Source organism: Mycolicibacterium sp. XJ662 (genome assembly GCF_053484035.1).
Map to the genome: position 1 here is coordinate 56,149 of NZ_JBEFTL010000001.1, position 111,836 is coordinate 167,984.

124 protein-coding genes (2 of these 124 only partly in view) are annotated in these 111,836 nt (G+C 67.8%); 33 read left to right on the top strand and 91 right to left on the bottom strand.

Annotation, left to right across the window (positions count from 1 at the left end):
• Positions 1–678 carry the 3' portion of a 1,4-dihydroxy-2-naphthoate polyprenyltransferase gene (locus ABQE93_RS00295; RefSeq protein ID WP_448405267.1) on the top strand. It extends 198 nt beyond the left edge of the window, so 678 of the gene's 876 nt are visible here — the last part of the coding sequence; its start codon lies off the left edge, out of view; the stop codon is at positions 676–678.
• Positions 679–709: 31 nt separating this feature from the next.
• Here ABQE93_RS00295 and ABQE93_RS00300 read toward each other — a convergent pair whose 3' ends face one another.
• Together ABQE93_RS00300 and ABQE93_RS00305 are read right to left on the bottom strand one after the other, a co-directional pair.
• A complete protein-coding gene (locus ABQE93_RS00300; protein WP_448405268.1) occupies positions 710–1,807 on the bottom strand; it encodes a DUF1214 domain-containing protein in 1,098 nt (365 codons plus the stop codon).
• Positions 1,804–2,379 carry a TetR/AcrR family transcriptional regulator gene (locus ABQE93_RS00305; protein WP_448405269.1) on the bottom strand — a complete coding sequence of 192 codons (576 nt, stop codon included), beginning with the start codon at positions 2,377–2,379 and terminating at the stop codon, positions 1,804–1,806. Before ABQE93_RS00305 ends, ABQE93_RS00300 begins: the two co-directional genes overlap by 4 nt.
• 112 nt (positions 2,380–2,491) lie before the next feature.
• On the opposite strand from ABQE93_RS00305, the gene ABQE93_RS00310 reads away from it, so the two are divergent.
• From ABQE93_RS00310 to ABQE93_RS00340, 7 genes are all read left to right on the top strand, one after another.
• A complete protein-coding gene (locus ABQE93_RS00310) occupies positions 2,492–3,655 on the top strand; it encodes a sulfotransferase family protein (protein ID WP_448406469.1) in 1,164 nt (387 codons plus the stop codon).
• A gap of 140 nt (positions 3,656–3,795) precedes the next feature.
• Complete coding sequence (locus ABQE93_RS00315) at positions 3,796–4,797, top strand: AAA family ATPase (RefSeq protein ID WP_448405270.1); 1,002 nt, start codon at positions 3,796–3,798, stop codon at positions 4,795–4,797.
• A gap of 2 nt (positions 4,798–4,799) precedes the next feature.
• Positions 4,800–5,663 (top strand): DUF58 domain-containing protein, encoded by an 864-nt coding sequence (locus ABQE93_RS00320; protein ID WP_448405271.1) that lies wholly within the window; start codon positions 4,800–4,802, stop codon positions 5,661–5,663.
• On the top strand, positions 5,653–6,126 hold the full coding sequence (locus tag ABQE93_RS00325) for a hypothetical protein (RefSeq protein WP_448405272.1): 474 nt from the start codon (positions 5,653–5,655) through the stop codon (positions 6,124–6,126). Before ABQE93_RS00320 ends, ABQE93_RS00325 begins: the two co-directional genes overlap by 11 nt.
• Positions 6,117–7,118, top strand: coding sequence for a hypothetical protein (locus ABQE93_RS00330; protein WP_448405273.1), 1,002 nt, complete (start codon positions 6,117–6,119; stop codon positions 7,116–7,118). The genes ABQE93_RS00325 and ABQE93_RS00330 overlap by 10 nt, the downstream gene beginning before the upstream one ends.
• A complete protein-coding gene (locus tag ABQE93_RS00335) occupies positions 7,115–8,005 on the top strand; it encodes a vWA domain-containing protein (RefSeq protein ID WP_448405274.1) in 891 nt (296 codons plus the stop codon). The genes ABQE93_RS00330 and ABQE93_RS00335 overlap by 4 nt, the downstream gene beginning before the upstream one ends.
• Complete coding sequence (locus ABQE93_RS00340; protein ID WP_448405275.1) at positions 8,002–8,715, top strand: hypothetical protein; 714 nt, start codon at positions 8,002–8,004, stop codon at positions 8,713–8,715. Before ABQE93_RS00335 ends, ABQE93_RS00340 begins: the two co-directional genes overlap by 4 nt.
• 2 nt (positions 8,716–8,717) lie before the next feature.
• Here the strand turns inward: ABQE93_RS00340 and ABQE93_RS00345 are convergent, their stop codons facing one another.
• Both ABQE93_RS00345 and ABQE93_RS00350 read right to left on the bottom strand, forming a co-directional pair.
• Positions 8,718–9,062 (bottom strand): ester cyclase, encoded by a 345-nt coding sequence (locus ABQE93_RS00345; protein ID WP_427059237.1) that lies wholly within the window; start codon positions 9,060–9,062, stop codon positions 8,718–8,720.
• 44 nt (positions 9,063–9,106) lie between these two features.
• Complete coding sequence (locus ABQE93_RS00350) at positions 9,107–9,415, bottom strand: DUF4229 domain-containing protein (protein WP_448405276.1); 309 nt, start codon at positions 9,413–9,415, stop codon at positions 9,107–9,109.
• 56 nt (positions 9,416–9,471) lie between these two features.
• Between ABQE93_RS00350 and ABQE93_RS00355 the strand changes: the two genes are divergently transcribed.
• Positions 9,472–9,633, top strand: a complete 162-nt coding sequence (locus ABQE93_RS00355; RefSeq protein ID WP_448392251.1) for a hypothetical protein — start codon at positions 9,472–9,474, stop codon at positions 9,631–9,633.
• Here the strand turns inward: ABQE93_RS00355 and ABQE93_RS00360 are convergent.
• From ABQE93_RS00360 to ABQE93_RS00395, 8 genes are all read right to left on the bottom strand, one after another.
• Positions 9,630–10,742 (bottom strand): MinD/ParA family ATP-binding protein, encoded by a 1,113-nt coding sequence (locus tag ABQE93_RS00360; RefSeq protein WP_448405277.1) that lies wholly within the window; start codon positions 10,740–10,742, stop codon positions 9,630–9,632. The two genes, ABQE93_RS00355 and ABQE93_RS00360, sit on opposite strands and share 4 nt — an antisense overlap.
• Positions 10,743–10,744: 2 nt before the next feature.
• Positions 10,745–11,728 (bottom strand): c-type cytochrome biogenesis protein CcsB, encoded by a 984-nt coding sequence (ccsB, locus tag ABQE93_RS00365; protein WP_448405278.1) that lies wholly within the window; start codon positions 11,726–11,728, stop codon positions 10,745–10,747.
• A complete protein-coding gene (gene resB, locus ABQE93_RS00370) occupies positions 11,725–13,278 on the bottom strand; it encodes a cytochrome c biogenesis protein ResB (protein WP_448405279.1) in 1,554 nt (517 codons plus the stop codon). The genes ccsB and resB overlap by 4 nt, the downstream gene beginning before the upstream one ends.
• Positions 13,279–13,355: 77 nt before the next feature.
• Complete coding sequence (locus ABQE93_RS00375) at positions 13,356–14,189, bottom strand: cytochrome c biogenesis CcdA family protein (RefSeq protein WP_448405280.1); 834 nt, start codon at positions 14,187–14,189, stop codon at positions 13,356–13,358.
• Complete coding sequence (locus tag ABQE93_RS00380; protein WP_448405281.1) at positions 14,186–14,782, bottom strand: TlpA disulfide reductase family protein; 597 nt, start codon at positions 14,780–14,782, stop codon at positions 14,186–14,188. The genes ABQE93_RS00375 and ABQE93_RS00380 overlap by 4 nt, the downstream gene beginning before the upstream one ends.
• Positions 14,779–15,390: a histidine phosphatase family protein gene (locus ABQE93_RS00385; RefSeq protein WP_448405282.1), complete on the bottom strand. Its 612-nt coding sequence runs from the start codon at positions 15,388–15,390 to the stop codon at positions 14,779–14,781. Before ABQE93_RS00385 ends, ABQE93_RS00380 begins: the two co-directional genes overlap by 4 nt.
• Positions 15,387–16,703: a glutamate-1-semialdehyde 2,1-aminomutase gene (gene hemL / locus ABQE93_RS00390; protein WP_448405283.1), complete on the bottom strand. Its 1,317-nt coding sequence runs from the start codon at positions 16,701–16,703 to the stop codon at positions 15,387–15,389. The genes ABQE93_RS00385 and hemL overlap by 4 nt, the downstream gene beginning before the upstream one ends.
• Before the next feature lie 51 nt (positions 16,704–16,754).
• Complete coding sequence (locus ABQE93_RS00395) at positions 16,755–17,135, bottom strand: nitroreductase/quinone reductase family protein (RefSeq protein ID WP_448405284.1); 381 nt, start codon at positions 17,133–17,135, stop codon at positions 16,755–16,757.
• 23 nt (positions 17,136–17,158) lie between these two features.
• On the opposite strand from ABQE93_RS00395, the gene ABQE93_RS00400 reads away from it, so the two are divergent.
• The gene (locus ABQE93_RS00400) at positions 17,159–17,578 is read left to right on the top strand and encodes a nitroreductase family deazaflavin-dependent oxidoreductase (RefSeq protein ID WP_448405285.1); all 420 of its coding nucleotides are present in this window, start codon (positions 17,159–17,161) and stop codon (positions 17,576–17,578) included.
• Here ABQE93_RS00400 and ABQE93_RS00405 read toward each other — a convergent pair.
• The 15 genes from ABQE93_RS00405 to ABQE93_RS00475 all read right to left on the bottom strand — a co-directional run bounded on the left by ABQE93_RS00405 (position 17,526) and on the right by ABQE93_RS00475 (position 29,315).
• A complete protein-coding gene (locus ABQE93_RS00405; RefSeq protein ID WP_448405286.1) occupies positions 17,526–18,884 on the bottom strand; it encodes a cytochrome P450 in 1,359 nt (452 codons plus the stop codon). The genes ABQE93_RS00400 and ABQE93_RS00405 overlap by 53 nt on opposite strands.
• Positions 18,885–18,906: 22 nt before the next feature.
• Positions 18,907–19,392, bottom strand: coding sequence for a pyridoxamine 5'-phosphate oxidase family protein (locus ABQE93_RS00410; RefSeq protein WP_448405287.1), 486 nt, complete (start codon positions 19,390–19,392; stop codon positions 18,907–18,909).
• Positions 19,393–19,402: 10 nt separating this feature from the next.
• Positions 19,403–19,675, bottom strand: coding sequence for a hypothetical protein (locus ABQE93_RS00415; protein ID WP_448405288.1), 273 nt, complete (start codon positions 19,673–19,675; stop codon positions 19,403–19,405).
• Positions 19,676–19,715: 40 nt separating this feature from the next.
• A complete protein-coding gene (locus ABQE93_RS00420) occupies positions 19,716–20,891 on the bottom strand; it encodes a macrolide family glycosyltransferase (RefSeq protein ID WP_448405289.1) in 1,176 nt (391 codons plus the stop codon).
• A gap of 11 nt (positions 20,892–20,902) precedes the next feature.
• Complete coding sequence (locus ABQE93_RS00425) at positions 20,903–21,496, bottom strand: TetR/AcrR family transcriptional regulator (protein ID WP_448405290.1); 594 nt, start codon at positions 21,494–21,496, stop codon at positions 20,903–20,905.
• A complete protein-coding gene (locus ABQE93_RS00430; RefSeq protein WP_448405291.1) occupies positions 21,483–22,340 on the bottom strand; it encodes an oxygenase MpaB family protein in 858 nt (285 codons plus the stop codon). The genes ABQE93_RS00425 and ABQE93_RS00430 overlap by 14 nt, the downstream gene beginning before the upstream one ends.
• A gap of 79 nt (positions 22,341–22,419) precedes the next feature.
• Positions 22,420–22,656: a hypothetical protein gene (locus tag ABQE93_RS00435; protein ID WP_448405292.1), complete on the bottom strand. Its 237-nt coding sequence runs from the start codon at positions 22,654–22,656 to the stop codon at positions 22,420–22,422.
• Complete coding sequence (locus ABQE93_RS00440) at positions 22,653–23,147, bottom strand: transport-regulating membrane protein Mce1N (RefSeq protein WP_448405293.1); 495 nt, start codon at positions 23,145–23,147, stop codon at positions 22,653–22,655. The genes ABQE93_RS00435 and ABQE93_RS00440 overlap by 4 nt, the downstream gene beginning before the upstream one ends.
• Positions 23,144–23,515: a hypothetical protein gene (locus tag ABQE93_RS00445; protein ID WP_448405294.1), complete on the bottom strand. Its 372-nt coding sequence runs from the start codon at positions 23,513–23,515 to the stop codon at positions 23,144–23,146. The genes ABQE93_RS00440 and ABQE93_RS00445 overlap by 4 nt, the downstream gene beginning before the upstream one ends.
• Before the next feature lie 12 nt (positions 23,516–23,527).
• A complete protein-coding gene (locus ABQE93_RS00450; protein WP_448405295.1) occupies positions 23,528–23,971 on the bottom strand; it encodes a hypothetical protein in 444 nt (147 codons plus the stop codon).
• Positions 23,968–24,945 (bottom strand): porphobilinogen synthase, encoded by a 978-nt coding sequence (hemB, locus tag ABQE93_RS00455; protein ID WP_448406471.1) that lies wholly within the window; start codon positions 24,943–24,945, stop codon positions 23,968–23,970. Before hemB ends, ABQE93_RS00450 begins: the two co-directional genes overlap by 4 nt.
• A gap of 47 nt (positions 24,946–24,992) precedes the next feature.
• Complete coding sequence (locus ABQE93_RS00460; RefSeq protein WP_448405296.1) at positions 24,993–26,666, bottom strand: bifunctional uroporphyrinogen-III C-methyltransferase/uroporphyrinogen-III synthase; 1,674 nt, start codon at positions 26,664–26,666, stop codon at positions 24,993–24,995.
• 16 nt (positions 26,667–26,682) lie between these two features.
• Positions 26,683–27,633, bottom strand: coding sequence for a hydroxymethylbilane synthase (gene hemC / locus ABQE93_RS00465; protein ID WP_448405297.1), 951 nt, complete (start codon positions 27,631–27,633; stop codon positions 26,683–26,685).
• A 3-nt stretch (positions 27,634–27,636) separates the two neighbouring features.
• Complete coding sequence (locus ABQE93_RS00470; protein ID WP_448405298.1) at positions 27,637–28,980, bottom strand: glutamyl-tRNA reductase; 1,344 nt, start codon at positions 28,978–28,980, stop codon at positions 27,637–27,639.
• A gap of 80 nt (positions 28,981–29,060) precedes the next feature.
• Complete coding sequence (locus ABQE93_RS00475; protein WP_448405299.1) at positions 29,061–29,315, bottom strand: glutaredoxin family protein; 255 nt, start codon at positions 29,313–29,315, stop codon at positions 29,061–29,063.
• 39 nt (positions 29,316–29,354) lie between these two features.
• Here ABQE93_RS00475 and ABQE93_RS00480 point away from each other — a divergent pair, with 39 nt between their 5' ends.
• Both ABQE93_RS00480 and ABQE93_RS00485 read left to right on the top strand, forming a co-directional pair.
• Positions 29,355–30,269, top strand: coding sequence for an HAD family hydrolase (locus tag ABQE93_RS00480; RefSeq protein WP_448392276.1), 915 nt, complete (start codon positions 29,355–29,357; stop codon positions 30,267–30,269).
• Between the two features lie 14 nt (positions 30,270–30,283).
• Positions 30,284–30,814, top strand: coding sequence for an FAS1-like dehydratase domain-containing protein (locus tag ABQE93_RS00485; protein WP_448405300.1), 531 nt, complete (start codon positions 30,284–30,286; stop codon positions 30,812–30,814).
• Between the two features lie 30 nt (positions 30,815–30,844).
• Here ABQE93_RS00485 and ABQE93_RS00490 read toward each other — a convergent pair whose 3' ends face one another.
• The 9 genes from ABQE93_RS00490 to ABQE93_RS00530 all read right to left on the bottom strand — a co-directional run bounded on the left by ABQE93_RS00490 (position 30,845) and on the right by ABQE93_RS00530 (position 38,341).
• On the bottom strand, positions 30,845–31,906 hold the full coding sequence (locus ABQE93_RS00490) for a lysophospholipid acyltransferase family protein (protein WP_448405301.1): 1,062 nt from the start codon (positions 31,904–31,906) through the stop codon (positions 30,845–30,847).
• 38 nt (positions 31,907–31,944) lie between these two features.
• On the bottom strand, positions 31,945–33,042 hold the full coding sequence (locus tag ABQE93_RS00495) for an SDR family oxidoreductase (protein ID WP_448405302.1): 1,098 nt from the start codon (positions 33,040–33,042) through the stop codon (positions 31,945–31,947).
• A 31-nt stretch (positions 33,043–33,073) separates the two neighbouring features.
• The gene (locus ABQE93_RS00500; protein WP_003402602.1) at positions 33,074–33,175 is read right to left on the bottom strand and encodes a 30S ribosomal protein bS22; all 102 of its coding nucleotides are present in this window, start codon (positions 33,173–33,175) and stop codon (positions 33,074–33,076) included.
• A gap of 151 nt (positions 33,176–33,326) precedes the next feature.
• A complete protein-coding gene (locus ABQE93_RS00505; RefSeq protein ID WP_427059206.1) occupies positions 33,327–33,590 on the bottom strand; it encodes a helix-turn-helix domain-containing protein in 264 nt (87 codons plus the stop codon).
• Positions 33,591–33,732: 142 nt separating this feature from the next.
• On the bottom strand, positions 33,733–34,593 hold the full coding sequence (gene proC, locus ABQE93_RS00510; protein ID WP_448405303.1) for a pyrroline-5-carboxylate reductase: 861 nt from the start codon (positions 34,591–34,593) through the stop codon (positions 33,733–33,735).
• A gap of 29 nt (positions 34,594–34,622) precedes the next feature.
• On the bottom strand, positions 34,623–35,432 hold the full coding sequence (locus tag ABQE93_RS00515) for a thioesterase family protein (RefSeq protein WP_448405304.1): 810 nt from the start codon (positions 35,430–35,432) through the stop codon (positions 34,623–34,625).
• A gap of 28 nt (positions 35,433–35,460) precedes the next feature.
• The gene (locus tag ABQE93_RS00520; RefSeq protein ID WP_448405305.1) at positions 35,461–36,306 is read right to left on the bottom strand and encodes a sugar phosphate isomerase/epimerase family protein; all 846 of its coding nucleotides are present in this window, start codon (positions 36,304–36,306) and stop codon (positions 35,461–35,463) included.
• A gap of 17 nt (positions 36,307–36,323) precedes the next feature.
• The gene (locus ABQE93_RS00525) at positions 36,324–37,334 is read right to left on the bottom strand and encodes an Rv0497 family membrane protein (RefSeq protein ID WP_448405306.1); all 1,011 of its coding nucleotides are present in this window, start codon (positions 37,332–37,334) and stop codon (positions 36,324–36,326) included.
• Between the two features lie 26 nt (positions 37,335–37,360).
• Positions 37,361–38,341, bottom strand: a complete 981-nt coding sequence (locus ABQE93_RS00530; protein WP_448405307.1) for a Ppx/GppA family phosphatase — start codon at positions 38,339–38,341, stop codon at positions 37,361–37,363.
• 32 nt (positions 38,342–38,373) lie between these two features.
• On the opposite strand from ABQE93_RS00530, the gene ABQE93_RS00535 reads away from it, so the two are divergent.
• The gene (locus tag ABQE93_RS00535) at positions 38,374–39,150 is read left to right on the top strand and encodes a DUF3109 family protein (protein WP_448405308.1); all 777 of its coding nucleotides are present in this window, start codon (positions 38,374–38,376) and stop codon (positions 39,148–39,150) included.
• A 3-nt stretch (positions 39,151–39,153) separates the two neighbouring features.
• On the opposite strand, the gene ABQE93_RS00540 is transcribed toward ABQE93_RS00535, so the two are convergent.
• The 6 genes from ABQE93_RS00540 to ABQE93_RS00565 all read right to left on the bottom strand — a co-directional run bounded on the left by ABQE93_RS00540 (position 39,154) and on the right by ABQE93_RS00565 (position 45,030).
• Positions 39,154–39,840: a winged helix-turn-helix domain-containing protein gene (locus ABQE93_RS00540; protein WP_448405309.1), complete on the bottom strand. Its 687-nt coding sequence runs from the start codon at positions 39,838–39,840 to the stop codon at positions 39,154–39,156.
• Positions 39,837–41,012, bottom strand: a complete 1,176-nt coding sequence (locus ABQE93_RS00545) for a sensor histidine kinase (protein WP_448405310.1) — start codon at positions 41,010–41,012, stop codon at positions 39,837–39,839. Before ABQE93_RS00545 ends, ABQE93_RS00540 begins: the two co-directional genes overlap by 4 nt.
• A gap of 130 nt (positions 41,013–41,142) precedes the next feature.
• A complete protein-coding gene (locus tag ABQE93_RS00550) occupies positions 41,143–41,892 on the bottom strand; it encodes a phosphoglyceromutase (RefSeq protein ID WP_448405311.1) in 750 nt (249 codons plus the stop codon).
• 10 nt (positions 41,893–41,902) lie between these two features.
• Positions 41,903–42,409, bottom strand: coding sequence for a type III secretion system chaperone family protein (locus tag ABQE93_RS00555; RefSeq protein ID WP_448405312.1), 507 nt, complete (start codon positions 42,407–42,409; stop codon positions 41,903–41,905).
• A complete protein-coding gene (mshA, locus tag ABQE93_RS00560) occupies positions 42,406–43,722 on the bottom strand; it encodes a D-inositol-3-phosphate glycosyltransferase (protein ID WP_448405313.1) in 1,317 nt (438 codons plus the stop codon). The genes ABQE93_RS00555 and mshA overlap by 4 nt, the downstream gene beginning before the upstream one ends.
• 33 nt (positions 43,723–43,755) lie before the next feature.
• Positions 43,756–45,030: an ROK family protein gene (locus tag ABQE93_RS00565; RefSeq protein WP_448405314.1), complete on the bottom strand. Its 1,275-nt coding sequence runs from the start codon at positions 45,028–45,030 to the stop codon at positions 43,756–43,758.
• 168 nt (positions 45,031–45,198) lie between these two features.
• Between ABQE93_RS00565 and ABQE93_RS00570 the strand changes: the two genes are divergently transcribed.
• Positions 45,199–45,948, top strand: a complete 750-nt coding sequence (locus ABQE93_RS00570; protein WP_448405315.1) for an SDR family oxidoreductase — start codon at positions 45,199–45,201, stop codon at positions 45,946–45,948.
• On the opposite strand, the gene ABQE93_RS00575 is transcribed toward ABQE93_RS00570, so the two are convergent.
• Together ABQE93_RS00575 and ABQE93_RS00580 are read right to left on the bottom strand one after the other, a co-directional pair.
• The gene (locus tag ABQE93_RS00575; protein ID WP_448405316.1) at positions 45,945–47,240 is read right to left on the bottom strand and encodes a L,D-transpeptidase; all 1,296 of its coding nucleotides are present in this window, start codon (positions 47,238–47,240) and stop codon (positions 45,945–45,947) included. The genes ABQE93_RS00570 and ABQE93_RS00575 overlap by 4 nt on opposite strands.
• Positions 47,241–47,255: 15 nt before the next feature.
• Positions 47,256–48,311, bottom strand: coding sequence for a UDP-N-acetylmuramate dehydrogenase (locus tag ABQE93_RS00580; protein ID WP_448405317.1), 1,056 nt, complete (start codon positions 48,309–48,311; stop codon positions 47,256–47,258).
• Positions 48,312–48,337: 26 nt separating this feature from the next.
• Here ABQE93_RS00580 and ABQE93_RS00585 point away from each other — a divergent pair, with 26 nt between their 5' ends.
• Positions 48,338–48,850, top strand: a complete 513-nt coding sequence (locus ABQE93_RS00585) for a DUF2505 domain-containing protein (protein WP_448405318.1) — start codon at positions 48,338–48,340, stop codon at positions 48,848–48,850.
• Positions 48,851–48,872: 22 nt separating this feature from the next.
• Positions 48,873–49,385, top strand: a complete 513-nt coding sequence (locus ABQE93_RS00590; RefSeq protein WP_448405319.1) for a DUF2505 domain-containing protein — start codon at positions 48,873–48,875, stop codon at positions 49,383–49,385.
• A gap of 7 nt (positions 49,386–49,392) precedes the next feature.
• Here the strand turns inward: ABQE93_RS00590 and ABQE93_RS00595 are convergent, their stop codons facing one another.
• The 12 genes from ABQE93_RS00595 to ABQE93_RS00650 all read right to left on the bottom strand — a co-directional run bounded on the left by ABQE93_RS00595 (position 49,393) and on the right by ABQE93_RS00650 (position 61,548).
• The gene (locus ABQE93_RS00595) at positions 49,393–49,956 is read right to left on the bottom strand and encodes a TetR/AcrR family transcriptional regulator (RefSeq protein ID WP_448406472.1); all 564 of its coding nucleotides are present in this window, start codon (positions 49,954–49,956) and stop codon (positions 49,393–49,395) included.
• Positions 49,957–50,117: 161 nt separating this feature from the next.
• Positions 50,118–51,764: an HNH endonuclease signature motif containing protein gene (locus ABQE93_RS00600; protein ID WP_448405320.1), complete on the bottom strand. Its 1,647-nt coding sequence runs from the start codon at positions 51,762–51,764 to the stop codon at positions 50,118–50,120.
• 94 nt (positions 51,765–51,858) lie between these two features.
• Positions 51,859–53,523, bottom strand: a complete 1,665-nt coding sequence (locus ABQE93_RS00605; protein ID WP_448438044.1) for a PE-PPE domain-containing protein — start codon at positions 53,521–53,523, stop codon at positions 51,859–51,861.
• A complete protein-coding gene (locus ABQE93_RS00610; protein WP_448405322.1) occupies positions 53,520–53,921 on the bottom strand; it encodes a hypothetical protein in 402 nt (133 codons plus the stop codon). Before ABQE93_RS00610 ends, ABQE93_RS00605 begins: the two co-directional genes overlap by 4 nt.
• 13 nt (positions 53,922–53,934) lie before the next feature.
• Positions 53,935–54,441, bottom strand: coding sequence for an Rv2253/PknI dimerization domain-containing protein (locus ABQE93_RS00615; RefSeq protein WP_448405324.1), 507 nt, complete (start codon positions 54,439–54,441; stop codon positions 53,935–53,937).
• A complete protein-coding gene (locus ABQE93_RS00620; protein ID WP_448405325.1) occupies positions 54,441–55,715 on the bottom strand; it encodes a cytochrome P450 in 1,275 nt (424 codons plus the stop codon). The genes ABQE93_RS00615 and ABQE93_RS00620 overlap by 1 nt, the downstream gene beginning before the upstream one ends.
• Complete coding sequence (locus ABQE93_RS00625) at positions 55,715–56,341, bottom strand: TetR/AcrR family transcriptional regulator (RefSeq protein ID WP_448406473.1); 627 nt, start codon at positions 56,339–56,341, stop codon at positions 55,715–55,717. Before ABQE93_RS00625 ends, ABQE93_RS00620 begins: the two co-directional genes overlap by 1 nt.
• Before the next feature lie 59 nt (positions 56,342–56,400).
• Entirely contained in the window at positions 56,401–56,835 is a 435-nt protein-coding gene (locus ABQE93_RS00630; RefSeq protein ID WP_448405326.1) for a nitroreductase family deazaflavin-dependent oxidoreductase, read from the bottom strand.
• Between the two features lie 6 nt (positions 56,836–56,841).
• The gene (locus ABQE93_RS00635) at positions 56,842–58,098 is read right to left on the bottom strand and encodes a cytochrome P450 (RefSeq protein ID WP_448405327.1); all 1,257 of its coding nucleotides are present in this window, start codon (positions 58,096–58,098) and stop codon (positions 56,842–56,844) included.
• Positions 58,095–58,880, bottom strand: a complete 786-nt coding sequence (locus tag ABQE93_RS00640) for an SDR family NAD(P)-dependent oxidoreductase (RefSeq protein ID WP_448405328.1) — start codon at positions 58,878–58,880, stop codon at positions 58,095–58,097. Before ABQE93_RS00640 ends, ABQE93_RS00635 begins: the two co-directional genes overlap by 4 nt.
• Positions 58,877–60,082 (bottom strand): amidohydrolase family protein, encoded by a 1,206-nt coding sequence (locus ABQE93_RS00645; RefSeq protein ID WP_448405329.1) that lies wholly within the window; start codon positions 60,080–60,082, stop codon positions 58,877–58,879. The genes ABQE93_RS00640 and ABQE93_RS00645 overlap by 4 nt, the downstream gene beginning before the upstream one ends.
• Entirely contained in the window at positions 60,079–61,548 is a 1,470-nt protein-coding gene (locus ABQE93_RS00650) for an aldehyde dehydrogenase family protein (protein WP_448405330.1), read from the bottom strand. The genes ABQE93_RS00645 and ABQE93_RS00650 overlap by 4 nt, the downstream gene beginning before the upstream one ends.
• Before the next feature lie 174 nt (positions 61,549–61,722).
• Between ABQE93_RS00650 and ABQE93_RS00655 the strand changes: the two genes are divergently transcribed.
• The 6 genes from ABQE93_RS00655 to ABQE93_RS00680 are packed head-to-tail and all read left to right on the top strand — an operon-like array spanning position 61,723 to position 68,916.
• Positions 61,723–62,913, top strand: coding sequence for an MCE family protein (locus ABQE93_RS00655; protein WP_448405331.1), 1,191 nt, complete (start codon positions 61,723–61,725; stop codon positions 62,911–62,913).
• Positions 62,910–63,941 carry an MCE family protein gene (locus ABQE93_RS00660; RefSeq protein WP_448405332.1) on the top strand — a complete coding sequence of 344 codons (1,032 nt, stop codon included), beginning with the start codon at positions 62,910–62,912 and terminating at the stop codon, positions 63,939–63,941. The genes ABQE93_RS00655 and ABQE93_RS00660 overlap by 4 nt, the downstream gene beginning before the upstream one ends.
• On the top strand, positions 63,934–64,989 hold the full coding sequence (locus ABQE93_RS00665) for an MCE family protein (protein ID WP_448405334.1): 1,056 nt from the start codon (positions 63,934–63,936) through the stop codon (positions 64,987–64,989). Before ABQE93_RS00660 ends, ABQE93_RS00665 begins: the two co-directional genes overlap by 8 nt.
• 2 nt (positions 64,990–64,991) lie before the next feature.
• Positions 64,992–66,263, top strand: coding sequence for an MCE family protein (locus ABQE93_RS00670; RefSeq protein ID WP_448405335.1), 1,272 nt, complete (start codon positions 64,992–64,994; stop codon positions 66,261–66,263).
• The gene (locus tag ABQE93_RS00675; RefSeq protein WP_448405336.1) at positions 66,260–67,483 is read left to right on the top strand and encodes an MCE family protein; all 1,224 of its coding nucleotides are present in this window, start codon (positions 66,260–66,262) and stop codon (positions 67,481–67,483) included. Before ABQE93_RS00670 ends, ABQE93_RS00675 begins: the two co-directional genes overlap by 4 nt.
• On the top strand, positions 67,483–68,916 hold the full coding sequence (locus ABQE93_RS00680; RefSeq protein ID WP_448405337.1) for an MCE family protein: 1,434 nt from the start codon (positions 67,483–67,485) through the stop codon (positions 68,914–68,916). Before ABQE93_RS00675 ends, ABQE93_RS00680 begins: the two co-directional genes overlap by 1 nt.
• A 4-nt stretch (positions 68,917–68,920) precedes the next feature.
• Here ABQE93_RS00680 and ABQE93_RS00685 read toward each other — a convergent pair whose 3' ends face one another.
• From ABQE93_RS00685 to ABQE93_RS00705, 5 genes are read right to left on the bottom strand one after another with little or no spacing between them, the layout of a single operon-like run.
• The gene (locus ABQE93_RS00685; protein WP_448405338.1) at positions 68,921–70,108 is read right to left on the bottom strand and encodes a thiolase family protein; all 1,188 of its coding nucleotides are present in this window, start codon (positions 70,106–70,108) and stop codon (positions 68,921–68,923) included.
• Positions 70,105–70,518 (bottom strand): Zn-ribbon domain-containing OB-fold protein, encoded by a 414-nt coding sequence (locus ABQE93_RS00690; protein WP_448405339.1) that lies wholly within the window; start codon positions 70,516–70,518, stop codon positions 70,105–70,107. Before ABQE93_RS00690 ends, ABQE93_RS00685 begins: the two co-directional genes overlap by 4 nt.
• Positions 70,515–71,729 carry a CaiB/BaiF CoA transferase family protein gene (locus ABQE93_RS00695; RefSeq protein ID WP_448405340.1) on the bottom strand — a complete coding sequence of 405 codons (1,215 nt, stop codon included), beginning with the start codon at positions 71,727–71,729 and terminating at the stop codon, positions 70,515–70,517. Before ABQE93_RS00695 ends, ABQE93_RS00690 begins: the two co-directional genes overlap by 4 nt.
• Before the next feature lie 3 nt (positions 71,730–71,732).
• Entirely contained in the window at positions 71,733–72,569 is an 837-nt protein-coding gene (locus ABQE93_RS00700; RefSeq protein WP_448405341.1) for a mycofactocin-coupled SDR family oxidoreductase, read from the bottom strand.
• The gene (locus ABQE93_RS00705; RefSeq protein WP_448405343.1) at positions 72,566–74,128 is read right to left on the bottom strand and encodes an AMP-binding protein; all 1,563 of its coding nucleotides are present in this window, start codon (positions 74,126–74,128) and stop codon (positions 72,566–72,568) included. The genes ABQE93_RS00700 and ABQE93_RS00705 overlap by 4 nt, the downstream gene beginning before the upstream one ends.
• A gap of 135 nt (positions 74,129–74,263) precedes the next feature.
• Between ABQE93_RS00705 and ABQE93_RS00710 the strand changes: the two genes are divergently transcribed.
• Together ABQE93_RS00710 and ABQE93_RS00715 are read left to right on the top strand one after the other, a co-directional pair.
• Entirely contained in the window at positions 74,264–75,079 is an 816-nt protein-coding gene (locus ABQE93_RS00710) for a carbon-nitrogen hydrolase family protein (RefSeq protein WP_448405344.1), read from the top strand.
• Positions 75,076–75,999, top strand: a complete 924-nt coding sequence (locus ABQE93_RS00715) for an LmeA family phospholipid-binding protein (protein WP_448405345.1) — start codon at positions 75,076–75,078, stop codon at positions 75,997–75,999. The genes ABQE93_RS00710 and ABQE93_RS00715 overlap by 4 nt, the downstream gene beginning before the upstream one ends.
• A 4-nt stretch (positions 76,000–76,003) precedes the next feature.
• On the opposite strand, the gene ABQE93_RS00720 is transcribed toward ABQE93_RS00715, so the two are convergent.
• Together ABQE93_RS00720 and ABQE93_RS00725 are read right to left on the bottom strand one after the other, a co-directional pair.
• The gene (locus tag ABQE93_RS00720; protein ID WP_448405346.1) at positions 76,004–77,458 is read right to left on the bottom strand and encodes a zinc ribbon domain-containing protein; all 1,455 of its coding nucleotides are present in this window, start codon (positions 77,456–77,458) and stop codon (positions 76,004–76,006) included.
• On the bottom strand, positions 77,455–79,089 hold the full coding sequence (locus tag ABQE93_RS00725) for a S53 family peptidase (protein ID WP_448405347.1): 1,635 nt from the start codon (positions 79,087–79,089) through the stop codon (positions 77,455–77,457). The genes ABQE93_RS00720 and ABQE93_RS00725 overlap by 4 nt, the downstream gene beginning before the upstream one ends.
• 5 nt (positions 79,090–79,094) lie before the next feature.
• Between ABQE93_RS00725 and ABQE93_RS00730 the strand changes: the two genes are divergently transcribed.
• Positions 79,095–79,319 carry a hypothetical protein gene (locus ABQE93_RS00730; protein ID WP_448438045.1) on the top strand — a complete coding sequence of 75 codons (225 nt, stop codon included), beginning with the start codon at positions 79,095–79,097 and terminating at the stop codon, positions 79,317–79,319.
• Positions 79,320–79,364: 45 nt separating this feature from the next.
• On the opposite strand, the gene deoC is transcribed toward ABQE93_RS00730, so the two are convergent.
• From deoC to ABQE93_RS00760, 6 genes are all read right to left on the bottom strand, one after another.
• Positions 79,365–80,051, bottom strand: coding sequence for a deoxyribose-phosphate aldolase (gene deoC, locus ABQE93_RS00735; protein WP_448405348.1), 687 nt, complete (start codon positions 80,049–80,051; stop codon positions 79,365–79,367).
• 2 nt (positions 80,052–80,053) lie between these two features.
• Positions 80,054–80,461, bottom strand: a complete 408-nt coding sequence (locus tag ABQE93_RS00740; protein WP_448406474.1) for a DUF2599 domain-containing protein — start codon at positions 80,459–80,461, stop codon at positions 80,054–80,056.
• Between the two features lie 8 nt (positions 80,462–80,469).
• Positions 80,470–80,751: a DUF2516 family protein gene (locus ABQE93_RS00745; protein WP_448392304.1), complete on the bottom strand. Its 282-nt coding sequence runs from the start codon at positions 80,749–80,751 to the stop codon at positions 80,470–80,472.
• Between the two features lie 48 nt (positions 80,752–80,799).
• Entirely contained in the window at positions 80,800–81,447 is a 648-nt protein-coding gene (locus tag ABQE93_RS00750) for a heparin-binding hemagglutinin (protein ID WP_448405349.1), read from the bottom strand.
• A gap of 67 nt (positions 81,448–81,514) precedes the next feature.
• On the bottom strand, positions 81,515–81,928 hold the full coding sequence (locus ABQE93_RS00755; protein ID WP_448405350.1) for a helix-turn-helix domain-containing protein: 414 nt from the start codon (positions 81,926–81,928) through the stop codon (positions 81,515–81,517).
• A 90-nt stretch (positions 81,929–82,018) separates the two neighbouring features.
• Positions 82,019–83,347 carry a DUF445 domain-containing protein gene (locus tag ABQE93_RS00760; RefSeq protein WP_448405351.1) on the bottom strand — a complete coding sequence of 443 codons (1,329 nt, stop codon included), beginning with the start codon at positions 83,345–83,347 and terminating at the stop codon, positions 82,019–82,021.
• A gap of 102 nt (positions 83,348–83,449) precedes the next feature.
• Between ABQE93_RS00760 and ABQE93_RS00765 the strand changes: the two genes are divergently transcribed.
• On the top strand, positions 83,450–84,166 hold the full coding sequence (locus ABQE93_RS00765) for a TetR/AcrR family transcriptional regulator (protein ID WP_448405352.1): 717 nt from the start codon (positions 83,450–83,452) through the stop codon (positions 84,164–84,166).
• Positions 84,163–84,999: a polyphosphate kinase 2 family protein gene (locus ABQE93_RS00770; protein ID WP_448405353.1), complete on the top strand. Its 837-nt coding sequence runs from the start codon at positions 84,163–84,165 to the stop codon at positions 84,997–84,999. The genes ABQE93_RS00765 and ABQE93_RS00770 overlap by 4 nt, the downstream gene beginning before the upstream one ends.
• Before the next feature lie 57 nt (positions 85,000–85,056).
• Here ABQE93_RS00770 and aceA read toward each other — a convergent pair whose 3' ends face one another.
• Positions 85,057–86,343, bottom strand: coding sequence for an isocitrate lyase (gene aceA / locus ABQE93_RS00775; protein WP_448406475.1), 1,287 nt, complete (start codon positions 86,341–86,343; stop codon positions 85,057–85,059).
• Positions 86,344–86,580: 237 nt separating this feature from the next.
• Positions 86,581–87,396 (bottom strand): acyl-ACP thioesterase domain-containing protein, encoded by an 816-nt coding sequence (locus ABQE93_RS00780; protein WP_448405354.1) that lies wholly within the window; start codon positions 87,394–87,396, stop codon positions 86,581–86,583.
• Positions 87,397–87,497: 101 nt separating this feature from the next.
• Between ABQE93_RS00780 and ramB the strand changes: the two genes are divergently transcribed.
• Both ramB and ABQE93_RS00790 read left to right on the top strand, forming a co-directional pair.
• A complete protein-coding gene (gene ramB / locus ABQE93_RS00785) occupies positions 87,498–88,913 on the top strand; it encodes an acetate metabolism transcriptional regulator RamB (RefSeq protein ID WP_448405355.1) in 1,416 nt (471 codons plus the stop codon).
• 10 nt (positions 88,914–88,923) lie between these two features.
• The gene (locus ABQE93_RS00790) at positions 88,924–89,475 is read left to right on the top strand and encodes a carboxymuconolactone decarboxylase family protein (protein WP_448405356.1); all 552 of its coding nucleotides are present in this window, start codon (positions 88,924–88,926) and stop codon (positions 89,473–89,475) included.
• Positions 89,476–89,534: 59 nt separating this feature from the next.
• Here the strand turns inward: ABQE93_RS00790 and ABQE93_RS00795 are convergent, their stop codons facing one another.
• The 11 genes from ABQE93_RS00795 to adh all read right to left on the bottom strand — a co-directional run bounded on the left by ABQE93_RS00795 (position 89,535) and on the right by adh (position 98,970).
• Positions 89,535–89,804: a hypothetical protein gene (locus tag ABQE93_RS00795; protein WP_448405357.1), complete on the bottom strand. Its 270-nt coding sequence runs from the start codon at positions 89,802–89,804 to the stop codon at positions 89,535–89,537.
• Positions 89,801–91,195 (bottom strand): dihydrolipoyl dehydrogenase, encoded by a 1,395-nt coding sequence (gene lpdA, locus ABQE93_RS00800; protein ID WP_448405358.1) that lies wholly within the window; start codon positions 91,193–91,195, stop codon positions 89,801–89,803. The genes ABQE93_RS00795 and lpdA overlap by 4 nt, the downstream gene beginning before the upstream one ends.
• A gap of 74 nt (positions 91,196–91,269) precedes the next feature.
• Positions 91,270–91,908, bottom strand: coding sequence for an ABC transporter ATP-binding protein (locus ABQE93_RS00805; RefSeq protein WP_448405359.1), 639 nt, complete (start codon positions 91,906–91,908; stop codon positions 91,270–91,272).
• Complete coding sequence (locus tag ABQE93_RS00810; protein WP_448406476.1) at positions 91,905–92,681, bottom strand: ATP-binding cassette domain-containing protein; 777 nt, start codon at positions 92,679–92,681, stop codon at positions 91,905–91,907. The genes ABQE93_RS00805 and ABQE93_RS00810 overlap by 4 nt, the downstream gene beginning before the upstream one ends.
• Entirely contained in the window at positions 92,675–93,499 is an 825-nt protein-coding gene (locus ABQE93_RS00815) for an ABC transporter permease (protein ID WP_448405360.1), read from the bottom strand. The genes ABQE93_RS00810 and ABQE93_RS00815 overlap by 7 nt, the downstream gene beginning before the upstream one ends.
• Positions 93,496–94,536, bottom strand: a complete 1,041-nt coding sequence (locus ABQE93_RS00820) for an ABC transporter permease (RefSeq protein ID WP_448405361.1) — start codon at positions 94,534–94,536, stop codon at positions 93,496–93,498. The genes ABQE93_RS00815 and ABQE93_RS00820 overlap by 4 nt, the downstream gene beginning before the upstream one ends.
• Positions 94,520–96,067, bottom strand: a complete 1,548-nt coding sequence (locus ABQE93_RS00825; RefSeq protein WP_448406477.1) for an ABC transporter substrate-binding protein — start codon at positions 96,065–96,067, stop codon at positions 94,520–94,522. The genes ABQE93_RS00820 and ABQE93_RS00825 overlap by 17 nt, the downstream gene beginning before the upstream one ends.
• A gap of 137 nt (positions 96,068–96,204) precedes the next feature.
• Positions 96,205–96,651: a hypothetical protein gene (locus ABQE93_RS00830; RefSeq protein WP_448405362.1), complete on the bottom strand. Its 447-nt coding sequence runs from the start codon at positions 96,649–96,651 to the stop codon at positions 96,205–96,207.
• A complete protein-coding gene (locus ABQE93_RS00835) occupies positions 96,644–96,922 on the bottom strand; it encodes a putative holin (protein ID WP_448405363.1) in 279 nt (92 codons plus the stop codon). The genes ABQE93_RS00830 and ABQE93_RS00835 overlap by 8 nt, the downstream gene beginning before the upstream one ends.
• Positions 96,923–96,949: 27 nt before the next feature.
• Complete coding sequence (locus tag ABQE93_RS00840; RefSeq protein WP_448405364.1) at positions 96,950–97,354, bottom strand: DUF779 domain-containing protein; 405 nt, start codon at positions 97,352–97,354, stop codon at positions 96,950–96,952.
• A gap of 92 nt (positions 97,355–97,446) precedes the next feature.
• Positions 97,447–98,970, bottom strand: a complete 1,524-nt coding sequence (gene adh / locus ABQE93_RS00845; RefSeq protein ID WP_448405365.1) for an aldehyde dehydrogenase — start codon at positions 98,968–98,970, stop codon at positions 97,447–97,449.
• A 52-nt stretch (positions 98,971–99,022) separates the two neighbouring features.
• Here adh and ABQE93_RS00850 point away from each other — a divergent pair, with 52 nt between their 5' ends.
• Positions 99,023–101,029 carry a prolyl oligopeptidase family serine peptidase gene (locus ABQE93_RS00850; RefSeq protein WP_448405366.1) on the top strand — a complete coding sequence of 669 codons (2,007 nt, stop codon included), beginning with the start codon at positions 99,023–99,025 and terminating at the stop codon, positions 101,027–101,029.
• Positions 101,030–101,067: 38 nt separating this feature from the next.
• Positions 101,068–101,982 (top strand): crotonase/enoyl-CoA hydratase family protein, encoded by a 915-nt coding sequence (locus tag ABQE93_RS00855; RefSeq protein ID WP_448405367.1) that lies wholly within the window; start codon positions 101,068–101,070, stop codon positions 101,980–101,982.
• On the opposite strand, the gene ABQE93_RS00860 is transcribed toward ABQE93_RS00855, so the two are convergent.
• From ABQE93_RS00860 to ABQE93_RS00890, 7 genes are all read right to left on the bottom strand, one after another.
• Positions 101,979–102,950, bottom strand: a complete 972-nt coding sequence (locus ABQE93_RS00860) for a DUF2889 domain-containing protein (protein ID WP_448405368.1) — start codon at positions 102,948–102,950, stop codon at positions 101,979–101,981. The genes ABQE93_RS00855 and ABQE93_RS00860 overlap by 4 nt on opposite strands.
• A gap of 28 nt (positions 102,951–102,978) precedes the next feature.
• On the bottom strand, positions 102,979–103,830 hold the full coding sequence (locus ABQE93_RS00865) for a hypothetical protein (protein WP_448405369.1): 852 nt from the start codon (positions 103,828–103,830) through the stop codon (positions 102,979–102,981).
• A 34-nt stretch (positions 103,831–103,864) separates the two neighbouring features.
• Complete coding sequence (locus ABQE93_RS00870; RefSeq protein ID WP_448405370.1) at positions 103,865–104,455, bottom strand: hypothetical protein; 591 nt, start codon at positions 104,453–104,455, stop codon at positions 103,865–103,867.
• A 118-nt stretch (positions 104,456–104,573) separates the two neighbouring features.
• The gene (locus ABQE93_RS00875; RefSeq protein ID WP_448405371.1) at positions 104,574–106,091 is read right to left on the bottom strand and encodes an aldehyde dehydrogenase family protein; all 1,518 of its coding nucleotides are present in this window, start codon (positions 106,089–106,091) and stop codon (positions 104,574–104,576) included.
• Between the two features lie 9 nt (positions 106,092–106,100).
• On the bottom strand, positions 106,101–106,667 hold the full coding sequence (locus tag ABQE93_RS00880; protein ID WP_448405372.1) for a phosphatase PAP2 family protein: 567 nt from the start codon (positions 106,665–106,667) through the stop codon (positions 106,101–106,103).
• Complete coding sequence (locus ABQE93_RS00885) at positions 106,664–107,179, bottom strand: mycothiol transferase (RefSeq protein WP_448405373.1); 516 nt, start codon at positions 107,177–107,179, stop codon at positions 106,664–106,666. The genes ABQE93_RS00880 and ABQE93_RS00885 overlap by 4 nt, the downstream gene beginning before the upstream one ends.
• 13 nt (positions 107,180–107,192) lie before the next feature.
• Positions 107,193–107,585 carry a VOC family protein gene (locus ABQE93_RS00890; RefSeq protein WP_448405374.1) on the bottom strand — a complete coding sequence of 131 codons (393 nt, stop codon included), beginning with the start codon at positions 107,583–107,585 and terminating at the stop codon, positions 107,193–107,195.
• Between the two features lie 22 nt (positions 107,586–107,607).
• Here ABQE93_RS00890 and ABQE93_RS00895 point away from each other — a divergent pair, with 22 nt between their 5' ends.
• Entirely contained in the window at positions 107,608–109,338 is a 1,731-nt protein-coding gene (locus tag ABQE93_RS00895; protein ID WP_448405375.1) for an N-acyl-D-amino-acid deacylase family protein, read from the top strand.
• Positions 109,339–109,351: 13 nt separating this feature from the next.
• A complete protein-coding gene (locus ABQE93_RS00900) occupies positions 109,352–109,732 on the top strand; it encodes a pyridoxamine 5'-phosphate oxidase family protein (protein WP_448405376.1) in 381 nt (126 codons plus the stop codon).
• Here ABQE93_RS00900 and ABQE93_RS00905 read toward each other — a convergent pair whose 3' ends face one another.
• Together ABQE93_RS00905 and groL are read right to left on the bottom strand one after the other, a co-directional pair.
• Positions 109,733–110,197 carry a DinB family protein gene (locus ABQE93_RS00905; RefSeq protein WP_448405378.1) on the bottom strand — a complete coding sequence of 155 codons (465 nt, stop codon included), beginning with the start codon at positions 110,195–110,197 and terminating at the stop codon, positions 109,733–109,735.
• Between the two features lie 88 nt (positions 110,198–110,285).
• Positions 110,286–111,836, bottom strand: the 3' portion of a protein-coding gene (gene groL / locus ABQE93_RS00910) for a chaperonin GroEL (RefSeq protein WP_448405379.1). 75 nt of this gene lie beyond the right edge of the window; 1,551 of the gene's 1,626 nt are visible here — the last part of the coding sequence; its start codon lies beyond the right edge, outside the window; the stop codon is at positions 110,286–110,288.

The following is a 111,836-nucleotide window of genomic DNA, read 5'->3' on the forward strand; positions in this document are numbered from 1 at the left end:
GGCACCGACGATGTGCGGGCCGGACCGCTGCGACTGGTCGGGTCGCGGCTGGCCGCGCCGCGGGCGGTGCTGACGGCGGCGCTGGTGAGCCTGGCCGTCGCCGCGGTCGCGGGCGTGGTGCTGGCCTGGTTCAGCGCGCCGTGGCTGATCGCGGTCGGCGCGCTGTGTCTTGCCGGGGCGTGGTTGTACACCGGCGGATCACGGCCCTACGGCTATTCCGGGCTGGGCGAGGTCGCGGTGTTCGTGTTCTTCGGGCTGGTCGCGGTGCTCGGCACGCAGTACACCCAAGCCCTGCGCATCGACTGGGTCGGGGTGGCGTGCGCGGTGGCGATGGGGTGTTTGTCGTCGGCGGTGCTGGTGGCCAACAACCTGCGCGACATCCCGACCGACAGACAGACGGGCAAGATCACGCTGGCGGTGCGGCTCGGCGACGCCCGCACCCGGCTGCTGTATCAAGCTCTGGTGGCGACGGCGTTTGTGCTGACGGTGGTGTTGATGCTCGCGACGCCGTGGGCCGCGGCCGGGCTGGTGGCGCTGCCGCTCGCGGTGCGCGCGGCGCTTCCGGTGCGGCGTGGTCTCGGCGGTAAGGCGTTGATCCCGGTGCTGCGCGACACCGGCCTGACGATGCTGGTGTGGGCCGTCGCGACCGCCCTCGCCTTGGTGATTTCGGTGCGCTAACCAGCGATGAGCGCAAGTTTGCGCACCGAAATCACAACTTCGGGACGTCGGCGACCTTGACCAGCTGCACTTGCGGGCGGGCCGGCACCTCGTCGGCGAGGAACCAGCGGAACGCCAGGTTGCCGCGTGGATAGTCCATCGTGGTGATCGCGTTGGGATGCTCGGTCATCGCGCGGGAGACGACGACGGTGACCGAACCGTCGGCGTTGGGCACCGCGGTGTGGCCGTTGATCGAGCACCGCCCGTCGCCGGCGCTGTGGGCGGCCATGAACTGGTTCCACACCACCAGGTTCCAGAACCGGCACGACGGCGGGGTGTGCGTGACCACCAGTGCCTCGTCGTCGGAGAGCACGAAGCTGCCGTAGGAATAGCAGGCGTCGCGCGCGGACCAGCCGAAGTTGGCGTCAGGCACCTGGTAGGGCTCGGCGAATTCGTTTGCGCCTTGCGAGAATTCGTGGCCGAGCGTTTTGTCGTCATCACGGCCGCCGACGGCCAGCGGCACGATCGCGAACATCGTGCGCAGCCACGCCGCGCTGGCCCGCAGCGCCGCAGCGGTTTCGGCGTCGCCGTGACGGATCGGGTCGGGTTCGTCGCGCGCCTCGATGCGCCACGACACCCGACGCCCGGTGTCCGGGTCGGCCTGGTAGTCGCGGGTCATCAGCACGACGCCGTCCTCCGTGGGACCGAGGTCGAACGTGAAGTTGCCGTCGGCGTCGAACTCGAGGTCGTCGTCGCGCACCAGCGCCACGATGCGGTCCGACCACGCCCCGGGCGCCGGCTCGTTGTAGGCCGTGACCGAAAAGTACACGCTGTCACCGCGATTGCCGCTGATGCGGTAGCGCCGCTTCGGGTCGATCGGGCACATGTAGTAGTAGGCGTCGGTGTTGTCGCCGCCCCAGCGGCGGTCGCGCCGATAGGGCGAGTTGACCTCGATCCAGATCGGCCGGCTGGGCTCGGCGAACAGGTAGTTGTCCAGCGCGACGCCCAGCGTGGTCGCGAGCATGCGGTAGCCGTCGGCGATGTGGCGGTCGTCAGCGACGGCGCGCTCGCCCTCGAGGAAGGCGGCGTCGAGGCTGCCGAGCGTGTCGAGCAGTTCGCGCCACGCCTCCGTTGATTCGTGCTGCGTCATGCGCTGATCCCTTTCGTGAGAAGTTCGGCGGTGCGGTTCACCCACGCGTCGTCGAGCGTGTCCGGGTGGGTGATCAGGGCCAGAAACGTGATGCCGGCGATCGCGTCGACCATGTCGGCCGCGCTCACCCCGGCACGGACCTCGCCGCGCGCGACGGCGGCGTCGAGCCAGTCGGTCAACCCGCGGCCCAGGATGTCGGCGAAGCGTTCGAGCAGCGCGGCGTGCAAGCTGGGATCGGCAGCCATCTCCCCGACGAGCCCGGGCAGCGCCGCACGCGCGGCCGGCGTGGTCAGCACGGCCACCGTGCGGCGCAGGATCTCGCGCACGTCGCCGCCGACCGACCCGGTGTCGGGCAGTTCGGTGGCGGTCCCGATCGGGAAGACGGCTTCGTGTACGACGTGGGCCTTGCTGGGCCAGCGGCGGTAGATCGCCGGCTTGCTGGTGGCGGCCCTTCGCGCGATCGCGTCGACCGAAAGCGCGGCGTATCCGGTCTGCCCGAGCAGTTCGACCGTCGCCTCGAGCACCGCGCCGTCGATGCGGGGATCGCGGGGTCGCCCAATGTCCACCGTCATTACGAAACTGACAGTAACATAAGTCGCTGTGACGGACACCACAGCTGATCCCGTGAAGTTGGACGACCTCGCCGAACCCCGCTTCCCCGAGGAGGTCGAGCCGATCCGGCAGATGATGGCGGCGATGGCGTCCGAGTGCCCGCTCGACGCCGACGCCCTGCACGCCAAGGCCACCGCCGAGACCGGCCTGCACGACTTCGGCGCCGACGACTACCGTGCGCGCCTGGACGTGTATCTGGCTGCGCTGCAGGAGATTCCCCACCTGCACGCGGCCGGTGTGGTGAACTTCCACGCGCAGCTGGTGCAATGGTTGAAGAACCGGCTGTTGTTGACCGACCTGTTGAACCGGCATCCGGAGATCCACGACATCGAGCTGGTGCCGCCGATCGTCATCGCCGGGCTGCCCCGCACCGGCACCACCCACCTGCACAACCTGCTGGCGGCGGGGCCGACGTTTCGCACGATCCCGTACTGGGAGAGCAACGAACCGTTCCCGCTGCCGACCGAGGTCGGTGTCGAGCCGGATCCGCGCCGGGTGCGGATGGACGCCGCGGTCGAGTTCATGAACGCGGTGATGCCGCATTTCGCGTTGATGCACGAAATGACGACCGATCATGTGCACGAAGAAATCCAGCTGCTGGCCAACGACTTCTCGTCGATGCTGTTCGAGACGCTCGCGCACGTGCCGCGCTGGCGCGACTACTACCTGTCACACGATCAGACGCCGCACTACGAGCACCTGGCCACCCAGCTCAAAGCGTTGCAGTTCCTGCGCGGCGGGCGGCGCTGGCTGCTGAAATCGCCGCAGCATCTCGAGCAGCTGCCGGTGCTCAACCAGGTGTTCCCCGATGTCGTGGTGATCGTCACACACCGCGATCCGGTGCCGGTCGTGCTGTCGATGCTCACGATGATCACCTACTCGGCGCGGATGCACTGTTCGCCGGTGCCGGTGGACGATATCGCGGCGGCGTGGATCGACCGGCTCGAGCTCATGCTCGGCGCGCTGATCCGCGACCGCGACGTGCTGCCCGCGCAGCGTTCGATCGACCTGCGCTTCGACGACTTCATGGCCGACGAAATGGGCACCGCCGCAGCGATTTACGAACTTGCCGGCGAGACGATGAGCGCCGAGGCGCGTGCGGCGATGCTCGGCTACCTCGAAGGTCATCAGCGCGGCAGGCTCGGCCGGGTGGCGACATCGGCGCAGATGTTCGATCTCGACGAGCACGATCTGCAGGCCCGGTTCACCCCGTATATCGAGCGGTTCCTGAGCTAGCACGACCCGTCGCGAGCAGACGCAGAAGGCCCTGTTTCGCGGCAAAATCGGGGCCCTCTGTGTCTGCTCGCCGGGAGAACGGGGTGTGCGCCTACCCTCGCCGGGGTAACCAACGCAGTCCGCATCCCGAAAGGCACTGCATGACCGCTACACGCCCGCAACTCGACCGCCGCGATCTCGCCGACGCGCACCGCATCGCCGCCGCGGTGTCCGATGCGTTCTCGGCCAAGGTCGTGGGTCAGGAGAACCTGCGCGAGTCGCTGCTGATCGGGCTGCTCGCCGGCGGGCACGTGCTCATCGAAAGCGTTCCGGGCCTGGCCAAGACGACGGCCGCGCGCGTCATCGCCGAATCCATCCACGGCGGGTTCCAGCGCATCCAGTGCACCCCGGACCTGTTGCCCAGCGACATCATCGGCACCCAGGTGTATGAGGCCGCGACGAACTCGTTCGTCACCCAGCTCGGTCCGGTGCACACCAACATCGTGTTGCTCGACGAGATCAACCGCTCCAGCGCCAAGACGCAGAGCGCGATGCTCGAGGCGATGGAGGAACGCCAGACCACCATCGCGGGCACCGTCTACCCGATCCCGGAGCCGTTCCTGGTGATCGCCACCCAGAACCCGGTGGACCAGGAAGGCACCTATCCGCTCTCCGAAGCGCAGACCGACCGGTTCATGCTCAAGGAGATCCTCGGCTACCCCTCCGCCGAACAAGAGGTGGAGGTGATGTTCCGGATGGACGCCGGGCTGTACGACAAGGACCACCGGGCGCGCCCGGTCGTGACGCTCGACGACATCCGACGCGCCCGCGACGTCGTGCGCCACGTGCACATGGACCAGGCGCTGATGCTCTACGCCGGCCAACTCGTCGGCGCCACCCGCAACCCCGAGCAGTTCCTGCCCGCCCAGCTCGCCCGCCTCATCGAGTACGGCGCGAGCCCGCGCGCGACGATCGCGCTGTGCCAGAGCGCCCGTGCCCTTGCGGTGCTGTCCGGACGCGCCCACGTCATCCCCGACGACATCGCCAAGCTCGCGCACCGCGTGCTGCGGCACCGACTGATCCTCGGGTTCGAGGCGGCCAGCAAGGGCATCACCTCCGAGCGCATCGTCGACGCGGTCCTGCAGGCGATCCGGGTGCCCTAGCGGTGGGCCAGCACCTCAACCGCGCCAAGGCGCATTTCGGCACCGACACCCGCGGCATGCTCGAAGGCGGACGCTACGCGCTGCTGCACACCCGCAGCCTCGAATTCGACGAGCTCCGACCGTATGTGCCCGGCGACGACGTCCGCGACATCGACTGGAAGGCCTCCGCGCGCTCGGGGAACATCCTGATCAAACGCTTCGTCTCCGAGAAGCACCACAAGATCCTGCTGGTCGCCGACGCCGGCCGCAACATGTCCGCGCTGGCACCCGGCGGTGAGGCCAAACGCGATGTGGCAGCACACATCCTGGGTGCCTTCGGGCTGGTCACGCTCGGGCGCGCCGACCAGATCGGCATGGCGTACGGCGACGCCCGCGGCTGTGTCAACATCCGTCAGCGGCGCGGGGAAACCCATATCGAGAACATGCTGCACCGGTTCTACGCCCACACCCTGACCCGGCCCGGTCTCAGCGATATCGTGTGCCAACTCGACTACGTGGCAACGCATTACCGCCATTCGATGTTGGTGGTCGTGGTCTCCGACGAACCCGAGATCGACGACCGCCTCGACGACGCCGTCGGCCGGTTGCGCGCGCGCCACGAGGTGATGTGGGCGATGGTCACCGACATGCCCGCGGTAGGTGACGACTGGGACGGCTACGACGTCGGCTCCGGCCGCCACGTGCTCAACAGCGCCGCGCTGGGACCGCGGGTGGTGGCCGCCTACCGACGCGCCGAACAGGCCCGCGCACATCGACTTGACGAGTTTTTGACCGCCCAGGCGATCCCCCACACCAGGATCGGCGCCAGCGGTGACATCCGGCCGCGGCTCGTCGAACTGACCGAGGTGTTCGCCCGTGCCGGATGACCTGCTCAACTACATCATCGGGCCCACCCCCTACTCGGCATGGTGGCTGTGGCTCGCGGTCGCACTCACGCTGATCGTGATCGGCTGGTACACCGCGGTTTTCGTATGGACGCTGCCGTCGCACCGGTTGCGGCGCCTACCCGTTGTCCGGAGCTGGCATGCCACCCTGTTGCGGCGCCGCTTCGCCCGCAGCATCGGCGCCGTCACCGAACGACACCGCCGCGGCGAGCTGTCGGCGGCGCAGGCCGCCGCCGGGATCAGCCGCACCCTGCGCAGCTTCCTGCATCAGGCGACCGGCACCCCGGCGCAGTACATGCACGTCGAGACCATCGCCGCCAGTGAGCTCGCGTCGGCGGCGCCGGTGTTCGAGGCGCTCGACGACGCGCAGTTCAACGCCGCATCACCGGTGGACATCCACCAGACCGGCTCGGCAGCACAGGAATTGGTACGCACGTGGCCCTGAGTTGGTGGCCGGTGGCGGTGGTCGGCTTCGTTTGCCTGGCGGCGGCGGTGGCCCTGGCGCTGCTGCCGATCGACCGCGAGATGCGTGAGCTTCGGCCGCTGGCCAACACCGCACGGCTGACCCGGTTACCCGAATACGCCCGGGTGGCGCGCACCAGGACGCTGTCGATGATCGCGACGATCGTGTTGCTGCTGATTTTGTTCACCGCCGCCGTACTGGCCAGCGCCAGACCCAGCGGATGGGGATCAGCGGCGCGCACCGCCGAGGCCCCGACCGACATCATGCTGTGCGTCGGCCAACCCGTCACCGATGGCACCACCGCGGCGTTCCTGTCGCACTTCGCCGAGCAGACCCGCACGTCCGGCACCCAGCGCATCGGGTTGACGTCACCCAATCGGCGCGTCATCCCGCTGACCCGCGACCACTCGTACGCGGCCGAAAAGCTCACCGACATCGCCGACGTCGGCAGCAGTCCCGCCGAGCCCGAACTGTCACGCGCCCAACGCAGCGCCGCCGCCTCGTTCTCGCCCGCGGTGTCCTATCTCGACTTCGCGCCCAGCATCGCCGACCTGCTGGCGTTGTGTATCACCGGGTTTCCGTCGTTCGACGAACCCAGCACGCACCGGCGCTCGCTGATCTATCTGGGCCCGGGTGAGCTCCGCGCGCCCGGGGAGACGCGGATGTCGCTGCTGGAGCTCCCACAGGTCACCGACATGGCGAGGCAGGCGGGCATCCAGGTCAACGTCCTCGCGACCAGCCCGGGCCCACTGCGCGACATCACCGAATCGACCGGCGGGCAATACGTTTCGCTCGACACCGGCGACGCCGGCATGACGCGCGCCCTCGACGGCATCGAAGCCAACCCGCCCGAGCCCACCGCGGAGGCCGAAACCGTCGCCGCATGGTACGGCGACTCGCCGACGATCCCGTTGACCGTCGCCGTCGTGGCGTCGCTGCTGCTGGCGTTGGCGCTGGTGGTGTTGCGGCGATGACGTGGGCTCCGGTGATCCCCGCGGCGGCGCTGGTGGCCCTGGCCGCGGCGGTGATCGTGCTGCGACTGATCACGATGCGCTCGCTGGCCAGCGGTCCGCGCGTGCGCTGGTCAACGGTCTGGCGCTGGGCGGGGCTCACCCTGGCGCTGCTGCTGATGCTGATCGCCGCGGCCCGGCCCGGGTTCGGGCACCACGAACCGCGGCACACCACCGCCGCGCGGGCCGGGGAAGACGCCAGCGTCTTCTTTCTCGTCGACCGCTCGACCGATGCCATCGACGAGATCCGCGACAACATTCAGACGCTGATCGAGCAGCACCCGCAGGCCCGGTTCGCGGTGATCAGCTTCGCGTCGCGGCCGTCGCTGGACTGGCCGCTGTCCCAGGATGCGTGGAGCCTGGCCCCCGAGATCGCCGCGCTGGTTTCCTATGACGAGCCCCGCGATCAGGTGAACGCCGCGGCCGCCGCCAACGTGCTGCGCTACCAACTGATCGCGGCGAACCAGCAGTACCCCGACGCGCCGAACCTGGTGTACTACTTCGGCTCCGGAGCCCCGGGATCACGCGCTCCGCAAGGCGATTTCGACCCGGTCGCCGGATCGGTCGACGGCGGTGCGGTGTTCGGCCACGGCGACCCGCTCAACGAGGCGGCTCTGCGGCGCATCGCCGATCAGCTTGGAGTGCCCTACCTGCGTCCCGGCGAGGTGCCCGGCCCCGCGACTGCGCCGGACGATGCTGCAAACCTGCGCGACGCCGAGACCAGCAGGCGCACGGAACTGTACTGGGTGTTCACGCTCGTCGCGGCGGTGTTGCTGCTCTTCGAAAGCTACTCGAGCATCCGCGAATTCCGCCGCACCAGATCCGCGCGACGGGAGGTAGTGGCGTCGTGAGCCGACACGTGCCCGCGCGGTTGCGGCTGCGGCGACGGCTGCTGGTGTTCTCCGCCCCGGTGGTCCTCGTCGCGGTGCTCGCCGTCGTGAAGATGCTGTCCGTCGTTGTCGCGGGGCACGCTGCTGAATCTCACTTCAACGCAGGCGATGTGGACGCGTTGCGCAACGACGTCTCCACGCTGAGCATCGTCAACGTGATCGAACCGGCGAAGGCGCCGTTCGCCGCGGGCACGCTGGCCGTTCTGCAGAACCGCCTCGAGGACGCCGATACGTATTTCTCCGAAGCGCTTTCGCTCACCGATGCGGCGCGGTCGTGTCCGGTGCGGGTCAACCTGGCGCTGGTCCGCGAGCGCCAAGGCGACATCGAGGCGTGGGAGGGCCGGCCGGATGCGGCCCGGCAACGCTATGACAGCGCCGCACAGTTGGTTGCCGACGCGCCGCAGGCCTGCTTCGTCGACAACACCGACCCCGATCCCGAGCGGCGCGCGGTGCGCGCCGACACGCGCGCGCGGCTGGCCGCCAAGGTCGCGGGCCTGACCGCGCCACCGGCACCGCCGCCGCCGCCGGCGTCGGCGCCGCCTCCCCCGCCACCCGCGGCCGTCATAATCCCCGGGGCACCCGACTCCGAGCGGCCACCGCTGCGGCTGCACCCCGAAACCGGCGATCCGCTCGACCGGTTGCGCCAGGTGCTACAGGATGCGGCCGGGTGAGCTCAGGCGACCGACGTGCCGGTCCAGTACTCCGCGAACCGTCCGTCGACCACCCGCAGGATGTCGTTACCGGTGAACCGCTTCGGGCCGTCCTTGGCCGCGCCGGTGCCGATCCAGCGGGCCGCGAGCAGGTCACCTTCGACAAACGGCTCGACCTCGATGACGAACTTGAGCTCGGCGAACATCCGGTGGGTCTCGTCGACCACGTCCTCCAAGCCGTCGGGACCGCGCACCACGCGGTCGGGCCAGTGCCCGACGAAATCGTCGGTCACCACCTCGGCCGCGACGGGCTGACCCGCCCAGACCTCATAGATCCATCGTTCGTACAAATCCTTGGCTGACCTCATACCCGCACGACTACCCGGACAGCTGAGCGGGTAATCGGGGTGTTTCAGGAGGTCGGCGGATCCTCACCGCGCAGCCTGGCCTGCAGTTGCTCGCGGTCTTTGCGCCGGCGTTCGTCGAACACCGCGATGCTGGCGGTGGCGCGCCGGCGCAGCGGGGCGAACACCCAGATACCGAGCGGCAACGCGATGATGATCGCGAACAACAACGCCACCACGAGCGGGAACTCGTGCAGGCCGAGCAACTGCGCGGCGCCGAAGATCGCCGCGGCCACCACGGCGACCAGCACCAACCGGGCCGCGGCATAGGCGACGACGTCGATTACCAGACGGGCTGCGGGACGACCATCAGACACGGCCCGAGCCTACCGATGGCACGCGTATCATCGGACCCAGGAGGTGCTTTTTCCCCGTGGCGTACTTGCTGATGATTGCCGTATTGGCCGGGCTGACCTATCTGGGCTGGCGGCTGACACGGGTGTCCGCGAGCCGTCCGAAGACCCGCGTGATCGGGCCCGACGACGACCCCGAATTTCTGCGCCGCCTCGGCAGCGAGGACAATCCCCGTAGTTAGCCTGCGGAGCGTTTAGCGCCGGGAAACCCGTCGGCGACCACGGCTGCGAGTTCGACGAGCGCCTCGCGGGTCTGCGGCTTCAACCGATCGAGGCTGATCTCCGCGCCCTCCTCCAGATGCGGATCGAACGGTACCTCGACCACCGCACGACACCGCCGGTTGAAGTGGTCGATCACCTTGCGCATGTCGACCTTGCCCGATCGCGGCCGCACCGCGTTGATGACGGCGATCGCGTTGCGCACCATGTCCTGATGACCGTGCGCGTCCAGCCAGTCCAGCGTCGCCGACGCGCTGCGCGCACCGTCCACCGAACCCGAGCTGATCACCACCAGCGCATCCGCCTTGGCCAGCACCGCGGCCATCGCCGAGTGCATCAGGCCGGTGCCGCAGTCGGTGAGCACCAGGCTGTAGAACCGCTCGAGCACGTCCAGCGTGCGGGTGTAGTCGGCGGAGCTGAACGCCTCCGACACCGCGGGGTCGCTTTCCGAGGCCAGCACCTCCAGCCGGCTCGGCCCCTGTGAGGTGTAGGCGCGGACGTCGCTGTAGGACATGATGCCTTCGGCGTCGCGCAGCAGATGGCGCACGGTGGCCGGGGTTTCCAGCGGCACCTTCTGGCTCAGCGTGCCGCGGTCGGGGTTGGCGTCCACGGCGACGACGCGGTCACCGCGGATGGAGGCCAGCGTCGCACCGAGCGTCGCGGTGATCGTGGTCTTACCGACCCCGCCTTTCAGCGACAGCACCGCGATCCGGTAGCAGCCCCGCAGCGGGCGTTGCACCTGCGTGACGAGCACCTGACGCCGGGTGGCTTTGCGGCCCTCCCCCACGTTGATCAGCTTGAACGACGCCAGATACAGCCACTTGCGCCAACCTTCGGAGGGTGCGCGTTTGCGCTGGCCCAGCAGCGCCACCGTCGACAGGTCCAGATACGGCGGCGGATCCTCGTGTTGCTCGGTCTGCGGCGGTGTTACCGCGGGCATCCCTCTGGGCGGTGTCGGGGCTGTCCACTCCGGCGGCGGCTCGGCCGCCGGATCGACGAACCGGTTCTGGGCGCGGAAGCCGGTTGGCACATAACCGGTTTCGAAGGCGCGCTGCGCAGGCTGCTCGGACACCCTCAGCCCACACCCGCATACGAGTGCAGTCCGACCGTCACGAGGTTGATGAAGAACAGGTTGAAGACCATCGCGATGAAGCCGGCGACGTTGATCCACGCGGCCTTGCGGTCGCGCCACCCGGCTGTCGAGCGGGCGTGCAGGTAGGCCGCATAGATGACCCACGCGATGAACGACACCGTCTCCTTGGGGTCCCAGCCCCAGTAGCGGCCCCACGCCTCCTCGGCCCAGATCGCGCCGAAGATCACCCCGAACCCGAACACCGGGAACGCGAAGATGGTTGTGCGGTAGGCGATCCGGTCCAGCGTCTGGGCGTCGGGCAGCCGCGACACGATGCGGGCGAACAGGCCGTCGTTGCCGGGGGCGCCGAACCGCGACATCTTCAGCAGGAACAGGATGCTGGCCACCCCGGCCACCAGGAACACCCCCGAACCGAGGCTGACCACCGACACGTGGATCGGCAACCAGTAGGACTGCAGCGCCGGCATCACTGGGGCGGCATTGGTGTAGAGCCAGCGGCCCGACACTGTCAGCAGGATCAGCACCGGCACCAGCACGAACACCCACAGGGCGCGGTACTGCGGGCGGCGCAGCACCACCGCGGCGGCGACCAGCCCGCAGAAGCAGGTGAGGTTGATGAACTCGTACATGTTGCCCCACGGCGCGCGCGACGTGGCCAGCCCGCGCAGCACGATGCAGCCCAGCAGCAGGCCGATGCCGAGGTAGGTCAGGGCCAGCCCGGCGCCGCCGATGCGCTGGTCGATCGGGCGTTTGGGCCGGTCGGCGACGATGCCGGGCGCCGCGCTGTCGGTGCCGACTGAGGCGGACGGCCCCGCCGCCACGAGCTCACGGTCTTCGACCTGGCGGGCGCGGCTGTAGGCCAGCTCGATCGCGAGCAGCACCAGCGCACCGAGCAGCACCAGCACCGACGTGGTGAACGCCCAGTCCGAATAGCGGGCCAGCCCGATGTCGATGTCGGTGTTCATTTGATGACCTCTTCTCGTGACCGCTGGGACGCGCCGTCAGGCATCAGGCGCTCGGTCAACCGCTCGAACTCGTCACCCCATCCCGAGTTGTCGGTGCGGGCCAGCCCGCCCAGCTCGACGCTTACGGTACCCGGGCCGGCCGGGGTGATCCGCACCCAGATCCGCCGTCGCCGCACCACCAGCGACACCAGCAGCCCGGCCATCATCGTCATCGCGAACACCAGCACCCAGAGCTGGGCGGGGTCGTGGGACACCTGCACGTTGATGAACGGCACCGCGCCGTCGAAGCGCACCACGGTGCCGTCGTCGAGTTCGGTCGACTCCCCGACGCCGAGGTTGACGCGCGCCATCTTGGTCAGCCGGTCCTGTTCGATCAGCCGGGCGTCGAGGTTGAACAGCGACTGCGGCCGACCGCTGTCCAGGCCGGCGTCGCCCTTGTAGATGTCGATCGCGACCGCGGGGTCGTTGAGGGCCGGGAAGCTCGACGACAGCAGCGTGCCGTGCAGCAGTTCGGTGGGCGCGAACAGGCCCTGGATCGCGATCTGGTTTTCGCGGCGCTCGTCGGGGTCGGGGTAGGTGCCTGCCGGCGGATCGAAGCGCATCGCGCCCGACGACAGTAGGGTCAGCTGGTCGTCGGGGCGGAACTGCAGCGTCTGGGTGCGGGCCTGGCCGTCGGGGAAGACGACGGTGAAGGTGGGGGCGTATCCGTGACCCTGCAAATAGATTCGGTCGCCACCGACCCGCAGCGGCTCGTTGACCTTGAGCCGGTAGGGCCGCCAGGTTCCGGTGGCGAGGTCCTCGCCGGCCTGGTACTCGATGTCGGAGGCGAATGAGGTGGCCTGCCCGGTCGGCAGGTAGTCGGCCTCGAAGTTGTTGACCCGCAGGCAGATCGGGTGCAGTGAGGTGCCGTCGACGGTGTTGCCCGCCCGGAACGAGTCGAACGCCGCCGGGGATGCCGAGCAGAAGCCGGGTCCGCCGTCGGCGATGACGATGACGTTGCCCTCGTAGCCGAACATCTTGCCTGCGGCCACCGCGACCAGCAGGCCGAGCAGCGAGAAGTGGAAGACGATGTTGCCGAACTCGCGCAGATAGCCTTTCTCCGCAGAGATTTCAGTGATGCCGTCGCGGGTGCGGGTGGTTTTGCGCCAGCCGCGTAGCCGCTCGGTGATCGTCGCGGCCAGCGCGTCGGGTTGCGCGGCGACGGTGGCGGTGTGGTGTTTGGGTAGCCGGCTCAGGTTGCGCGGCGCGGCGACGGGGGTGGCGCGCATGCTGCGGATGTGCTCGACCATCCGCGGGGTCACACAGCCCACCAGCGAGATGAACAGCAGCACGTAGATGGCGGTGAACCAGAAGCTGGAAAACACGTCGAAGGCCTGCAGCCGGTCCAGCCACGGCCCGAGCGTCGGGTGTTCGGCGATGTACTGCTGCACCTTGGCCTCGTTGAGGTTGCGTTGCGGCAGCAGGGCGCCGGGGATCGCGGCGAGCGCGAGCAGGAACAGCAGCACCAGCGCGGTGCCCATCGACGTCAGCGTGCGCCAGGTGTTGCGCATTCCGGCGAGCAGACGCAGAGGGCCCCCCGAGTGCCTGATTTTGGGGCCTTCTGCGTCTGTTCGCGCTCGGGTGGTGGTCATATCGGCAGGGTGACGTCGGTGACGAAGGCGTCGCGGACCCAGGACACGAAGTCGTTCCACACGCCGGTGACCAGCGCCGTGCCGACAAGGATCAGCAGAATGCCGCCGATGATCTGGATGGTGCGGGTGTGGCGGCGCAGCCAATCCCAGCCCTGCACGGCGCTTGCGGATCCGAAGGCCAGCAGCACGAACGGGATGCCCAGGCCGAGGCAGTACGCCAGCACCAGCGCCACACCGCGGGCGACGTTGGCGCCGTCGGTCGCCGACGCGACTGTGATCACCCCGGTCAGGGTGGGCCCCAGGCACGGCGTCCAGCCCAGCGCGAAGACCGCGCCGAGCAGCGGTGCGCCCGCGACCGTCGACAGTTGGCGCGGGGCGAACCGGGCGTCGCGCTGCAGCGCCGGGATGAAGCCGATGAACGCCAACCCCATCACGATGGTCACGATGCCGCCGATGCGTTGCAGCAGAAGCTGGTTGGTGATCAACGTGGTCGTCATGCCCAGCACCGCCACGGTGCCCAGGACGAACACCGCGGTGAACCCGGCGACGAACAGCCCGGCGGCCCCGGCGACCCGCAGCCGCACACCACTCGTCGAGACCGACGATTTGGCGGTTTTTTCCGCGACTTTCCGACCAAAACGTGGGTTTCGGCGGGAAAGGTCGGGGGCGTCCCCGGGGGCGACGCCGACCACCGCGGCCAGATACGACAGATAGCCCGGCACCAGCGGCACCACGCACGGGGAGGCGAACGACACCAGCCCGGCCAGCACACACACCCCCAGCGCCACCAGGACCGGTCCGGCGGCGGCGATCTCGGCGAACCCGGTCACGTCGCAGGCTCCGATTCGGTGGCTAACCGCTGCACCACTGGTTGCAGGTCCTCGGCGAGCAGTTCGCGCAAGAACACCGCGGCCACCCGGTGCTCTCGGTCCAGCACGATCGTGGACGGGATGACCGTGGTGGGGTACTTGCCGCCGAAGGCGATCATGGTGCGCATCGCCGGGTCGTAGATCGACGGGAACGTGATACCGCGGTCGACGAGAAAATCCCGAGGAGCGTCCATATTGTGGTCGCGGACATCGATGCCGAGGAACTGCACGCCGAGGTCGCGGGTCTGGTCGTAAACCTGTTGCAGCTGGGTGATCTCGGTGCGGCACGGCGCACACCACTGCCCCCACACGTTGATCACCACCACCTTGCCCGCGAAGTCGTCGAGCGAGATGGTTTTGGCCGGATCCATCAGGTCCGGACCGCTTAACGAGCCTGGGCGGCCGCGGCTTTCGGGTGGGTCGTAGAAGATGTCGGTCTGCCCGCCGGGTGCGACGAACTCGAAGGTGCCGCCCTGCGCGACGGCGTCGTCGCCGGTGGAGCATCCGGTGAGCACGGCCAGGACCGCGCTCACGATGACCACCAACCACTTCACAGTTCTGCGGCCGGCTCGCGGTAGTACCAGTCGACGAGCGTGTCACCGTCGTAGACAAACGAGTTCAGCGACGCCAGCGCGCACTGCCGCTTGCGTGGATCGTGGGCGAACCGCTTGCCGGTCAACGACCGGCGCAGGATCTCCACCGGCAGCTGATGGCTTACGCACACCGCCTCGTGCCCGCGCGCACCGTCGCGGGCCCGGTCGACGGCGCGACGCATCCGCGCGGCGATCTCGCGGTACGGCTCGCCCCACGACGGCCGCAGAGGGTTCCACAGGTGACGCCAGTTGCGCGGGTCGCGAAGCGCACCGTCACCCGGTGAAACCCGGAGCCCCTCAAAGATGTTCAGCGACTCGATGAGCTCGTCGTCGGTTTCGATCGGCAGGTTCAGCCGCTTGGCGATCGGGGTGGCGGTCTCTTGTGCGCGCAGCAGCGGCGATGCGACCACGAGCACGATGTCGCGGTCGGCCAGGTGTTCGGCCACCTTCTCGGCCTGGGCGTGCCCGCGTTCGGAGAGGTGGTAGCCCTCGAGGCGGCCGTAGAGGATGCCGTCAGGGTTGTACACCTCGCCGTGCCGCATCACGTGCACGGTGGTTCTTTCGCTCATGCGGTCCTGCTCGCTTCCGCTGCGGCACGCGCGGCGCCGGGCAGCGCGGCGGCGATACGCTCGAACGCCTCGTCATCCAACACCGTTGAGACGAACCATGTTTCGAAGGCGCTGGGCGGCGGGTAGATGCCGGCGTCGAGCAGGCCGTGGAAAAACGCCGGGAAACGCCAGGTCTCGGACGCCCGCGCGGAGGCGAAGTCGATGACCGGCTGATCGGTGAAGAACACCGACAGCATGTTGCCTGCGCGTGCAACCTGGTGTGCCACACCGGCTTCGGTCAACGCCTGCCCGAGCAGGGCTGCCAACCGGTCGGCGTTGGCGTCCAGCGCGGCGTACGCGTGGTCATCGGCGGCGCGCAACGTCGCGAGCCCGGCGGCCATGGCCACCGGATTGCCCGACAACGTGCCTGCCTGATACACCGGGCCCAGCGGGGCCAGCCGCTCCATCACCTCGGCGCGGCCGCCGAACGCCGCGGCGGGCAGCCCGCCGCTCATCACCTTGCCGAACGTGAACAGATCGGCGTCGACGGGATCGATGCCGTACCAACCTGATCGGCTCACCCGGAACCCCGTCATCACCTCGTCGACGATCAACAGCGCACTGGATTCGGCGGTGATGCGGCGCAGCGCGGCGTTGTAGCCGGGCCGCGGCGCCACGGTGCCCATGTTGCCGGGGCTGGCTTCGGTGATGACGCAGGCGATCTCGTCGCCGAACCGGCCGAAAGCGTCTTCGACGGCGTGGATGTCGTTGTAGGGCAAGACGATCGTGTCGGCGGCCGCCGCGCCCGTCACACCCGGTGAGGACGGCAGCCCCAGCGTCGCGACCCCGGAGCCGGCGTCGGCCAGCAGCGCGTCGCTGTGGCCGTGGTAGCAGCCGGCGAACTTGACGATCTTGGACCGGCCGGTGTAGCCGCGGGCCAGCCGGATCGCGCTCATGGTGGCCTCGGTGCCGGAGTTGACCAGGCGCAGCCGCTCGACGGGGGCGACGCGGGCCACAATCTCGGCGGCCAGCTCGGTCTCCGAGGGGGTCGGGGCGCCGAAGGACAGGCCGTCGGCCGCGACGCGTTGCACGGCCTCGACGACCGCGGGGTGGGCGTGGCCCAGGATCATCGGGCCCCAGGAGCAGACCAGGTCGACGTAACGGTTGCCGTCGGCGTCGGTCAGCCAGTAGCCGTCGGCGGAGGTGATGAAGCGCGGGGTGCCGCCGACCGAGGCGAAGGCCCGCACCGGCGAGTTCACCCCGCCGGGGATGACCCCGCTGGCCTCGGCGAACAGCCGCGCCGACACCTCGGTCGAGATCTGGTCAGCACGCATGGCCACCAGTGTCCCAGCACGATGCAAACCGTCAACTACAGGGTGTAGTTCTCAGCCCTTCGGGGTGAGCACGAACACCGGGTGGTCGGCGTCGTGCGGTAGCTGCTTGAAGTAGCCCTTGACCACACTGCCCGCCTTCTTGCGGTAAGCGGCCAGGATGGGTGAGCGGTCGTGCTCGGGGATCTCGCGCGCGACGTAGTCCGTCGAGCCGATCTTCACGTTGGGATCGGCCCGGACGTTTTTCACCCACTCCGATTCGCCCCGGGTGGACACCAGGTACTTGGCGCCGTCGACGTCGACGGAGATGATCGGGATCTGCTGTGGCTGCCTGGTGCGTCGCGTGGTGACGGTCAGGGTCTCCCACAATCCGACGGTTTTGGCGAACGGGTTGAAGATCTTGGTGGTGAGCCAGCCAGGCTTGAGATATGCCATATGGCCCGAGTTTGATGGTTCATGTGCAGCTCCCGCAATGGCTGGCCCGGTTCAATCGGTATGTCACCAACCCGATCCAGAAGCTCTGGGCGGGCTGGGCGCCGACGTTCGGCATCCTCGAGCACGTCGGACGCAGGTCGGGTCGGACCTACCGCACGCCGTTGACCGTGTTTTCCACCGAAGACGGGGTGGCGATCCTGCTGACCTACGGGCCCGACCGCGACTGGCTGAAGAACGTCACCGCCGCCGGCGGCGCCCGGATGAAGCGCTACGGCCGGACCTTCGAGGTACGCGACCCGCGGGTGATACCCAAGGCGCAGGCGGCGCCGGCGGTCACCGGTCGGTGGCGGCCGATTTTCGCGCGGTTGCCGTTCGAGCAGGCGGTGCTGCTCACCCGCGCGGACGCAGGCGGGCGCGGATCGGGCCCTTGGCGACCGTGGTGAGCGGCACCTCGCAGTTGAACTCGTCTTCGACCGAACGGATGTCCAGGGACCGGATGATGGTGGCCAGCGCAAGCGTGGTCTCCAACCGCGCGAAGTGTTCCCCGATGCAGGGCCGCCCGCCGCCGAGGAACGGCAGGAACTGCCAGCGGTCGCGGGCCTTGACCTTCTCGGGGCTGAAGCGGTCGGGGTCGAACGCCATCGGGTCGGGCCAGAGCGTCGGGTCGTGGTGCAGCGCGTACAGGCCGACGGCGAGCAGGCTGCCTTTCTCGACCCGGTAGCCGTCGACGGCGATGTCGCGGGTGGCCAACCGCGCCACCCCCGCCGCGGGCGGGCACAGCCGCAGCGACTCGTGCAGCACCTGCACGGTGTATTCGAGTCGGGGCACGTCGGCCGGGGTCAACTCCCGGTCGCCGAGCGCGGCGGCCTCGGCGGCGACGCGGTCCTGAATGTCGCGGTGGTGGCCGAGGATCCACAGCGTGTGGGTCAACGCCGTCGCGGTGGTGTCGTGGCCGGCGAGCATGAAGATCAACAGGTCGTTGGAGATGTCCTCGTCGGACAGCAGTCGCCCGGTCTCGGGGTCGGTGGCCGTCAGCAACGCCTGCACCAGCGGTGCGTCCCGGGTCGGGTCGGCGCGGCACGCCCGCACCATGTCGTCGGTGATCTCGCGCATTGCGTTGACCGCGCGCGCGGCCTTGCGTCGGGCCGAGGTCGGCAGCCAACTCGGGGCCCGCACCGGGCGCAGCGCGCGGTCGGCGGTGTAGGAGGACGCCACATGCATGCACCGGGCGATGGTGTCGGCGCGCTCGTTGAGGTCGATCCCCAGCACCGATCGGCCCAGCGACTGCATCGCGACCTTGCGGCATTCCACGTCGAGGTCGACGTCGCCGCCGTCGGGCCAGCGGTCGACGAATCTCTGCGCGGCCCCCGACATGTGACCACCGAAGTCGCGCACATTGTGCTTGGTGAACACCGGTTGCAGCGCGCGCTTGCGCGGCCGCCACAGCTCGTTGGGCAGCACCCACAGGCTGTCGCCCGCCATCGCGCGCACCTCGTCGTGAATGATGCACCGATCCGAGGAGGCGTCGCTGCGTCCCAACACGTCGCGCATGCCCGCCGGCGACATCACCGCCACGATCGGCGGGTAGACGTTCTTCGGCGCGAACTGGATGCGGGTGAGGGGCCCGCCGGCGTCGCGGATCACTTCCTGGCCGGTGTCGAGCCTGCGCACCAACTTCACCAGCTGCCAGAACGGCAGCGGATTCTTCGGCACCAGCGGCAGGCTGCTGACGTCGAGCGTTGTCGTCATGGCTCGATCATGCAGCATCCGCTCACCCAGCGTGCCAAGCGAGGGGTGCGCCTTCACCTTTCGTCATCACGGCGGCGGGCATCACCCGGATCCGGTACGGGCTCAGCCGCAGCACCGCGAACTGGTCCGACGTCGGCCCGTCGCTCCACTGCGGGATGATGCGCGGGTCGTAGCCGACGGGCTCGGGACCGTGCGCGAACTTGTCCCACACCGCGGCGCGGGTCTCCTCATCGAGGTACCACTCGACGAGGCATTCGGCGCTGCACGTGTCGTGGCTCGGGGACCAGTAGCTCACCGACACCTCGGGGTGGACGGCCAAATGTGCCTTCTTCACCGGGCTGGGCACGGTCGCGATCCAGCCGAACAGGTCGGTACCGTCCCACTCCCAGATCGGGTGCAGGATGCGGGTGCGCGGGCGGCCGTCGGCGTCGACGGTGGCCACCGACGCCCAGATGATCGAGTGCGCCATCTCGACGAAGGCCGGCACGATCCGCTCGAGTGCGGTCACGCCGGGCACTCTACGTGGACGGCGCGTCGTCCTTGCTGTACTTCGGGTTGCCGTCGTCGTCGACCCAGTCGTTGACGGCGGTGCCCGCCACCGCTCCACCGGTGCCCGGCATCGTGATGGTCGGACGTTCGTCGTGGTAATCCTTGGCCATTTCCTTGGCCTTCTTGCGGTGTTCCTCGGTCACCTCGGGCTTCTCGGTGGGAGGTGGGTCTTCGGGTTTGTCGAGAACCTGATGGTGCTCGTCGGTGCGCGGTTCGGAGCTTTGCCGTTCGTCGTTACTCATGGCTTAACGTTTGCCCCAACAGCGTGCATACAAAACCGGTTCAGCCGCGGTCGGCCAGCACACGCTCGATCACGTCGGCCGCGGCCGGTGCGCCTCCGGCGGAGCCGATCTCGTCCTGCATGCGGCGCAGGTTCTGCGCCACCCGCGCATCGCCGGTGACGTCGTGGACCGCGGTGCGCAGCCGCTCGGCGGTGGCGCCGTCCCGCGCGATCCGGATGCCCAGACCCAGCTGGGCGATCCGGTCGGCGTTGGCCTGCTGTTCGGTCATCTGGGGCACCGCAACGATCGGCACCCCGAAGCTCAGCGCCTCCATCGTGCTGCCCATGCCGGCGTGGCTGACGAACGCCGCGGCATGGCGCAGCACCTGCAGTTGGGGCACCGTGCGGTGCACCTGTACGTGCGTCGGAGTCGTACCCAGCTCGGCCGGGTCGACCTTGTCGCCGACCGCCAGCACGACGTGCCATGGCGCGTCGGCGAACGCGGCCACACAGGCCCGGAAGAAGTCGGCCCGGTCGTGGTAGGCGGTGCCGAGCGAGACCAGCACGACGTCGCGGTCCGGCGGCGGGTCCCAGCGGCCGTCCGAGGGGCGCTCGGTCAGACACGGCCCGACGAAAACATAAGGGGCCCCGAAGGTTGCGCCCGCATACTGGAATGCCCTCGGCAGAAACACCAGCTGGGCGTCCGCGCCGGCGGCCTGCAGCAGGTTGGCGGCGGTTAGGCCGTGGCGTCGGGCGATGCGGTGCGCCCGCCACAGCGCCGCGAGCAGCCGGGGATTGAGCGGGTTGATCTTGACGTAGCGGTTCAACGACCAATGCCGGTTGCCGACGAAGTTGGGCCAGCTCGCCACCACCGGCACACCCCAGTCCGCAGCGGCCAACCGGCCCCACCACGCCACCGTGGCGTCGTGCATGACAAGGTCCGGCTCCTCACCGCTGAATCCCGAACGCACCTGGGGTAGCACGTATTCCACTTCGTCGAGCGCGGCGTGGGTGGCGCGGTGGAAGTCCCGGGCGGTGAACTGCGGCGGCGGCTGCGAGCCGGCCATCGTGGTACGGAACGGCACGAGCTGCGCGCCGACGTCGGTCACCCGGGCGCGGTGCGTCGACGTCGCCGCGTAGGTGACCCGATGTCCGCGGGCGATCAGCTCTGCGGCGACGCCCAGCGTCGGGTTGACGTGGCCGGTGCCCGCCGACACGCAGATCGCGATATGGCCCATGCCATCTCAGGCTAGGCGGACACGCTGCGCAGCGCGGCGGGCAGGCTGGGCAGGAAGTGGCGGGTGGCGAAGGCGCGGATGTCGTCGGCGGTGTCCAGCGGTGTGACGCTGGGCAGCAGCAACACCATCGCGGCGTAGCGCAGGATGGTGTCGGCCAGCTCGTTGACGGCGTCCGCGCCGATCCGTTCGGCGAAGCCGGGCGGGAAGATGATCCGCAGCGCTTCGGCCATCCGCTCGATGGCCGCCGCCCAGTGCTGACTGGCCAACTGCAGCACCAACGCCGGCTCGTCGGTGACCATCCGGTGCAGCACCCGGTGGCTGCGGAACTTCAGGATCGAGAGCGTGAACGCCTCGACATAGTAATTGGACTGCGGCGCAGTCTGTTTGAGCTCGTGCGCGATGTCGGCGAACAGCGTCGCGTTACCGCGTTCGATGACGGCCGCGATCAGCTCGTCCTTGTTGGTGAAGCGTCGGTAGATCGTGGTACGGCTGACGCGGGCGCGGCGGGCGACGTCGTCGAGGGCCACCCGTCGAAACCCGTGCTGTTCGAACTCGACGACCGCGGCGTCGAGTATCGCCAGCGTGGTGGCATCAGCCTCTGGCATAGCCCTTGCACGCGTATCCGTTGTAGCGCAGCCGCATCGGCAACCGGTCCCACAGCCAGTTCACCGGGCGGGTACGCCAGAACGCGGCGAAGCGCTGGTATCGACGCTCCTGGCGGTCACTCCACGGCAAGCCGAGCATCGCCCTGGTGCGCGGCGGCATGCCGCCGGTGGTCAAAAAGGCCGCCATCGGGTTGAAGACCGGCGCGACGAGCCGCCACACGAGCGGATGCACGCCCTTGGGCCGCGGAAAGCCTTTGGTGACATAGCCGACGCCGTATTTCGCCGTGGGGTGCGCGACGACGATCTCGTCGATCATCCGGTTCCAGTAGCGTTCGAACGCGTCGTAGTCGGCGGGCATCGGCCGGTCGCTGACGCCGTAGCGGCGGTACCACGTCTTGGACTCGAGGTAGATCTGTTCCTTCTCTTCGCGGGTGAGCCGCTTGACGAAGGTGTCGGCGAAGTAGAGCACCTGCTCGACGAACGTGGCGTGCGCCCAGAAGTAGGTGTCTGGATCCAGTGCGTGGTAGCGCGCGCCGTCGGGCATCTCCCCCTTGATGTCGGTGTGAAAGTCGCGGACCTGGGTGCCGGGGTGGTCGTCGTCGGAGCCGTACACGGTGTTGAAGATCGGCGGCAGCGACCGCTTGACCCGGGCGGCGGTGTCGTCGAAGAACACCGAGTGGTCGAGCACGCCCTGGCCGAGGTCGGCGAGCATGTTCTGCAGCACCGCGGGCCGCGGGCCGATCAGGAACATCCGATTATCGCCGAAATAGCGCCAGACCAGCGACTGCGGGCCCAGCGGCAGCGCGTCGTCGAGGTGCTCGGACTTCTCCATCAGCTCGGTCATGTGACACAGTGTTACAAATTTCGCACTTTGTACCAAGCGGTTGTGAGCGGCCTCTCACTCGCCTCTATTGGTGACGGCACTAGTTCCGGCGCAGCCGGGCGACGGCGAGCACGGTCAGCACACCGGCCACCGTCGCCAACAACAGCGACAGCCCCAGCAGCGGCGCGCGGTAGACGACCGACGTGGTGGCGGGCTCACCCTCCAGCACCGGGGCCACCATGACCGTCGAGCCGGCCGACACCCAGCTCAGCACGCACCCGATCGCCGCGGCGACGGCCAGCGCCAGTTCCACCGCGGCCCGCACCGGCGCCCTCACGGCGTGCGGTCCGGCGGGATGCGTTCCTCGACCAGCTGGGTCAGCGCCATGCGCAGCTGGTGGTGTTTGCGCGCCCACGCCTGCGCCGAGCGGTCGTTGGTCAACTTCAGGCCGATCCCGGTGCGCCCGCGCGGTACGCCGGTCAGTTCGCCGAGCGCCCGCGCCGACTGCCATTTCGGCTCTTCGGCACCCGTGGCCTCCGGATACACCCGCACGATGCCGTCGACGCTGATCCGTTCGGTGCCCTGCCGCAACGTATCCGGCGTCAACTCGACCGACGTGTGGATGCGCGCCGCCTTGACCTGGATGGCCAAAAACCCCGAGACCAACACCAGGAAGATGCCGGGCACCAGCAGCTGGATGCCGTAGCCGGCCGACGCCTGGATCAAGCCCATCGCGATCGCGGCGACCGGTCCGGCCAGCACCCACCACCAGCTCGCACCCTGCTCGTAGAACAACACCTGCGGCGGCGTTGCGTTGCTCTCGGTCACTGCGCTTCCTCCTGCACGGGTTCACCTCGCCGCGTCGTCAACACGGCGCCGGCGATCAGCGGAAGGATCGCCAACAGCGTAAGTAGGTGCACGACGCCCAGCGCGGCGGACAAACCGATCCACGCCGAGCTCACCACCGCCAAAGCCACCGCGGCGCGGCGGAACCGGGTGTCGCCCTTGCGGCTTCGGCCGGCCAGAAACGCCATCGCGGCGCCGACGACGACGGTGAGAACGCCCGCTGCGCGAAATACCGTCGGCAGGTTCACCGATGCGGTCAGCATGCCACCCACCATCAGCATCACCGCCGCGGCCGCCCAGCACCAGAACGCAGCGGTGACGAAGCCCGGTCGCGGCTGATCAGCGGTCATTGTCGGGTCAGCCTAACGGGTGAAGTACGTATGGGCGTCCTTGCGGTGCAACAGCACCGCTCCCCCGAGAATGAGCACCGACCCCACGATGGCGCACACCGCGTAGGCCAGCGCCGCGGCGGTGTCGCGTTCGGCGGTGAACAGGCTGCCCGCCATGTAGACCACCGAGGCCACCCCTCCGCCGGTCAACAGCGTGCGCGCCCACCGGTAGCCGTGGCGCATGAGGATCTGAAACGTCAGCACCACCGCCGACAGGATCACGACGAACATCACCGAAACGACCCCGACCAGAACGGGCACCCGGGCGTCCGACCCGAACACGTCGACGAGATACCCGATCACCGTCAGCGGCAGCGCGATCACCCACAGCCAGAACCCGGTATCGACGTCGGGCGGTCGACCGTCGGGTGACTGCGGCTCGGGCTGCGACGGCCGGCCTTGGAAGCCCGACGTCACGCCAGCCAGCCGGCGGCCTCGGCCGCCCAGTACGTCAGCACGATGTCCGCACCCGCGCGCCGGATACCGGTCAGCATCTCCAGCGCAACCGTCTGCAGGTCGATCCAGCCGTTGGCGGCCGCGGCGCTGATCATCGCGTACTCGCCCGAAACCTGGTAGGCCGCAACGGGTACCGGTGATATCTCGGCGGCCGCGCGGACGATGTCCAGATAGCCCATCGCCGGTTTGATCATCACGATGTCGGCGCCCTCGTCGATGTCCAACTCGACCTCGTGGCACGCCTCGCGGGCGTTGCCCGGCTCCTGCTGATAGGTGCGACGGTCACCGCTCAGGCTCGACGCCACCGCCTCGCGGAACGGACCGTAGAAACCGGAGGCGAATTTGGCGGCGTAGGCCAGGATCACGGTGTCGGTGTGCCCGGCCGCGTCCAGCCCGTCGCGGATCGCCGCGACCTGCCCGTCCATCATGCCGCTCGGACCCACCACGTGCGCGCCCGCATCCGCTTGCGCCACAGCCAGTTCCACATAGCGCGCGTTGGTCGCGTCGTTGTCGACCCGGCCGGACGCGTCCAGCACCCCGCAGTGTCCGTGGTCGGTGAACTCGTCGAGGCAGGTATCGGCCATCAGCACGGTCTCATCGCCGAGATCCTTGGCCAGATCACGCAATGCGGCGTTGAGGATCCCGTCGTGCGCCAGCCCGATCGACCCGCTGGCGTCCTTGTCGTCCTCGCGCGGCACCCCGAACAGCATCAGCCCGCCGACCCCGGCCGCGACCGCCTCGGCGGCCGCGCGTCGCAGGGAGTCACGCGTGTGCTGCACGACGCCGGGCATGGAGGAGATGGGCCGTGATTCCGCTATGCCGTCGGCGACGAACATCGGCAACACCAGATGCCTTGGCTCCAGCGACGTCTGGGCCACCAGACGGCGCATGGCCGGGCTGGACCGCAGCCGACGGGGACGGTGACGCGGGAACATGGATGAGCGCTCGCGCGAAGATCCTGTCACTGCGGCTCCTCCCGGCGCTACCGCCGGCGGCTCTTCTTGCGCGGCGGCGGCAGCGCACCCTCGGCGCGCAGCCGTGCGGCGTGCTCGGCCAGCGCGTCGACCAGCGGGCCCACCGCTGCGACCTCGGGCTGCACATCCACGCGCAAACCGAATTCCGCTGCGGTTTCGGCTGTTTTGGGTCCGATGCAGGCGACGATGGTGCGGGCGTGCGGTTTACCCGCGATGCCGACCAGGTTGCGCACCGTTGAGCTCGAGGTGAAGCACACCGCGTCGAAGCCACCGGTCTTGATCATCTCGCGGGTGTGTGCCGGCGGCGGTGCGGCGCGCACCGTGCGGTACGCGGTGACGTCCTCGATCTCCCAGCCGCGCTCGCGCAGCCCCTCGGCCAGCGTCTCGGTGGCAATGTCGGCGCGCGGCAACAACACTCGGTTCACCGGGTCGAAAACGTCATCGTAGGGCGGGAAGTCGTCGAGCAGACCCAGCGAGGACTGCTCACCGGACGGCACCAGCTCGGGTTCGATGCCGAAGGCACGCACACGGTCCGCGGTGGCCTGACCGACGCAGGCGATCTTCACACCGGAGAACGCCCGCGCGTCGAGGCCGAACTCGTTGAACTTCTCCCACACCGCGCGCACCGCGTTGGTGGAGGTGAACACCACCCACTGGAACCGGCCGTCGACCAGTCCCTTGACCGCGCGTTCCATCTGCGCGGGGCTGCGCGGCGGTTCGACCGCGATGGTCGGCACCTCGATCGGCGTCGCGCCGTGGCCGACCAGCTTTTCGCTCATCTCGCCGGCCTGGTCCTTGGTGCGGGGCACCAGCACCGTCCAGCCGTACAGGGCGCGGCTCTCCCACCAGTTCAGCTTGGCGCGGTGGTTCACGGTCTTACCGATCGTCACCACCAGCGGAACGCCCTGGGCCCATTCGCCGTTCGGCGGGGCGGGTTCCATGCCGGAGGGCTTGTCCAGCGCCGTCTTTTCGAGCAGGCCGACCAACGTGGTTTCAGCCGAACGCTGTTGGCACGTGGTGCCGTTGGCGGTCACCACGGCCGGTGTGGTTTCGGACAGCCCGTACTCGATCAGCGTGCGCGCCGCGTCGGGCAGATGCGACGCGGTGGCGTGCAGGATCAGCGGGCCGGGCGCGGCGGCCAAGGCCGCCCAGTCGACGTTGGGGTCGCGAACGTCGGCGACGGTGTGCGCCGAACCCAGCGGCAGACCCGCATACGTCGGCACCGCGGTGGTGTCGGGCAGCCCCGGCACGATCTCGAAGGTCAACTGCGTCTTGGCCAACGCCGACACCTCCGTGATCACCGCGTCGGTCGACAGCGGGTCGCCGGCCACCAGCCGCACCACGTCGACACCTGTGCGGGCCTCGGTGGCCAGCGCCTTGGCGACCTCGGCCGGTTCGCCGACGGCCGACCGGACGTCGGGGCCACCCGGAATCGTCGAGGTCTCCCCATCGGCGTCCGCGGCCGCCTCGGCAGGCTCGGGACCCGCCGGCGGCGGCAACTCCGCCCCCACCAGGGCACGCACGGCCTCCGGCACGTCGGGGTCAGCGAACACCAGGGCGGCGTTGACCAACACCGCGCGGGCCCGCAACGTCAGCAGGCCGGGATCTCCCGGGCCTGAGCCGACGAATGTGATGTGGCCCGGCTTCGGCTTGCGACCTCGCCCGCTACTCTGGCCTGTCATCTCTCGTCACTCCGCTCTACAGCTCAGTGCGATCCGCCATGATTTCGCGCGCCCCGAGCTCGAACAGCTCCCTGGCCACCGAGAGCCCCAACTCTCGTGCCCGATCGGGAGTTCCGATCCCGGACGCGCGGATCACGTCGGATCCGTCCAGCGCCGCCACGCAGCCGCGCAGCGACAGCTCTTCGAAGACACGGCCGTCCTCATCGATGGACTCGACCACCTCGGCGATCGCGCCCACCGGTGCGGAACAACCCGCCTCCAGTTCGGCAAGCAGGGCTCGTTCAGCGGTGATTGCTGCGCGGGTGTCGGCGTCGTTCAACTCCGCCAGCTGCGCGGCAAGCTCGGTGTCGCCTGCGCGGCACTCCACCGCGAGCGCACCCTGAGCCGGCGCTGGCAACATCTGCACCGGCTCGAGAGCCTCGGTGACATCGGCCAGTCGCCCGATGCGGGCCAGTCCCGCCCGTGCGACCACGATGCCGTCGAGATCACCGTTGCTAACCCTGTTCAACCTGGTATCTAGGTTGCCTCTTAGGGGGCGGATTTCCAAACCGAGACCCAATGCTCTAAGCTGCGCGATCCGCCGCGGGCTCGATGTGCCGATGGCCGAGCCGGCCGGCAACTCCCCGAGCACCAACCCGTCGCGGGCGCACAGCGCGTCGCGAGGGTCCTCGCGCGGGGGTGTTGCAGCGATCGTGAACCGCGGGTCGACGGCCGTGGGCAAATCTTTACAGGAGTGCACGGCCAGATCGACCAGGCCGTCGTGGATGGCCTCGCGCAGCGCCGCGGTGAACACCCCCACCCCGATGTCGGCGATCGGGCCCATGTTGCGGTCGCCTTCGGTGGAGATGATGACCAGCTCGGCGTCGTGCCCGCGGGCGGTCAGGGCGTCCAGCACGGTACCCGCCTGGGTGGTGGCCAACAGGCTGCCGCGGGTGCCGATCCGAAGTTTGGGGCGACGTTTCGTCAAGCGTTACTCGGTTTTGTCGAAGTCGGTTGTGCGCAAGGGCAATTCACCAGCGGCGACGGCGTCGACGGCCTGCTGGTCGAGCTCGAAGAGCTCGCGCAGCGCCTCGGCGTAGCTGTCGCCGCCCGGTGCACTGGCGAGTTGTTTGACCCGCACGGTCGGCGCGTGCAGCAGCTTGTCGACCACCCGCCGCACGGTCTTGGCGACCTCGGCGCGGTGCGCGGCGTTCAGTTCGGGCAGCCGGTTGTCGAGGCGCAGCAACTCGGCTTCGACGACGTCGGCGGCCCGCTGTCGCAGCGCGGTGACGGTCGGGGTGACCTCGGACATACGCTGCCCGGCCAGGTAGTTGGCAACCTCGGCGGCGACGATCGTGCGGGCGGCTTCGGCGTCGGAGGCCGCGGCGCGCGCCGACGGCTCGCGCTGGATGCGCTCCATGTCGACGACGTAGACGCCGGGCAGACCGGAGATCGACGGGTCGACGTCGCGCGGCATGCCGAGGTCGCAGATCACCAGCTGGTCGGGGTGCCTGCGGCCGGCCAGCCCGCGGTGCGCGTCGGCCAACGAGACCACCGGCCGCACCGCGCCGGTGCACGAAATCACGACGTGGGCGTTGCCGAGCACGCCGGCCATGTGGTCGAGCGGATAGGCCTCGGCGACGACGCCCTGGTCGCGGACATGCTGGGCCAGTAGCCGGGCCCGCTCCAGCGACCGGTTCACCACGTGCACGCTGTCGATGCCGGCGCGGATCAGGTGTTTAGCCGTGAGCGAACCCATCGAGCCGGCGCCGACCACGACCGCGGTGCGTCCGGCCAACGAGCCGAGCTTGCTTTCGGCGATGCCCAGCGCCACCGACACCACCGACGTCCCGGCGGCGTCGATGCCGGTCTCGGAGTGCACCCGCTTACCGACCGAAAGCGCGCGTTGCGACAGCTCGTGCAGGGTGCGGCCGACGCTGTGGTTGGCCTCCGCGGCGGCGTACGCGCGGCGGACCTGCCCGAGCACCTGCTGTTCGCCGATCACGGCCGAATCCAGGCCGCTGGCCACCGCGAACAGATGCTCGACGGCGGCTTCGGCGTAGCGCACGTAGGCGTATTTGGTCAGGTCGCCCAGCGACATGCCGGAATGCTCGGAGAGCACCTGTCCGATGGCCGACAGGCCGCCGTGGAACGCGTCGACGACGGCGTAGACCTCGACCCGGTTGCAGGTGGACAGCACCATGGCTTCGGTCACCAACTCGGACTGCAGCACCTGGTCGACGATCTTTGCCTGGTCGGCCTCGTCGGTGCTCAGTTGCTCGAGGACCGACACCGGCGCACTGCGGTGCGAAACACCGAAAAGCAATACGCTCACGGCCGCATCACCATGTCATCCAAGGTAGTCGGTGAACACTTAGGTAACCAAATTTCGCGACTTCTGCTGGGAAACTGTGTTCACCTGGCTAGGTCGGTGCGCAGCCGGGGTTCGTCGACCTCCCAGTAGCTGTGCTCGCTGCCGTCGAGCAGCACCACGGGAAGCCGGTCGCCGAACTCCGCCCGCAACGCGGCATCCCCGGCGGCCGCGGCGGCGTCGACGTCGGTGATCGTCAGCGTGAAGCCCAGCTCGTCGGCCAGCCGGCGCAGCTGGGCGGCCGCCCCGTCGCAGATCACACAGCCGTCCCGTGTCAGCAGCTCCACCCGCCGGTCCATATCGCAAGTATCGCCGCCAGGTGACTTAGGGTTGAAACCGTGTCCGAGTCCGGTCGCATCGATACGGAACAGCTGGCGGGTCCGTCGACGCCCGAAGCGCAGCAAGCTGCCGGTGAAGCCAGCGCCAAAGCGGCCGTCACGGAGCTGGCCGGCGAGGAGTACGGCGCTCCGCCGCCACCGCCGCCCGACCTGACCGCCGCGGCGTTCTTCGACGTGGACAACACGTTGGTGCACGGGTCGTCGATGGTGCACTTCGCCCGCGGGCTGGCCGCACGCAAGTACTTCACCTACGGCGATATCGCGAAGTTCATCTACGCGCAGGCCAAGTTTCAGCTCATCGGCCGGGAGAACAGCGATGACGTCGCCGCGGGCAAACGCAAAGCGCTGGCGTTCATCGAGGGCCGGCCCACCGCCGAACTGGAGGCGCTCGGCGAGGAGATCTACGACGAGATCATCGCCGACAAGATCTGGCCGGGCACCCGCGCGCTGGCGCAAATGCACCTCGACGCCGGCCAGCAGGTGTGGCTGGTCACCGCGACGCCGTATGAGCTGGCCGCCACGATCGCGCGGCGGCTGGGGCTGACCGGGGCGCTGGGCACCGTCGCCGAATCGGTCGACGGGGTGTTCACCGGCAGGCTGGTCGGCGACATCCTGCACGGCACCGGCAAGGCGCACGCGGTGCGGTCGCTGGCCATCCGCGAGGGGCTCAACCTGAGGCGCTGTACGGCCTACTCGGACAGCTTCAACGACGTGCCGATGCTGTCGCTGGTCGGCACGGCCGTGGCCATCAACCCCGACGCCGATCTTCGCGAGCTGGCCCGCGAACGGGGTTGGGAGATCCGTGATTTCCGCACCGCCCGCAAGGCCGCGCGCATCGGTGTGCCGTCAGCGCTGGCACTCGGCGCGGCCGGCGGTGCGCTGGCCGCCATCGCGTCGCGGCGCCAAGAGCGCTGATAGGCTCGCGCGTCATGGCCATCGCCGAGAACATCATCGGGACTCACTACCGCTACCCCGATTACTTCGAGGTGGACCGGGAGAAGATCCGTGAGTTCGCCAAGGCGGTCAAAGACGAACATCCGGCGCACTATTCGGAGGACGCCGCCGAGGAGTGCGGCTACGACGCGTTGATCGCCTCGCTGACTTTCCTGGCGGTCGCCGGCCGGCGGGTGCAGCTGGAGATCTTCAACCAGTTCGACATTCCGATCAACATGGAGCGGATGCTGCACCGCGACCAGAAGCTGACCTTTCACCGGCCCATCGTCGCCGGCGACAAGCTGTACTTCGACTCGTACCTCGATTCGGTGACCGAGTCGCACGGCGCGGTGGTGACCGAGGTCCGCGGCGAGGTGACCGACGCCGAGGGCAAGCCGGTGATCACCAGCGTCATCACCGTGATGGGCGAGGCCGCCTCGGACACCGAGGCCGACGAAGTCAGCGCGAAGATCGCCGCGGCCCGCGACGAGGCCATCAAGAACATGATCGCCAACCAAAAAAGCTGATCCGCGAGCGGGCGCTAACTGCCCGTCGGCCTAACCGAAGAACATGTTGCGGCGGTTGGCCAGCAGCTGATACAGCGTCTGCTGGATGGTTTCGCGCACGTGGTCGGTCAGCTCGAAGGTGACCATCGGATCGTCGGGGGCCGACTCGTCGTAGTCGGCGGTCTCGATCGGCTCGCCGAACTGGATGTGCCACTTCGACGGCAGCGGCACCATCCCCGCCGGCCCGGCCAACGGGAAGAACGGGGTGATCGGGAAGTACGGCAGCCCGAGCAGGCGGGCCAGCAGCTTGACGTCGGCGATCATCGGATAGATCTCCTCGGAGCCGACGATCGAGCACGGCACGATGGGCGCCTTGGCGCGAAGTGCCGACGAGACGAACCCGCCGCGGCCGAACCGCTGCAGTTTGTAGCGGTCCTTGAAGTGCTTGCCCAGGCCTTTGTAGCCCTCCGGGAACACGGCGGTGAGCTCGCCGGCGGCCAGCAGCCGGTGGGCGTCGGCGGTGCAGGCCATCGTGTGGCCGGCCTTGCGCGCGGCGTGGCCCAGCACCGGCAGGTCGAACACCATGTCGGCGGCCAGCAGGCGCAGATCGCGGTTGGTCGGATGGTGATCGTGCACCGCCACCGACGCCATCAGCCCGTCGAACGGCAGCACGCCCGCGTGGTTGGCGACCACCAGCGCCGGCCCGGAGATCGGCAGGTTTTCGATCCCGCTGACCTCAACCCGGAACCAGGACTTGAAGAACACCCGCATCAGCGGCAGAAACAGCGCGTCGTTGAGATGGGAGTCGAAGCCGAACTCGTCGACGTTGTAGTCACCGGTCATCCGCTTGCGGATGAATTCAGCGACGTCGGCGATGCGCTTGGCGAGTTCGTTGGGGGCCTGCTCGCTGCCGGGCGCCTCCCCGCGATGCTCGTTGATCTCGTGGATGACGGCCGCGATCTGCTCGGCCGATGCATTGCCGGGCGGATCGGAGAGCACCGAGGGATGTCGACGACGAGCGCCTTCAGCCCGCGCAGCAGTTCGCCGCTGCGCCGCTGCACGACTCGGATTCTTGTGCAGCGGAATGACTTTCGCCTTCGGCTCGCCCGCCACGCTCGTTACCTTCTCCCACCGGATGTAAAGTTTTGCGACTACCTTCCCCACCGTTGCGCCGCTGCCACGGCTTTACTCTCCATTGAGCGTACCCAGCCGGGGTCGACGATCGGGGTCAAGCCTCGACCCCGGACGTAATCGTCAAAGGCCTCCGCGGTCGTCCATTTTGGGCTGAAGCCGAGGTCAGTTCGCATCCGCGAGGTGTCCATGACCCTGCCGTAGCTCAGATAGTTCAATTGCTCGCGATCTAGCTCAGTGTAGCGAGTTGCGCGCCACACCGAATCCACCGCGGCCAGCGCCAGCCGGGGCAGCGGCAGCGGTATCCGGCCGGCCCGCCGGATCGCCTGGCTCATCATGACGATCCCGGGGGCGCCGATGTTGAATGTGCCCGGCTTACCGGCCATCGTGGCCCGCTCCAGCGCGCCGAGCGCGTCCTGCTCGTGCAGCAGCTGCAGCCGCGCGTCGTGCCCGGCCACCGTCGGCACCACGGGCCCGGCGAGGTAGCGCGACAGCGCGGTGTCCATCGCGGGCCCGATCATGTTGGCCAGCCGCAGGATCGTGACCGTGATGTCGGTTCTGCGCCGGCCCAGACCCCGCACGTAGCCCTCGATGTCGATGCTGTCGCGGGCGAACCCGTCACGCGGTGGTCGGCGGGCGCTGGTGTCCTCGGTGAACATCACCGGGTCGTGCGCGCTGGCGCCGTAGACCTCCGACGTCGACTTGAGGATCACCCGGCGCAGCGACGGTGCCTTCTGGCAGGCGGCGAACAGCTGGATCGCGCCCATCACGTTGAGTTCCTTGAGCGTGGCCCGGCCCGAGCGCGGGGCGTAGGACGCCGCGGCCGCGTGCACCACGGTGTCGACGTCGCCGTTGCGTATCACCTTGGCGATGAACGGGTTACGGATGTCGGCGCGCACGAACTCCGCGCGGCCCATCCGGCGCAGCAGGTCCTTGCTCGGCGCGACCGCGTCGACGGCAATGACGTGGTTGATCAGCGGGTTCTGCGCCAGCCTGGCGGTCAGGTACCCGCCGAGGAACCGGCACGCCCCGGTGACCAGTACGACCTTCGGATAGTGCGCGCTGTCGCGTGCATCAGACCCGTCGACGTGCCCAGCGGAACGACCCTCGGAATCCATATCGGGTCAGCCTAGCGAGGCCGGGCGAAAGTTACTTGCCGAGCTTTCTGCGCTGCACCCGGGTGCGACGAAGCAGCTTACGGTGCTTCTTCTTCGACATCCGCTTGCGCCGCTTCTTGATGACTGAACCCATGAACTCCGCTACCTAGAGGTGTTTTACCTTGACCCCGTTACCTTACCGGGACTACCTCGGTGAACGGAAAACGGCTCCGTCAGCAGACCGGCTCACGGCCGGTCGGGCAGCCCGCGTCGCCGCGTGCGCGACGCGGGCCCGTCCTGGCGAGCTAACCGGCGTCGAAGTACGAGCTCTCCAGCATGTCGTGGACAGCCTTGGCGTGCACCCGGAACGAGCGGCCGACCCGCACGGCGGGCAGCTCTCCGTTGTGCACCAGCCGGTACACCGTCATCTTGCTGACCCTCATCAGGCTGGCCACTTCGGCGACGGTGAGAAATTGAGCTCGTGGCGGTTGGCTGTCGGCGGAGCCGGTTTCGCGTGCCGACTTGCCACTAGCCGAATCCCGCGCCGATGGCCCGTTCATAGACGTCATCGCAACCCAATCCAGTTCTGCACAGGCCGTTCCAGCGGCTTCCCCACCGCTGGCACACCGACCTGTGCTTACAACCAGGAGAATAGCGTGGCTTGTGGGGTTACTGCGACGGGTGTGGGTTAATCGACCAGAATTAATTGAATTACTGAGATGTAATTCCTAGCTGCTCAGAGCGGGTTTTTGCGGCTTCCACGGCGTTGGCCACCGCCGCCCGCAAACCTCCCTTTTCGAGTTCCCGCAGACCAGCGGCGGTGGTGCCGCCGGGCGAGGTAACGGTCGCGCGCAGCTGCGCGGCCGAGGTATCGGTGGCCGGACCGCCTGCGGCCGCGGACTGGTCGAGCCGATCCAGCAACATCGCGGCCGACCCGGCCATGGTCTGCACGACCAGCTCGGTGGCCACCGCACGCGGCAACCCCGCGTCAACGCCGGCGTCCACCATCGCCTCGACCATCAGGAAGAAATACGCCGGCCCCGAGCCCGACAACGCGGTGACCGCGTCCAGTTGCGACTCCGGCACGGTCAGCACACCACCGACCGCGTCGAAGATCGACGCCACCTCCTTGAGTTGGGCTGCGGTCGCGAACCGGCCTGGCGCCAGCGCGCTCACCCCGCCGCCGACGACCACCGGCGCGTTGGGCATCACCCGGATCACCGGCGCACCGGCGGGCAGCTTGTTCTCGAAGAACGCCGTGGTCACCCCGGCCGCCACCGTGACGAAAACCTGTTCGGCCGTGTCGCTGTCGGCCTGCGCCGCGGCCTCGCCGATCTCGGCGACCAGACCTTCGACGTCGAACGGCTTCACCGCGACGATCACGTACTCGGCGGTGTCCACAGCGTCGGCGACCGACGTCACCAGCACCGAGTGCTTGTCGGCCAGGTACTTCGCGCGGTCAGGGTCCTTTTCGGCCACCACCAGATCCTTGACCTGTCGTCCGGCGCGCAGCAGCCCGGACAGCAGCGCCTCACCCATGCCTCCGCCGCCGACGATCGCGATTCTCGCCATGCCGCAAAGCATGGCAGATGCGGGTCGGGCTATTCGCCCGGCACCAGCGCGAGTTGCCGGGTCTGCACCACGATGTGGCCCTCGCTGTCGACGACGATGTGGTCTTCGTCGAACCAGTCCTGGCCGATCTGCACCGTCGTGCACATCACGCGCAGCCAGCCGTCGGCAGGAAGGGTGCGCAGGTAGGCCGTCAACTGCACCGTCGGCGCCCACCCGAACCGGTTGACGCCGAACGTGACCGGGGCGGACACGTCGCCGCACAGCAGCGCGAACAGCACATCCGGCGCGGTGCCCTTGGGCCGCACCCAGTACTCGATGATCGGCGGTCCGCCGTCGGTGCGGGGCTCAAAGCTGGTCAGCGAGGGCCGGATGTCACAGCCGCGGGCCAGGTGCACGATGTCGGCCATCGGATGGCCGGGGCCGATCGGTTCCAGGCCCGGCGGCGGTTCGGGCTGCATCAACGGGATGACCGGGTTGACCGACAGCAGGGGCGGGACGTGGTGTTCGGGGACACCGAGCGTCACCGCCGCACGCACGGCGGTCCGGTCGCCCTGGTTGAGTTCCACGTCGATCAGGCTGATCCGGCGACCGCGTTTGCGCACGGTGGTGACCAGCCGCAACGGCCCGGGGTCGGGCGCCCACAAGAAGTTGCCCGAGATCGCGATCGGCTCGACGCCCGGCCCGAACTCGGTGCGCGCCGCGTTGGCGCACAACGCCAGCATCGCGCCGCCGTGCACCTTGGGCCCGATCGTCCAGTGCTCGTTGAGCTCACCGTCATAGACACCGTCACCGACCGCGGTGAGCGCCATCGCGTCGGTGAACAGGGTGGAGCCAGCCATATGCGGTTTTCCTCCGTCAGCGGGAATGTCAGCGCAGCAGGTGCGCGCGGGCGAACTGCAGCGACTCCGTCAGCAGCGCTTCACGCTCGGCGGCGGTGCGCGCGCCCGACGTGGTCACCTCAAGGATCACATGCCCGGTGAAGTCGCTGGCCGCCAGCATCTCGCAGATCTCGACGGTGGGCTGGGTGCCGTGGCCGGGCACCAGATGCTCGTCGGTGGAGGCGCCGCTGCCGTCACACAGGTGCAGGTGCACCAACCCGTCACCCATCCGGCGGGCCATGTCGACGGCGTCGGTGCCCGCGGTGGCCGTGTGGGACAGATCCAGCGTGTAGTGGGCGTGGTTACCGTCCAGCGGGTCGTAGGACGGCGCGAACGCCGAGATGCCGGGTCCGGGCCTACCGCCGCGTTTGCGCATCCGCTCGATCGACGTCTGGCCGGCGCCGAAGAACCGGTCGGCGCGGAACGGGAACATGTTCTCGACCGCGACCAGCACGTCGCTGGACGCCTCGAGTTCGGCGACCTGCTCGGCGAAGCCCTCGGCGTAGCGGCGCTGCCAGCGAAACGGCGGGTGCACGACGACGGTCTGGGCGCCCAGATCCTCGGCGGCGCGCACGCTGCGCTCCAGTTTGGGGATTGGGTTGGCGCCCCACACCCGCTGCGAGATCAGCAGGCACGGCGCGTGCACCGACAACACCGGCACCCCGTAGCGCTGCGACAACCGCTCGATGGCTGCAACATCTTGGCTGACCGTTTCGGCCCACACCATCAGCTCGACACCGTCGTAGCCGAGCCGTGCGGCGTACTCGAACGCGGCCTCGGTCCTCAGCGGATAGACCGAGGCCGTCGACAGACCGACCTTGATGGCAGGGCGCACAGGTTATCGGCCGGCGCCTAACCCGACTGCAACAGTGCCAGCGGGCCGAGCGTGACCAGGGCGCCGACGGCCACCGCGATGAGCGTGCTGCCGATGTCCTCGGTCTTGCGCACCACCCGCACACCCACGACGAGGCCGAGGATCACCAGCACCGACAGCATCAGCGCGACGATGTTGTTCCACTTCCACAGCTGGTCGAAGGCGATGAACAGACCCGCGCCGAACGCGACCGCGATGACGCACTGCCCGACCACCCAGGCCGCGCGCAGGATCGACGACATCCGGCTGCCCGCGGGGGCCGGCTGGGCCTCGTCGGCCTCGTCGGCCTCGTCTTCCTCGTGGTCGTCGAGGTCGATGTCTTCGGGGCCGGGGCGCGTACCGCGCCGGGCGATATCGTCGGCGACCGTCTGGCCGCCGAACAGCGGTCCGGCCGTGGCGCGCAGGTACGACGGCAGCTCGTCGTCATCGTCCTCGTCGACGTCGGTTTCGGCGTGTTCGGTCGGTGCGTCGGCGTCGTCCTGATCGGTCTCGGTGTCGGCCCAGCCGACGACCGGGTCGGGGCTCATCTGCTCGGCGCCCACCTCGTCGGTCGGCTGGCTCGACGCGGGACGCCGCGGCGGCGCGAAGAAGTCCAGGTCGTCGTCTTGTTCGCGGTGTTCGACGTAGGCGGCGTAGTCGGCGACCGCGTCGGCGTAATCGTCGTCGACGTCCTCGTCGGTGGCGGTGTCCTCGGCGATAGCCTCTTCGGCGTCGGCTTCGGCTTCGGCTTCGGCTTCGACGTCGGCTTCGGCGACGTCGGTGTCCTCGGCGGTTTCCGTCTCGACCGCTTCGTCGACGGCGCCGTCCTGGTCGGGGCGGATGATCGGGATCTCACCGGTCAACTCGGCGACCGTGATCGAACCGGTGTCGCCGCGGCGGCGCCTGCGCCGGCCACCCAGGGGTGGGGCACCGATGGTGCCGTTGCGCGCGAGCAACTCCGCAACCGAGATCGGTCGCGTGTTGCTGCTGCTGTCGTCTGGTCCTGTCATCGTCTGTCGCCTCTGGGCCTCGTCACCTATCGTCCAACATGGTGTCCGGACGTTTCCAGTGTGGTCGGACTGTCGCTCCCGTTGGCTTCGCTGTCGAGTTTCCGCAGAATAAGCCCTTCTCGCAACGCCCACGGGCAGATGTCCACGGTCTCCACAGCAAGCGCGTTCATGCTTGCCTCGGCCACTAGCGCCCCGGCCACGATCTGCGGCGCCCGGTCGCTGCTCACCCCTTCCAACTCCGCTCGGTCAGCAGCGGTCATCCTAGAGATGAAAGCTATGAGCTGCCTAAGGCCGGTCGCGGTGAGGGTTCTTTTCACCCTCGGCCCTGCTCCCGAGGGTGCCGCTCCGGTCAGCCGGGCCAGCGAGCGAAACGTCTTGGAGGTGGCCACGGCCAGGTCGGGGGCCCCGGCCTTGAGCACTTCGGCGCCGGCGTCGGCGAGCTCGGTGGCCAGCCAGTCGCGCAGCATCGCGACCCGGCGCCGGCCCGGCGGATCGTCAGGCAACCACTCGCGGGTCAGCCGCCCCGCGCCCAGCGGCAGCGACAGCGCCACGTCGGGTTCCTCGTCGACGCCGTTGCACAGCTCCAGCGACCCGCCGCCGATGTCGATGTTGACGATGCGTCCGGCGCTCCAGCCGTACCAGCGGCGCACGGCCAGAAACGTCAGCCGCGCCTCCTCGACACCGCCCAGCACCTTGAGCTCCACCCCGGTTTCGGCGTGCACCCGCGCGAGCACCGCTTCGGAGTTGGTGGCGTCGCGCACCGCGGAGGTGGCGAACGCCATCAGCTCCGCGCAGCCGGAGCTGGTCGCGATCCTGGCGAACTCGTCGACGGTGCGGACCAGCTTGTCGGCGCACCTGCGGGTCAGGTTGCCGGAGCCGTCCATCGCCTCGGCGAGCCGCAACGATGCCTTGGTCGAGCTCATCGGCGTCGGATGGCCACCACGGCGGGCGTCCACCACCAGAAGGTGAACGGTATTGCTGCCCACGTCGAGCACGCCTAATCGCACCCACCCAACTTAATCGGTCTACCGTTGGATACGTGACTGGCGCGCACCCCGGAGAGGTCGAACTTGATTTCGCCCGTGAGTGGGTCGAGTTCTACGACCCCGACAACGTTGAGCATCTGATCGCCGCCGATATGACGTGGCTGTTGTCGCGGTGGACGTGTGTGTTCGGCACGCCCGCGTGCAAGGGCACGGTGGAAGGCCGGCCCGACGACGGGTGTTGTTCGCACGGTGCGTTTTTGTCCGACGACGACGACCGCGCCCGCCTCGACGACGCCGTCAAACAGCTCACCGACGAGGACTGGCAGTACCGGGACAAGGGGTTGGGCAAGAAGGGTTACCTCGAGGACGACGAGTACGACGGCGAACCCAATCTGCGCACCCGAAAGTACAAGGGCGCCTGCATCTTCCTGAACCGGCCGGGTTTCCCGGGCGGCATCGGCTGTGCACTGCACAGCAAGGCGCTGAAGCTGGGTGTGGAGCCGTTGACGATGAAGCCCGACGTGTGCTGGCAGCTGCCGATCCGGCGGGTGCAGGAGTGGGTGGAGCTGCCGGACGGCAAGGAGATCCTCAAGACCTGGATCACCGAATACGACCGCCGCGGCTGGGGTGAGGGCGGCGCCGACCTGCACTGGTACTGCACCGGTGACCCGAACGCGCACGTCGGCGCCCGACCGGTGTGGGAGTCCTACGCACCCGAGCTGACCGAACTGCTCGGTGAGAAGGCCTACGCCGAGCTGGCCGCGATGTGCAAGCGGCGCAGCGCATTAGGACTCATCGCGGTCCATCCTGCGACCCGCGCTGCCGAGTAACGTCTAGCCCTCGAGCTTGTAGCCGAGGCCGCGTACCGTGACCAGATGAACGGGGTTGGCGGGGTCGGCCTCGATCTTGGAGCGCAGTCGTTTCACATGCACGTCAAGGGTTTTGGTGTCGCCGACATAGTCCGCGCCCCACACCCGGTCGATGAGCTGGCCGCGGGTGAGCACCCGGCCGCTATTGCGCAGCAGATACTCCAGGAGGTCAAATTCCTTGAGCGGCAACATGACCGTCTCGCCGTTGACGGTGACCACGTGCCGTTCCACGTCCATCCGCACCGGACCGGCTTCCAGCACCCTTTCACCGACACCGGGATCGTCGGCCTCGGCGCCGCGGCGCAGCACCGCCCGGATGCGGGCGATCAACTCACGCGCCGAATACGGTTTGGTGACGTAGTCGTCGGCGCCGATCTCGAGGCCGACAACCTTGTCGATCTCGCTGTCGCGGGCCGTCACCATGATGACGGGAACACTTGAGCGCAAACGTAGTTGCCGGCACACGTCGGTTCCACTCATCCCCGGCAGCATCAGGTCGAGCAGGACGATGTCGGCACCGGCCCGCTCGAACTCGGCCAGCGCCGAGGGTCCGTCGGTCACCACGGTGGCTTCAAAGCCCTCCTTGCGGAGCAGAAAGGCCAGGGGATCAGCCAAGGACTCCTCGTCCTCCACGATCAACACGCTGGTCATATCGTCTCGTTGGTCCTCTCGTCTTCGTGATCGGGATAGGCCGGAATCGACAGCGTGAACGTCGATCCCGTGCCTGGTTGGCTCCACAGCCGGATGGATCCGTTGTGGTTGGCGGCGACATGTTTGACGATGGCAAGCCCGAGCCCGGTGCCGCCGGTAGCCCTCGAACGTGCCTTGTCGACCCGGAAGAAGCGTTCGAAGACCCGCTCCTGGTCGTCGCGGTCGATGCCGATACCGCGGTCGGTGACCGCGATCTCGATGTTGTCCCCACGCAGGCGCCGGCTAATCGACACCGATGATCCGTTGGGCGAGTAGGCGATTGCGTTGGCAACCAGGTTGGCGAGCGCGGTGACCAGCAGCGGCTGATCGCCGAGCACCCGGTACCCGGTCGGGGCGTCGGTGGTGATCGCGATGTCGGCGTTGTCGGCAACCACCTTGTAACGCGAAAGTGCCTCCGACACCACGGTGTCCACGTCGACGGCTTCCAGATCCGGCAGCCGTTCAGCGCCCTGCAGCCGCGACAGTTCGATCAGCTCGCCGACCATGTTGCCCAGCCGGTTCGACTCGGTGAGCATCTTCTCGGCGAAATGGCGTGCGGTTTCAGGGTCGTCGGCCGATGCCAACAGCGCCTCGGCGAGCACGCTCATCGCGCCGACGGGTGTCTTGAGTTCGTGGCTGACGTTGGCAACGAAATCCCGGCGGGTGGCCTCCATCCGGGCGTGCTCGGACTGGTCGTCGACGTACACCACGGCGAACCGGCGGTCCTCCTCGGTCAGCAGTCGCACATGGCCGCGGATGGACTGCGCCGTCCGTCCCGGCGCGCTGCGTCGACGCGGCGACAGGTCGACCTCGACATCTTCCCCCGTGGTCAGCGTGCGCTGCGCGGCCAGCCACGTTCGGTCGTCGAGCAGCCGGTCGGTGACCAGGCCCAGCTGGCGTGCCCGGTCGTTGGTGTAGACGACGTCACGGAAGGTGTCGACCACGACGATGCCCACCGGAGACTGCGAGATCACGTGTTCGAGCATCTGCGAGACGGTGATGCCGGCTTGCTGGGCGGCCCTGCGGCGTCGACGCTCCACCAGGCGGGGAGCAAAGCCCGCCCCGAGCCCGACACCGATCACCAGCGCGAGCAACGCCACCGCGCCAAGCAGTAGCGCCGATACGACACTCACGCGAGAAGCGTACGCATTCGGTGAGCGTCATCCCAGCAGCGTGCGCCGTAACCGGGATAAGTCACACAGCAAATCTCAGGTATTCGACTGCTGTTCACCCGGTGTTCGCCCGAATCGGCCGCTCGGCAGACTATTTGGCGCCTTGGGCGGCGACGGCGGCCGCACCGGCCGCGGCGGCTTCGGGATCGAGGTACTGCCCGCCGATGACGGTCGGCTTGAGGTCGGAGTCCAGGTCGTAGCGCAGCGGGATCCCGGTGGGGATGTTGAGGCCGACGATCTCCTCGTCGGACATCCCGTCGAGGTGCTTGACCAGCGCGCGCAGCGAGTTGCCGTGCGCGGCGATCAGCACGGTCTTACCTGCGCGCAGATCGGGTTCGATCACCTCGGTGTAGTACGGCACGAAGCGTTCCACGACGTCTTTGAGGCATTCGGTGCGCGGCGGGCCGCCGGGGATGTCGGCGTAGCGCGGGTCGCCGTCTTCGCTGTAGGTGCTGCCCGGTTCGATCGGCGGCGGCGGGGTGTCATAGCCGCGCCGCCACGTCATGAACTGCTCTTCGCCGTACTTGTCCTTGGTCTCGGCCTTGTCCAGGCCCTGCAGCGCGCCGTAGTGGCGTTCGTTGAGTCGCCAGTCGCGGTGCACCGGGATCCAGTGCCGGTCGGCCGTGTCCAGCGCGATGTTCGCGGTGCTGATCGCGCGGCGCAGCAGCGAGGTGTAGAGCACGTCGGGCTGGCGGTCCAGCTCCTTCATCAGCTCGCCGGCGCGCACGGCTTCGGCGCGCCCCTTGTCGGTCAGGTCGACGTCGACCCACCCGGTGAACAGGTTTTTGGCGTTCCAGTCACTTTCGCCGTGGCGCAGCAGGATGAGCGTGGAGTTTCCCATGGCGAAGAGACTAGTCGTCGTCGATGAGGTGCTCGAAGGCCCGCAGGTTCTTCAGCGACTCACCGCGCGACACCCGCCACTCCCATTCCTTCTGGATCGACGAGCGAAAACCCAACTCCAGCAACGTGTTGAAGTCGGAGTCGACGGCTTCGAGCACCTGGCCCAGAACCCGGTCGATCTCGTCGTGGGTCACCGAGTGCAGCGCCATGCGGCCGACCAGATAGATGTCGCCGACGTTGTCGAGGGTGTAGGCCACGCCGTAGAGCCGGCGGTTGCGCTTGAGCAGAAACCGGTAGACGCCCTCGTGGTTCTCGTCGGGCTTGCGACACACGAACGCCTCGACGCGCACCGAGTGCTCACCGATGGACAGGATCGTGTTGGTCACCAGGCGACGCTCACCGGGCAGCTCGACGATGATCCCGGGCAGCCCGCCGTGGGCGCCCTCATGACGGGTGCAGACCAGCTGGCTCTCCTTGCAGGCGTCCTCGATGATCCGCTCGACGTCTGCGCTGTTCATGCCCGTACCCGTCGTCTCGTGAACATGCGTCCGTTGCGCCGCGCGGCGGCGTCGCGGGGCTGGTGCCGTGCGCGGTAGTCGCTGATCGCACGCCCGTAGCTGGCCAGCAGCGCGTCGACGGTGTGCGACCAGGAGAACGTCGAGGCGTGCGCGACGGCCGCGCTGCTCAACGTGGCCGGGCCCCGCTCCAACAGCGCCCCGAGGGCCGCGGACCAGTCGTCGATGTCGTGGCTGTGCACCAGGGTGCCGCTGACCCCGTCGCGCACGGCCACGGGCAGCCCGCCGACCGCGGCGGCCACCACCGGGGTGCCGCATGCCTGCGCCTCGACGGCGACCAGACCGAACGATTCCGAATGGCTGGGCACCGCGATCAGGTCGGCGGCCCGGTACACGTTGACCAGTTGTTCGCGCGACTGCGGCGGCAGGAACGTCACCCGGTCGCCGATACCCAGATCGTCGGCCAGCCGAATCAGTCCGTCGGGCGCCGCCAGCCCCGTGCCCGACGGCCCACCGGCCACCAGCACCCGCACCCCGGGCAGCTTGGCCGCCGCGCGCAGCACCACGTCGGGCGCCTTGAGCGGTTGGATGCGCCCGACGAAACCCACCGTCGGCGCGTCGAGATCCAGGCCCAGCGCGGCGCGGGCCGCGCGCCGGTCCCCCGGTGTGAACGTGTCCAGGTCGACGCCAGGGTGCACGACGTCGATGCGGGCGGGATCGGCCGAATGCAACGAAACCAGTTGTTGGGCTTCCAGTTCGGTGTTGACGATCAACCGGTCGGCCTCGTCGACCACCTGCTGTTCACCGACCGCGCGCAGCGGCGGTTCGGGTGCGTCACCGTCGGCCAGCGCGGCGTTCTTGACCGCGGCCAGCGTGTGCGCGGTGTGCACCAACGGCACCGCCCACCGGTCGCGGGCCAGCCAGCCGACCTGACCCGACAACCAGTAGTGCGAGTGCACGATGTCGTAATAGCCGGGCTCGTGGGTGGCCTCGGCGCGCAGCACGCCCGCGGTGAACGCGCACAGTTGGGTGGGCAGATCGTATTTGTCGAGGCCCTCAAACGGTCCGGCGACGACGTTGCGCACCAGCACGCCGGGCGCCACCGGCACGACGGGCGCGTCGGCCGAGGAGGTCGCGCGAGTGAAGATCTCCACCTCGACACCGCGCCGCGCCATCTGCAGGGCGGTCTGCAACACGTAGACGTTCATGCCGCCGGCGTCGCCCATACCGGGCTGGGCCAGCGGGGAGGTGTGCACTGACAACACCGCGACGCGTCGCGGAGCCGGTCCGCCGGGCACATCGGTGACTAGACGCACACACTCATGTCTACACCCCGTCGGCGCGGTGCCTCACGAGGCGGGCACGCCGCGGCGGCCGGCGCGCCGCATCGCACCGATCGGGTCGGCATACAGGCCGGCGAGCGACATTACCCCGGCGCCCGCCTCCTGCACCCGGTTGCCGAACCCGCTCACCCGGATCTCGCGTGGCGGCATCACCGAGCGTTGCGTGTACGCCGCCTTAACCAGGCCCATGGCCTCGGGGTACTCGGTGAACGCTTGACCGCCGACCACCAGGTCGTCGGGGTTGAGCATGTCGCGCAGCAGTGCCACCGCCTCGCCGAGCACCCGGGCTCGCTCGGCCAGCAGGCCCTGCGCCTGGGGGTGGGCATCACGCGCGGCGCGCAACAACGCCTGCATGGTGATTGCGGGCCCCTCGGCCGGGAGAACGCGGGCGCGACGAGCCGCGGCGAGCACCGCCTCGTCGCTGACGGTGGATTCCAATTGTCCGCTGCCGCCGAGCAATTCGGATTGGGCGGGCAGCGCGGCGATGGTGCCGGGACCGCTGGTCGGCGAATGCACCCGGCCGCCGATCGACACTGCGTAGCCGACTGTTTCGCGGGCGTAGACGTAGAGGCTGGTCAGCGCCGGTGACGGCGTGCGCCGCACTCCGAGCAACAGTTCGGCGCCGGCCATGGCGTCGACGTGCGAGGCCACCGACACCGGCAACCCGAGCGCCCCGGCGAGCACCGGCCCGACGGGCGCGTCGACCCAGCCCAGCCGGGGATGATCCAGCGATCCGGCGGCGCTGTCGACGACGCCGCCGGCGGCCACACCCACCCACAGCGGGCGCCGACGGTGCCTAGGCGCACCTCCCGCTCGCGGGGGACGACTCAGGTACCGGTGGGCGCTTTGGGCCACGTGGGCCAGCGCGGCGGTCTGCGGTCCGCGCGGTGTCGGGGTCTCGACGACATCGAGGGTGCGGCCCAGCAGGTCGGTGGCCACGATGCTGGTGGCGCGGGCACCGATGTGGATGCCCAACGTCAGGTACGGCTCGTGGTTGACCTCGACGGGCACGCGGGGTCGGCCGATCGCGCCGGGGACCGCCAAGTCAGGGCGTTCCCGTAGCAAGCCGGCGTCGAGCAGCGCGGTGACCTGGCGGTTCACCGTGGCGATGCTCAGCCGGGTGGTCTGCGCGATGGCGTCACGGGCGATCGGGCCGCGCCGCCGGGCGGCGCTGAACACCGACGCGGCCGCGGCGTCGGGCAACTTGAGTGCCGGGGCAACGATGTGGTGTCTGGCCAGCAGCGTGCGCTTGGGGTGTGGGCGGAGGGTGGCGGCGGTCATGGGGTGTCCTTTGTTGAAGTCGGCGGGTGGGGAGGTGGCCACACCAGGCGACTCGTCAGGACGTACGAAGCGGTTATCCGAGGTCGCTCAGGCGCGGCAGAAGGCGCGGCGACAACAACAGCTTCCGTACATGCGCTGGAATTTAGCACGACAACTAAGGTTGGACAGATGACGTCACCACAGACCGGGAACCGGGTCGCGGTGGTCACCGGTGCCAGCGCCGGCATCGGCGAGGCAACCGCGAGAACTCTTGCTGCGCAGGGATTTCACGTGGTCTGCGTGGCACGCCGGGCGGAGCGTGTCGAGGCGCTGGCCAACGAGATCGGCGGCACCGCGAGCGTGACGGACGTCGCGTCCGAGCAGGATGTGGCGGCGCTGGCCGAGGCCCTGGACCGCGTCGATGTGCTGGTCAACAACGCCGGCGGCGCACGCGGGCTGGAGTCGGTGGCGGAGGCCGACATCGACAACTGGCGGTGGATGTGGGAGGCCAACGTGCTCGGCACGCTGCGGGTCACGCGGGCGCTGCTGCCGAAGCTGATCGACTCCGGCGACGGGCTGATTGTCACGGTCACCTCGATCGCGGCGTTCGAGACCTACGACAACGGGTCGGGGTATACGTCGGCCAAGCACGCGCAGGCCGCGCTGCATCGCACGCTGCGCGGGGAGCTGTTGGGAAAACCGGTGCGGCTCACCGAGATCGCGCCGGGGATGGTGAAGACGGATTTCTCGCTGCGCCGGTTCGAAGGCGACGAGCAGCGCGCCGAGAAGGTGTACGAGGGAGTGACGCCGCTGGTGGCCGAAGACGTCGCCGAGGTGATCGGGTTCGTCGCGTCGCGGCCCTCGCACGTCAACCTGGATTCGATCGTGATCCGCCCGCGCGATCAGGCCAGCGCCACCCGCTTCAACCGCCGCTCTTAGCGGCCGGCGGGTTGCGGCGCACCCGTCGGGCCACCCGAGGGCGTCGCGGGAGCGCTATCGGGAATCGCCTCGGGTGAGGGCTTCTCATCCAGCGCCGACATCGCGACCCACTCGTCCCACGGCACCACCCAGTCCCAAATGTCCCCGTCGGCGTAGGACAACTCCAGGCGGGTGCCCGTGATCTCGACCGGGTCCCCGTAGATCGCGCTGTTGTAGTACTGCTCGGCGTCGCCCGGCGACAGGTTGATGCAGCCGTTGGTGACGTTGCTGCTGCCCTGCGAGCCGAGGCTGCCCGGGTTGGCGTGGATGAACTCGCCGTTGTTGGAGATCCGCACGGCATGGCGCATGTGCACGTTGGAGTAACCGGCAGCCGGGTTGCTCATATAGAAGTCCAAGTGCTTCTCGGTGACGACGTGGATACCGCTGCGGGTGACGTTGCGGTCCAGGTCTCCCTCGCCGTAGCTGCATGCGAAGTCCATGATCACGGCGTCGTTGGCGTCGAGCACCTGGATGCGGTGCGACGGCGCGTGTCCGCGCACCACCTGCCGGCGGCCGATCTCGAAGTGCAGCGTCGCGTCTTGTGCGCCGTAGGCGCCGTCGCCGAACGGCACACCGTAGAGCCGCGAGTCGACGTTGACCTTGGTTCCGGCCGGAAAGTACTCGCGGGAGCGCCAGTGCATCCGCGAGCCGCCGACCTCATCGGGCAACCACGCCCAACTGCCCTCGACGGGCGGGTCGGTGGTCACGGTGACGGCCTCCTCGACGGAGGCCTTATCGCTGATCGACGCGTCGAATTGCAGGATGATGGGCGCCGCCACGCCTACGACCTGACCGTCGGCGAGCTGGAACCGCCCGTTGACCTGTTTCGTCGGGGTCAGTGTGGTGAACGCGCCGACCAGCGGCACGGCCTTACCGTCGCGGCCGACGACCGAACCGCTCCAGGTGTACCGCGAGCCGTAACCGAGCGGCTCGGACACGGTGAACTCGGTGCGGTCCCGGTTGAGCGTGCCCGCGACCACCTTGCCGTCCGCGTTGGTCAGCGCGACCCGCTGGAACCAGCCGTCGGTGACCGCGACGCGCACCGGCGCGACCGGTGAGACGTCGGTGGCCGCGTCGGCCGGTTCGAACGTCACCGTCGGCACGGGAGGTGCGGCCGCCTCCCCCGACGTCGTGCTGGACCCTGCACAGGCCGCCAGCGTGCCGGGCGCGACGACACCGACCACCAGCGCGGTCAGGGCGCGCCGCCGGCTGATCTGCGGCGGCCAGGCGTCGAAAATCGGGCTGGGGCTCACGCGTTCCCAGCGTACCTAGATACGGCAGCCGACCAGGGCAGGCTCAGGTGTGAGTTCGATCCCGAATTTCGTTCTGACATCGTCGCGTACGGTCCGTGCCAGCGCGATCACGTCGGCCGCCGTGGCCGCGCCCCGGTTGGTGATCGCCAGCGCATGTTTGGTGGACAGCCGCGCCGGGGCGTCCTCACCCGGATAGCCCTTGGCGAAGCCGGCGCGTTCGACGAGCCAGCCGGCGGCGAGCTTCACCTGGTCGGCGGCTGGGTAGTTGGGCACAGGGCCGTCGACGCTGGTGCGCAGCCGCTCGAACTCGGCGCGTGACACCACCGGGTTGGTGAAGAACGACCCCACGCTCCAGGTGTCGTGGTCGGCCTCGTCGAGCACCATGCCCTTGCGCGACCGCAACTCCAGCACCGTATCCCGCACCCGCACGGGGTCGACGTGTGCCCCGGCCTCCACGCCCAACGCGGTGGCCAACTCGCCGTAGCGCATCGGGGCGCTGCGGCCGTTGGTGTCCAGCGCGAACTCCACTTCGAGCACGATCGCGTCGTGCGAATGCTTGAGGGCGCTGGTGCGGTAGCCGAACTGCAGCGCCTGGGCAGCGACCCAGCGGTCTTCGCCGGTGCGACGGTCCAGCAGCCGCACGCGGCGCAGGGTGTCGGCGACTTCGGCGCCGTATGCGCCGACGTTCTGTACCGGGGTGGCGCCCGCCGAACCCGGTATGCCGGAAAGACATTCGAGCCCGCCGAGACCATGCGCCAGCGATGTCACGACGACGTCGTCCCACACCGCACCCGCCTCGGCGCGCACCACGTTGTCCTCGACGGTGACCTCGGTGTTGGCGAGCAGGATGACGGTCAGGCCGGCGAGGTCGTCGGCCAGCACGACGTTGGATCCGCCGGCGAGCACGAGCGCATCGTCGTCGGGTCCGAGGGCACGCACGACGTCCACCACCTTCTGGGTGGTGTCGCAGGTGATGAGGCGCTGCGCGACGCCCCCGACCCGCAGCGTGGTCAGCGGGCCCAGCGGCACCGCCTCGGCGACAGACGCGCCCCCTATGACCGATGTGACCACGGGCGGTAACGGTAGCGTGGCCAGCTATGCCGCGTTCATTCGACATGGCCGCCGAATACGAGGGCAGCGTCGAACAAGTGCACCGGGCCTTCCGCGACGAGCAGTATTGGTGGGCTCGGCTGACCGATTCCGGCGCCGACGACTACTCGCTGGAATCGATGGTGGTCACCGAGGACGGCCGCATCGACGTGGTCACCACCCAGACGTTGCGTGCCGACCGGTTGCCCGGCCTGGTCACGCAGTTCCACCGCGGCGATCTGAGCTTCATCCGCGAGGAGACATGGACCCCGGTGCACGACGGACGCGCCAGCGCGACGGTCACCGGCTCGATCGACGGCGCCCCTGCCAGCCTGTCCGGCACCGCCGTGCTGATGTCGGCCACCTCAAGCAACGGTTCGCGGCTCGAGTTCAGCGTGGCCGTCGAGGTCAGGGTGCCACTGGTGGGTGGCAAGATCGAGAACTTCATCGGCTCGCAGCTGACGGAGCTGCTCATCGCCGAACAACGCTTCACCACCATGTGGATCACCGAAAACGCCTAGTCGATAAGTAAACTTAGGTGCCATGTCGCGTCGCATGGAGTACACCATCGCGTTCGACGTGCCCGCGGAGAAGATGTATCAGGACTTCACCAGCCGCGACTACTGGCAAAGCCTGATGGACGCCTATCGTCGGCTGAGCCCGTCGGAGATCACGTCGTTCTCCTCCGATGAGCGGGGCACCGACATCGTGTTCGTACAAGAGGTGCCGCGCTCGGAGTTGCCTGCGATCGCGCGCTCTGTGATTCCGGCCGACATGGTCATCACCCGGACGCAGCATTTCGACCCGTTCGACCACGCGAACAATCGGGCCGCGGGCCACTACGCGGCGTCCATTCCGCGCGGGCCCGGCCGCTTCGGCGGAAAGTATTTTCTCACCGACACCGACGTCGGCAGCCAGTTGCGGTTGGCCAGCATCTGCAAAGTGTCGATCCCGTTGGTCGGCGGTGCGCTGGAGGACCTGATCCTGCACCACATCAAGTATCTGTTCGACGCCGAGGAGGCGTTCGCCGCGGACTGGATCGCCAAGCACCACTAGGGCGCGCCTAGGTCGTGGCGCCGCCGAGCGCGGTCAGACAGAACCGCCACAGTTGTTCTTTGGCGGTGTCGAGCTCACCTTCGGCGTGCGCGGCGAACGCGTAGTAGTGGTAGACCGACCGCACGAGTTCGGTCACAAACCATGAATCCCATTCGGGATCAGGTGGATTGAGCAGTCCGGCCTCGACGGCCGCGGTGACCTCACCGCGTACCAGATCGACAAACGGCTTCTCGGCCTCGGCGAGCTCGGTGGGAAACTGCCGAACCAGCCGCCAGCGCGTGGAGACCACGAACCGCGGCATCGCGGCGTTCGTGCCGTCGCCGAGCCGCTCCAGCGTCGAGGTGAGGTAGTAGCGCAACCGGGCGAGCGGGTCGGGCAGCTCGGCGGCCTCGCGGCTCCAGCGGTCGACGGCTTCGGACATCGCGTCGCCGATCACCGCCAGCAACAGCTCGTCCTTGCTGGCGAAGTAGCGGTAGAACGTCTGCAGCGCGACACCGGCTTCCGCGGCGAGTTCCTGGGTGGTGAAGTCGTCGCCCTTGGCGTCGATCAGCTTCCTGGCCGCATCGAGCATCTGACGCACCTGTTGGGCGATGCGCTGGCGGGACCGCTGTACCGCAGCCGAACGTTCGACCGCGCGCTCCACCCAGGACACCGGGAAATGCTAGCGCTTCGCTTCAGTCGCCCGGCACGTCGATGAGCGGTTCGAGGACAGAACGGTTGCCCACGCCGACCCTATCTGCGGTAGGGGTTGTAGCCGGTCGCCTCGCGGTTGAGTTTGCGTTCGGCGGTGATGCGTGCTTCGTTGTCGGCGGCGCGGGTGCGGCGTCGTCGTGGCATCTTCAGGGCGCGTTGCGCCGAGGGTGGGGGTGCGTTGGCCGGCGGCGGTAGGTCGGCGGTGGTGGTGTCCCAGTGTGGGAAGTAGAGCTTGCTGGTGGGATGGGTGCGGTACGTGTGGCCGCTGGGCGCGGTCCAGATGACGGTGCCGTCGGGGCATTGTTGGTCATTCCAACCACAAAACGTCTTCATCAAATGATGAAAACGACACAGGCACTTGATGTTTGACGGGTGCGTCGGCCCGCCCGGGTACGGGGTGGTGTGGTCGAGATCGCAGTATTCGGCTGGGCGGTCACAGCCGGGGAAGCGACACGTCATATCGCGCAACCGCACAAACCGCTCACAGGCCCGCGACGGCCGATACCGCGGCTCTCCTTCTGTCGCCTCGGGACGATACACGCTCTGTACTTTGGCGCCGTTGGCGACCAACTCCGCCAACAACGCCGGCGGGATCACCCCGCCACCGACGATCACCCCCGCCGACCCCGAGCTCTCGGGATGGTTTGGCGCCCACAGATTGGCCTTCGGTGCCGATTCGGCCTGCGGCGGTGTGGGCTCGGCCTCTGACTCCTCATCGATCGGCGGGGGCACCAACTCCTCATCGACCGGCTCATCGGTCGGGGGCACCCACTCCTCGCCGACCGGCTCCGGTGCCCCCTGGTCGGGGGCAGATGTTTCAGCGCCGGCGGCGGTGCCGGTGTCGCGGGACCGCTCCGCGGTGGTCGTGGCCGGGGGTTGGGCGGTGGGCGCGGTGTCGGTGAGCACGTGGATGACGAACCGGGCCGCACGCGGGTCATCTGTGTTGGCCCACGGGCATTGCGGGCTACCGCACTGGCAGGTGAGCCGATCCGCCCCGGCGGCCAACGCCCCCAACGCCGCGGCGCGCCGCTGCCGGGCACTGCGCGGATCGCCATCACATATCCCCGCGACCATCTGCTCCAGACACGCCATCAACAACTTCGCGTCAGTGGCCGAAAGCCGCCCATACAACGACGCGGTACCGGTGGCGTCATCGGGCTTGCCCACCTGCACATCACACTCGCGCGCCGCGTCGCGATAGCGCCGCCGCGCATCCGGATCATGGGTCTCGACCACCGCGTCGACGGCCAACTCCAACCGCTGCTGACCCAACGCCCCCCACGCGGCCGCGCGCTCGGCGATCTCGGCATCCACCCGCGCCAACGGCTCACCCTCCAACACCAGATGGGTGCGCCAGGTGATCGTCGAAATCACCTGCGCGCTGATCAAACCCTCACTAAACAGCGCCGCAACCTTGGGCAGCCGGTTACGCAACGCCAACCCGATCGCCATCTGTTGCCCGGCCCGATACCGGGTGATCCCCATCGCCGCGGCCACCTCGGCGGCCGCGCAATCCCACCCATCGACCACCCAATGCTCGCGCTGCTCATAAGACTCCCTGCAGCGCGCAGCCAACTCACCAGTCGCGGCCAACCGCCGCGCCGCAACGGCAGCCTCAAAACGCGCACACGCCTGGACCTCAGCGATCAACCCCGCCTCATCGACCGACCGAAACCCCTCGAACATGTGTTCGATTTTCGCAGAGGGGTACGACATTTCTGCGCCATGTCGCAGGACAGCGGTGACAGATCTCAGGTCAATCCAGTAGTCGATACCTAGATCAGGCCGCGTCCTCGGTGCTCGAATCGGCCCCATCGTTCTGACTGGTTGTCGACTCGCTTGGGTCCGCGTCGTTGACGGTTGGGCCGTCGGAGGGCGACGTCGGGTTCTCGGCTCGGCTGGTCGTCGACGAGGTCGGGGTGGCGTCGTCGTCCAACGTGACGTCATCGTCCAACGTGACGTCATCACTCAACGTGACGTCGTCACCCAACGTGACGTCGTCGTCCAACGTGACATCGTCGTCCTCCAGCGCGACGTCGCCATCCAAGGTGACGTCGTCGTCCTCCGATGAAGGCTCGTCCTCCGACGGTGCGGACCACGACTCATCCGCGTCAGTGCTCTCCACCGCGGGCGTACCGATATGCGGCGCGATCCGACGCAGGATCGGAATCAACGGGTTAAGCGGCGCATCCGGCGACGGAAAGAGAAGGTTCTCCTCCGCCCACGCCGTCAGCGGAAACAGCACCGGCTCGATCAGCTGATTGAGCACATGCGGGACACCCAGCGCGTTGACCACACTGTCGAAAGCCGTGGCGATCGGTCCCTCGATCGCGGCGAATGCCTGGAACGGGTTGAAGTTCTCGTTGAACTCCCTGACGAAGTTGCGATACGGCGCACCGATGACGCTCGCGGACTGGGCCTCAGCGAACTCGAGATGCGTTGTCAGCGCGCTATATCCAGGTAACTGACCGCCCACCAACTTAACGGCGTTGTTGGCACCCTCGACGACCGCCCTGGCCAGCTGGATCGTCAGCGTGACCGGATCGATCACCGGGATCAACTGTGCCGGAACGGGTTCCCCGAACGGGATTGAACGGTCGTAACCGGCTTCGACCAGCACCGTGAAGAACGGCTCAAAGACGTCGATCACCTGCTCAGGCACACCAAGCAGACGGAACGGGTCGAACAGCGGCAGGTCCCCCGTGGGAATCCAGTAATAGGTGGTGTCCCCGTACTGCTCAACGACGGTGCCGGGCACGTACTTCGGGCTGCCAGGGTCCAGGCTGACCTCCGGCCCGTACAGCGCATGCACGAACAGCACACCGAATATCGCGTTGACGGTCGACACCAGGTTGATCGGGAACTGCGGGGTATCGGCCAAACCGTCCCACCGGCGCGCGATGTCGATGGTCGTGAACCCGGCGTCGGTGAGCGCCGGACCGTCAAATGTGAAGTCGAAGAACGGGATCGTGACGCCCGCGAACCGCGACGAAATGCCCCCATTGGGACGGTTCCCCACTCCGATACCCACAAAGGTCACGTCGGGCACCGCTTCCCCACGCGCCTTGCGCGCCGCCAGATCGGCCTTCACCCGCATCGACACCACGGTGCTCTGCGAAAAGCCGAACACCACAAACGGTTCGCTCTGGTCAGCCATGGCGTCCACCAGCAGATCGATACCGCCCTCGACGGACTGGTTGATGCCGATGATCTGCGAGCGTTGCCGCACCGCCACCGGCGTATAACCCGCCGCGTCGGGCACGGTGGGCGCGATGAAGTCGTTGATCGCCGACTCCATGTAGCCGCGGCTGGGCATCGGGAACGTGGTGGCGTCCATGATCAGCGCATTGGTCGCCAGCCGCACACTCGCCGGAAGCGTTGTGCTCCAGCCAAGTACGGTGGCACAACCGAGCGCCAACGCCGAGACCAGGATCCGCACCGTCATTGGGTCGCGCGGTCGGCGGTACGCTGCATCGCGTCCATGCACTGCTGCAGCGCGAACGCGGGGTTGAACTCGATGTGTTTGGTCGGCCCCGAGTACTTCAGGATGTGCCCGGCCGGAAAGAAGTACACCTCACCTGCCACCGCTTCTTCGTCGGGCAGGTCGGTGTTGGGATACGTTGCGCTGACGGCGCCTTCGACGACGAAGCCGTAATGCGGGCACATACACAGCCCACCGGGCATTCCTCCGACGCGGTAGAGCTCGGTGCAGTCCAGCGGATGGTCGATCGAGGTGAACCCCACCTCCATGTCGCCCCACTGCACGGAGCGGAAACCGTCGCCGACTGCGGGCCAGCGCCCGCCGCCCGCGCTGGGCAGATCTGTGGGTTTGGCGTGGGGCATATCGGCCTTTCAGTCAGTCCAGCTTTTCCAGCCGGAACGGCATGTCGATCTCCACTTTGTCGTTGAGGCGGCAGGCGCCGCTTTCGCCGGTCGTCTTGTCGAACCCGGCGAACACCCGCGAACCCGGGAGCAAAAACCCGTCGGGCGCCACGGGAAAGAACCGGTAACTCTGGTGACCGGTCACCGTCTGTCCGCTACCGTCGGCGCACCGCTGCCAATCCGGTAGCTCGCGTTTGACGATGTATTCGCCGTTGGTGACGCCGATTTCGGCGCTCCAGCCCGCGTCGCTGCTCACCGTTCCGCTGCAGGTAACGACGTTGGTGCACGTCATGGCGATGGTCCAGACACTTCGGACGGTGGCCTGGTTACGGCGAACTTCGTTGGTGGTGGCCCAGTCTCCGTTGGAGGTCGCCAGGTACGTGCCGTTGAGGGCCCAGTCGTCGGCATGTGCCTGCGGCGCGACGACGACGCCGGCCGCGACAACCGCGGCCAACGCCGTCACCGTCGTCCCGATGCGCATCAGCTCACCGGCGTGAACCGCAGGTGCAGATCGGTCAACCCGCGCAGGATGTACGTCGGCTCATACGTCAACCTGCGGTCACTAGCCGGGCCGTGGAAGCGTTCGTCGATCGCGATGTCGGTCATCCTGGCCAGGATCCGCTCCAGCGACACCCTGCCTTCAACGCGCGCCAGCGGTGCCCCCGGACACGAGTGTGCCCCGCGGGCGAACGCGATCTGTTCGCGGACGTTCTTGCGGTCGAGCCGGAACTCGTGTGGGCGCTCGAACTTGTCCGGGTCGCGGTTGGCCGCCGCGGCGGAGATCATCACGATGGCGCCGGCCGGTATGTCGACCCCGCCCAGGGTGGTCGACCGCACCGCCAACCGGAACTCGGTCTTGACCGGGCTTTCCGTCCGCAGCGTTTCCTCGATGAAGGTCGGTACCACGCTGGGATCCTCGCGCAGGGTGTGCTGCAGTTCAGGGCGCTCACACAGTATCCGCAGCGCCGCGCCCAGTAGTTTGGCCGTGGTCTCCTGACCCGCCCCGAACAGGAAGCTCGCGGTGCGCACCACCTCGGTGACGGTGGGCTGTGAACCGTCCGGATAGGTGGCCGCGGCCAGATCGCTGAGCACGTCGTCGCGCGGTTGCGCGCGACGCTCTTCGATGTAGGCGCTGAACTTCTCGTCGAGGAACTCCAGCGGGTTGATCGCCGCGCCTTCGCCTTCGATGTTGCCCATTAAATGCGGGTTGGCCAGCGCGTCGCGAAACTCCTTGTGATCCTTGCGGGGAACACCCAATAGGTCGGCGATCGCCAACAGCGAGAACGGTTTTGAATACGCGGTGAGGAACTCGCACTCGCCGGCGTCGATGAACTCGTCGAGTTGACTGTCGGCCAGCTCCCACAAAAAATCCTGGTTCGCCTTGAGCCGACTGGGTGTGAGCAGGCGGCTCAGGATCGAACGCGCCCGGGTGTGGTTGGGCGGATCCATCGCAACCATATGCTCATACAGCGGCATCTGCGTGCGGTGCGCATCGATCTGGTCGCGGATGTCATCGCCTTCCGGCGTGAACGGCAGCGGCGGGAACGGTCCGCCCACCGCGACGCAGTTGGACCACTGCTCGGCGTCCTTGAACACCTCGAGCGTCTCTTCGTAACCGGTGACCGCCACCACGCCGTGATGCGGCTCTTTGACGACCGGGCCTTGGCCGCGCAGGTATTCGAAGTACGGGTGCGGATCCGGGACGAAGTCCGGGCTGGTGAAGAAGTCGATGGCACTGAAATCGGATTGGGTCACTAATCAACACCTTTCGCCAATACAGGGGTGCCGCCGAGCGCGGTCAGGCAGAAGTTCCACAGGTTCTCCTTGACGAGTTTGATTTCACCGCGGCTGTCGTCGGCGAAGGCATAGAAGTGATACACCGAGCGGACGAGCTCACCGAGGAACCACGAATCCCACTGCGGATCCGCTGGTTTGAGTAGTCCCATCTCGACCGCCTTGTCGATCTCGACGCGCAGTAGATCGACGAACGGCTTCTCGGCCTCGTCGAGTTCCTTGGGGAACTGTCGGTGCAGACGCCATCGTGTCGACACCACGAACTTCGCCAGGGCGGCGTCCTGACTGTCACCTTCGAGCCGATCGAGCGTGCGTGTGATGTAAAAGCGCAGCCGCTGCAGCGGGTCGGTGAGTTCGGCGGCGGCCAGCGTCCAGCGCTCGCACGCTTCGATCATCGCGTCACCGATCAGCGCCAACAGCAGTTCGTCCTTGCTGCCGAAGTAGCGGTAGAAGGTTTGTAGCGCGACACCGGCTTCGGCGACCAGTTCCTGCGTGGTGAACTTGTCGCCTTTGGTGGCGATCAACCGCCTTGCGGCATCGAGCATCTGCCCGACGTGCTGGGCGATCCGCAGCCGTGACCGCTGCACCGCCGCCGAGCGTTCGACGGCACGTTCGACCCACGTATCCGAGGGTGCCCCCGCGTTGGTCATGTCGGGGTCAACACGACGACGGGGATCTGGCGGTCCGTCCGTGACTGGTAGACATCGTAATTCGGCCAGAGGTCGGTCATGATCTGCCACAGCCGGGGCTTCTCATCGGCCGTCGCGGTGCGCGCGGTCACGGCGATCCGCTCATCGCGGACCTGGATCTGCGCGGCCGGATGCGCTTGCAGGTTGAGGTACCACTTCGGGTGCATCGGGGCTCCGCCCATCGAGGCCACGACGAGGTAGTCGTCGTCATGGCGCCCGAAGATCAGCGCGGACGTGCGCGGCTGTCCGCTGCGCCGGCCCGTGACGGTGAGCAGCAGGGTGGGCACCCCGTTCCACAGGTAGCCCACTTCCCCGTCGGTCTCCCGATACGCCGCGATGTGGTCTGCGCCGACCAGCGTCAGATCTGGTGCGGTGTAGTTGGTTTCGCTCATGGCACCTCAAGACCGGTCGAAGAGGACGGGGATCGCGGTCGCGCCGCGTTCGTACAGGCCGACGAAACGCGGTTGCTCGGCGTCGGGATCGAGGCGCAAATTCGGCAGCCGGTCCAGCAGCGCCGAGATCGCCACCGCCATCTCGGCGCGTGCGACGTGCATGCCCAAGCAGATGTGCACACCCTGGCCGAAGCCGAGGTTCGGCCGCATGGTCCGGTGGATGTCGTACTCGTCGGGTCGGTCCCATCGCGCCGGATCACGGTTGGCGGCACCGATGTTGATGTGCACGACCGAGCCCGCGGGCATCTCGACACCGGCCAGCTCAGTATCGGTGATCACCCAGCGCGAGAACATCGGGTCCGTCGGCATCCAGCGCACCGACTCCTCGATGGCCGGGCGCAACAGCGCGCGGTCTTGGCGGACGGCGTCGAGCATGTCCGGCCGTTGCAACAGCGCGGTCAGCGTGGTGCCCATCTGCTTCCAGGTGGTACCCGAACCCGCACCGAGCAACAGCAGGACGAACGAGTCGATCTCGCGGTCGGTCAGCCGGTGGGTCACGCCGTCGTCGTCGGTGATCTCGGCCTGCACCAGCACGCTGATCAGGTCGTCCTTGGGCTCTTCGCGGCGGGCCTCGATGATCGGGCGGAGGATATCGACGACCTTCTGTGGGTCGTGGGTGAGCGCCTCGCGTATCACCAGCGCCTGCTCGACGGGCACCCCGAAGCTGCCCGTGATCGTCAAAATGGGGATGGCCGCGCAGAAGTCGACGTTGAGTTCAGCGTGTCCGTCTGTGGCGAACCCGTCGATCAGCATGTCGACCGTCTCGGAGATCCAGTTGTCGATCCACCAGTTGGCGTTCGACGACAGGAACGACGGTTGCACCAGCGCGCGGTACCGCTTGTGTTGTGCACCGTCCATCGACAGCAAGCTGTTGGTGAGCGCCAGCGGCCCGTTGTCGAGATCCACGGGCACCGGCGACGACGCGAACACGTCCGGATCCCGATGCGCCGCAAAGCCCGTTTCGTAGTCGAACAGCGTGAAGTGTGGACAGTCCGGGTACGGCAGCCCGTGAAAGTACATCGGACCTTGGCAGCCGGTCAGCTCGTGCAGAATCCCGGGCAGCACCGGACCCTGCTCGCGCAGCCGATGCCATATCGGGTACGGATCGTCCTGGTAGGCACCGCCGCTGAGCTCGTTGTAGGAGCTGCGCAGGTCGAACAGCTCACGCAGCTGTGTGCGGTCCAGCAGTCGGGAGGTGGTCATCTCGCTACGTACCCGCCGTCGACGGGTAGTGCGACGCCCGTGATGTTGCGCGCGGCGTCGGACACCAGATATAGCGCGGCCTCCGCGCAGTCCTCGGCGGTGATCGCCCTGCCGAGCGGATGCTGTTCACCGACCTTTGCCGCGATTCCGGCCCGTTGGGCGTCGTCCACCTCAAGCCCGCCCGCGGCCATGAAACCGGTCAACGGCATGGCCGCGGGGCAGATCGCGTTGACCCGGATGTCGAACGGGGCCGCCTCGATGGCCACCGCGCGGGTCAGCTGCAGCACACCGCCCTTGGTCGCGCCGTACACCGAACCGCCCCACGCCACCAGCCCTGCCACCGACCCGGTGTTGAGGATGACGCCGCCGCTACCTTGCGACTTGAACTGCAGCACAGCGTATTTGCAGCCGAGGAACACTCCGCCGAGGTTCACCGCGACCAGCCGGTTGAAATCCTCAAGCGTGTGGTCCTCGAACGACATCCCCAGCCGTGGCGTGGGAATGCCCACGTTGTTGAAGACGATGTCGAGCTGGTTGAACCAGTCGACCGCGGTGCGAAACATGCCGCGCACCTGCTCTTCGTCGGCCACGTCGACGCCGGCCGGGACCGCGGTGCCGCCAGCCCCCTCGATCTGGCGCACCGTCTCCTTGGCCTGGTCGAGGTCGATGTCGGCGACGACGACCCGCGCGCCCTCCTGGGCGAACCGCAATGCCGAGGCACGGCCCACCCCCGAGCCGGCGCCGGTGACGACGGCGCTCTTGCCGTCAAGCAGTGGCTTCATGCGTCCGCCAGCACGGGCGGTTCGGCCGGAGTGAAGCGGTACAGCCTTTCGGCGTTGCCGCGCAACAGCTTATACTGCACGTTCTCCGGCAGATCCTTCATGGTGCTGCGGGCGACCTCGATGCAGTTGGGCCAGGTGGAGTCCGAGTGCGGATAGTCGGTCTCGCACATGATGTTGTCTTCACCGAGTTCCTCGATGCTCTTGACCGCGTGCCGGTCCTCGATGATGCAACCGAAGATGTGGTTGCGGAACGTCTCGCGAATGTCGAGGGTGTCCAGGTCGGCGTCGTTGCCGGCGTGGCCCATGAACTTGGTTCCACGTTTGACCCAGTACCGCTGCTTGTCGAGCACCTGTTCGGCGCGCTCCAAAAAGTAGGGCATCCAGCCCATCTCACCTTCCGATAACGCGATCTTGAGGTTGGGGTACCGCTGGAAGAGCCCGCTGAAGAGCCAGGACAGCATGGTTCCCGACGTGCGCGACGCGCCCCAGGTCAGGTTGGCCATGAACGGTGCGTCGCTGCAGATCTTCGGTAACTGTGACGACGAGCCGACGTGCATACTCGCGACCATCCCGGTTTCGTTGGCCGCGGCCATGACCGGCTCCCAGTATCCGCTGGGGTCGTGAATCGTCGGCAGCCCCAGCGGTTCCGGGTTTTCAGAAAACGCGAAGGTCGTCACACCCCGAGCCGCCATCCGCTCGATCTCCTTGGCGGCCAGCTGCGGATCCCACATCGGGATCAGCATCAGCGGGATGTAGCGGCCGGGGGCGACTCCGCACCACTCCTCGACCAGCCAGTCGTTGTAGTGCTGCAGGCATTCGAAGCCGAACTCGCGGTCGCTGGCTTCCATGAACAGCTGTCCGCAGAACCGCGTGATCGTCGGGAAGCACAGCGAGGCAAGCACACCGGCGCGGTCCATGTCCTCGAGGCGGGCCTTGGCGTCGTAGCAGCCCGGGCGCATCTCCGAATAGGACAGCGGTTCGGGACTGAACTCCTCCTTGGACTTGCCGACCACCGCGCTCAACCCCGAGTTCGGATAGCGCTTGCCGTCGTAGACCCACATGTCCACCCCGTTCTCGCCGGGTTCCATGTGCGGTGCCTTGTCGCGGTCCTTCACCGCGACGCGATCCACCCACAGGTTCGGCGGCTCGAGGATGTGATCGTCGACCGAGATCAACCAGTCCAGGTTGTAGTTCACAGTCATCGTGAAAGCTCCCCTATCGACACGTGTTTGACCTCCTGAAACTCTCGGATCCCGTCGGGACCCCGCTCGCGGCCAAGGCCGCTCTGCTTGTATCCGCCGCTGGGCGCGTAGGCGGAGAAGACGGTGGTGTTGACGTTGACGGCTCCGGTGCGCAGGCGCCGCGCCACCTGCACCGCGGTCGCCACGTCGGCGCCGTACACCTGACCGGACAGCCCGTAGATGGAGTCGTTGGCGATCGCCACGGCGTGGTCGAGATCGCGGTAGCCCAACACCGCGATGACGGGGCCGAAAATCTCTTCCTGCGCAGCGGGATTCGCGTTATCCGGAATGTCGAGGACGGTGGGTTCGAAGTAGTAGCCACGGTCCAGGTCTTCCGGGCGGCCGCCACCGCAGACCACCTTGCCCCCGTTTTCCTCGGCGGCGTGGACGATGCGCTCGCATATGTCCCGCTGCGCGGCGCTGATGACCGGCCCCATCGCGGCATCCGCAGAATCGGGCGGCCCCACCTTGATCGACCGGTACGCGGCGCTGACCACCTCCACCGCCTGCGCGCGCAGATCCTCGGGCACCAACATGCGCGTGGCGGCCACGCAGGCCTGCCCGGCGGTGCTCATCACCACCATGGCGGCCCCCGCCCCCACCTTGTCGATCGCGTCGGGCAGATAAATCTGCGCCGACTTGCCGCCGAGTTCCAACGAGACCCGCTTCACCGTCGGCGCCGCCTGCGCCAGTATCTTGCGTCCGGCCAGGGTCGAACCGGTGAACGACACCATGTCGACGGCCGGGTGGCTGGTCAGCAGTTCCGCTGCGGCCGTTCCGGATTCGACGACGACGCTCAACACGCCTGCGGGTAGCCCGGCCGCGTCGGCGGCCATGCCGAAGATCAGCGAGGAGATCGGCGTCAACGGGCTCGGACGCAAGATGACCGAATTACCCGCCATCAACGCCGGAATGAGCTTCTGAAACCCCATGATCAGCGCGGCGTTGTAGGGCGTGATCGCGGTGACGACCCCGACCGGCTCGTGCCGGCGCACGCTCAACGCCACCCGACCGCGCACGAGGTCGTCGACGGGGACCGGGCTGGCCTGTTCATGCTTCATCGACTGGTACAGGTCGACGGTCTGGCGGGCCAGCGCGACGCCGGCGCGCAGCTGGGTCACCTCGGCGAACCGGGTGGGCTGGCCGGCCTCGGCGACGAGGGTCGGCACCAGATCATCGGCGCTGCCCTCGATGTAGTCGATGAACGCGTGCACGTCCCGCGCGCGCTCCGCCACGGACCGATCCGCCCACACACCGTCGTCGAAGCTGCGCCGCGCTTCGGCGATGGCTCGTTCGACCTCACCCGTCGGGGTGCTGGTTACCTCCCCGACGCGGGTCTCGTCCGCAGGGTTCTCGACGCTGACGGCCTCGTCGCCGGTCACCCACCGACCCGCGACGTATGTCCGCCGCTCCGCGAGGATTGCCACATCGCCTCATTTCCGCAACTAAATGCACTTGTCACAGTAGAACATAATTCTACTTTTGACCATCTTGAGGTTCTGATCTTTGCTGTGTACTCTTCTCGTCACTGCAAGTATGAGATTTCGGTCACATCTTAGGGGGAGTTTCTTGTTCGCCGCCGGCAAGTCGCTGAACACCCCATGCGCCCCGGCTTGAACTGGCGCCCGGTGGCGGGGCTGATCGGCGTGCTCGGTGTGGCCGGCATCGTCGCGCTGGCCATCGCGATGTTCAACGGCGCGTTCACCCCCGCGGTCCCGCTCACCGTGTTGACCGACCGGGCCGGGTTGCTCATGGATCCCGGCGCACGGGTCAAACTCAACGGCGCCCAGATCGGCACGGTGTCGGAGATCTCCGAGCTGCCCGACGGCCGCGCGGCGTTGACGCTTGCGATCGAACCGGCCCGGCTGGCCCTACTGCCCGACAACGTCGGCGTCGAGATCGGCGCCAACACGGTGTTCGGCGCCAAGTCGGTCGAGTTCGTCCATCCGTCCAACCCGTCGGCGGCGCATCTGCGGGCCGGTCAGGTGCTCGACTCCGAGCGCGTGACCGTCGAGGTCAACACGATCTTCGAGGATCTCAATACCGTTCTGCAACAGATAGATCCGGCCAAACTCAACGAGACGCTGGGCGCGGTGTCGACGGCGCTCAGCGGCCGCGGGGAGACCTTCGGACGCTCGTTGAGCGACTTCAACGCCTTTCTCGCCAAGATCGAACCGAGCCTGCCAGCACTCGGCCATGAACTGCAGACTTTTCCCGACGTCGCTACCGCCTATGCCGACGCCGCACCCGATCTGATGTCGATCGTCAACAACGCCAGCCGCATCAGCCGCACGCTGGTCGACCAGCACGCCGCCCTGGACCGGTTTTTGGTGTCAGCCATCGGGTTGGCCGACATCGGTAACGACGTCATCGGCGACAATCGGGAACCGTTGGCCAACCTGATGCGGCTGATGGTGCCGACCACCGACCTGACCAACGAGTACCACGAAGCGCTCACGTGTTCGTTGACCGGCGTCATCGCGTTCGCGCTCAAACCGCCCGCGCCGGTACCTGGCGTCAACGACCTCGGTGCACTGACCTTGGGGCTCGAACGCTACCGCTACCCCCAGGACCTGCCGAAGGTCGCGGCGACCGGTGGCCCGCAATGTGAGGGCCAGCTGCCGCTCGAGTTCAACACGTACCCGCCCAAACTCGTCGCCGACGTCGGCACCGATCCCACCCGGTACGGCAACCAGGGCCTGCTGCTGAACTCCGACGGCCTCAAACAGTTCTTGTTCGGGCCGATCGACGGACCACCGCGCAACACCGCACAGTGGGGTCAGCCGGGATGACGAACCCGCTGCGCACCCTGGTGAAGTTCGGCGCCTTCGCGGTCGTCATGTCGTTTCTCACCGCCAGCCTGTTCCTCGTGTTCGGCGAGTTCCGAAGCGGTTCGACCCGAAGCTATTCGGCGGTGTTCACCGACGTTTCGAGCTTGGAGCCGGGTGACTCGGTGCGGGTGGCCGGCGTGCGGGTCGGCACGGTCGGCGGCGTGACGCTGCGCGCGGACAACACGGTGCTGGTGACGTTCGACGCCGACGACGAGGTCGTGCTCACCGAAGGCACGCGTGCCGCGGTGCGCTACCTCAACCTCGTCGGCGACCGGTACATGGAACTCGTCGACGGCCCGGGCGCTGCGCAGGTGCTTCCGAAGGGCGCGCAGATACCGGCGCAGCGCACCCAGCCGGCGTTGGACCTCGATCTGCTGCTCGGCGGGCTCAAACCGGTGATCCGCGGGTTGAACCCCGACGACGTCAACGCGCTGACCAACGCGCTGCTGCAGATCTTCCAGGGCCAAGGCGGCACGCTGCAGTCGTTGCTGAGCAAGACGTCGACGTTCTCGAACACGTTGGCCGACAACAACCTCGCGCTGGAGAGCCTGGTCGACAACCTCGACGCAGTGCTCGAAACGTTGGGCGCTGAGGGTGAGCGGTTCTCCGGCGCCCTGGATCGCTTCGAACGGTTGACCACCGAACTGGCCGCCGACCGCAACACGATCGGTGACGCCATCGAGGCTCTCAGCAGCGGTACGGCATCGGTCGCGGGGCTGTTGTCCGATGCCCGCGCACCGCTCGCCGGAACGGTCGAGGAACTGCACCGGTTGGCGCCGCTGGTGGAAAAGGACAAAGAGCTCATCGAGGTCGCACTGCAACGCGCCCCCGACAACTACCGCAAGCTGGCCCGGGTCGGCTCCTACGGCAGCTTCGTGAACTACTACCTGTGCGGTATCACGGTGCGCGTCACCGATCTCGAGGGCCGCACCGCCGTCTTCCCGTGGATCAAACAACGCGACGGGAGGTGTGCGGAACCCGATGCGTAAGTACCGCAGCGCGAACCTGACCCGAGCCGGGTTCATCGGCGTCGTGCTCATGGTGTTGGTCGTGGCCGTCGGGTTGCAACCCGAACGGTTGGTGTCTTGGGCCACTGCCATCACCTACCACGCCGAGTTCGCCGAAGCCGGCGGGCTGAGCACCGGCAACGAGGTCAAGGTGTCCGGCGTCAAGGTGGGCACGGTCACCGACGTGGCGCTCGGCGAGAATGGCGCCGTCGTGACGTTCGTCGTCAAAGACACTGTGCGCCTCGGTAATCAGAGCACCGCGCACATCAGAACTGGATCGCTGCTCGGCGCGCGGATCCTGACGCTGGAGCCGGACGGTCAGACCGCCATGCGGCCCGGCGAGATGATCCCGCTGTCGCGGACCGGTTCGCCGTACTCACTCAACGAGGCCGTCAACGACCTGACCACCAACGTCGAGGCGACGGACACCGCCACGCTCAACCACTCCCTGGACACCCTCTCGGCCACCCTCGACCAGATCGCACCGCAGCTGGGCCCGACCTTCGAGGGTGTGACCAGGTTGTCGCGGTCGCTGAACAGCCGCAGCGAAACGTTGAGCACGTTGTTGCGAAACGCCACCGCCGTCACCGAAATCCTCGCCGAGCGCAGCCAACAGCTCAACACCCTGATCCTCAACGCCAACGACCTGCTCGCGGTGCTGGTGCAACGTCGCCAGGCGATCAGCGAACTCCTCGCCAACACCGCCGCGGTCGCCGCGCACTTGACCGGGCTGGTCAAAGACAACGAAGACGAACTGGCCCCGACGCTGGACCGACTCAACGCGGTGACGGCGATGCTGGAGAAGAACCGCGACAGCCTGTCGGCGGTGCTGCCGGGGCTGAAGAAGTTCGAGATCACCACCTCTGAAGCGGTCTCCAGCGGCCCCTACTACAGCGCCTACGTGCCCAACCTCATCCCGCCCCAGTTGCTGCAGCCTTTCTTCGATCACGCGTTCGGGTTCCGGGCCGGTGACCAGCACATGCCGCGCGCACTGTTTCCGTGGCCCCGCAACGGAATTCCGGGAGGTTAGCGATGTCCCGACCGAAGCTGATCCTGTCCGTCACGCTGATCGCGGTGTTGGCCGCCGGCGCTGCGCTGGTGGTGCGCCAGACGTACTTCGCCCCACAGACGTTCACCGCCTATTTCTCGTCGGCCACCGGGCTGTATCCCGGCGACGACGTCCGCATCGTCGGGGTGAAGGTCGGCAAGATCCGGTCCATCACCCCGCAGCCCGACCAGGCGGCGGTCACCATCGAGGTGGACCACGGTGTGCGCGTGCCCGCCGACGCCAAGGCTGTCATCGTCGCGCAGAACCTGGTGGCCGCCCGGTACGTGCAGTTGGCGCCGCTGTATCGGGCGGGTGAGCCGCGCATGAGCGACGGCGACGTCATCGACCGCTCACGCACCGCGGTGCCGGTCGAGTGGGACGAGGTCAAAACGCAACTGTCCAAGCTGGCAACCGAACTCGGCCCGGACAGCATGCTGTCGAGCAGTTCGGTGGGCCGGTTCATCGAAAGCACCGCCGACGCGATGGACGGCAACGGCGCCAAGCTCCGCGAGACGTTCGCCACGCTTTCCAAGCTCGCGCGCATCCTTTCCGATGGCAGCGGCGACATCGTCGCCACCATCGAGAACCTGCAGGCGTTCGTCACCGCGCTGCGCGACAGCAGCGACGACATCGTGCTGTTCGGCGACCGACTGGCCACCTTCAGCACCGTGTTGGCCGACAGCAGAAGCGATCTGGAAGCCGCGATGACGGAGCTGGCCGTGGCGGTCGGCGAGATCAAGCGCTTCGTCGAAGGCACCAGGGACAAGACCGCCGAGCAGGTGCAGCGCCTCGCCAACGTCACCCAGGTGTTGGCCGACCATCGCAGCGACGTCGAGAACATCCTGCACGTCGCCCCTACCGCGTTCGCCAACTCCTATCACATCCTCAACCCGAACGTCCCTGGCGCCCTTGGCACCTTCGTGCTCACCAACTTCTCCAACCCCGTCGGGTTCCTCTGCGGGGCCATCGGCGGCATCGCCAACGTCACCGCGCCGGAGACCGCCAAGCTGTGCGCCGAGTACCTCGGCCCGGCGCTGCGGCTTCTGAACTTCAACATCCTGCCGCAGCCCCCGATCAACCCGTTCCTGATGCCGTCCTACACCCCGGACAAGGTGGTCTATGCCGATCCAGCGCTCGCGCCTGGCGGGGCCGGGGTCGTCGATCCACCGGAACCACCGCCGGCGGTGTCGGCCTACACCGGTGCGTCACCGACGCTGCACGACATGCTGCTGCCGACCGAAGGGCCGCCATCGTGACCGCCCGCGCGCTACGACGAACCGCGGCCGGTCTGTGCGCCGCGATGACGGTCACCTCCTGCGGCTTCGGCGGGGTGAACACCCTTCCGCTGCCGGGCGCGGTGGCAAGCGGTCCGGGTAACGACGTCTACCACGTCCAGATCGCCAACGTCGGTACGCTGGAACCCAATTCACCGGTGATGATCGACGATGTCGTGGTGGGCAGTGTCGGCTCCGTCGATGCCGTCGACTGGCACGCCGAGGTCGAGGTCCGCGTCAAACCCGACGTAGTGGTGCCCGCCAACGCGGTAGCGACCGTCGGGCAGACCAGCCTGCTGGGTTCGATGCACGTGGCGCTGGACCCACCGGTCGGTGAGCCGCCGACCGGCCGGCTGCAACCGGGGTCGATGATCGCATTGGACCGGTCGTCGACGTACCCGTCGACGGAGCAGACGCTGTCGTCGCTTTCGGTGGTCGTCAACGCCGGCGGGTTGGGGCAGATCGGTGATTTCGTGCACAGCACGGCCAGCGCGCTGTCGGGGCGCGAGGCCGAGGTTCGCGAGCTGATCACCCGCCTGGACACGATCGTCGGAACCGTTGACGAGCAACGGGATCGGTTCGCCGCTTCCATCCATGCGTTGGACCGGTTCACCGCCACCCTGGCCGCTCAGCGGTCCGATATCAGCGAGGCGCTGCACACGCTTCCGCCGGCGCTCGACGTCCTGCTTCAGGAGCGCGCCCAGCTGGTCACCGCGATGCAGAAGCTGGGCGAGTTCAGCGACACCGCAACACAACTGGTCAACAGCACCCAAGATGACCTCGTGCGCAACCTGACGAACCTGGAACCGACGCTGAAGGCTCTCGCCGACGTCGGCCCGTACCTCGGCACGGTGATCGCGTACCTGCCGACCTATCCGTTCTCGCAGAACTTCATCGACCGGGCGATCCGCGGTGACTACATCAACATCTTCGCGGCCATGGACCTGACCGTGCCGCGGCTCAAACGCTCGCTGTTTCTGGGCACCCGATGGGGCGACCCGAACGCCGATTTCGTTCCCGCACCCGGCGATCCGGTTCATCTCAACTACACCTACGAACCGCTCAACGTCGGCGTGATGCCTCCGGCGCAGGCCGGTGTTCCGCCGCCGGCGCCGGCGGTCCTCCCGGTTGCGCCGTCGTCACCTGCGACGCCACCTCCGCCGACGATCTTCGCGGGCCCCTACCCCGCCGGGGAGAACTGATGCTCACCCGCACCGTCCGCACGCAGCTCATCGTGTTCACCGTCGCCTCGGTGGTCGCGATGACGGTGATGGTGTTCGGATATCTGCAGGTGCCCACCTGGCTGGGTATCGGACACATCAAGGTCACAGTCGAACTGGAGCGCACCGGCGGCCTCTACCGGTTCGGCAACGTCACCTACCGCGGTGTGCAGATCGGCAAGGTGTCGAGCGTGGAACCCACTGGTGCAGGTGCGACGGCGGTGCTGTCGCTCAAGGATTCGCCGCGTATTCCGGCCGACGTCGTGGCGAACGTGCGCAGCGTGTCGGCCGTCGGCGAGCAGTACGTCGACCTCGTCCCCCGCAGCGCGGGTCCCCCGTATCTGGAGGACGGCACGGTGATCGCCAAGGCGGACACCACCGTTCCGCTGAAGGTGGGGCCGGTGCTCGACCAGCTCAGCGCCATGGTCAAAAGCGTGCCGAAGGACAAGCTGTCCGACCTGCTCGACGAGTCGTACCTCGCGTTCGACGGGTCGGGCTACGACGTGGCCTCGCTGCTGGACTCGGGATCGCGCATCGCCGCCGACGCCAACGCCGCAGCCGGGCACACCCGCACCCTCATCGACGACAGCGAACCGCTGCTGGACTCACAAACACAAAGCACGCAGTCGCTGCGGATCTGGACGCACAACCTCAGCGCGGTCACCGACCAACTCGTCGACAACGACGCCGAGTTCCGCACGCTGCTCGACACCGGCCCCGACGCCGCCGACGAGATCGCGGGGCTGCTTGGGCAGGTCAAGCCGACCCTTCCGGTGCTGCTGGCCAACCTGACCACCGTCGGCGAGATCGGCGTCACCTACAACCCGTCGCTGGAGCAGCTGCTGGTCCTGCTGCCGCCGTACGTGGCGGGCTTCGGATCCCTGTCGCAGCTCAACAACCCGGTTGGCTTGTCGCTGGGCGGCTTCTCGCTGATGAACGGTGACCCGCCGCCGTGCACGGTGGGCTTTCTGCCGCCGTCGCAATGGCGTTCACCCGACGACGAGTCGGTGATCGACACGCCCGACGGGCTGTACTGCAAGCTGCCGCAGGATTCCCCGGTCGCCGTGCGCGGGGTGCGGAACAACCCGTGCATGGGCCAGCCGGGTAAGCGGGCGCCAACGGTGGAGATCTGCAAGAGCGACGAGCCCTACATGCCGCTGGCGATGCGCCAGCATGTGTTGGGGCCCTACCCGTTCGACCCGAACCTGGTGTCGCAGGGTGTGCCGCCCGACGGCCGGGTGCATCCCGACAGCAACATCTACGCGCCGATCGAAGGCACACCGCCACCGGCGGCGGCGGTCCCGTACGACCCGCGCACCGGACGCTACATCGGCGACGACGGCCGGGTGTACGAGCAGACCGACCTGAACCAGTCCGGAAACCCGTCGTCGTGGCAGGACCTGTTTCCGCGTTGAACCGTCAAAGCGGCGCCGACGAATACACCGCCACACCACCGAAATGCGGTGCGGCCTGGCAAGCCAACCCGACCGTGGCGTCGCGCTGACGGTCACCGGCGCGCCGCGACAGCTGCAGGTAGCACTCCAGCATCTGCGGCACCCCGTGCATGCGGCCGTTGCCGAGCGCTCCGCCACCCGAGAGCGCCGGCACCGCACCGGCTCGGTCGGCGTCGATGCCGCCGGCCTCGACGAAACGATGGGCCTCACCGGCCGGGCAGATCCCGAGCACCTCCAGCCAGAACCACACCAACGGCGAGAACCCGTCGTAAACCTGGGGCAGGTCAACGTCTTTGATGCTCAGCCCGGTCTGGCGCCACAGCCGGGCCACGGTATCGGCGCCACCGTCGAGGATGTCGTCCAGCGGCCAGTGCATGGGTAGCCGGCGCGGCGGCGGTGCACTTCCCGCGAAACCCGTGACGTACACCGGCGGGTGCGGCAGATCTTGTGCCCGTTCGGCGGTGGTCAGCACGAACGCGGCGACACCGTCGACCGGGATGTCGCAGTCCAGCCGGCAGACCGGATCGACCAGCTGTGGTTCGGCGAGGTACTGCTCGGCGCTCAGCGGCTTGTCGTGCCAGTACGACCACGGCAGCCGCGCCCCGTTCTTGCGGGCCTCGGTCACCACCGCGGCCATCGCGTCCCGACGCGCCCCGTACCGCTGTAGGTACTCGGTGTAGGGCAGCGCGATCATCGCCAGCGGGCTGAAAAAGCCTTGCGGCGCAGTCCATTGCATCGCACCGCGGGCTTCGCGCATCGGGTTGCCGTGGTAGCTGCCCGCCGGGTTGTGCAGCGCGCGGTGCACCACGAGATAGTCGGCGGCGCCGCTGATCAACGCGTTGACCGCCATCCCGACCGAGCCGCTGAGCTGCCCGATGCCGTCGAACCCTGCCACGTAAGCCGGCGTCGCGCCGAGGCTGCGCGCCAACCACGTCGGGGAGACGATCGTGACACCGTCCACCAGTTGGTGCCCGCCCGCGCTGGGCAACATGCTCGAGCCGACGAAGCCGTCGACCACATCCACCGCCAAGCCGGCGTCGGCGATCGCGCCGCGCACGGTGTCGACGGCCACCGCACCCAACGGACGCTTCGCACGCCGCTCGATCGGGCTGTGCGCATAGCCGGCGACCGCGACCCGGTTGCGCACGGTCACCGCGCCAACTCGAAAGCGGGAACGGCGATCTCGTCGGAGAGGCTTTCGAAGGCCACCTGGACGGGCGCGCCCAGGCGCAGGTCGGCTTCGACGCCGTCGAGCAGGCGACCGATGAGCCGAAGGCCGGGCTGTTCGGCGAGTTCGACGTCGACGAGGACGAACGGCACGTCGAACCCCGGCAGGAACGCCTGACGTACCACCGTCCACGACCGGGTCACGCCCCGACCGCTGACCGCGGTGAACTCGTATCGCGGGTCGGTCGACCCGCACGCCGTGCACACCACGTCGGGCGGCATCGTCAACACCGCGCACTGTCCACAACGGGCCACGGTCAGGATGTGTTGTGCGGCAGCGGCCCAGTACGGCGCCGACGTCTCGTCAGGCACCGGGACCGGGCGCTGCGCCGTCACGGGATCACGCCCCGCTCGGCCAACGCGCCGATGCGATCCCAGTCGTAGCCGAGCTCGACCAGCACCGCCTCGGTGTGCTCGCCGTGCTCGGGGGCCCGCCGTAGCTGCGGCGGTTGTTCGTCGAATTGCACTGGGACGCTGGGTAGCCGGTACTCGGTGCCGTCGTCGGTCACCACGTCGCCGATATAGGAGTTGGCCGCCACCTGCGGGTCATCGGCCACCTCGGCGATGGTCTGCATCGGCGCCCACGGGGCGTCCAGGTCCGCCAGCAACTCCTTCCACTGCGCCAGCGTGCGTTCGGCGAACACCGCGTCGAGTTCGGCAACGCACGCGGGAGCGTTGGCGCGGCGCGCCGCGAGGTCGACGAAGCGCGGGTCCTGCGCCAGCTCCGGGCGTCCGATGGTGGCGCAGAACTTCGGCCAGTACCGGTCCCCCTGCAGGAACATCAGCTGCACGTGCCTGTTGTCCTTGGTGCGGTAGGTGGCCGTCAACGGGCTGACCATCGGGCCGCGACCCGACACCGGTTGCGCTTCACCGCCGTTGAGGGCGGCCAGCAGATCCGATGACAGCATCCACATCGCGGTCGCCAGCAGCGAGACGTCGACCACCGACCCAGTGCCCGTGCGGGTTCGTTTGAGCAGCGCCGCGGAGATCCCGAAGGCGAGCGCCATCGCGCCGTTGCGGTCACCCATCGCCCCGCGCTGGCTGATCGGGTAGTCGCGTTCGGCCGGGGTGAGCATGTGGCCGACGCCGCCGCGCGCCCAGAACGCCGAACTGTCGTAACCGGGTTGGTCGGCGTCGGGCCCGCGCACACCGAAGCCGTGCCCGCGCGCGTACACCAGGTGGGGGTGGCGTTCACGCACCGCGTCGGCGCCCAGCCCCAGCCGCTCCAGCGCACCGGGGCGCACGCTGGTCAGCAGCACGTCGGCGGAGGCAAGCAGCTCGTGCAGCACGTCGAGGCCGCGCGGATCGCGCAGGTTCAGCGCGACCGAGCGTTTCCCCCGATTGGCCAGTGCCATCGACAGATTGACGCCGCCGCGGTCGGTGCCGATGCCCTGGGTGGCCAGCCCGCGGTACGGGTCGCCGTCGAGGCGTTCGACCCTGATCACGTCGGCGCCCCAGTCGGCGAGCAGCGCCCCGGCCACGGGCACGAAGACCCACTGCGCCAACTCGATGACCCGTACCCCGTCGAATGCGCCGATAGATGTCATTGCTTACTTCAAGCAGCTGCCCGCATCGACGGGAAGCGGTACGCCGGTGACGTAGCGCGATTCGTCGGATGCCAGAAACAGGACGGCGTTGCTGATGTCGGCGGACTCGACCCAGGGCACCGGCAGCATGTGGAACATCTGGCAGATCGGTTTGATGTCGTCGGGGCCGGGGTTGTCCAGATCCGGCCGAAACGCCCTGTAGGTGGACTCGTTGAGCAGCAGCTCGGTGCCCACGTGTGTCGGATGCACCGAGTTCACCCGGATCGAGAACTGTCCCAACTCGACGGCGAAGGTGCGCATCAGCCCGACCACCCCGTGCTTGGCGGTGACGTAGTGCCCGACGTGCGGGTACGCCTTCAAACCCCCGACCGAACTGGTCAGGATCACCGAACCGCCACGCCCGCCGGCCTTGATGTGCGGCACCGCGGCCTTCACCGACTTCCACACCCCCGACAGGTTGAGGTCGAGCATCTGCTGCCAGCGCGGTTCGTCCATTTCGTCGAGCATCGCACCCGGGGTGCCGATTCCGGCGTTGGCGACGGCGATGTCGAGCCTGCCGAGTTGTTCCACACCGCTGTCGACCGCCGCCTTCAACGCGTCGAAGTCGCGCACATCGACCTCAGCGGTCACCACCCGTCGATCGAGCGCCTTGACCATATCGGCGGTCTCGGCGAGGTCCGCGGGCGAGGCGCCCGGTTCCGGCGTGCCCTCGATGTGACGGCAGACGTCGATGGCGATGATGTCGGCGCCCTCCTGCGCCAGCCTGACCGCATGGCTGCGGCCCTGGCCCTTGGCCGCGCCGGTGATGAAGGCCACCTTGCCCGCTACCCGTCCAGTCACTTCGCTCCCCTCACCCGATGTTGTTGCCGAACATCTAGCCGCACAATATATTTCTGCACCTTGCCGCTCGCGGTGCGCGGAAAATCGTCGACCTGGACCAGCTCCTCCGGCCACTTCTGCCGTGCCAGTCCCAGAGCGTCGAAGTGGGCGCGCACCTGCTCGCGGCTTGGCATAGCGGCGCCGGGCCGAATCCGCAGCACGGCCACCACCTGTTCGCCGAACCGCTCGTCGGGGGCGGCCACCACGACAGCCTCGGTGACCGCAGGCAACCCCAACAGCGCTTCTTCGACCTCGATGGCGCTGATGTTCTCGCCGCCTCGGATGATGACGTCGGACTTGCGGTCGGTGATCGTGAGGTAGCCGTCGTCGTCGAGCACGCCGATGTCGCCGGTGCGGTACCAGCCGTCGGCGTCGAACGCGTGCTGCGTCAGTTCATCGTCGAGGTACCCCAGGCACAGATCGGGCCCGCGCGAGAGGATCTCACCATCATCGCCGATCTTGATCTCCACACCGGGACGGGCATTGCCATCGGTGAGCAATCGTTTGTCTTGTGGCGCATCGGGTCTGGAGCCGGTGATCGACGGGTGTTCGGTGCTGCCGTAGGACCGGGTGACCACCAGGCCCAGGTCGGTCAGCCGCCGAGTGACGGCGACCGGCACCGCCGACCCGCCCAGTCCGACGTAGCGCATGTACCGCAGATGCTCGTCGGTGAAGTCGGGATGGTCGAGCAGGCTGGTGATGAAATACGTTGGTCCGCCGCCGAACCCGATACCGTCGCGTTTCATCAGTGCCAACACCATGGCGGGATCCCACGCGTCGCTGAGGTGCACCGGCACACCCTCGAGGACCGGGCACAGCAGCCCGCCGAGCATGCCGATGAAATGCCCGACCGGTAGCGCCATCACGCTGCCGGCGGGATTGTGCACATGGTTGGCAGAGAGCTGGCGAATCTCGCATCCGAGGGTTTGATGGCTGTGCACCACCCCCTTGGGGTCGCGGGTGGTGCCCGAGGTGAACGCGATGAGCGCGGGGGCCGAGGCGTCCGTCGCGGCCACACCTGTCATCGGCTCCGCGGCCAGCAGCTCCTCGAAATCCCGGTCGACGAGCGCGACGATCGGTACGTCGGCGCACAGGTCGGGGTGATGTGTCATCCGCCCGAACTCGGTTGCGGTGATGAACACCCGCGGCCGCGCGGTGGTCAGGATGTGGCCGAGTTCCTTGCGGCCGTAGAAGTGCACGATCGGCACGACGACCGCACCCAGCAGCGCCGAGGCCCAGAACGTCGCCGCGGCTTCCATCCAGTTGGGCAGTTGAAACGCCACGACGTCGCCGGGCCCGACGCCGCGGGCCCGCAGGCCGGCGGCCAATCGTCGCGCCACGTCTTCGACGTCACCGAACGTGCCGGCATATGGGCGCACCTGGGAGTGGACGTGGAACGCCATGTCGCGCCCGTCCCGCAGGGCGGTGCCCAACAGGTCGCCGAGAGTGTCCGGGGTCCACCAGCCTTCGGCTTCGTATCGCGCCCGCAGCACGGCCGGGATGTCGCGACTGCAGCTCACCGACTCTCCCTGGGCAGGTGGCAGATGGACACGGTAACCATATCAACGCTCTAGTGAAGCTAGAGTCATATTCTACTTTTACGTGGGAGTTAGGTTCGACGGTGACGCGACAGTGGCCGGTCTAGGCTGGGCGCCATGCGGATTGCGCTGGCGCAGATCCAAAGCGGCACCGAACCTGCGGCCAACCTGGGACTTGTCGAGGAGTACACCCGCCGCGCCGCCGACGCCGGTGCCCGGATGGTGCTGTTTCCCGAGGCGACGATGTGCCGGTTCGGGGTGCCGCTCGGCCCGATCGCCGAACCTCTCGATGGGCCATGGGCCTCCAACGTGCGGGCCGTCGCCGAACGGGCCGGCATCGTCGTGGTCGCGGGCATGTTCGTGCCCGCACCCGACGGCCGGGTGACCAACACGTTGATCGCGACCGGCCCGGGCGTGGACGCGCACTACGACAAGACCTACCTGTACGACGCGTTCGGGTTCGCCGAATCCAAGACCGTCGCACCGGGCCGTGACCCCGTGGTCATCACGGTCGACGGCATCAATGTCGGCCTCACCCTGTGCTACGACGTCCGCTTCCCCGAGCTCTACGTCGAATTGGCCCGCCGCGGAGCACAACTGATCACCGTGCACGCCTCGTGGGGCAGCGGTGACGGCAAGCTCGACCAGTGGACGCTGCTGGCCCGGGCCCGCGCGATCGACACCACCGGCTTCGTCGCGGCCGTCGACCAGGCCTACCCGGGCGACGAGATCGCCGCCGCCGGCCCCACCGGTGTCGGCGGCAGCCTGGTCGCCTCGCCGGTCGGCCAGGTCATCGCGTCGGCAGGCGCCGACCCGCAGCTGCTCGTCGCCGACATCGACCCGGCCGCCGCGCGCAAGGCCCGCGAGACGATCGCGGTGATGAACAACCGCGCGGAGTTCAACTCCACGGGTAAGGCAGAATCGCGCAAATGACTGATCCGTGGTCCCGCCCGGAGCCGCCACAGCAGCCCGGCCCGCCACCGCAACAGCCCGGCGTGCCGCCGGGCTCACCGCCTCCCGGCCCGCCACCGCCACCGGGCCCACCCGGGCCGCCGCCCCCCGGTCCGCCCGGGCCGCCACCCCCCGGAGACGAGGACACGTCGATCCTGGGCAAGCTGACCAGCCTGTTGCGCGATCCGCTGTCGATCGTGCTGGTCATCGTCATCGTGCTGGCGCTGGCGTTCGCCGGGGTGCTCGCCGGTGAGCTCTACGCACGCAACCGCGCCAACACCGTGGTGGCCGGCGTCGTGGAGTGCGTGGTCGAGGACAAGGCGAGCGCATCGTTCGGCGTCATGCCCCCGTTCCTGTGGCAGCACATGACCGGGCACTACACCAACATCCACATCGAGACCGCAGGCAACCAGGTCCGCGACGCCAAGGGGATGAAGGTGACCCTGGAGATCAACGACGTGCGGCTGGAGGACACCGCCACCTCCAGCGGTTCGGTCGGCTCGCTCGTCGCACACATCACCTGGTCGGCCGACGGCATCCGGCAGACGATCTCCGATTCGGTGCCGCTCGTGGGCGCGTTCATCAACGGGGTGACGACCAACCCGTCCGAGGGCACCATCGAACTGGAAGGCACACTGGGCAGCATCAAGGCCAAGCCGGTCGTCGTCGACGACGGGCTCTCGCTACAGGTCACCGAACTCACCGGGCTCGGCTTCACCCTCCCCCGCGAGGCCGTACAGCCGGCACTGGACGCCTTCACCGCCCAGCTGACGGAGAACTACCCGATGGGCATCTCCGCCGACTCGGTGCAGGTCACCGATTCCGGTGTGGTGAGCCAGTTCTCCACGCAGAACGCGTCGATGCCGAAGAGCGAAGAAGACCCCTGCTTCGCGGAACTCTGACGGTTCAGCCGGACAGGTCGCGCCACCGGAAGCTGTTGACGTACTTGCCCATATCCATGGCGAGCTGCAGGTTGGCCGCCGACGGATGCCCCGGGCCGTCGTCGGGGGTGAACTCGCGGTAAGGGCCGATCGCCGCGGCGACCAACGCGTAGTCGTATTTGACGGCGACCATCACGATCGCCCGTGTCCGGTCGAAGGCACCGTAGTCGTCGACGACGACGCCGTAGCCGGGTTCATAGCCGACCATGGCGTTGGGGATCTCGTAATCGGTTACGGCGTCGGGGAAGTGCTCGCTGATCAGGTCCTCGACGATCTGTTGGGCCGACCGCTGGTGTGCGGGCATCCCGAACAGGTGCATCGTGCCGGTGTCGCCGGCGACGAACTCCAGCTGCACCCCGTCGGGGTTCAGCGTCGCCTCGTAAGCCGTTCCGGGGCCGGGGTATTGGACAGTGAACGCGCCGTCGGCGGATACGAAGCGCGGGTTGGACTCGACTTCCTCGCCGAACGGCGGAATCCCGCAGTCCGGTGGGCAGGCAAACGGCGCGGGCGGCGGGGTCAGCAACGCCGCGGCGGCCACCCCGCCTGCCGCCGCGACGCCGACGCCCGCACCCAGCACCGTAAGCACCCTGACGGGGTTCCGGTGGCGCACCCGCCGGTCGGGATCCACGGCATCGGGTTCGCATGGCAGCATGTCCCGAAGCCCGATGCGCAGCGCGAGCAAGGCGAGCACCGCGATCACCGCGTGCAGGACGAAATGCTGGCCGTGCAACAGCGGCGAAACCTCCAGAAAGCCCGTGGCCGCGTAAAGCCCCAGCGCCACAACCACGCTGACGGCAATCAGGCGCCGTCGACCCGACCACAGCGCGGCGCCGACCAAGCCACCGATCGCCGCGGCGGTCACCGGAATCGCCGCGCCCACGATCCCGGCCTGCGCCAGCAGGGCGCTCACCGGCCGGTCCTGCGCGGTGATACCCGTCGTCAACTGCGGCGCCAACCGGATCATGGCGGCCGCTGCGCTGAACAGGACCGCGCTCAACGCGCCGAGCGCGAAGCCGTCCAGTGGCTTCCTGTCGGGTTGTTGATGGATCAGCCGAGCCACCGCCACCGGCACAAGCATGAAAACGGCCCCGGCCGTGGGTATTGCGACTCCGACCAGGTAGGCCTGCTCGTCGGTCTGCGGTCCGAACACCGCGATGTCGTACGCATCGGCGAAGACCACACCGATGAGCCACGCCCAGCCGGCACCGATGCCGACCGCCAACACCGTCGTCACCGCCAGCGAGCGCACCGGCACTACGCGGTGGATGTCCGCCTCGTACAGATACAGCGCCAACACCAGCGGCACCCCGACCACGCTGACCATGATCAACGGGGCCTGTAACCGCAACAGCGCCAATACGATCGCGGTCACCACCAGGATCGCCGACGCAGCGAAAAACGGCCAGCGACGCTCACTCACCGCGGGGCTGTCCCCCTCTGCAGATCGAGAAGGTTGCGGGCCAGGTTGTAGGTGTTGGGGCTGCCGAGGCCGGTGACAAGGTCGTAGCCGGGTTGCGTCAGGTCGACGGCGTTGCCGCCGCGGCGCACGTCGCGAAAACCCGGCAGGTTGGAGCCGGCGGCAACCCGGTACAGCTGGGGGTTGAGGTTGCCGAGCTGGTGCCCGCCGTTGGCCACCACGTACTGGTTCATCAGCACGGTCAACGCGGCCCAGATCGGCGCCGCTTGCGACGTGCCACCACCGAGCACCTCCTGTCCGCCGTAGATGAACCGCACCCCGGTGAACGGATCCGCGACGGCGGCGACGTCGGGTGAGAGCCGCTTGAACGCGGTGTCGCGGTCCGCCGACAACCGCTTCTGCCACTGCGGGCGGTCGAACAACTGCGATACCCCACCGCTACTGCCATGGGACAGCGGCGAATCCACCCACGCGTGCTCGCCACGCCACTGGCCGCGCGGCCCGGTCGACAGCGTCGTTCCGCCGACCGCGGTCATGGTGGGCAGCGACGACAGGGAGTCCAGGCCGACATCGTCGGGGCCCGGCGGCGACGACCACTCGTCGCCGCCCTTACATTCCAGCCCACCGTTGTCGCCGCTGGCGTCGAAGGCCGACGTTCCGCGTTCCTGGGCGGCCGTCAACGCCGCCTGCACCGGAGCGAGATCCGCTGCCGTGACGAGCTTCTCGCAGCCCCACCCGATCGACAGGCTCCAGACCGCGCCGGGGAACTGCTGATCGACCGACTCGAACAGCTGACCGATCTTCTCGTAGGCGCCGTCGCCCTCGATGGTCGGGCGCGCGTTGACCACGACAAGCTGCGCATCGGGCGCGATCGCGTGTGCCACTTGCAGATCCATCGCCGTCTCGCCATGTGACTCTTCGGGTTTGCCGCCGAACCAGATCGGGGTGAACCGCGGCAGCCCCGACGTGTCCGCGAACAGGTCGAGGTCGTCCTGATCGGCGCCGTCGAACGCGAAGAACACCAGCGTCGCGCCCTTACCGGTGAAGCCCGCGTCAGCCAACGGCGTCGCGTTGTACGCCTCGAGCAGACCCTGCGGCGTCAACCCGCCCATCGGCACGTCGAGCGGAACGAAGTCGGGCGCCTTCGTGTAATGCGGTGTGTAGCTCATGATCCGGCCGACTTCGGTGACCGGCCCGCGCAGCGGCGGCGGCACCGACGGCTGCATCGGTGACGCGTAGAACACCTGCCCCTTCGGGCCGCGGTAGTCGCGCACGGGTACGTCGAACGCACGCGCGACGTTCTCGGCGGCGCCCTCGACGATCGCCCAGCCGTCACCGTGGCGCCACCGCACCCGGAGGTCGCGGGCCTGCGCCCAGTCCATCAACGCGTCGGGTTGGCCGACGCCATCGAGCGTGACGGTGAGTTGGGCGTCGGCCGAACGCGACGGACCCAGATCGGTTGAACTGGCCAGCAAGGCCGCATAGGGGCCGGTGATCATCGCCGACGGGGGCGTTGCGCACGCGGCAGAGGCCACGATCAGCAGCGCGGCGAGGAGGAGGGCCGAAACCCGGCGGCTACTGCCCCCGAGGACCGTGGTGGCGGCCAGGTGTGGGGCCTTCAGGCGGCGGAGCATGGACGGTGGGCGTGAACGGGTTCGGGCTGCTCGGGTCGATGCGAGGCGCCTTTTCGGTCGGCGCGACGGTTTCCGCCGGGGCGGACGTCGTCGTCGGGGCCGTCGTCTCGGGCGCGCTTTCCTCCTCGCCGGAGCAACCTGCAGTCAAGGCACCCATGGTGATGACGGCACCCACGCCGACGACAGCGGCAAGCTGTCTAGGCCAACGATTCAGTTCGGTCATGCGTTGATCCCATCCGTAGACAGCAAATTATTGATAGCGTAAATAAGCTACATCAATCGTACTTTATGTCGTCGAGGAGCGCGCGCGTACCGGACAACCCCAGTCGCAGCGCCCCCGCGTCGAGCATCGCGGTGGCGTCAGCGGCCGTACGGATCCCGCCACTGGCCTTCACCTTGACCTTCGGTCCCACCGCCGCGGCCATGGCCGACACGGCAGTCACCGACGCACCGCCCGCCGGGTGGAACCCGGTGGAGGTCTTGACGAAGTCCGCACCGGCCTCGGCGGCCGCCACACACGTATCGCTGAGCACACCCGTTCCGCCGAGCTCCAGCAACGCTGCGGACTCGACGATCACCTTCAGCAGGACCGGTTCGCCGATCACGTCGCGCACCGCGGCCACGTCGGCGCGCACCGCCGCGAAATCACCGGACACCGCGGCACCGACGTCGATCACCATGTCGATCTCGTCGGCGCCTGCGGCCACCGCGAGACGCGCCTCTTGCGCCTTGATAGCCGAAACGTGTTTCCCCGACGGGAATCCCACCACCGCGCAGATCTTCTGGGCACTCGAGCGCGTCCGGGCCGCCACCGCAACCATCGACGGGGACACGCACAGCGCGTACACCCCCAGTTGGGCGGCCTCATCGGCCAACCGCACGACGTCGGCTTCGGTGGCTTCGGGTTTGAGCAGCGTGTGGTCGACCAGCGCGGCCACGTCGGCGCGACGGTAATCGCCCACCGCTAGAACGGCTCTTCCGTGCCGCCCGGATTGCAGCCGGCGACGAACATGGCGTCATCGCTGACCTCGGGTCGCCACGGTTCCAGGTTCCAACTCGTCTTGCCCGGCTCGATGATCTCGGCGTAGTACCAATGACATTCGAACTGCGCCCGCATACCGGGAAGGTCGGCGTCGGGCGACAGCGCCAGCACCTCAGACCATGCCGCGTCGAGACCGATAGGGCTGGCCAGACCGGCGGCCTCGCGGCCGGAGTCGGTGGGATAGACCCGCAGGCTCGACAGATCCCCCCACTTCGCCCACTCGACGTCGTCGACGTAGGGCGGAACGGGCACTGCCGGATCGGCCGACACCGTCGGCGCCAACGCGACGGAGCCCAGCACACCGGCCACCGTGACGGCCAGCGTCAACAATGGGCGCACTACCGGGACTTCCCCTGGACTTCCAGGATCTTGGGCCGCACGTCAACCAGGTAGACGCCGGCGGCCACGGCGGCGATGGCCGTGCCCAAGATGCCGAGCACCAGCGACAGCAGACCCCCGACGCCGAGGATCACCAGCCACACCGGCTTGGTCAGCTTGTCGACGGCCGTGTAGGCGTCGGGACGCTGCATGGCGGCGTGCACGAACGCGTACACCACCGTCACCAACACGGCGATCTGCAAAAAGAAGAGGACGTAACCCACTAGGCCTTCGAGCTGCACGAGCCCAAGCCTATGCGGGTTACGCCCTCTGGGCGAATTTCTCGCGAACTACTTCTGGGTGACCTTCTTGGCCGGAGCCTTCTTGGCCGGAGCCTTCTTGGCCGAGGCCTTCTTGGCCGGAGCCTTCTTGGCGGGGGCCTTCTTGGCCGCCGCCTGCGTCTTCTCCTGGCCCTTGGCGGCGCCCTGTTCGGCCTTCTTCGGCAGCTCGACGCCGACCAGCTTGGCGGCACGCTCACCGACGGCGCGGGTCTGCGCCGCCACGTTGCCCAGCGCACCCTGGGTCAGCTCGACAGCCTGGTCGGTGTAGCCCTCGACGCGGTCTGCGGCGTCGGAGAAACCGGACTGGCTGCGCAGCCGCTCCAGTGCGACCTCGCCGCGCTCGACGAGCTTGTTGTAGGTGCTCTGGGCGGCCTCGGCGTAGGTCTCGGCGAACTTGCGCAGTTCGTCGCTGCTCAGCCGCTCACGCAGCTCACCGAACTGCGACGGCAGCTCTTCCTGCAGCTTGTTGATGCGCGCGCGGCGCTCCTCGGCGGCGCTGCGGGCATCGGTGCGGGCGTCGTCGGCGCGCTCACGCAGGGTCGCGACGATCTCGTTGACGCGCTCCAGCGCCAGGTCGGCGGCGCCCACCGCAGCGAGCAGCGGAGCCATGAGGTCATCGGCGGTCGGTTGGTTCTTGGCCGGGGTGTTTTTGGCCATCGTCGGTGTTCCTTTCGAAAAGTGGCTTGTCAATGGTTGTCAAAGGGGGATGGTCAGTCGGAATGTCTCAATCAGTCGGCTCCTCGTCTGCCTGGGTAGCTTCGGCTTCGTTCTGCTGGCAAAACGACGTGTAGATGTCGAGCAGCACCTGTTTTTGCCGCTCGGTGATCGCCGAGTCGGTGATGATGGCGTCGCGGACTTCGCTGGTCTCGCTCAGCTCGAGAATCCCGGCTCGCACGTAGAGCACTTCCGCGGAGACGCGCAGCGCCTTGGCGATCTGGTTGAGCACGTCGGCAGAGGGTTTGCGCAATCCCCGCTCGATCTGGCTGAGGTAGGGATTGCTGACACCGGCCTTCTCGGCCAACTGACGCACGGACACCTGTGCAGCCTCACGTTGGGCGCGGATGAAGCTACCGATGTCCTGAGCAGCGCTCTGGGCAGCGCTGGACACGACGACGGCAAGGTTGTCATCCTGCGTCATGCGAGGCCCCCTCGTGCGTTGGGTATCCGAATTGCGACACCACTACCGTACGACGGAGTGCTAACTTTTGCAAGCAGCAGTTAGCGCAGGTCAGAAGAATAGCTGGGCTACGGAATAGATCACCAGGCCCGCCATTGCACCCACCACGGTGCCATTGATCCGGATGAATTGCAGGTCGCGACCGACGTGTAATTCGATGCGCTTGCTGGCCTCGTCGGCGTCCCAACGCTCGACCGTCTCGGTGATGATCGCGGTGATCTCCACCCCGTACTCGCCGACCAGGTGCGACGCGGCGCGGATGATCCAGCCGTCGACCTTGTCACGCAGTTCGGCATCGTCGCGCAGGCTCTCCCCGATATGCACCACCGACTCCGCGATGCGTTCACGCAGCGCCGAGGACGGGTCGTCGACCGACTCGAGGATGATCCGCTTGGCCGCGGCCCAGGCGGTCTCGGCGGCCCTGGCGACCTCGTCGCGCGCCATGAGCTGTTCCTTGACGTTCTCGGCGCGCTGAATCGTCGTCGCGTCGTGCTGCAGGTCGTCGGCGAACTCGAACAAGAACCGGGTGGCCGAGCGGCGCAACTCGTGGTCGGGGTCGCGGCGCACCTTGTCGGTGAAGTCCATCAGCTCGCGGTGGATGCGGTCGCCGACAAGATGGTCGATCCACCGCGGCGACCAGGTCGGCGAATCGCGTTCGACGACGCGCTCGATGATCTCGCCGGCGTTCAGCGACCACTGGAAGGCCCGGTCGGCGAGCAGCTGCAGCAGCGCCTCCTGACGGTGCTCGGCGAGCAGCGTGGCCAGCACCCGACCGATCGGAGGACCCCACTGCGGTTCGGCGATGCGTTTGACGATCATCCGGTCGAGCACCTGCTGGACGTCGTCGTCGCGCAGCATTTCTACCAAAGCCCTTAGCACCCTGGAGGTTTCGGCGGCGACACGCTCGGCGTTGGCCGGTTCACACATCCACTTGCCCAGCCGCCCGGCGATCTCGGCGTCGCGCAGTTTGGTCGCCACGACGTCCGGCGACATGAAATTCTCCCGGACGAAGTTGCCCAGTCCCTCGCCGAGCTGGTCCTTCTTGCGTTTGACAATGGCGGTGTGCGGGATCGGGATGCCCAGTGGGTGCTTGAACAGCGCGGTGACCGCGAACCAGTCCGCCAACGCGCCGATCATGCCGGCCTCCGCGCCGGCGCGGACGTAGCCGACCCAGCCGGGTGCGCCGCGTGACTGCGCCCAGGTGCAGATGAGAAAAATCACGGTGGCGCCGATGAGGAACGACAGCGCGACGACCTTCATCCGACGCAGGCTGCGGCGCCGCTCGGCGTCGGCGACGCTGTCGGCACCCGCGAGCGACTCGGCGAAACTGGGGCGATCCCGCGTCACGGCGCGTCGGCCGGTGTCGGGTCTGTGTGCCACCCCACCATCATCCGCTATGACAGCCGCGGCGACCCATCGCAGCGCCCGGCTCCAAGATCAGCCGTACTATCGAGGGCAACTAGGGAACGGATCCAGGAGAAAGTGACACAGCAGAGCGAAGCCCTTGCGGTCAAGACGGACGGGCGTAAGCGGCGTTGGCATCGACACAAGGTGGAGCGCCGAAACGAGCTGGTCGACGGCACCCTGGAGGCCATCCGGCGGCGCGGAAGCAACGTCAGCATGGACGAGATCGCGGCCGAGATCGGTGTCTCCAAAACGGTGCTGTACCGCTATTTCGTCGACAAGAACGATCTGACCACCGCGGTGATGATGCGGTTCGCGCAGACCACGCTGATCCCGAACATGGCGGCGGCGTTGTCGTCGGAGCTCGACGGCTTCGAGTTGACCCGCGAGATCATCCGCGTCTACGTCGAGACGGTGGCCGCCGAGCCCGAGCCCTACCAGTTCGTCATGGCCAACAACTCCGCGAGCAAGAGCAAGGCGGTCGCGGCGTCCGAACAGATCATCGCCCGGATGCTGGCGGTGATGTTGCGGCGCCGCATGCTGGCGTTCGGGATGGACGTCGGCGGCGTCGAGCCGTGGGCCTATCACACCGTCGGCGGCGTGCAGTTGGCCACGCACTCGTGGATGAGCGACCGGCGGATGAGCGCCGACGAGCTGATCGACTACCTGACGATGCTGTCGTGGAACGCGCTGTGCGGCATCGTCGAGGTCGGCGGGTCGTTGCAGCGGTTCCGCGAGCAGCCGCACCCGTCCCCCGTGCTGCCTACGCCGCCGTCGCAGCCGCACGACAAATGAGCGAGATCCCGGCACTTCTGCGGTTCCGCCCCGGCGTCACGGTCGCCGACTTCGACACCAACGCCACCCCGGGCTTTGCCGGGTCCAAGTCGGATGCCGCGCCGGTGCAGGCGTCGCTCAGCGAGCGGCTGGCCGACCTCCAAGAGCTGCTCTACGCCAACTGGAAGGCCGACGACGATCGGCGTTCGGTGCTGCTGGTGTTGCAGGGTATGGACGCCGCGGGCAAGGGCGGCATCGTCAAACACGTTGTGGGAGCGGTCAACCCGATGGGCGTGCGCTACACCGCCTTCGGCAAGCCGACCGAGGAGGAGCTCGCTCACCACTACCTGTGGCGGATTCGGCGGGCGTTGCCGCCGCCGGGACACATCGGGGTCTTCGACCGGTCCCACTACGAGGACGTGCTGATCGTCCGCGTGCACAACCTGGTGCCGCCGGAGGTGTGGGAGAAGCGCTACGACGAAATCAACGCGTTCGAGCGTGAACTCGTCGATGCCGGAACGACTCTGATCAAGGTCGCGATGTTCATCTCGCTCGACGAGCAGAAGGAGCAACTGCTCGAACGGCTCGAAGACCCGACGAAATACTGGAAGTACAACCCCGGCGACATCGACGAACGCCTCAAATGGCCGGCGTACCAGGAGGCCTATCAGGTGATGCTGGACCGCACGTCGACCGACTACGCACCCTGGCATGTGCTGCCGTGCGACCGCCGCTGGTACAGCCGGCTGGCCGTCACCGAGCTGCTGATCGAGGCGCTCGAAGGACTCGACTTGTCCTGGCCGCCTGCTGATTTCGACATCGAGGCCGAGAAGCGCCGGCTGCGGGACTCTTAACGCACCAAGCGCACGGTTGTTGATGCGTATCAACAACCGTGCGCTCGGCGGCAGAAATTAGTGGAACTGGCCCTCTTCGGTGGAGCCCTTCAGCGCGGTGGTCGAGCTGTTCGGGTCCACCGTGGTGGCGATCCGGTCGAAGTAGCCGGCGCCGACCTCACGCTGGTGCTTGGTCGCGGTGTAACCCCGCTCCTCGGCGGCGAACTCGCGCTCCTGCAGCTCGACGTAGGCGCTCATCTGGTTGCGGGCGTAGCCGTAGGCCAGATCGAACATCGAGTAGTTCAGCGCGTGGAAGCCGGCCAGCGTGATGAACTGGAACTTGAATCCCATTGCGCCGAGTTCCTTTTGGAACCGGGCGATCGTCGCGTCGTCGAGGTGCTTGCGCCAGTTGAACGACGGCGAGCAGTTGTAGGCCAGCATCTGGTCGGGGAACTCGGCCTTGACGCCCTCGGCGAACTTGCGGGCCAGGTCCAGATCCGGGGTGCCGGTCTCCATCCAGATCAGGTCGGCGTACGGCGCGTAGGCCTTGGCCCGCGCGATGCACGGCTCCAGGCCATTGGTGATCCGGTAGAAGCCCTCGGCGGTGCGCTCACCGGTGATGAACGGCCGGTCGCGCTCGTCGACGTCGGACGTGATCAGGGTGGCGGCCTCGGCATCGGTGCGCGCGATGACGACCGTCGGCACATCGGCGACGTCGGCTGCCAGCCGCGCCGACGTCAGCGTGCGGATGTGCTGCTGGGTCGGGATAAGCACCTTGCCGCCCAGATGGCCGCACTTCTTCTCCGAGGCCAGCTGGTCCTCCCAGTGCGAACCGGCGACACCGGCGGCGATCATCGCCTTCTGCAGCTCGTAGACGTTGAGCGCGCCACCGAAGCCGGCCTCGCCGTCGGCGACGATCGGAGCCAGCCAGTTCTCGACGGACGTATCGCCCTCGACCTTGGCGATCTCGTCGGCGCGCAGCAGCGCGTTGTTGATGCGGCGCACCACCTGCGGCACCGAGTTGGCCGGGTACAGGCTCTGGTCGGGGTAGGTGTGGCCCGAGAGGTTCGCGTCACCGGCAACCTGCCAGCCCGACAGGTAGATGGCCTTCAGGCCGGCACGCACCTGCTGCACGGCCATGTTGCCGGTCAGGGCGCCAAGGGCGTTGACGAACTCCATATCGTGCAGCTGGTTCCACAGCACCTCGGCGCCGCGGCGAGCCAGGGTGTGCTCCTCCACGACGGAGCCCTGCAGCGCTACGACGTCGGCGGCGGAGTACTCGCGGGTGACGTTCTTCCACCGCGGGTTGCTGTCCCAGTCTTTCTGGATCTCTTCCGGAGTCCTCGGCTTACCGACCGTTGACATGGTCCCCTCCATATGTGTGAGAGTTGTTAACTATTGAGCGACCTTACGGCCGCAATGATTCGAGCATGCCCTACGTAATAACCGCAGGTCCAGTCGATTCCATTGTCAAGTTCCGTTAACAACCCGCGCGAAATTGCGAAGTTTGCAAATCGCATGCGACACTGAACCGGTTCAGTAGTTACCGGCTGGTAACCGATTTCCGCAGGTCAGTACGGGCGTACTGTTAAACGCTCGGGTTCAGAGTTCGAAGATGGCGGCGACGGCTTTGGTCTCGTCGCCGACCGCGTATGTGAGCGTTGTAACAGTGCGGTCGGTCAGCCCCGGACCGAACTGCTCGGTCGATCCGGGCGGGTGTACGTGCGAGATGATCTCCAGCTTGTCGCCCAGCGCGACCGCGGCGTCGTGTTCGATCGTCACCCGGATCGGCTTGCCCTGCAGTTCGGGCGTGGAGAACAGATGGTCCTCGATGACCGTCCAGTACACGGAGTTGTTCATGTGGTCGAAGATGTCGATGTCGGCCACGCGCACCGGATACTCGCGGATCTGCACGGCATCCTCGCGGCCGCCCGCCTTCAGGTAGGGCTTCCAACGCAACCGGTCGACGTCGGTGGTGCGCTGCAGGCCCTCGATGAAGTCATCGGAGATGCGCGCCGGCCCCTGGGTCTCCCGGTTGATGTTGATCCAGAACGCCTCGGATTCCATCAGCCCGCCCTTGCGCCCGTCGATGCGGACCCGCATCTCACACCACCGGTTCGACGTGCCCGAACACCAGCGCCGCAGCCGCAGCATGTCCTGGAACTCGATGGGTCTGATCAGGTCGATCATCGTGCGACGGACGATCCAGAGCGGGTGCGTGGCTTCGTAGCCGAGCTCGCGCAGTTGGTCTGAGCCAATGTCCTGGATATGGCGGGTCGCGGCGTCGAAGCGCAGCCGGCCGTACCGGTCGACGTCGCCGACCCGCAGCGGCCACTGCTTGTCGAAGACGTCGGGGTGCGGGTCGGGCACCGGCATCATCACCTTCGCCAACCCGGTCTTGTCTGCGTCAGCCGCCATGCTCGAGTTCTCCCCTGATTCCGACCCCGCTAAATCCTCCCACAGCGGCGAAGATGCCAACAATGCGAAGACCGACTTCACAACGAGGTTAAGGTGGTGACGTGGCGAAAACGTTCGTCGGTTCGCGGGTCCGTCAACTTCGCAACGAACGCGGGTTCAGCCAGGCCGCGCTCGCGGAGATGCTCAAGATCTCACCCAGCTACCTCAACCAGATCGAGCACGACGTGCGGCCACTGACGGTGGCGGTGCTGCGGCGCATCACCGAGGTGTTCGGGGTGGATGCGACGTTCTTCGCCTCCGAGGACGACACCCGGTTGGTTGCCGAACTGCGCGAGGTCACCATCGACCGCGACGTCGACGTCGACGTCGATCTCACGGAGGTGGCCGACATGGTCAATGCGCATCCGGCCCTGGCCCGCGCGATGGTGAACCTGCACCGGCGCTACCGGTTGACCACCACCCAGTTGGCCGCCGCGACCGAGGACCGCTACTCCGACGGCAGCGGTCGAGGGTCGATCACCATGCCGCACGAGGAAGTGCGCGACTACTTCTACGAGCGACAGAATTACATACATGAATTAGACACCGCCGCAGAGGATTTCACCGTCCGGATGGGTATGCACCGGTCCGAGCTGGGCCGGCAGTTGTCCGATCGGCTCACCATGGTGCACGGTGTGCACATCGTGCGGCGAAGCGATCTCGGCGACACGGTGCTACACCGCTTCGATCCGACCACCAGAGCGCTGCAGATCAGCAACCACCTCTCATCCGGTCAGACGGTGTTCAAGATGGCCACCGAACTGGCCTACCTGGAGTTCGGGGACCTGATCGACAAGCTGGTCGACGACGGCAAGTTCACCAGCGAGGAGTCCACGATCCTGGCCCGGCTCGGTCTGGCCAACTACTTCGCGGCCGCAACCGTGTTGCCGTACCGAAACTTTCACGAGGTCGCCGAGAAGTTCCGCTACGACGTGGAACGGCTGTCGGCGTACTACTCGGTCTCCTACGAGACCATTGCGCACCGGCTCTCGACGCTGCAGCGGCCGTCGATGCGCGGGGTGCCGTTGTCGTTTGTGCGGGTGGACCGCGCCGGAAACATGTCGAAGCGCCAGTCCGCCACCGGGTTTCACTTCTCGTCCAGCGGCGGCACCTGCCCGCTGTGGAACGTCTACGAGACGTTCGCCTATCCGGGCAAGATCATCGTGCAGATCGCGCAGATGCCCGACGGACGCAACTACCTGTGGGTGGCGCGGACCGTCGAGCGCCGCGCGCGCCGTTACGGCCAGCCCGGCAAGACGTTCGCGATCGGGCTGGGCTGCGAGCTACGGCACGCGCACCGGCTGGTCTACTCGGAAGGGCTGAATTTGGCCGGGGACAACGCGACGCCGATCGGCGCCGGCTGCCGGGTCTGTGAGCGGGACAACTGCCCACAGCGCGCGTTCCCCGCGCTGGGCCGCGCGCTGGACCTCGACGAGCACCGCAGCACCGTGTCGCCCTATCTGGTCAAGCAGCCCTAGACTCGATTCGGTGAGCGCAATCGAACCCGCGCGTATCGCGCCCGGCGGCTTCAAGGAACTCGGCCCGCTCAATTGGGCCATCGCCAAGCTCGGCGCACGTGCGATCCGGGCACCGCGGTTCAGCCTGTTCAATGTCCTTGGCCAGCACCGGCTTCTGTTCCTGGCGTGGCTGCCTTACAGCGGGATGCTGCTCGGGATGTTTTCCAAGCTTCCGGTGAAAGACGCCGAAACCGTGATCCTGCGCGTCGGCCACCTGCGCAACTGCGAGTACGAGCTGCAGCAGCACCGCAGGCTGGCCCGCACCCGCGGCCTCGGTCCGGAGCTGCAGGCCAAGATCTTCGAGGGCCCGGACGCCGACGGGCTGACCGACCGTCAGCGCGCGCTCATCACCGCCACCGACGAGTTCGTCGTCACCCGCGGGGTGTCGGCGCAAACCTGGTCGACGTTGTCCCGCCACCTCACCAAACCGCAGCTGATCGAGTTCTGCATGCTCGCCGCGCAGTACGACGGGTTGGCCGCCACGATCACCACGCTCAACGTGCCGCTGGACTTCCCGAACTAGGGATTTCGGCGCGCTAACGCCCCGCTACGGGCCTCGAGCGCGCCGAAACCGCCCCCGGACTAGAGGTAGGTGACGCCGAGCACCACCACCGACAGCAGCACCGGCGATACCGGCAGGGCGCACAGGAACGCCGCGCGCACCTCGGCCTTGGCTTGGTAGGACCGCCGGCCCAGCACGCCGCAGACGGCGCCCAGGACGAACGACGCCGCGGCCACCACCAACACCCAGGTGCTGACCGTGCTGGAGGCGGTGGCAAGGGAGATGCCGGCCAGCCACAGCATGTGGCCGACCACCAGTCCGCCGATGCCGGCGACCCAGATGGCCCTCAAAAGTTGATCATGTGGCCGGCGAGACCGTGGAAGCACTCCTGCAGCGCCTCGGACAGCGTCGGGTGAGTGTGCACGTTGCGGGCCAGCTCGTTGACGGTCAGGTCCCACTTCTGCGCCAGGGTCAGCTCGGGCAGCAGCTCAGAGACGTCGTGTCCGACCAGGTGCCCGCCGAGCAGTTCACCGTACTTGGCGTCGGCGATGATCTTGGCGAAGCCGCTGGGATCGCCGAGGCCGTGCGCCTTGGCGTTGGCGGTGAGCGGGAACTTGGCGACCTTGACGTCATAGCCCTCGTCGCGGGCCTGCTCCTCGGTGAGCCCGAAGCTGGCGACCTGCGGCTGGCAGAACGTCGCCCTTGGCATCATCCGGTAGTCGCCGAGCGCCAAAGTCTCTGCGCCCGCGATGGTTTCGGCCGCCACCACACCCTGTGCCTCGGCGACGTGGGCGAGCTGGAGCAGCCCGGTGACGTCACCGATCGCGTAGATGTGCGGCACGTTGGTGCGCATGTAGTCGTCGATGCCGATCGCCTTGCGTTCGGTGACGTTGACGCCCGCGGCGTCGAGGCCGTAGCCCTCGACGTTGGGTGCGAAGCCGATGGCCTGCAGCACTTTGTCGGCCTTGAGCTCCTCGGACTTACCGTCCTTGCTGACCTGCACCGTCACCGTCGAACCCTCGTCGCTGATGGACTCCACCTTGGTGCCGGTGAGGACCTTCGCGCCGAGCTTCTTGAACTGCTTCTCGATCTCCTTGGACACCTCGGCGTCCTCGTTGGGCAGCGCGCGCGGCATGAACTCCACGATCGTCACGTCCACGCCGAAGTTGCGCAGGAGGTAGCCGAACTCCATGCCGATCGCGCCGGCGCCGGCGATGACGATCGACGACGGCAGCTCGCGCGTCGTGATCAGCTTCTCGTAGGTCACGACGTTGTCCGACAGCGACGTGCCCGGCACCAGCCGGGTGCTGCTGCCGGTGGCGATGATCGCGTTGTCGAAGGTGACCGTCTCGGTGTCACCTTCGTTCAGGTCGACCTCGAGGGTGTTGGCGTCCTTGAACTTCCCGTACCCGTGGATCTCGGTGATCTTGTTCTTCTTCATCAGGAAGTGCACGCCGGACACCCGGCCGTCGGCGACCTTGCGGCTGCGGTCAAAGGCCACCCCGTAGTCCATGGTGGGCTCACCGCTGATGCCGAACAGCTTGGCGTCCTTGGTGATGATGTGGGCCAGCTCCGCATTGCGCAGCAGCGACTTCGACGGGATGCAGCCGACGTTGAGGCATACCCCGCCCCAGTACTTGGGTTCGACGACTGCGGTGTTCAGCCCGAGTTGGGCGGCGCGAATGGCCGCGACGTATCCGCCGGGGCCGGCTCCGAGAACGACGACGTCATAGTGGGTCACGTTTCTCACCCTAGTAGGCGGCTGTACCCGCCCGTCCGATTGTGGACGATCCGACCTGGAACGCGCTGGATCTGCTAGAGGTAGCCGGGCAGACCGATGGCGTCGTCGGCCAACGTGAACACGCTGTGGCTCAACGTATCCACCAATGCCTCGTCGTGGCTTACCAGCGCGATGCCGGCATACGTGCTGATCTCCCGCAGCATCTCCACTACGTCGGCAGTAGCGATCGGGTCGAGCATCGCGGTCGGCTCGTCGCACAGCACGAACACCGGCCGCTGCACCAGGACCCGCGCGATGCAGGCGCGCTGCAGCTGTCCGTCGCTGACCTGCCCGGGGTAGCGGTCCAGCAGCGGTTCGGCCAGCCCGACCCGGCGCGCCACTTCGTCGATCACCACCGGCTCGCGGCGGATCACCGCGGGCTCGGCGATGAGCGCACGCAGCGTCCAGCGCGGGTTGCAGACCAGGCGCGGATGCTGAGCCACCAGGGCGATCGATCCCGGCGTCGCGACCGGCGCCCCGTCGTAGGTGACCTCACCGGAACCGGGCGCCAGCAGGCCCGCGAGCACCCGCAGCAGCGTCGTCTTACCGCTGCCCGACGGCCCCGTCACGCCGACGACCTCGCGAGTGCGCACGGTGAGGTCGACGTCGTCGAGCACCGGGTGCCCGTCGAAGGACACGGTCACGTGCCGGGCCGCCAGAACGTTCGTGGTCACCGGATCGCTCCCGCGAAGAACCGCTGCACGTAGTCGTCGGCGCTGTCCGTCACCGCGTGGGCCGTATCCTGCTGCACGACAGTGCCGTTGCGCATCAGCGCGATGTCGTCGCACACCCCGGAGCGCAGCAGCCCCGGCAGTTCGTGGGTGATGACCAGCACGCCGGCGCCTGCCGCGGCCGCCTCGCCCAGCAGCTGCCACACCATGTCCGCGTTGTCGGGGTCCAGAGCCGATGTGGGTTCGTCGGCGAGTACGACTTTCGGGCGCGCGGCGATGGCCGCGGCGATCGCCGCCCGCTGCGCCATGCCGCCCGACAGCTCGTGCGGATACCGGTCCGCCACCGCCGCGGGCAGGCGCACCGCGGCGAGCAGCTCATCGACGCCGCGGTCCGCGTCGAGGCGTCGGCAGACCTCGGTGAGTTGTGACCCGACGGTGCGCACCGCGGTGAACGACGTCGCCGCGGACTGAGGAACGAAACCGATGTGCGCGCCGCGTAGTTGACACCAGCGCCGCTCGTCGGCGCCGGCGAGGCTGACGCCGTCGATCACGACGTCGCCGCGCGTTTGCGACCCCGGCGGCAGCAGACCGCACAACGCCAATGCAGCCAACGACTTTCCGCATCCGGATTCGCCGATCAGCGCGGTCACCTTTCCGGCGCGCACGCTGAGGTTCACCGCGTCCAGGACGCGCACCTGCGGTGACGTATTGCCGTGGCGGGTGGCGATGTCGACGGTCAGGCCGCACAGTTGCGCGATGGAATGCGGGGTCACCAGACCTGCCCTCCTGGCGGTTGGGTTCGGCGTTGCATCAGCGCACCGGCCGACGAGAACGCCAGCGCCGTAGCGATCAGCGCCACCGCGGGAACGGCCAGCGTCCACCAGGCGCCGAGCAACACGTCGCCGCGCGCCTGCCCCAGCAAGGTGCCGAGACTGGCCTGGTCCGGGGAGAACCCGACACCCAGAAACGACAGCGTCGACTCGTGCCAGACCGCGTGCGGCAACAACATGACCATCGCCACCAGCGCCTGCCCGCTGACCGCGGGCAGCAGGTGGCGGCGCGCGACGAACCATCGTGACGCGCCGGCCAACCGTGAGGCCTGGATCCAACCGGACTCCGAGACCGACAGCAGTTCGGCGCGCACCACACGCGCGACCGCGGGCCAGTGGGTCAGCGCGATCGAGGCGATGATCGCCAACGGCGCGCCCCGCCACATCGCCGCGATGACGATGCCGAGCACCAGGTGCGGTAATGCGTTGAAGCCGTCGACAATCCGCATCACCAGCGCATCCACCCAGCCGCCGATCAGCGCCGAGCCGACACCGATCACCACCCCGAGCACGGTGGCCGCGACCGCGCACACTGCGGCGACCACGAGCGAGATCTGCAGGGCCTGCGCGCATCTGACCAGGAGGTCGTATCCGGAGTGATCGGTGCCGAGCAGGTGCGCCGCACCGGGCGGACGCAGCGCGGCGGAGAAGTCGGCGACCTGGTCACCCGCGATGACGGGAATGATCGCGGCGGCCGCGGCGATGACGGCCAGCACCAGCCACGGCCACTGCAGCCGGCGCTGCGGTTTCGCCACGATGGTCATGCCGTCATCTCGATCCTCGGGTCGACGGCTACAGCCGCCGCATCCGACAGCGCCGAGCCGAGCAACACCGCGAGCGCGGCTCCCACGGTCAACGTCGCAAGCAGCGGAAAGTCCAGCGCCGCAGCGGAGTCCACCAGCACCGCCGCCATCCCCGGCCAGCCGAACACGGTTTCGACGACCGCGGCGCCTGCGATCAGTTCGGGTAGCCGGGTGCCCAGCAGCGCCAGCGTCGGCAGCACCGACACCGGCGCGATGTGGCCGCGCAGCAGCGCCCAGCCGTCGACGCCGCGGCCGCGGGCGCCGCGCACCGCGTCGGAAGTGCACGCGTCGACGACGGCGGTGCGCATGGTCAACAGCAGCCACGGGATCTGCGAGACCGTCAGCGCGATCAGCGGCAGCACAGCGTGATTGAGCACGCCGGATACGGTGTAGCCGGCACCGGGCGCGCTGGCGCCCGACGTCGGAAACCAGCGCAGCCCGACAGCTGCGACGGCCACCAGCACCAGCGAGACGACGAACGGCGGCACCGCGGCCATCGTCACCGCGAACACGTTGCACGCCTTGTCGATCAGGCCGCCGCGGCGCATACCCTCGATGCAGCCCAGCATGATCGCGATGACGGCCGCAGCCACCAACGCCGCACCCGACAGCCCCAACGTGAACGGCGCCCGCTCGGCCAACACCGTTGTGACGGGCTGTGATTGGGTCGACGACCAGCCGAGGTCACCGTGGGCCAGGCCGCTGACCCAGTCCCACCACGCCTGCCACCACGGCAGGTCGGTCTGGTAGGCCTCGCGGAACGCCTCACGCTGCGACTGCGTGGCGAATTGATAGTTGTTACCCAGGTACGCCGCCAACGGGTCGAACGGCGACAGCGAGGCGACCCAGAACATCGCCACCGACACGGCCGCGGTCACCGGCACGGCGATCGCGCTGCGCACCGCCAACAACCGGGCGGCAGCCCGCAGCCGACGGCGCCGGTCGACGCGGGGCTCGACCGGCCCCTCGACGACGACGCGCTCAGCTGTCGCTGTCACGTGTCCACGCCGCTATGTCCCACCACGGCCCCCACGCCACACCGTGCGAATGCGGCTCGAGGATCGGTGGGGTCTGGGTCCAGCCGAGTTCGCGATACGCGTAGGTGTGGTCGAGGAAGGTCAGGAAAACGTAGGACGGCTCCGCCACATACCTGGCCTGGACATCGCGGTAGAGCGTGTCTTTGGTTGGCCCCGAGGCTGATTCGCGTGCCTGCTCGAGCAGCTCGTCGAGTCCGGGCGCGGTGAAGTTGCCCGGGTTCGAATACGGCGACGAGCCGGGCACCCGCGTGTGCAGGGTGTCGTAGACCTGGGAGTCGATGCTGTACGGGGTCGACCCGCCGCCGAGAACGACCGCGGAATCGCCGAACCGGGTGTCGATCTCGTCCCAGCTGGTGCCGCGTGGACGCACGTCGACGCCGAGCGGTCGGACCGCAGCCGCGAACGCCACCGCGAGATCCTGGCGCAGCGAGTCCTGCGCGTTGTACAGCAGCGCGAACGATGCTCTCTCGCCGTCCTTTTCGCGGATGCCGTCGGCGCCGGGCGACCAGCCGGCATCCTGCAGGATCTGCTTGGCGCGCTCCAGATCGAAGGTGAACGTCGCCTCCGGGTTGAACGCGTCGCCGTACACGTCGGCGACGGGGGTGTACGAGGGGCGGCCGTGGCCGGCGAGCACGTGACGGATCATCGCGTCGCGGTCGACGCCGATGTTAAGAGCCAGCCGCGCCTGCGGATCGGAGGTGAACGCGTTGCCCGCGGGCAGCGCGACCGCGCGCCAGTCCGCGGATTTGGCCGCCACGGTCGCGACGTTGTCGGCGTTGATCGAATCGATGAGCCGTGGTGGCAGGTTGACCCCGTCGACCTCGCCGGCCACGATGCGCTGAGCGCGGATGTTGTCGTCGGGGTTGTGGGTGTAGACCAGGCGCTTGACCTGCGGTGTCTGCCCCCAGTAGTCATCGCGGACGACCAGAACGGCCTGATCGGGCCGCAGGCTCTCCAGGCGGTAGGGCCCGGTGCCGACGGGCTGGGTGTTCAGCGCCCAGTCGCCGGCGGGCCGGTTCTCGATCGCTTCCGACGGGGCGATGCCGACAAGAAGGTACGGCGTCGGCTCGGCGTCGGTGTTGACCTCGACGGTGAGGGCATGCGGCCCGTCCGCGGTGATCGCGGCGATCGGGGCGACGTGTGTGGAGATCTCCGATGCCACCGCCGGGTTCTTGATCGCGGTGTAGGTGGCCACCACATCGGCCGAATCGAAATCGCTGCCGTCGGAGAACGTGACGTCGGTACGCAGCGGCACCCGCCAGCGTCGCGGCTCCAGCAGTTCGGGCGGTGCGGACGCCAGCGCGGGCACCAGATCCGGCACGTGTTCGTCATCGGGCGCCTCGGGGCGGTACAGCGCATCGTAAATCGGGGAAACGCCCGCTTCGCCGTAGCCGAGAACAGGGTTGTAGTCGCCCAGCGGCTGCGCTTCGGCCAGCACGATCTGGTCGGACTGCGCGTCGGGCTGGGCCGTGGAGCAACCGGCGACGGTCATCACGATGGCGGTGGCAACGACGACCAGCCCTCGCCACGGAGCCAATTTCACGACGACGCCCACCTCCCATTCCTGTCCGAGTGAACAGGTAAACAGATGGGTGCGACTCTACATCGGCGCTATTGAGGCCGCCGTCGTCAGTACGGGATCAGGCCGACGAGGCATCGGCTGGCGTATTCGCAGAAGTTCAGGCCGTGTAGCACCGCCGCGCCCGCGGTCGCCGCCAACGGCGCCGACATCACCGCGATCGCCAGCGCCGAGACCGCCGGCCGGTCCGGAACCATTGCCAGCAGCAAGGCGCCGACCGTGCAGATCACCACGAAGACCAGCACGACGAACACCGGCGCCGTCTTGTCGATCGAGTGAAACCACCAGTAGTACAGGCCCCACCCGGCCGCGGCCGCGGCGATCCACACGCACGCCACCACCGCGACGAACGTCCAACGCTTGAGGTATTGGTAGCTGCCGGGCACGACGAGCGGAGGGGGCGGGACCGGCAAGGGCTCCGACGGCTGAGCGGGCAGTTCGCCGGTGAACATCGGCGTGTACGGCTCGGTCGGTTCGCCCGTCAGCGTGTCACGCACCGTGCACCACCTGGATCGCCGCCAGCGCCCCGAACCAGCCGGGCGCGATGGCCAGGATGAACGCGCCGACGGTGGTGACCCAGCGTCGGCCCGAGAGCAGGATCGTCAACATCCCGATCACGCTGGGCACGCCGATGACGAGCGCGATCACGATATCGGGCCGAATGCTGGCGCTGACCAGCAGCATCGCGCCGATCCCGGTGATTACGCCGACCGCCGCCCCGACCAGCATCGCGCTGGTCAGCAGCCACGGACGCGGCAGCGGTATCACGCTTTCGAGGTTAACTCCGAACGGGCCTCAAGCCTCTGAGGCACGCCCTGCGGTGTATGCGGCGCCGGTGATCGGGGCCTGCTCGGCCAGCAGCGTGTTCTCTTCGTCGGTGAAGGCGCGCCCGCGCGTCAGGAACCGCATACCTTCGGGGGCTTCGATGCTGAACCCGCCGCCTCGGCCCGCCACGACGTCGATCACCAGTTGGGTGTGCTTCCACGCCTCGAACTGCGGCCCGGAGATCCACACCGGCACGCCGTCTCCGACGTCGAGGATCCCCAGCAGCACGTCGCGGTCACCGACGAGGAACTCGCCGTCGGGGTAACACATGGGCGACGACCCGTCGCAGCATCCGCCGGACTGGTGAAACATCAGGTTGCCGTGTCTGGCCTGCAGTTTGGCGAGCAGTTCGGCCGCCGCCGGGGTGATTTCCACCCGCGGGGGCGGCTCTTGTTGCGCCGAACGTTCCTTACCACTCGAATTCTCGGCGGAAATTCGAGCGGTAAGGAACGTTCGGCGGGCCATCATCAGAAAAAGCCCTGCGCCTTGTCGCTGTAGGACACCAGCAGGTTCTTGGTCTGCTGATAGTGATCGAGCATCATCTTGTGGTTCTCGCGGCCGATGCCCGACTGCTTGTAGCCGCCGAACGCCGCGTGCGCCGGATAGGCGTGGTAGCAGTTGGTCCACACCCGGCCCGCCTTGATGTCGCGGCCGGCGCGGTAGGCGGTGTTGCCGTTGCGCGACCACACGCCCGCGCCGAGCCCGTAGAGGGTGTCGTTGGCGATCGCGATGGCGTCGTCGTAGTCGCGGAACGACGTGACGGCCACGACGGGGCCGAAGATCTCCTCCTGGAAGATCCGCATCTTGTTGGTGCCCTCGAAAATGGTGGGCTGCACGTAGTAGCCGCCGTTGAGATCCCCGCCGAGCTGCGCGCGCTCACCGCCGGTGACCACTTTGGCGCCCTCGGACTTGCCGATGTCGATGTAGGACAGCACCTTTTCGAGCTGGTCGTTGGAGGCCTGCGAGCCGATCATGGTCTCGGTGTCCAGCGGATCGCCCTGCCGCACGGCCTTCGTGCGGATCGCGGCCAACTCCAGGAATTCGTCGTAGATGTCGGCCTGTACCAGGCTGCGCGACGGACACGTGCACACCTCGCCCTGGTTCAGCGCGAACATCGTGAAGCCTTCGAGCGCCTTGTCCTGGTAGTCGTCGGCGGCCGCCATCACATCCGAGAAGAAGATGTTGGGGCTCTTGCCACCCAGCTCCAACGTCACCGGGATCAGGTTCTGCGATGCGTATTGCATGATCAGCCGGCCGGTGGTGGTCTCGCCGGTGAACGCGATCTTGGCGATGCGGTTGCTCGACGCCAGCGGCTTACCGGCCTCGAACCCAAATCCGTTGACCACGTTGACAACCCCCGCGGGCAGCAGGTCGCCGATCAACGACATCAGGTACATGATCGACGCCGGGGTTTGCTCGGCGGGTTTGAGCACGACGGCGTTGCCTGCGGCCAGCGCGGGCGCCAGCTTCCAGGTGGCCATCAGGATCGGGAAGTTCCACGGGATGATCTGGCCGACGACGCCGAGCGGTTCGTGAAAGTGGTAGGCGACGGTGTCGTCGTCGATCTGGCTGAGTGAACCCTCCTGGGCGCGGATGGCGCCGGCGAAATACCGGAAGTGGTCGATGGCCAGCGGGATGTCGGCGTTGAGCGTCTCGCGGATGGGCTTGCCGTTGTCCCACGACTCGGCCAGCGCGATCGACTCGAGGTTGGCCTCGATCCGGTCGGCGATCTTGTTGAGGATGTTGGCGCGTTCGGCGGGCGCCGTTTTACCCCACTGCACCGCGGCGCCGTGGGCGGCGTCGAGGGCCTTGTCGACGTCGTCCTCGGTGGAGCGCGCGACCTCGCAGAACGGTTGGCCGGTGACCGGCGTCGGGTTCTCGAAGTACTCCCCGGAAACGGGCGGCACCCACTGGCCACCGATGAAGTTCCCGTAGCGCGACTCGAACGACATAAGTGCTTCAGCGGCACCCGGGCGTGCGTAGACGGTCATCATCAACTCCTTGATTGGTGTAACACAGCTCACATTACGCGGGGTGGTCACAATGGCTCTTGTGACCGATGACCCGTACCTCTGGCTCGAAGACATCACCGGCGACGACGCGCTGGACTGGGTGCGCAAGCGCAACGAGCCGACGCTGGCCGAGTTCGGTGGCGAACGTTTCGAGCAGATGCGCGTGGAGGCGCTGGAGGTGCTCGACACCGACGCCCGCATCCCCTATGTGCGTCGGCGCGGCGAGCACCTCTACAACTTCTGGCGCGACGCGGCCAACCCGCGTGGGCTGTGGCGGCGTACGACGCTGGCCAGCTACCGCGGCGAGGAGCCCGAATGGGAGGTGCTCATCGACGTCGATGCGATCGCGGCCGCCGAGGACGAGAACTGGGTGTGGGCCGGCGCCGACGTGATCGAGCCCGATTACACGCTGGCGCTCGTCGAGCTGTCGCGCGGCGGCTCCGACGCCGCGGTGGTGCGCGAATTCGACATGCGCACACGGCAGTTCGTTACCGGCGGTTTCGAGCTGCCTGAGGCCAAGACCCAGATCACCTGGGCTGACGAGGACACCGTCCTCGTTGGCACCGACTTCGGCGAGGGCTCGCTGACCGAGTCGGGCTATCCGCGCCAGGTCAAGCGCTGGCGCCGGGGGCAGCCGCTCACCGAGGCCGAGACGGTGTTCAGCGCAGCCCCGGATGACGTCATCGTCGCGGCGGCCGTGGACCGCACGCCGGGGTTCGAGCGCACCATGATCAGCAGGGCGATCGACTTCTTCAACGACGAGGTCTACGAACTGCGCGGCGAGGAACTCATCCGGATCGATGCGCCCACCGATGCCACCGTTTCGGCGCACCGCAACTGGCTGCTGATCGAACTGCGCACCGACTGGTACACCGGCATGGCCCAGTATGCGGCCGGGTCGCTGCTGGCAGCAGATTACGACGAATTCCTCGCGGGCACTGCGGAACTGGCGGTCGTATTCGCCCCCGACGAGCACACCTGCCTGAACCACTACGCTTGGACGCGCGACATGCTGGTCATGGTGACGCTGGCCGACGTCGCCAGCCGCGTGGAGGTGGTGACGCCGGGCACGTGGCAGGCCGAGCCGGTTCCGGGCCTGCCCGCCAACACCAACACGGTGATCGTCACCGCAGACGATACCGGCGACGAGATCTTCCTGGACTCAAGCGGATTCGACACCCCGTCACGTCTATTGCACGGATCGGCCGGCGGCGAGTTGACCGAGATCAAGCGTGCCCCGTCGTTCTTCGACGCCGCAGATCTGGTTGTCACCCAGCACTTCGCGAAGTCTGACGACGGTACCGCGATCCCGTATTTCGTTGTGGGCCACCGTCACGTCGAGGCCTCGGGGCCGACACTGCTCGGCGGATACGGCGGGTTCGAGGTCGCCAACACACCGAGCTACAGCGGTGTGCTCGGTCGGCTGTGGTTGGCTCGCGGCGGCACCTATGTGCTCGCCAACATCCGCGGTGGCGGGGAGTACGGTCCGCGTTGGCACACCCAGGCGATGCGCGAGAACAGGCACCTGGTGTACGAGGATTTCGCCGCTGTGGCGCGGGATCTGGTGGAGCGCGGTATTACCACTGTCGAGCAGTTGGGCGCTCAGGGCGGCAGCAACGGTGGGCTGCTGATGGGTGTGATGTTGACGCAGTACCCCGAGTTGTTCGGCGCGCTGGTGTGCAGCGTCCCGCTGCTGGACATGCGCCGGTTCCATCTGCTGTTGGCCGGTGCGTCGTGGGTGGCCGAGTACGGCGATCCCGACGATCCGGAGGATTGGGCGTTCATCTCCAAATACTCTCCCTATCAGAATATTTCGTCCGATCAACGATATCCCCCGGTGTTGATCACCACGTCCACCCGCGACGACCGGGTGCACCCGGGACACGCCCGCAAGATGACGGCGGCGCTGGAGGCGGCCGGCCATCCGGTGCACTACTACGAGAACATCGAGGGCGGGCACGCCGGCGCAGCCGACAACGCTCAGATCGCATTCCGTTCGGCGTTGATCTATGAGTTTCTGTGGTCGGTGCTCAGCTGACGGGTCGACATCGACAGCCCCTCTGCCAAACTTGAACGATGTCGCCGTCACAGCCCCAGCCGCAGTTCGAAACCCTGCTCTACGCCGCCGAGCCACCGATTGCCACCATCACGCTGAACCGGCCCGATCAGCTCAACACCATCGTGCCGCCGATGCCCGACGAGATCGAGAACGCCATCGGCCTGGCCGAGCGCGATCCCGCGGTCAAGGTCATCGTGTTGCGTGGTGCTGGCCGCGCCTTCTCCGGCGGCTACGACTTCGGCGGCGGCTTCCAGCACTGGGGTGAGGCGATGAACACCGACGGTCGCTGGGACCCCGGCAAGGATTTCGCGATGGTCAGCGCCCGCGAAACCAGCCCGCACCAGAAGTTCATGGCGATCTGGCGCGCGTCCAAACCCGTCATCGCCCAGGTGCACGGCTGGTGCGTCGGCGGCGCCAGCGACTACGCGCTGTGTGCCGACATCGTCATCGCCAGCGACGACGCCGTTATCGGCACACCGTACGCGCGCATGTGGGGCGCCTACCTGACCGGCATGTGGCTCTACCGACTGAGCCTGTCAAAGGTCAAATGGCATTCCCTGACCGGTGAGCCGCTGACCGGAAAGGAAGCTGCCGCAGTCGAACTCATCAACGAGTCGGTACCGTTCGAAAACCTCGAAGCCCGCGTGCGCGAGATCGCGGGCAAGCTCGCCAAGATCCCGCTGTCGCAGCTGCAGGCCCAGAAGCTGATCGTCAACCAGGCCTACGAGAACATGGGTCTGGCCTCCACCCAGACGCTCGGCGGCATCCTCGACGGGCTGATGCGCAACACCCCCGATGCGCTCGGGTTCGTCGAAACCGCTGCGTCGCAGGGTGTTCGAGCCGCTATCGAACAGCGCGATGGTCCGTGGGGCGACTACAGCCAGGCACCACCGGAGAAGCGGCCAGACCCGTCACACGTCATCGAACCCTAGAGGCTCGCGCGCAGCGCGAAGAGCGCGTCGAGATCCCCGATCGCACGCAACGTGTCGTTGAGGTGCGTGCATGTGCTGGTGCCGACGAACTCGCGGCGGATGCGGTCGCGCAACTCCGTCAGCGTCATCCCCTGCACCCGGTCCGCGCTGGCGATCGCGCCGGGGCATTCCTGCCACGGCAGTACCCGCACGTCGGCCTGTACCGAGGTGATGGTCCGCGTCGACATGTCCACCACGCCGGTGACCGTGTACTCGTGCACGATCGTCTCGAGTCCCTCGCTGTCGACATGTGAGTCACGGAAATGCGCGTCGAACTCCGCCGATCCGGCATCCGTCCGATGCAAATCCAGACGCCGGTAGCGACGCATCCCGTTGGGGCGCAACGGTTCGACTGCGTGCACAAGGTCGAGGGGCGGGGCCACCGGGCCCCGGGCGGTCGGGATGATGTCGTTGCGTCGCGCATACGACACCAGCGAGGCATCCGGCGCGAAACCCGCGCAGATACCCGCCATCCGATCCGCGGTGCCTGCCGGCAGGGTCTGCTCCGCGCCGAGCTCAATCGCTGTGTGCTGCAGTGCATAACCCGACACCAGCGCCGCGCCCACCCAATCGTCGAGCAGCAGATTCAGAAGGCTGGCCCGCTCGACATCCTCGGGCAGCAGGTCAGCCACCGTCGAGCGGAAGCCAGGACCGACACGGTGGCCCACGAGCCGGCTCAGCCGCTCGTCGTGCGGGACGGCAGAAATGTCGGCGACGACCCGGTTGTCGAGGCGCGCACGGATCGCGACCCGGCCGAGCGTGTCGGCCCCGCACCCCACCACGTCGCTGGCGCGCAGGTCGACGTCGGAGCCCCCGTCATCGGTCGGGTGGGTGTCGATGGTGCTCGTGCGGCGCAGCGTCCCGGCGGCCAGCGGCGGCGACGCTGGCACGGGCCGCTGCGGGCCGACGATGTCCGAGACGAACGGCATGCGTCGACGGTATCAATACAAAGGTGAGCTAACCGTCGCGACGGCGCAAACCGCCCAGCATCGACACCAGCACCCCGAACACGACCAGCGCGGCGCCGGCGGCCAGCGTCAGGTTCAACCAGTGATGCAGGCTGTCTTCGGCGCGGCCGACCATCACGTCGGCGATCAGGCGGATGTCGCCGGTGGTTTGATTGAGCGCATCGTTGACGTGGCCGCGCGCCACCTCCAACCCGGCCCACCCGGCGGCACCGACCAGCAGTGCCGAAACGCCCAGCGCGGCAAATGTTTTGCCGCGTGACCGGGACGCCGCCAGGGTCAACAGCGCGAACACGCCGGTCAGGATGGTGGCGCCGACGCTGACCCACGGGCCCCACATCGACACCGGCCGCAGCTTCCCCGGGTGCAGTCCCGTGGTTTCCGGCACCGTGATGGGGACGGTCAGGGTCTGGGGCACGTCGAGGTCGATGTCACCGAGCAACTGCTTGATCGACGGGTCGTTGAGCATCGGGGCGATATCGATCAGCCAGCGGTCGGAGCCTTCCTCACGCTGAACCGAGTCGGTGAACATCCAGCGGTGCGCGATGCGGTTGGCCTGGCCGAACTGTCCGGGGAAACCGGCGCTGCTCGTGTAGCCGACGGTTCCGCCGCGGACCAGATCCCGGTTGAGCGTGTAACCGTTGTCGGACGCGAAGGAAAGGATCTGTCGGGTCAACTCCGCCGCCATCGCACTCTGCAACTGCGGGTCTTTGGCCGCTGAGGCGGCCAACGCGGCATAACCGTCCTCGCTGACGACGTTGCGCTGTGCCCACATCGCCGGGACGGCCACGGCAAGAAGGATCGTGGTGACGAGCCACAAGACCATGGTCGTCACCAGCCGCACGCGTGCCCTCCTTACCTCGATGCCGTAGTCGAACTTACTCAAGCCCTTCCGGCAGAGAATTTCTGCGCTGATCAGCAAATGCCCGCCGGTAAAACTGGCGAGGTTGCAGGAGGAAACGAATGTTCGTCGACACTGCTCTGCTGCGGATGGCAGCGGACTTTTCCCTGAGCGCAGGCGCCGTCGCTGAGCGAGGAGCAAGCCGATTCGCGTCGACCCAGCTAACAGCAGGTGTCTTCGGTCCAGTATCACGGCGATGCAGGGCCACGGCGTGCGGTTGGCCGCGCTCGCAGGTGCTGAGACATCTCGACGTCGACGACCTCACCGGTCGCGCCGGCGGGGACCCGTGGCAACTGAACAACGGCGTGCAGAGTGGCTCACCTGGCCAGATCAGTGCGTTGGCGACGGCGTTGCCGCGGAACTTTATATGCGGCGTGTACACGTAAGCGATCACAACCATCACGCAGAGGAGAAAAAGGGCGACCGCGATTCCTTCTTTCCAGTCAGGAAAAGCCGAAAGAAATCCCGCGAGAGGGGCAACACAGGCGCAGCTCCAGTAGATGCGCCCGCAATCAACGAATCCGTTCGCGATACTGGCGATCATCACGGTGGTCGCTTTCACCGTCATCTATCTCGGCGCGTACCTATTGGGCAGACGACGGCCGCGGCGGTCGAAACATTCTCTGGAGTATTGAGCGCATCCTCATCTCCGGGAGAAGTTCTCGGAGTGACGCCCTAAGGGCGAACTACTTCGCGACGCGCCGCGGCCGCGCCAATGCGAGCTTCGTCATCATCGTGTTCAACCGCTTGAGCGCCTTGAGCGAGTTGTTGTAGTAGGTACCGCCGGCACCGATGTTGGTCCGCGGCGCCACCACCGCCTCCTGGCGGCAGAACTTGCGCAGTCCGTCCGCGCCGCCGAACCGCGCCCCGATGCCCGAGGTCTTCCACCCGCCCATCGGCGCCGTCGTACACATCAGGTTGGAGATCACGTCGTTGATGTTGACCGCGCCGCAATCCAGTTGTAATGCAATCGCTTTAGCGCGCTCGAGGTCCTTGGAGAACACCGACGCCGACAAGCCGTACGGGCTGTCGTTGGCCAGCCGGATCGCGTCCTGCACGCTGTCGACCTTCATGATCGGCAGCGTCGGGCCGAAGGTCTCCTCGGTCATGCATGCCATCGAATGGTCGACGTCGACGAGCACCGTCGGCTGATAGAAGCTGCCCGGTCCGTCGAGGCGCTTGCCGCCGGTGAGCACCTTCGCTCCGGCCTCCACGGCCTCGCGTACATGCCGTTCGGTCACCTCGATCTGGCTCTCGTCGATCAGCGCGCCGAAGTCGTAGCCTTCGCCCGCACCCATCTTGAGGTTCTGCACCGCGCGCACCACTGCGGAGACGAACTGGTCATAGACGGGTGCCAGCGCGTACACCCGCTCGACGGACACACACGTCTGACCGGCGTTGAACATCGCGCCCCACACCGCCGCGTTGGCCGCCAGGTCGACGTCGGCGTCGTCCAGCACGATCATCGGGTCCTTGCCACCGAGCTCCAGGCTGACCGGTGTGAGCCGGCGCGCGGCCCGCTCCATCACCTTGGCGCCCGTCGCGCTCGACCCGGTGAACTGCACGTAGTCGGAGTTGTCGACGACGGCCTCGACCGCCTCGCGCGCGCCCTGCACGATCGCCATCACCTCGGGTGCCCCCGAGTCCAGCCAGCCGCGCAGCAGCAGCTCGGCGGTCAGCGGGGTGCGCTCGGACGGTTTGAGCATCACCGCGCAGCCGGCTGCCAACGCCGCCAGGCCGTCCATCAACAGGTTGGCGACCGGATAGTTCCACGGCGCGACGATGCCGACCACCGGGCGCGGTCGGTAGTGCACCTCGACCTTCTTGATCGCCAGGAACGGCAGCGCCGCCGGCCGGGTCTCCGGCGCCAGCGCCTTCTCCATCGTCTTGATGTAGTACGACGCGATCATGACCAGCAGCGGCACCTCTTGGGCGGCGTCGGCCGCCGACTTGCCGGTCTCCTTGATCAGCATCGCCTCGATCTCGTCGCGGTGCTCGCCCATCCACACCGCATACCGGGCCAGTACCTTGGCCCGCCCCTTGGGCCCGCGCGCTTCCCACTGTTTCTGCGCGTCGCGCAGCCGGGCCGCGACGCGCGGCACATCGGCCGGGTCGGTCCATCGCACCGTTCCGGCGACCGCACCCGTCGCGGGGTTGTGGATAGTGCTGGTATCGGGCCGCTCAACGTCGGGTGTCGCAGTCATAACCCCATGCTAACCACCGCGTGTGACCCAGACCGCACGAGTGTTGACACGCGTCAAGTTCGGTGCCGCGAGAAGCGCCGCGATGCAGACCAGCGACGTGCCCAACAGCACCCCGCCGACCGTGTCGGTGAAGTAGTGAAACGTCGTGCCGACCCCGATCACCGCCAACCCGACATACACCGTCGCAAACACCAGCGCCCACAGCGCACAGCCGGTGACCAGCACAAACAGCCCCAGCACCACGGTCGTCGTCGTGATGTGCCCACTCGGATAAGCCAGGCCGCCGCCCTTCTCCCGACCGAAGAACGGCTTGATCACCTGCACCAGTAGATACGCGCTATACGGCAGCACCGCCGCGATCACGGCCAGCAGCCACCGTCGCCGATACATCGCGAAGGCCACCGTGGCGGCCACGATGACGACCAACGCCAGCGGGTCGGTGAACCCTCGCAGATCACGCGTCGGACTGTTGCTGTACTGGTGAAACCAGTCGTCGATGCCGGTGGATGATTTGCCCACGGCCCAGCCGAGCAGCACCATCGCGGTCAGCCCGACCGCCGGCCACCACTTGATCACGCAATTCCGCGCAGGTAGGCGGCCGCACCGAGGTGCTGGGCGGCATCGTCGACGATGCTCACCAGGCGCACGCCCGCGGTGACGGGCGGATCCCAGTTCTCATCGACGACGCGGCGCAACTCATCGGGGGTCACCGACGCGATGTACTCCAACGTCATCTTGTGTACGGCGCGGTAATAGCCGGCGAGCAGATCGGCCGACGCGCGCACCTTGGCGACCTCCTCCGGCCCGTCGCCGTAGCCCATCGCGCCACGGGGAAGGTCGAGGTTGAACCGGTCCACCCAGCCATCGCGGAACCAGACCTGCTCGGTATCGGCGAGGGCGCACAACTGCAGATCCTGCTGGCGCGCGCTGTGCCAAATGAGCCAGGAGATGCTGTTGGCCTCGTTGGTCGGGCGGTAGAACGCAACCTCGTCGGTCAGTCCGTCTGTCAGCTCCTCGACGTGCTCGATCTGCCGGGTGAACAAATCACGCAGCAGTTCGCGGACCGCCGAAACATCAGAGTCAGCCATGCCCCGACGGTACTCAGTCCGCCGGCGGGGCCGCGCCGTGGAAGACCGCCTCGATGTTGTTGCCGTCCGGATCCCGGACGAACGCCCCGTAGTAGCCGCGGTGATACTCCGGCCACAGTCGCGGCGCGTGCAGGGACTCCGCGCCGGCCTCGAGCGCGGCGTCGTAGAAGGCCTGCACCGCATCGGTGTCGGCGGCCTCAAACGCGAAATGCACCTCACGGTTGGGCCCCGTCGCGTCGCCCTTGCTCATGTCTGCGATCCAGAAATCCGGTTTGCCGTCGACGCCGTAACCTATGGCGACCTGGTAGTCCAGCTGCCGGGTGTAGCCGAGCACGCCGAGCACCTTGTCGTAGAAGGCCTTCGATCGCTGGAAGTCCGCACAGTTGATTCCGAAGTGATCGATCACCGCCTCATCGTAGATTCGACGTATGACAGATGAACTCGTGATCCGCGGCGGCACCATCGTCGACGGCCTCGGCGGCGATCCCTACGTCGGCGATGTGGCGGTCTCGGACGGCGTAATCACCTCGGTGGGCGCGGTGGACGGCGCCGGGGCACGGGAGATCGACGCGACCGGGCTGCTCGTCACGCCCGGCTTCGTCGACCTGCACACCCACTACGACGGCCAGGCGATCTGGTCGGACCGGCTCACCCCGTCTTCGGCCCACGGAGTCACGACGGCGGTGATGGGCAACTGCGGCGTCGGGTTCGCGCCCTGCCGTCCCGAAGACCACGACGTGCTGGTCGATGTGATGGCCGGCGTCGAGGACATCCCCGGTGTAGTGATGGTGGACGGGTTGCCGTGGAGTTGGGAGACGTTCCCCGAGTTCCTCGACGCGCTGGAGGCGCGACACCGCGACATCGACGTGGCGGCGCTGCTGCCGCACTCCCCGCTGCGCGTCTACGTGATGGGCCAGCGCGGCGTCGACCGCGAACCGGCCACCACCGAGGACCTCGCGCTGATGCGCAAGCTCGCCGCCGAAGCGGTTCAGGTGGGTGCGCTGGGCTTCGCGTCGTCGCGGTTCACCCTGCACAAAACCGAAAGCGGCCGGCCGATCCCCAGCTATGACGCCGACCGCGCCGAAATCGAGGCCATCGCACGCGGCGTCGACGACGCCGGCGGCGGCCTGATCCAGTTCGTGCCCGACCTGGTGGCCGGCGACTACGAACCCGTGCTGCAGACGGTGTTCGACGTCGCCGAGGACGTCGGCCTCCCGGTGACGTTCACGCTGGCGATCGGCAACGCCGGCGACCCGTTCTTCGTCGACGCGCTCACCATGGTCGAGAAGGCGAACGCCGCGGGTGGCGACATCACCGCGCAGATCTTCCCCCGACCCATCGGGCTGGTGCTCGGCCTGGAACTGTCGGGCAACCCGTTCGTCATGTACCCGAGCTACCGCGAGATCGCGGCGCTGCCGCTGGCCGAACGCGTCGCCGAGATGCGCAAACCCGAAGTGCGCCAACGGATCCTGTCTGATACACCGGCTTCCGACGGGCATCCGCTGATGTTCGCGGCGCAGGCGTTCGAGTGGATGTTCCCGCTCGCCGACCCGCCGAACTACGAACCCCCCCGTTCGGAAAGCATCGCCAGCCGAGCCCGGGCCCGCGGCGTCAGCCCGCTCGAAGAGGCATACGACCGGCTGCTCGACGACGACGGACACGCGATGTTGCTTGTCACACTGGCCAACTTCCGCGACGGCAGCCTCGACACGGTGGCGGAATTGATCCGCCGCGACGACGTCGTACTGGGCCTCGGTGACGGTGGCGCGCACTACGGAATGATCTGTGACGCAAGCTTTCCCACTTACATGCTGGCGCACTGGGCGCGCGACCGGGCATCGGGTCGGCTGTCGGTGGCCGAGGCGGTACGCGAGTTGACATCGGTACCGGCACGGGTGGCCGGCCTGGCCGACCGCGGCCGAATCGCGGTGGGCTACAAAGCCGATCTCAATGTCATCGACCACGACGCGGTACGGCTGCACCGGCCCGTCGTCGCCCACGATCTGCCCGCGGGTGGTCGCCGCCTGGACCAGCGCGCCGACGGTTACGTCGCGACGATCGTCTCGGGTGAGATCATCGCCGAGAACGGGCTGCCCACGACGGCGCGTCCCGGCCGGTTGATCCGCGGTCGCCGACCGGCGCCCAGCGCTCACGGGTAATTAGGATGGCGGTATGAGCGTCAAGGTTGACCTCGACAAGCTGGCCGACGCGCTGGCCGATTTCACGTTCGCCTACCTGATCACCGTCGGCGACGACTACCGCGCCCACACCGTCGCGGTCGATCCCGCCCTCGCCGACGGCGTGCTCGACGTCGGGTCTGTCGGCAACACCACCCACCGCAACGTCACCGCGCACGGCGACGTCACGGTGGTCTGGCCGCCCCGCGAACCCGGCGGCTACTCGTTGATCGTCGACGGATCCGGCCGCGTCACCGACGGCGCGTTGCGTGTCGCGCCGACGCGCGCGGTGCTGCACCGCAAGGCGACGGCCGAGTCGCCCAGAACCAGCCCGGACTGCCTGCACGACTGCGTGCCGCTGAAATCCGAAGCGTGATCACACGCCGGTAGCGCCGTCGATGCGCTCACGAAGCAGATCGGCCTGGCCGCAGTGGCGTGCGTACTCGCCGATCATGTGGAGGTAAATCCACCGCAGGCTCACCTCGGCGCCCATGAAGGGGCTGGTGTCATCCAGCGCGCGAGCAGCGCAGTTCGTTCGGGCCGCGTCGATCTCAGCGCACCAGATCGCCTCTGCGGCAGCCAGTGTCGATTCCTCGGACACGTCGAAACCGCCGTCATGGCCCGTCGGGGTCCACTCCCCCGCGAGCACACGACCGAACCAGTTGCGTTCGACTTCGGCCATGTGCTGAACCAGACCCAGCAGCGTCAACGGCGACGGCGGCACCGAGGCGTTGCGCAGTGCTTCGCCGTCGAGGCCGTCGCATTTGGCCGCAAGCGTCGCGCGGTAGAAATCCAACCACGCTTCCAGCGTCGTGCGTTCATCGGCGTTGAGAGGCGGCATGGGTCGTTGGATATCCATCAAGGTGCGAGGCTACCGACGAAAAAACCCGGCCCCGCTAAGAGGGACCGGGCTTTTCCGTTGGACAGACTTAGAAGTCCATGCCGCCCATGCCGCCGGTCGGGTCGGCCGCGGGTGCGGCCGCCTTCTCCGGCTTGTCGGCGACGACGGCCTCGGTGGTCAGGAACAGCGCCGCGATGGACGCCGCGTTCTGCAGCGCCGAACGCGTCACCTTGACCGGGTCGGCCACGCCCGCCTTGAGCAGGTCCTCGTAATCACCGGTGGCGGCGTTGAGGCCTTCACCAGCCTTGAGGTTGCGCACCTTCTCGGCGACCACACCGGGCTCCAGGCCCGAGTTGGCGGCGATCTGCTTCAGCGGAGCCTCCAGCGCGACACGCACGATGTTCGCGCCGGTGGCCTCGTCACCGGTGAGCTTGAGCTCCTCGAGCACCGGGGCGGCCTGCAGCAGGGACACACCGCCACCGGCGACGATGCCCTCCTCCACGGCAGCCTTGGCGTTGCGCACCGCGTCCTCGATGCGGTGCTTGCGCTCCTTGAGCTCCACCTCGGTGGCGGCACCGGCCTTGATCACCGCAACGCCGCCGGCCAGCTTGGCCAGCCGCTCCTGCAGCTTCTCGCGGTCGTAGTCGGAGTCGCTGTTCTCGATCTCGCTGCGGATCTGCGCAACGCGACCGGCGATGGCCTCGCTGTCGCCTGCGCCCTCGACGATCGTGGTCTCGTCCTTGGTGACGACGATCTTGCGGGCCTGGCCCAGCAGCGACACGTCGGCGGTCTCCAGCGAGAGGCCGACCTCTTCGCTGATGACCTGGCCACCGGTGAGGATCGCCATGTCCTGCAGCATCGCCTTGCGGCGGTCACCGAAGCCCGGAGCCTTGACGGCCACGGACTTGAAGGTGCCGCGGATCTTGTTGACGACCAGCGTGGACAGCGCCTCGCCCTCGACGTCCTCGGCGATGATCAGCAGCGGCTTACCAGACTGGATGATCTTCTCCAGCAGCGGCAGCAGATCCTTGACGGTCGAGATCTTGGAGCTGACCAGCAGGATGTAGGGATCCTCCAGGACGGCTTCCTGACGCTCGGCGTCGGTCACGAAGTAGCCCGAGATGTAGCCCTTGTCGAACCGCATGCCCTCGGTGAGCTCGAGCTGCAGCCCGAAGGTCTGCGACTCCTCGACGGTGATGACACCCTCGTTGCCGACCTTGTCCATCGCCTCGGCGATCAGCTCACCGATCTGCAGGTCGCCGGCCGAGATTGCGGCGGTCGCAGCGATCTGCTCCTTGGTCTCGACCTCCTTGGCCGACTTCAGCAGCGTCTCGGTGACCTTGTCGACGGCCTTCTCGATGCCGCGCTTGAGGCCGAGCGGGTTGGCGCCGGCCGCGACGTTGCGCAGGCCTTCCTTGACCAGCGCCTGTGCCAGCACGGTGGCGGTCGTGGTGCCGTCACCGGCGACGTCGTCAGTCTTCTTGGCGACTTCCTTGACCAGCTCGGCGCCGATCTTCTCGTACGGGTCCTCCAGCTCGATCTCCTTGGCGATGGAGACCCCATCGTTGGTGATCGTGGGAGCGCCCCACTTCTTCTCCAGAACGACGTTGCGACCCTTGGGCCCCAACGTCACCTTTAC

Excerpts from the sequence above, each read along its gene's own strand:
- ABQE93_RS00495 (WP_448405302.1), bottom strand. The coding sequence starts at position 33,042 with ATGGATTCCGAGGGTCGTTCCGCTGGGCACGTCGACGGGTCTGATGCA.
- ABQE93_RS00660 (WP_448405332.1), top strand. The coding sequence starts at position 62,910 with ATGACGAACCCGCTGCGCACCCTGGTGAAGTTCGGCGCCTTCGCGGTC.
- ABQE93_RS00815 (WP_448405360.1), bottom strand. The coding sequence starts at position 93,499 with ATGACCATCGTGGCGAAACCGCAGCGCCGGCTGCAGTGGCCGTGGCTG.
- ABQE93_RS00695 (WP_448405340.1), bottom strand. The coding sequence starts at position 71,729 with ATGACATCTATCGGCGCATTCGACGGGGTACGGGTCATCGAGTTGGCG.
- ABQE93_RS00570 (WP_448405315.1), top strand. The coding sequence starts at position 45,199 with ATGACGTCACCACAGACCGGGAACCGGGTCGCGGTGGTCACCGGTGCC.
- ABQE93_RS00565 (WP_448405314.1), bottom strand. The coding sequence starts at position 45,030 with ATGACCGCCGCCACCCTCCGCCCACACCCCAAGCGCACGCTGCTGGCC.
- ABQE93_RS00905 (WP_448405378.1), bottom strand. The coding sequence starts at position 110,197 with ATGCCGCCTCTCAACGCCGATGAACGCACGACGCTGGAAGCGTGGTTG.
- ABQE93_RS00875 (WP_448405371.1), bottom strand. The coding sequence starts at position 106,091 with ATGACTGCGACACCCGACGTTGAGCGGCCCGATACCAGCACTATCCAC.
- ABQE93_RS00540 (WP_448405309.1), bottom strand. The coding sequence starts at position 39,840 with ATGACCAGCGTGTTGATCGTGGAGGACGAGGAGTCCTTGGCTGATCCC.
- ABQE93_RS00640 (WP_448405328.1), bottom strand. The coding sequence starts at position 58,880 with ATGAAGCCACTGCTTGACGGCAAGAGCGCCGTCGTCACCGGCGCCGGC.
- ABQE93_RS00430 (WP_448405291.1), bottom strand. The coding sequence starts at position 22,340 with ATGACCGAGCTGATGGAGAAGTCCGAGCACCTCGACGACGCGCTGCCG.
- ABQE93_RS00755 (WP_448405350.1), bottom strand. The coding sequence starts at position 81,928 with ATGACGCAGGATGACAACCTTGCCGTCGTCGTGTCCAGCGCTGCCCAG.
- ABQE93_RS00305 (WP_448405269.1), bottom strand. The coding sequence starts at position 2,379 with ATGACGGTGGACATTGGGCGACCCCGCGATCCCCGCATCGACGGCGCG.
- ABQE93_RS00610 (WP_448405322.1), bottom strand. The coding sequence starts at position 53,921 with ATGCCCCACGCCAAACCCACAGATCTGCCCAGCGCGGGCGGCGGGCGC.
- ABQE93_RS00420 (WP_448405289.1), bottom strand. The coding sequence starts at position 20,891 with ATGGGCCATATCGCGATCTGCGTGTCGGCGGGCACCGGCCACGTCAAC.
- ABQE93_RS00595 (WP_448406472.1), bottom strand. The coding sequence starts at position 49,956 with ATGCTCGATGCGGCCAGGAAGCTGATCGACGCCAAGGGCGACGACTTC.
- ABQE93_RS00505 (WP_427059206.1), bottom strand. The coding sequence starts at position 33,590 with ATGACGTCTATGAACGGGCCATCGGCGCGGGATTCGGCTAGTGGCAAG.
- ABQE93_RS00665 (WP_448405334.1), top strand. The coding sequence starts at position 63,934 with ATGCGTAAGTACCGCAGCGCGAACCTGACCCGAGCCGGGTTCATCGGC.
- ABQE93_RS00710 (WP_448405344.1), top strand. The coding sequence starts at position 74,264 with ATGCGGATTGCGCTGGCGCAGATCCAAAGCGGCACCGAACCTGCGGCC.
- ABQE93_RS00670 (WP_448405335.1), top strand. The coding sequence starts at position 64,992 with ATGTCCCGACCGAAGCTGATCCTGTCCGTCACGCTGATCGCGGTGTTG.
- ABQE93_RS00555 (WP_448405312.1), bottom strand. The coding sequence starts at position 42,409 with ATGAACAGCGCAGACGTCGAGCGGATCATCGAGGACGCCTGCAAGGAG.
- proC (WP_448405303.1), bottom strand. The coding sequence starts at position 34,593 with ATGGCGAGAATCGCGATCGTCGGCGGCGGAGGCATGGGTGAGGCGCTG.
- ABQE93_RS00345 (WP_427059237.1), bottom strand. The coding sequence starts at position 9,062 with ATGAGGTCAGCCAAGGATTTGTACGAACGATGGATCTATGAGGTCTGG.
- ABQE93_RS00655 (WP_448405331.1), top strand. The coding sequence starts at position 61,723 with ATGCGCCCCGGCTTGAACTGGCGCCCGGTGGCGGGGCTGATCGGCGTG.
- adh (WP_448405365.1), bottom strand. The coding sequence starts at position 98,970 with ATGACCGTCTACGCACGCCCGGGTGCCGCTGAAGCACTTATGTCGTTC.
- ABQE93_RS00770 (WP_448405353.1), top strand. The coding sequence starts at position 84,163 with ATGAGCGAGATCCCGGCACTTCTGCGGTTCCGCCCCGGCGTCACGGTC.
- ABQE93_RS00585 (WP_448405318.1), top strand. The coding sequence starts at position 48,338 with ATGCCGCGTTCATTCGACATGGCCGCCGAATACGAGGGCAGCGTCGAA.
- ABQE93_RS00895 (WP_448405375.1), top strand. The coding sequence starts at position 107,608 with ATGACAGATGAACTCGTGATCCGCGGCGGCACCATCGTCGACGGCCTC.
- ABQE93_RS00335 (WP_448405274.1), top strand. The coding sequence starts at position 7,115 with ATGACGTGGGCTCCGGTGATCCCCGCGGCGGCGCTGGTGGCCCTGGCC.
- ABQE93_RS00475 (WP_448405299.1), bottom strand. The coding sequence starts at position 29,315 with ATGGACCGGCGGGTGGAGCTGCTGACACGGGACGGCTGTGTGATCTGC.
- ABQE93_RS00900 (WP_448405376.1), top strand. The coding sequence starts at position 109,352 with ATGAGCGTCAAGGTTGACCTCGACAAGCTGGCCGACGCGCTGGCCGAT.
- ABQE93_RS00460 (WP_448405296.1), bottom strand. The coding sequence starts at position 26,666 with ATGACAGGCCAGAGTAGCGGGCGAGGTCGCAAGCCGAAGCCGGGCCAC.
- ABQE93_RS00405 (WP_448405286.1), bottom strand. The coding sequence starts at position 18,884 with ATGACGACAACGCTCGACGTCAGCAGCCTGCCGCTGGTGCCGAAGAAT.
- hemB (WP_448406471.1), bottom strand. The coding sequence starts at position 24,945 with ATGTTCCCGCGTCACCGTCCCCGTCGGCTGCGGTCCAGCCCGGCCATG.
- ABQE93_RS00525 (WP_448405306.1), bottom strand. The coding sequence starts at position 37,334 with ATGACAGGACCAGACGACAGCAGCAGCAACACGCGACCGATCTCGGTT.
- ABQE93_RS00445 (WP_448405294.1), bottom strand. The coding sequence starts at position 23,515 with ATGACCGCTGATCAGCCGCGACCGGGCTTCGTCACCGCTGCGTTCTGG.
- ABQE93_RS00500 (WP_003402602.1), bottom strand. The coding sequence starts at position 33,175 with ATGGGTTCAGTCATCAAGAAGCGGCGCAAGCGGATGTCGAAGAAGAAG.
- ABQE93_RS00680 (WP_448405337.1), top strand. The coding sequence starts at position 67,483 with ATGCTCACCCGCACCGTCCGCACGCAGCTCATCGTGTTCACCGTCGCC.
- ABQE93_RS00600 (WP_448405320.1), bottom strand. The coding sequence starts at position 51,764 with ATGTTCGAGGGGTTTCGGTCGGTCGATGAGGCGGGGTTGATCGCTGAG.
- ABQE93_RS00630 (WP_448405326.1), bottom strand. The coding sequence starts at position 56,835 with ATGAGCGAAACCAACTACACCGCACCAGATCTGACGCTGGTCGGCGCA.
- ABQE93_RS00590 (WP_448405319.1), top strand. The coding sequence starts at position 48,873 with ATGTCGCGTCGCATGGAGTACACCATCGCGTTCGACGTGCCCGCGGAG.
- ABQE93_RS00885 (WP_448405373.1), bottom strand. The coding sequence starts at position 107,179 with ATGGCTGACTCTGATGTTTCGGCGGTCCGCGAACTGCTGCGTGATTTG.
- ABQE93_RS00615 (WP_448405324.1), bottom strand. The coding sequence starts at position 54,441 with ATGCGCATCGGGACGACGGTGACGGCGTTGGCCGCGGTTGTCGCGGCC.
- ABQE93_RS00425 (WP_448405290.1), bottom strand. The coding sequence starts at position 21,496 with ATGCCAGAGGCTGATGCCACCACGCTGGCGATACTCGACGCCGCGGTC.
- ABQE93_RS00485 (WP_448405300.1), top strand. The coding sequence starts at position 30,284 with ATGGCCATCGCCGAGAACATCATCGGGACTCACTACCGCTACCCCGAT.
- ABQE93_RS00825 (WP_448406477.1), bottom strand. The coding sequence starts at position 96,067 with ATGACCGTCGCCGGTTGCTCCACGGCCCAGCCCGACGCGCAGTCCGAC.
- ABQE93_RS00850 (WP_448405366.1), top strand. The coding sequence starts at position 99,023 with ATGGCTCTTGTGACCGATGACCCGTACCTCTGGCTCGAAGACATCACC.
- resB (WP_448405279.1), bottom strand. The coding sequence starts at position 13,278 with ATGCGCAACACCTGGCGCACGCTGACGTCGATGGGCACCGCGCTGGTG.
- aceA (WP_448406475.1), bottom strand. The coding sequence starts at position 86,343 with ATGTCAACGGTCGGTAAGCCGAGGACTCCGGAAGAGATCCAGAAAGAC.
- ABQE93_RS00315 (WP_448405270.1), top strand. The coding sequence starts at position 3,796 with ATGACCGCTACACGCCCGCAACTCGACCGCCGCGATCTCGCCGACGCG.
- ABQE93_RS00870 (WP_448405370.1), bottom strand. The coding sequence starts at position 104,455 with ATGACGGTGAAAGCGACCACCGTGATGATCGCCAGTATCGCGAACGGA.
- ABQE93_RS00860 (WP_448405368.1), bottom strand. The coding sequence starts at position 102,950 with ATGCCGTTCGTCTCGGACATCGTCGGCCCGCAGCGGCCCGTGCCAGCG.
- ABQE93_RS00415 (WP_448405288.1), bottom strand. The coding sequence starts at position 19,675 with ATGAGTAACGACGAACGGCAAAGCTCCGAACCGCGCACCGACGAGCAC.
- ABQE93_RS00300 (WP_448405268.1), bottom strand. The coding sequence starts at position 1,807 with ATGACGCAGCACGAATCAACGGAGGCGTGGCGCGAACTGCTCGACACG.
- ABQE93_RS00645 (WP_448405329.1), bottom strand. The coding sequence starts at position 60,082 with ATGACTGTGAACTACAACCTGGACTGGTTGATCTCGGTCGACGATCAC.
- ABQE93_RS00385 (WP_448405282.1), bottom strand. The coding sequence starts at position 15,390 with ATGAGCGAAAGAACCACCGTGCACGTGATGCGGCACGGCGAGGTGTAC.
- ABQE93_RS00715 (WP_448405345.1), top strand. The coding sequence starts at position 75,076 with ATGACTGATCCGTGGTCCCGCCCGGAGCCGCCACAGCAGCCCGGCCCG.
- ABQE93_RS00310 (WP_448406469.1), top strand. The coding sequence starts at position 2,492 with ATGATGGCGGCGATGGCGTCCGAGTGCCCGCTCGACGCCGACGCCCTG.
- ABQE93_RS00515 (WP_448405304.1), bottom strand. The coding sequence starts at position 35,432 with ATGGCTGGCTCCACCCTGTTCACCGACGCGATGGCGCTCACCGCGGTC.
- ABQE93_RS00605 (WP_448438044.1), bottom strand. The coding sequence starts at position 53,523 with ATGACGGTGCGGATCCTGGTCTCGGCGTTGGCGCTCGGTTGTGCCACC.
- ccsB (WP_448405278.1), bottom strand. The coding sequence starts at position 11,728 with ATGAACACCGACATCGACATCGGGCTGGCCCGCTATTCGGACTGGGCG.
- ABQE93_RS00635 (WP_448405327.1), bottom strand. The coding sequence starts at position 58,098 with ATGACCACCTCCCGACTGCTGGACCGCACACAGCTGCGTGAGCTGTTC.
- ABQE93_RS00550 (WP_448405311.1), bottom strand. The coding sequence starts at position 41,892 with ATGGGAAACTCCACGCTCATCCTGCTGCGCCACGGCGAAAGTGACTGG.
- ABQE93_RS00855 (WP_448405367.1), top strand. The coding sequence starts at position 101,068 with ATGTCGCCGTCACAGCCCCAGCCGCAGTTCGAAACCCTGCTCTACGCC.
- hemL (WP_448405283.1), bottom strand. The coding sequence starts at position 16,703 with ATGCGTGCTGACCAGATCTCGACCGAGGTGTCGGCGCGGCTGTTCGCC.
- ABQE93_RS00750 (WP_448405349.1), bottom strand. The coding sequence starts at position 81,447 with ATGGCCAAAAACACCCCGGCCAAGAACCAACCGACCGCCGATGACCTC.
- ABQE93_RS00395 (WP_448405284.1), bottom strand. The coding sequence starts at position 17,135 with ATGGCATATCTCAAGCCTGGCTGGCTCACCACCAAGATCTTCAACCCG.
- ABQE93_RS00725 (WP_448405347.1), bottom strand. The coding sequence starts at position 79,089 with ATGCTCCGCCGCCTGAAGGCCCCACACCTGGCCGCCACCACGGTCCTC.
- ABQE93_RS00780 (WP_448405354.1), bottom strand. The coding sequence starts at position 87,396 with ATGGCGGCTGACGCAGACAAGACCGGGTTGGCGAAGGTGATGATGCCG.